105 protein-coding genes, 4 tRNA genes and 1 riboswitch (1 of these 110 cut by a window edge) are annotated in these 114197 nt (G+C 61.7%); of the genes, 65 read left to right on the top strand and 44 right to left on the bottom strand.

Features of this window, described 5'->3' with window-relative positions; translation table 11 throughout:
• Positions 1 to 14: 14 nt before the first annotated feature.
• From M1D89_RS19225 to M1D89_RS19240, 4 genes are all read right to left on the bottom strand, one after another.
• Positions 15 to 206 carry a YbdD/YjiX family protein gene (locus tag M1D89_RS19225; RefSeq protein WP_498646012.1) on the bottom strand — a complete coding sequence of 64 codons (192 nt, stop codon included), beginning with the start codon at positions 204 to 206 and terminating at the stop codon, positions 15 to 17.
• A 15-nt stretch (positions 207 to 221) separates the two neighbouring features.
• Positions 222 to 2492: a carbon starvation CstA family protein gene (locus tag M1D89_RS19230; RefSeq protein WP_498646015.1), complete on the bottom strand. Its 2271-nt coding sequence runs from the start codon at positions 2490 to 2492 to the stop codon at positions 222 to 224.
• 146 nt (positions 2493 to 2638) lie between these two features.
• Positions 2639 to 3187: a PadR family transcriptional regulator gene (locus M1D89_RS19235; protein WP_498646018.1), complete on the bottom strand. Its 549-nt coding sequence runs from the start codon at positions 3185 to 3187 to the stop codon at positions 2639 to 2641.
• A gap of 48 nt (positions 3188 to 3235) precedes the next feature.
• A complete protein-coding gene (locus tag M1D89_RS19240; protein ID WP_498646020.1) occupies positions 3236 to 4219 on the bottom strand; it encodes an NAD(P)H-quinone oxidoreductase in 984 nt (327 codons plus the stop codon).
• 101 nt (positions 4220 to 4320) lie between these two features.
• On the opposite strand from M1D89_RS19240, the gene M1D89_RS19245 reads away from it, so the two are divergent.
• The 3 genes from M1D89_RS19245 to M1D89_RS19255 all read left to right on the top strand — a co-directional run bounded on the left by M1D89_RS19245 (position 4321) and on the right by M1D89_RS19255 (position 10170).
• A tRNA-Ser gene (locus tag M1D89_RS19245) sits at positions 4321 to 4408 on the top strand.
• 202 nt (positions 4409 to 4610) lie between these two features.
• Complete coding sequence (locus M1D89_RS19250) at positions 4611 to 5396, top strand: VOC family protein (protein WP_498646023.1); 786 nt, start codon at positions 4611 to 4613, stop codon at positions 5394 to 5396.
• Positions 5397 to 5637: 241 nt separating this feature from the next.
• Positions 5638 to 10170 carry an ExeM/NucH family extracellular endonuclease gene (locus tag M1D89_RS19255; protein WP_498646025.1) on the top strand — a complete coding sequence of 1511 codons (4533 nt, stop codon included), beginning with the start codon at positions 5638 to 5640 and terminating at the stop codon, positions 10168 to 10170.
• A gap of 113 nt (positions 10171 to 10283) precedes the next feature.
• Here M1D89_RS19255 and M1D89_RS19260 read toward each other — a convergent pair whose 3' ends face one another.
• Positions 10284 to 12233: an FAD/NAD(P)-binding protein gene (locus M1D89_RS19260; protein ID WP_498646027.1), complete on the bottom strand. Its 1950-nt coding sequence runs from the start codon at positions 12231 to 12233 to the stop codon at positions 10284 to 10286.
• 59 nt (positions 12234 to 12292) lie between these two features.
• On the opposite strand from M1D89_RS19260, the gene M1D89_RS19265 reads away from it, so the two are divergent.
• Together M1D89_RS19265 and M1D89_RS19270 are read left to right on the top strand one after the other, a co-directional pair.
• Complete coding sequence (locus tag M1D89_RS19265) at positions 12293 to 14503, top strand: prolyl oligopeptidase family serine peptidase (protein ID WP_498646028.1); 2211 nt, start codon at positions 12293 to 12295, stop codon at positions 14501 to 14503.
• Between the two features lie 64 nt (positions 14504 to 14567).
• A tRNA-Ser gene (locus tag M1D89_RS19270) sits at positions 14568 to 14655 on the top strand.
• 38 nt (positions 14656 to 14693) lie between these two features.
• On the opposite strand, the gene M1D89_RS19275 is transcribed toward M1D89_RS19270, so the two are convergent.
• The gene (locus tag M1D89_RS19275) at positions 14694 to 16124 is read right to left on the bottom strand and encodes an MFS transporter (RefSeq protein WP_498646030.1); all 1431 of its coding nucleotides are present in this window, start codon (positions 16122 to 16124) and stop codon (positions 14694 to 14696) included.
• Between the two features lie 143 nt (positions 16125 to 16267).
• Positions 16268 to 18433, bottom strand: coding sequence for a RecQ family ATP-dependent DNA helicase (locus M1D89_RS19280; protein WP_498646032.1), 2166 nt, complete (start codon positions 18431 to 18433; stop codon positions 16268 to 16270).
• Between the two features lie 125 nt (positions 18434 to 18558).
• Between M1D89_RS19280 and M1D89_RS19285 the strand changes: the two genes are divergently transcribed.
• The 5 genes from M1D89_RS19285 (at position 18559) to M1D89_RS19305 (ending at position 23153) form a co-directional block, all read left to right on the top strand.
• Positions 18559 to 19977 (top strand): phosphomannomutase/phosphoglucomutase, encoded by a 1419-nt coding sequence (locus M1D89_RS19285; RefSeq protein ID WP_498646034.1) that lies wholly within the window; start codon positions 18559 to 18561, stop codon positions 19975 to 19977.
• Between the two features lie 12 nt (positions 19978 to 19989).
• Positions 19990 to 20907 (top strand): hypothetical protein, encoded by a 918-nt coding sequence (locus M1D89_RS19290; RefSeq protein ID WP_498646035.1) that lies wholly within the window; start codon positions 19990 to 19992, stop codon positions 20905 to 20907.
• The gene (locus tag M1D89_RS19295; protein WP_498646037.1) at positions 20904 to 21356 is read left to right on the top strand and encodes a hypothetical protein; all 453 of its coding nucleotides are present in this window, start codon (positions 20904 to 20906) and stop codon (positions 21354 to 21356) included. Before M1D89_RS19290 ends, M1D89_RS19295 begins: the two co-directional genes overlap by 4 nt.
• 22 nt (positions 21357 to 21378) lie before the next feature.
• The gene (locus M1D89_RS19300; protein ID WP_498646039.1) at positions 21379 to 21849 is read left to right on the top strand and encodes an RrF2 family transcriptional regulator; all 471 of its coding nucleotides are present in this window, start codon (positions 21379 to 21381) and stop codon (positions 21847 to 21849) included.
• 146 nt (positions 21850 to 21995) lie between these two features.
• Positions 21996 to 23153 (top strand): globin domain-containing protein, encoded by a 1158-nt coding sequence (locus M1D89_RS19305; protein ID WP_498646040.1) that lies wholly within the window; start codon positions 21996 to 21998, stop codon positions 23151 to 23153.
• A 114-nt stretch (positions 23154 to 23267) separates the two neighbouring features.
• On the opposite strand, the gene M1D89_RS19310 is transcribed toward M1D89_RS19305, so the two are convergent.
• Positions 23268 to 25094 (bottom strand): phosphoenolpyruvate carboxykinase (GTP), encoded by a 1827-nt coding sequence (locus M1D89_RS19310; protein WP_017198121.1) that lies wholly within the window; start codon positions 25092 to 25094, stop codon positions 23268 to 23270.
• Positions 25095 to 25378: 284 nt separating this feature from the next.
• On the opposite strand from M1D89_RS19310, the gene M1D89_RS19315 reads away from it, so the two are divergent.
• Positions 25379 to 25452, top strand: a tRNA-Arg gene (locus M1D89_RS19315).
• Positions 25453 to 25675: 223 nt separating this feature from the next.
• On the opposite strand, the gene M1D89_RS19320 is transcribed toward M1D89_RS19315, so the two are convergent.
• Complete coding sequence (locus M1D89_RS19320) at positions 25676 to 26404, bottom strand: FadR/GntR family transcriptional regulator (RefSeq protein WP_498646043.1); 729 nt, start codon at positions 26402 to 26404, stop codon at positions 25676 to 25678.
• 324 nt (positions 26405 to 26728) lie between these two features.
• On the opposite strand from M1D89_RS19320, the gene M1D89_RS19325 reads away from it, so the two are divergent.
• The 12 genes from M1D89_RS19325 (at position 26729) to M1D89_RS19380 (ending at position 40974) form a co-directional block, all read left to right on the top strand.
• Positions 26729 to 28366 (top strand): ABC transporter substrate-binding protein, encoded by a 1638-nt coding sequence (locus M1D89_RS19325; RefSeq protein ID WP_498646045.1) that lies wholly within the window; start codon positions 26729 to 26731, stop codon positions 28364 to 28366.
• Positions 28367 to 28467: 101 nt separating this feature from the next.
• Complete coding sequence (locus tag M1D89_RS19330) at positions 28468 to 29424, top strand: ABC transporter permease (protein WP_498646048.1); 957 nt, start codon at positions 28468 to 28470, stop codon at positions 29422 to 29424.
• 3 nt (positions 29425 to 29427) lie between these two features.
• Positions 29428 to 31539, top strand: a complete 2112-nt coding sequence (locus tag M1D89_RS19335) for a dipeptide/oligopeptide/nickel ABC transporter permease/ATP-binding protein (protein WP_498646049.1) — start codon at positions 29428 to 29430, stop codon at positions 31537 to 31539.
• Positions 31536 to 32351, top strand: a complete 816-nt coding sequence (locus M1D89_RS19340) for an ABC transporter ATP-binding protein (protein WP_498646051.1) — start codon at positions 31536 to 31538, stop codon at positions 32349 to 32351. Before M1D89_RS19335 ends, M1D89_RS19340 begins: the two co-directional genes overlap by 4 nt.
• Before the next feature lie 37 nt (positions 32352 to 32388).
• On the top strand, positions 32389 to 33306 hold the full coding sequence (locus tag M1D89_RS19345) for a dihydrodipicolinate synthase family protein (protein ID WP_498646052.1): 918 nt from the start codon (positions 32389 to 32391) through the stop codon (positions 33304 to 33306).
• Positions 33307 to 33324: 18 nt separating this feature from the next.
• Positions 33325 to 34305 (top strand): ROK family protein, encoded by a 981-nt coding sequence (locus M1D89_RS19350; RefSeq protein ID WP_498651000.1) that lies wholly within the window; start codon positions 33325 to 33327, stop codon positions 34303 to 34305.
• A gap of 10 nt (positions 34306 to 34315) precedes the next feature.
• Positions 34316 to 35002: an N-acetylmannosamine-6-phosphate 2-epimerase gene (locus M1D89_RS19355; RefSeq protein ID WP_498646053.1), complete on the top strand. Its 687-nt coding sequence runs from the start codon at positions 34316 to 34318 to the stop codon at positions 35000 to 35002.
• A 173-nt stretch (positions 35003 to 35175) separates the two neighbouring features.
• Entirely contained in the window at positions 35176 to 36633 is a 1458-nt protein-coding gene (locus tag M1D89_RS19360) for a dihydrolipoyl dehydrogenase family protein (RefSeq protein ID WP_498646055.1), read from the top strand.
• Between the two features lie 72 nt (positions 36634 to 36705).
• Complete coding sequence (locus M1D89_RS19365; RefSeq protein ID WP_498646057.1) at positions 36706 to 37512, top strand: P-loop NTPase family protein; 807 nt, start codon at positions 36706 to 36708, stop codon at positions 37510 to 37512.
• A complete protein-coding gene (locus tag M1D89_RS19370) occupies positions 37509 to 39545 on the top strand; it encodes a YhgE/Pip family protein (RefSeq protein ID WP_498646059.1) in 2037 nt (678 codons plus the stop codon). The genes M1D89_RS19365 and M1D89_RS19370 overlap by 4 nt, the downstream gene beginning before the upstream one ends.
• Positions 39542 to 40195, top strand: coding sequence for a TetR/AcrR family transcriptional regulator (locus M1D89_RS19375; protein WP_498646062.1), 654 nt, complete (start codon positions 39542 to 39544; stop codon positions 40193 to 40195). Before M1D89_RS19370 ends, M1D89_RS19375 begins: the two co-directional genes overlap by 4 nt.
• Before the next feature lie 134 nt (positions 40196 to 40329).
• The gene (locus M1D89_RS19380) at positions 40330 to 40974 is read left to right on the top strand and encodes a hypothetical protein (protein ID WP_498646064.1); all 645 of its coding nucleotides are present in this window, start codon (positions 40330 to 40332) and stop codon (positions 40972 to 40974) included.
• A 308-nt stretch (positions 40975 to 41282) separates the two neighbouring features.
• Here M1D89_RS19380 and M1D89_RS19385 read toward each other — a convergent pair whose 3' ends face one another.
• The 6 genes from M1D89_RS19385 to M1D89_RS19410 are packed head-to-tail and all read right to left on the bottom strand — an operon-like array spanning position 41283 to position 49625.
• Positions 41283 to 42701: an NAD(P)/FAD-dependent oxidoreductase gene (locus M1D89_RS19385; RefSeq protein ID WP_498646066.1), complete on the bottom strand. Its 1419-nt coding sequence runs from the start codon at positions 42699 to 42701 to the stop codon at positions 41283 to 41285.
• A gap of 38 nt (positions 42702 to 42739) precedes the next feature.
• A complete protein-coding gene (locus M1D89_RS19390; RefSeq protein ID WP_498646068.1) occupies positions 42740 to 44344 on the bottom strand; it encodes a dipeptide ABC transporter ATP-binding protein in 1605 nt (534 codons plus the stop codon).
• Positions 44341 to 45198 (bottom strand): ABC transporter permease, encoded by an 858-nt coding sequence (locus M1D89_RS19395; protein WP_402936391.1) that lies wholly within the window; start codon positions 45196 to 45198, stop codon positions 44341 to 44343. The genes M1D89_RS19390 and M1D89_RS19395 overlap by 4 nt, the downstream gene beginning before the upstream one ends.
• Positions 45195 to 46220: an ABC transporter permease gene (locus tag M1D89_RS19400; RefSeq protein ID WP_498646071.1), complete on the bottom strand. Its 1026-nt coding sequence runs from the start codon at positions 46218 to 46220 to the stop codon at positions 45195 to 45197. The genes M1D89_RS19395 and M1D89_RS19400 overlap by 4 nt, the downstream gene beginning before the upstream one ends.
• A 1-nt stretch (position 46221) precedes the next feature.
• A complete protein-coding gene (locus M1D89_RS19405) occupies positions 46222 to 47931 on the bottom strand; it encodes an ABC transporter substrate-binding protein (RefSeq protein WP_498646073.1) in 1710 nt (569 codons plus the stop codon).
• The gene (locus M1D89_RS19410) at positions 47928 to 49625 is read right to left on the bottom strand and encodes an amidohydrolase (RefSeq protein WP_498646074.1); all 1698 of its coding nucleotides are present in this window, start codon (positions 49623 to 49625) and stop codon (positions 47928 to 47930) included. Before M1D89_RS19410 ends, M1D89_RS19405 begins: the two co-directional genes overlap by 4 nt.
• Positions 49626 to 49804: 179 nt before the next feature.
• Here M1D89_RS19410 and M1D89_RS19415 point away from each other — a divergent pair, with 179 nt between their 5' ends.
• Both M1D89_RS19415 and M1D89_RS19420 read left to right on the top strand, forming a co-directional pair.
• On the top strand, positions 49805 to 50491 hold the full coding sequence (locus tag M1D89_RS19415; RefSeq protein ID WP_498646076.1) for a TetR/AcrR family transcriptional regulator: 687 nt from the start codon (positions 49805 to 49807) through the stop codon (positions 50489 to 50491).
• Between the two features lie 127 nt (positions 50492 to 50618).
• Positions 50619 to 52097, top strand: coding sequence for a gamma-aminobutyraldehyde dehydrogenase (locus M1D89_RS19420; protein WP_498646078.1), 1479 nt, complete (start codon positions 50619 to 50621; stop codon positions 52095 to 52097).
• A 60-nt stretch (positions 52098 to 52157) separates the two neighbouring features.
• Here M1D89_RS19420 and M1D89_RS19425 read toward each other — a convergent pair whose 3' ends face one another.
• Complete coding sequence (locus M1D89_RS19425; RefSeq protein WP_498646080.1) at positions 52158 to 53072, bottom strand: EamA family transporter; 915 nt, start codon at positions 53070 to 53072, stop codon at positions 52158 to 52160.
• Positions 53073 to 53144: 72 nt separating this feature from the next.
• Here M1D89_RS19425 and M1D89_RS19430 point away from each other — a divergent pair, with 72 nt between their 5' ends.
• On the top strand, positions 53145 to 54062 hold the full coding sequence (locus M1D89_RS19430) for a LysR family transcriptional regulator (RefSeq protein ID WP_498646081.1): 918 nt from the start codon (positions 53145 to 53147) through the stop codon (positions 54060 to 54062).
• 125 nt (positions 54063 to 54187) lie between these two features.
• Positions 54188 to 54514 carry a hypothetical protein gene (locus M1D89_RS19435; protein WP_498646083.1) on the top strand — a complete coding sequence of 109 codons (327 nt, stop codon included), beginning with the start codon at positions 54188 to 54190 and terminating at the stop codon, positions 54512 to 54514.
• Here the strand turns inward: M1D89_RS19435 and M1D89_RS19440 are convergent, their stop codons facing one another.
• Together M1D89_RS19440 and M1D89_RS19445 are read right to left on the bottom strand one after the other, a co-directional pair.
• On the bottom strand, positions 54515 to 55039 hold the full coding sequence (locus M1D89_RS19440) for a SixA phosphatase family protein (RefSeq protein ID WP_498646086.1): 525 nt from the start codon (positions 55037 to 55039) through the stop codon (positions 54515 to 54517).
• 979 nt (positions 55040 to 56018) lie between these two features.
• The gene (locus tag M1D89_RS19445) at positions 56019 to 56885 is read right to left on the bottom strand and encodes a winged helix-turn-helix domain-containing protein (protein ID WP_498646088.1); all 867 of its coding nucleotides are present in this window, start codon (positions 56883 to 56885) and stop codon (positions 56019 to 56021) included.
• A 674-nt stretch (positions 56886 to 57559) separates the two neighbouring features.
• Between M1D89_RS19445 and M1D89_RS19450 the strand changes: the two genes are divergently transcribed.
• From M1D89_RS19450 to M1D89_RS19465, 4 genes are all read left to right on the top strand, one after another.
• Positions 57560 to 58300: a response regulator transcription factor gene (locus M1D89_RS19450; RefSeq protein WP_498646090.1), complete on the top strand. Its 741-nt coding sequence runs from the start codon at positions 57560 to 57562 to the stop codon at positions 58298 to 58300.
• A gap of 21 nt (positions 58301 to 58321) precedes the next feature.
• On the top strand, positions 58322 to 59818 hold the full coding sequence (locus tag M1D89_RS19455; RefSeq protein WP_498651001.1) for a sensor histidine kinase: 1497 nt from the start codon (positions 58322 to 58324) through the stop codon (positions 59816 to 59818).
• Positions 59819 to 59951: 133 nt separating this feature from the next.
• A riboswitch (cyclic di-AMP (ydaO/yuaA leader) is annotated at positions 59952 to 60112 on the top strand.
• 3 nt (positions 60113 to 60115) lie between these two features.
• Positions 60116 to 60979: an aggregation-promoting factor C-terminal-like domain-containing protein gene (locus M1D89_RS19460; protein ID WP_498646092.1), complete on the top strand. Its 864-nt coding sequence runs from the start codon at positions 60116 to 60118 to the stop codon at positions 60977 to 60979.
• A 171-nt stretch (positions 60980 to 61150) separates the two neighbouring features.
• Complete coding sequence (locus tag M1D89_RS19465; protein WP_498646094.1) at positions 61151 to 61987, top strand: glycosyltransferase; 837 nt, start codon at positions 61151 to 61153, stop codon at positions 61985 to 61987.
• Between the two features lie 15 nt (positions 61988 to 62002).
• Here M1D89_RS19465 and M1D89_RS19470 read toward each other — a convergent pair whose 3' ends face one another.
• Genes M1D89_RS19470 through upp form a run of 4 tightly spaced genes read right to left on the bottom strand, consistent with a single transcriptional unit; the run spans position 62003 to position 65251 of the window.
• Positions 62003 to 63394: a pyridoxal phosphate-dependent decarboxylase family protein gene (locus M1D89_RS19470; RefSeq protein ID WP_498646096.1), complete on the bottom strand. Its 1392-nt coding sequence runs from the start codon at positions 63392 to 63394 to the stop codon at positions 62003 to 62005.
• Between the two features lie 53 nt (positions 63395 to 63447).
• Positions 63448 to 64146: an HAD-IA family hydrolase gene (locus M1D89_RS19475; protein ID WP_498646097.1), complete on the bottom strand. Its 699-nt coding sequence runs from the start codon at positions 64144 to 64146 to the stop codon at positions 63448 to 63450.
• Between the two features lie 45 nt (positions 64147 to 64191).
• Positions 64192 to 64569 (bottom strand): VOC family protein, encoded by a 378-nt coding sequence (locus tag M1D89_RS19480; protein WP_026005392.1) that lies wholly within the window; start codon positions 64567 to 64569, stop codon positions 64192 to 64194.
• A 46-nt stretch (positions 64570 to 64615) separates the two neighbouring features.
• A complete protein-coding gene (upp, locus tag M1D89_RS19485; protein WP_011773542.1) occupies positions 64616 to 65251 on the bottom strand; it encodes a uracil phosphoribosyltransferase in 636 nt (211 codons plus the stop codon).
• A gap of 22 nt (positions 65252 to 65273) precedes the next feature.
• On the opposite strand from upp, the gene M1D89_RS19490 reads away from it, so the two are divergent.
• Complete coding sequence (locus tag M1D89_RS19490; protein WP_498646100.1) at positions 65274 to 65786, top strand: nucleoside deaminase; 513 nt, start codon at positions 65274 to 65276, stop codon at positions 65784 to 65786.
• 97 nt (positions 65787 to 65883) lie between these two features.
• On the opposite strand, the gene M1D89_RS19495 is transcribed toward M1D89_RS19490, so the two are convergent.
• Genes M1D89_RS19495 through M1D89_RS19505 form a run of 3 tightly spaced genes read right to left on the bottom strand, consistent with a single transcriptional unit; the run spans position 65884 to position 68286 of the window.
• Positions 65884 to 66882, bottom strand: a complete 999-nt coding sequence (locus tag M1D89_RS19495; RefSeq protein WP_498646104.1) for a glycosyltransferase family 4 protein — start codon at positions 66880 to 66882, stop codon at positions 65884 to 65886.
• The gene (locus tag M1D89_RS19500; RefSeq protein WP_498646106.1) at positions 66883 to 67281 is read right to left on the bottom strand and encodes a 6-pyruvoyl trahydropterin synthase family protein; all 399 of its coding nucleotides are present in this window, start codon (positions 67279 to 67281) and stop codon (positions 66883 to 66885) included. It lies immediately after the preceding gene.
• Between the two features lie 3 nt (positions 67282 to 67284).
• Positions 67285 to 68286 carry a zinc-dependent alcohol dehydrogenase gene (locus M1D89_RS19505; RefSeq protein WP_498646108.1) on the bottom strand — a complete coding sequence of 334 codons (1002 nt, stop codon included), beginning with the start codon at positions 68284 to 68286 and terminating at the stop codon, positions 67285 to 67287.
• A 138-nt stretch (positions 68287 to 68424) separates the two neighbouring features.
• On the opposite strand from M1D89_RS19505, the gene M1D89_RS19510 reads away from it, so the two are divergent.
• Positions 68425 to 68514, top strand: a tRNA-Ser gene (locus M1D89_RS19510).
• A 61-nt stretch (positions 68515 to 68575) separates the two neighbouring features.
• Here the strand turns inward: M1D89_RS19510 and M1D89_RS19515 are convergent.
• Both M1D89_RS19515 and M1D89_RS19520 read right to left on the bottom strand, forming a co-directional pair.
• Positions 68576 to 69199, bottom strand: a complete 624-nt coding sequence (locus tag M1D89_RS19515; RefSeq protein WP_498646109.1) for a tyrosine-type recombinase/integrase — start codon at positions 69197 to 69199, stop codon at positions 68576 to 68578.
• A 500-nt stretch (positions 69200 to 69699) separates the two neighbouring features.
• Positions 69700 to 70314 (bottom strand): hypothetical protein, encoded by a 615-nt coding sequence (locus M1D89_RS19520; protein WP_498646110.1) that lies wholly within the window; start codon positions 70312 to 70314, stop codon positions 69700 to 69702.
• 168 nt (positions 70315 to 70482) lie between these two features.
• Between M1D89_RS19520 and M1D89_RS19525 the strand changes: the two genes are divergently transcribed.
• The 8 genes from M1D89_RS19525 (at position 70483) to M1D89_RS19560 (ending at position 73303) form a co-directional block, all read left to right on the top strand.
• Positions 70483 to 70629 carry a DNA-binding protein gene (locus tag M1D89_RS19525; RefSeq protein ID WP_498646112.1) on the top strand — a complete coding sequence of 49 codons (147 nt, stop codon included), beginning with the start codon at positions 70483 to 70485 and terminating at the stop codon, positions 70627 to 70629.
• A gap of 176 nt (positions 70630 to 70805) precedes the next feature.
• Positions 70806 to 71060, top strand: a complete 255-nt coding sequence (locus M1D89_RS19530) for a hypothetical protein (RefSeq protein WP_498646114.1) — start codon at positions 70806 to 70808, stop codon at positions 71058 to 71060.
• Positions 71057 to 71392: a hypothetical protein gene (locus M1D89_RS19535; protein WP_498646116.1), complete on the top strand. Its 336-nt coding sequence runs from the start codon at positions 71057 to 71059 to the stop codon at positions 71390 to 71392. Before M1D89_RS19530 ends, M1D89_RS19535 begins: the two co-directional genes overlap by 4 nt.
• An 85-nt stretch (positions 71393 to 71477) precedes the next feature.
• On the top strand, positions 71478 to 72347 hold the full coding sequence (locus M1D89_RS19540) for an AAA family ATPase (RefSeq protein WP_498646118.1): 870 nt from the start codon (positions 71478 to 71480) through the stop codon (positions 72345 to 72347).
• A gap of 248 nt (positions 72348 to 72595) precedes the next feature.
• The gene (locus M1D89_RS19545) at positions 72596 to 72793 is read left to right on the top strand and encodes a hypothetical protein (RefSeq protein WP_498646120.1); all 198 of its coding nucleotides are present in this window, start codon (positions 72596 to 72598) and stop codon (positions 72791 to 72793) included.
• Positions 72794 to 72798: 5 nt separating this feature from the next.
• On the top strand, positions 72799 to 72954 hold the full coding sequence (locus M1D89_RS19550) for a hypothetical protein (RefSeq protein WP_498646122.1): 156 nt from the start codon (positions 72799 to 72801) through the stop codon (positions 72952 to 72954).
• Entirely contained in the window at positions 72951 to 73148 is a 198-nt protein-coding gene (locus M1D89_RS19555; RefSeq protein WP_498646124.1) for a hypothetical protein, read from the top strand. The genes M1D89_RS19550 and M1D89_RS19555 overlap by 4 nt, the downstream gene beginning before the upstream one ends.
• Positions 73145 to 73303, top strand: a complete 159-nt coding sequence (locus M1D89_RS19560; protein ID WP_498646126.1) for a hypothetical protein — start codon at positions 73145 to 73147, stop codon at positions 73301 to 73303. Before M1D89_RS19555 ends, M1D89_RS19560 begins: the two co-directional genes overlap by 4 nt.
• Positions 73304 to 73321: 18 nt before the next feature.
• On the opposite strand, the gene M1D89_RS19565 is transcribed toward M1D89_RS19560, so the two are convergent.
• Entirely contained in the window at positions 73322 to 73525 is a 204-nt protein-coding gene (locus M1D89_RS19565; RefSeq protein ID WP_498646127.1) for a hypothetical protein, read from the bottom strand.
• 40 nt (positions 73526 to 73565) lie between these two features.
• Between M1D89_RS19565 and M1D89_RS19570 the strand changes: the two genes are divergently transcribed.
• Together M1D89_RS19570 and M1D89_RS19575 are read left to right on the top strand one after the other, a co-directional pair.
• Entirely contained in the window at positions 73566 to 73976 is a 411-nt protein-coding gene (locus tag M1D89_RS19570) for a hypothetical protein (RefSeq protein ID WP_498646129.1), read from the top strand.
• On the top strand, positions 73973 to 74248 hold the full coding sequence (locus tag M1D89_RS19575; RefSeq protein ID WP_498646131.1) for a hypothetical protein: 276 nt from the start codon (positions 73973 to 73975) through the stop codon (positions 74246 to 74248). The genes M1D89_RS19570 and M1D89_RS19575 overlap by 4 nt, the downstream gene beginning before the upstream one ends.
• A gap of 43 nt (positions 74249 to 74291) precedes the next feature.
• On the opposite strand, the gene M1D89_RS19580 is transcribed toward M1D89_RS19575, so the two are convergent.
• Positions 74292 to 74993, bottom strand: coding sequence for a pentapeptide repeat-containing protein (locus tag M1D89_RS19580; protein WP_498646132.1), 702 nt, complete (start codon positions 74991 to 74993; stop codon positions 74292 to 74294).
• A 94-nt stretch (positions 74994 to 75087) separates the two neighbouring features.
• Here M1D89_RS19580 and M1D89_RS19585 point away from each other — a divergent pair, with 94 nt between their 5' ends.
• The 3 genes from M1D89_RS19585 to M1D89_RS19595 all read left to right on the top strand — a co-directional run bounded on the left by M1D89_RS19585 (position 75088) and on the right by M1D89_RS19595 (position 77622).
• Positions 75088 to 76098, top strand: a complete 1011-nt coding sequence (locus M1D89_RS19585) for an SGNH/GDSL hydrolase family protein (protein WP_498646135.1) — start codon at positions 75088 to 75090, stop codon at positions 76096 to 76098.
• A complete protein-coding gene (locus M1D89_RS19590) occupies positions 76085 to 77233 on the top strand; it encodes a hypothetical protein (protein WP_498646139.1) in 1149 nt (382 codons plus the stop codon). Before M1D89_RS19585 ends, M1D89_RS19590 begins: the two co-directional genes overlap by 14 nt.
• A gap of 161 nt (positions 77234 to 77394) precedes the next feature.
• Complete coding sequence (locus tag M1D89_RS19595) at positions 77395 to 77622, top strand: hypothetical protein (protein WP_498646142.1); 228 nt, start codon at positions 77395 to 77397, stop codon at positions 77620 to 77622.
• A gap of 65 nt (positions 77623 to 77687) precedes the next feature.
• Here M1D89_RS19595 and M1D89_RS19600 read toward each other — a convergent pair whose 3' ends face one another.
• The 3 genes from M1D89_RS19600 to M1D89_RS19610 form a co-directional block, all read right to left on the bottom strand.
• On the bottom strand, positions 77688 to 78209 hold the full coding sequence (locus tag M1D89_RS19600; RefSeq protein WP_498646144.1) for a hypothetical protein: 522 nt from the start codon (positions 78207 to 78209) through the stop codon (positions 77688 to 77690).
• 4 nt (positions 78210 to 78213) lie between these two features.
• Positions 78214 to 78540 (bottom strand): hypothetical protein, encoded by a 327-nt coding sequence (locus tag M1D89_RS19605; protein ID WP_498646145.1) that lies wholly within the window; start codon positions 78538 to 78540, stop codon positions 78214 to 78216.
• A 300-nt stretch (positions 78541 to 78840) separates the two neighbouring features.
• Complete coding sequence (locus M1D89_RS19610; RefSeq protein WP_498646147.1) at positions 78841 to 79341, bottom strand: hypothetical protein; 501 nt, start codon at positions 79339 to 79341, stop codon at positions 78841 to 78843.
• A gap of 427 nt (positions 79342 to 79768) precedes the next feature.
• Here M1D89_RS19610 and M1D89_RS19615 point away from each other — a divergent pair, with 427 nt between their 5' ends.
• On the top strand, positions 79769 to 80131 hold the full coding sequence (locus M1D89_RS19615; protein ID WP_498646152.1) for a phage terminase small subunit: 363 nt from the start codon (positions 79769 to 79771) through the stop codon (positions 80129 to 80131).
• 273 nt (positions 80132 to 80404) lie between these two features.
• Here M1D89_RS19615 and M1D89_RS19620 read toward each other — a convergent pair whose 3' ends face one another.
• Positions 80405 to 80650: a hypothetical protein gene (locus M1D89_RS19620; protein WP_498646154.1), complete on the bottom strand. Its 246-nt coding sequence runs from the start codon at positions 80648 to 80650 to the stop codon at positions 80405 to 80407.
• Between the two features lie 243 nt (positions 80651 to 80893).
• On the opposite strand from M1D89_RS19620, the gene M1D89_RS19625 reads away from it, so the two are divergent.
• The 3 genes from M1D89_RS19625 (at position 80894) to M1D89_RS19635 (ending at position 85758) form a co-directional block, all read left to right on the top strand.
• Entirely contained in the window at positions 80894 to 83731 is a 2838-nt protein-coding gene (locus M1D89_RS19625; protein WP_498651002.1) for a phage tail tape measure protein, read from the top strand.
• A 149-nt stretch (positions 83732 to 83880) separates the two neighbouring features.
• The gene (locus M1D89_RS19630) at positions 83881 to 84750 is read left to right on the top strand and encodes a sce7726 family protein (protein ID WP_498646156.1); all 870 of its coding nucleotides are present in this window, start codon (positions 83881 to 83883) and stop codon (positions 84748 to 84750) included.
• Positions 84751 to 84813: 63 nt separating this feature from the next.
• Positions 84814 to 85758, top strand: a complete 945-nt coding sequence (locus tag M1D89_RS19635) for a sce7725 family protein (RefSeq protein ID WP_498646158.1) — start codon at positions 84814 to 84816, stop codon at positions 85756 to 85758.
• A 138-nt stretch (positions 85759 to 85896) separates the two neighbouring features.
• Here M1D89_RS19635 and M1D89_RS19640 read toward each other — a convergent pair whose 3' ends face one another.
• Positions 85897 to 86409 (bottom strand): hypothetical protein, encoded by a 513-nt coding sequence (locus M1D89_RS19640; protein ID WP_498646160.1) that lies wholly within the window; start codon positions 86407 to 86409, stop codon positions 85897 to 85899.
• 107 nt (positions 86410 to 86516) lie between these two features.
• On the opposite strand from M1D89_RS19640, the gene M1D89_RS19645 reads away from it, so the two are divergent.
• Positions 86517 to 86651 (top strand): hypothetical protein, encoded by a 135-nt coding sequence (locus M1D89_RS19645; protein ID WP_498646161.1) that lies wholly within the window; start codon positions 86517 to 86519, stop codon positions 86649 to 86651.
• A 655-nt stretch (positions 86652 to 87306) separates the two neighbouring features.
• Here the strand turns inward: M1D89_RS19645 and M1D89_RS19650 are convergent.
• Positions 87307 to 88323: a TM2 domain-containing protein gene (locus M1D89_RS19650; protein ID WP_498646163.1), complete on the bottom strand. Its 1017-nt coding sequence runs from the start codon at positions 88321 to 88323 to the stop codon at positions 87307 to 87309.
• A gap of 242 nt (positions 88324 to 88565) precedes the next feature.
• Between M1D89_RS19650 and M1D89_RS19655 the strand changes: the two genes are divergently transcribed.
• The 7 genes from M1D89_RS19655 to M1D89_RS19685 all read left to right on the top strand — a co-directional run bounded on the left by M1D89_RS19655 (position 88566) and on the right by M1D89_RS19685 (position 97880).
• Positions 88566 to 89057 carry a hypothetical protein gene (locus tag M1D89_RS19655; RefSeq protein ID WP_498646165.1) on the top strand — a complete coding sequence of 164 codons (492 nt, stop codon included), beginning with the start codon at positions 88566 to 88568 and terminating at the stop codon, positions 89055 to 89057.
• A 135-nt stretch (positions 89058 to 89192) separates the two neighbouring features.
• The gene (locus M1D89_RS19660; protein ID WP_498646167.1) at positions 89193 to 89741 is read left to right on the top strand and encodes an SRPBCC family protein; all 549 of its coding nucleotides are present in this window, start codon (positions 89193 to 89195) and stop codon (positions 89739 to 89741) included.
• A 103-nt stretch (positions 89742 to 89844) separates the two neighbouring features.
• A complete protein-coding gene (locus tag M1D89_RS19665; RefSeq protein ID WP_498646169.1) occupies positions 89845 to 90465 on the top strand; it encodes a hypothetical protein in 621 nt (206 codons plus the stop codon).
• Between the two features lie 108 nt (positions 90466 to 90573).
• Positions 90574 to 91308 (top strand): YcnI family copper-binding membrane protein, encoded by a 735-nt coding sequence (locus tag M1D89_RS19670; RefSeq protein ID WP_498646171.1) that lies wholly within the window; start codon positions 90574 to 90576, stop codon positions 91306 to 91308.
• Between the two features lie 102 nt (positions 91309 to 91410).
• Complete coding sequence (locus tag M1D89_RS19675; protein WP_498651003.1) at positions 91411 to 92058, top strand: DUF4232 domain-containing protein; 648 nt, start codon at positions 91411 to 91413, stop codon at positions 92056 to 92058.
• Positions 92059 to 92113: 55 nt separating this feature from the next.
• Positions 92114 to 97057, top strand: a complete 4944-nt coding sequence (locus M1D89_RS19680) for an ATP-dependent helicase (RefSeq protein ID WP_498646173.1) — start codon at positions 92114 to 92116, stop codon at positions 97055 to 97057.
• Complete coding sequence (locus tag M1D89_RS19685; RefSeq protein WP_498646175.1) at positions 97050 to 97880, top strand: DNA-formamidopyrimidine glycosylase family protein; 831 nt, start codon at positions 97050 to 97052, stop codon at positions 97878 to 97880. Before M1D89_RS19680 ends, M1D89_RS19685 begins: the two co-directional genes overlap by 8 nt.
• A 198-nt stretch (positions 97881 to 98078) precedes the next feature.
• On the opposite strand, the gene M1D89_RS19690 is transcribed toward M1D89_RS19685, so the two are convergent.
• Positions 98079 to 99341, bottom strand: coding sequence for a ricin-type beta-trefoil lectin domain protein (locus tag M1D89_RS19690; protein WP_498646177.1), 1263 nt, complete (start codon positions 99339 to 99341; stop codon positions 98079 to 98081).
• Positions 99342 to 99681: 340 nt separating this feature from the next.
• Here M1D89_RS19690 and M1D89_RS19695 point away from each other — a divergent pair, with 340 nt between their 5' ends.
• The 3 genes from M1D89_RS19695 to M1D89_RS19705 are packed head-to-tail and all read left to right on the top strand — an operon-like array spanning position 99682 to position 103274.
• Positions 99682 to 101565 (top strand): glycosyltransferase, encoded by a 1884-nt coding sequence (locus tag M1D89_RS19695; protein ID WP_498646178.1) that lies wholly within the window; start codon positions 99682 to 99684, stop codon positions 101563 to 101565.
• Between the two features lie 48 nt (positions 101566 to 101613).
• Positions 101614 to 102051 (top strand): STAS domain-containing protein, encoded by a 438-nt coding sequence (locus M1D89_RS19700; protein ID WP_498646180.1) that lies wholly within the window; start codon positions 101614 to 101616, stop codon positions 102049 to 102051.
• Positions 102042 to 103274, top strand: a complete 1233-nt coding sequence (locus tag M1D89_RS19705) for a glycoside hydrolase family 26 protein (RefSeq protein ID WP_498646182.1) — start codon at positions 102042 to 102044, stop codon at positions 103272 to 103274. The genes M1D89_RS19700 and M1D89_RS19705 overlap by 10 nt, the downstream gene beginning before the upstream one ends.
• A 21-nt stretch (positions 103275 to 103295) precedes the next feature.
• Here M1D89_RS19705 and yczE read toward each other — a convergent pair whose 3' ends face one another.
• Entirely contained in the window at positions 103296 to 103925 is a 630-nt protein-coding gene (gene yczE / locus M1D89_RS19710; protein WP_498646185.1) for a membrane protein YczE, read from the bottom strand.
• 61 nt (positions 103926 to 103986) lie between these two features.
• Between yczE and yczR the strand changes: the two genes are divergently transcribed.
• Positions 103987 to 105441, top strand: a complete 1455-nt coding sequence (gene yczR / locus M1D89_RS19715) for a MocR-like transcription factor YczR (protein WP_498646187.1) — start codon at positions 103987 to 103989, stop codon at positions 105439 to 105441.
• Between the two features lie 82 nt (positions 105442 to 105523).
• Here yczR and M1D89_RS19720 read toward each other — a convergent pair whose 3' ends face one another.
• Positions 105524 to 106033 carry a DUF4188 domain-containing protein gene (locus tag M1D89_RS19720; RefSeq protein WP_498646190.1) on the bottom strand — a complete coding sequence of 170 codons (510 nt, stop codon included), beginning with the start codon at positions 106031 to 106033 and terminating at the stop codon, positions 105524 to 105526.
• An 88-nt stretch (positions 106034 to 106121) separates the two neighbouring features.
• Here M1D89_RS19720 and M1D89_RS19725 point away from each other — a divergent pair, with 88 nt between their 5' ends.
• Entirely contained in the window at positions 106122 to 106697 is a 576-nt protein-coding gene (locus M1D89_RS19725; protein WP_498646192.1) for a TetR-like C-terminal domain-containing protein, read from the top strand.
• Positions 106698 to 106706: 9 nt separating this feature from the next.
• On the opposite strand, the gene M1D89_RS19730 is transcribed toward M1D89_RS19725, so the two are convergent.
• Together M1D89_RS19730 and M1D89_RS19735 are read right to left on the bottom strand one after the other, a co-directional pair.
• Positions 106707 to 107399 (bottom strand): SRPBCC family protein, encoded by a 693-nt coding sequence (locus M1D89_RS19730; protein WP_498646195.1) that lies wholly within the window; start codon positions 107397 to 107399, stop codon positions 106707 to 106709.
• A complete protein-coding gene (locus M1D89_RS19735; protein WP_498646196.1) occupies positions 107392 to 108057 on the bottom strand; it encodes an ArsR/SmtB family transcription factor in 666 nt (221 codons plus the stop codon). Before M1D89_RS19735 ends, M1D89_RS19730 begins: the two co-directional genes overlap by 8 nt.
• A 151-nt stretch (positions 108058 to 108208) precedes the next feature.
• Between M1D89_RS19735 and M1D89_RS19740 the strand changes: the two genes are divergently transcribed.
• The gene (locus M1D89_RS19740; RefSeq protein ID WP_498651004.1) at positions 108209 to 109138 is read left to right on the top strand and encodes a pseudouridine synthase; all 930 of its coding nucleotides are present in this window, start codon (positions 108209 to 108211) and stop codon (positions 109136 to 109138) included.
• On the opposite strand, the gene M1D89_RS19745 is transcribed toward M1D89_RS19740, so the two are convergent.
• Positions 109135 to 109692, bottom strand: a complete 558-nt coding sequence (locus tag M1D89_RS19745; RefSeq protein ID WP_498646198.1) for an O-acetyl-ADP-ribose deacetylase — start codon at positions 109690 to 109692, stop codon at positions 109135 to 109137. The two genes, M1D89_RS19740 and M1D89_RS19745, sit on opposite strands and share 4 nt — an antisense overlap.
• Before the next feature lie 54 nt (positions 109693 to 109746).
• On the opposite strand from M1D89_RS19745, the gene M1D89_RS19750 reads away from it, so the two are divergent.
• A complete protein-coding gene (locus M1D89_RS19750) occupies positions 109747 to 110391 on the top strand; it encodes a DedA family protein (protein WP_044568415.1) in 645 nt (214 codons plus the stop codon).
• Between the two features lie 36 nt (positions 110392 to 110427).
• Here the strand turns inward: M1D89_RS19750 and M1D89_RS19755 are convergent, their stop codons facing one another.
• From M1D89_RS19755 to M1D89_RS19765, 3 genes are all read right to left on the bottom strand, one after another.
• Positions 110428 to 110733 carry a hypothetical protein gene (locus tag M1D89_RS19755; protein WP_011773514.1) on the bottom strand — a complete coding sequence of 102 codons (306 nt, stop codon included), beginning with the start codon at positions 110731 to 110733 and terminating at the stop codon, positions 110428 to 110430.
• Positions 110734 to 110839: 106 nt separating this feature from the next.
• Positions 110840 to 113638, bottom strand: coding sequence for a phosphoenolpyruvate carboxylase (gene ppc, locus M1D89_RS19760; protein ID WP_498646202.1), 2799 nt, complete (start codon positions 113636 to 113638; stop codon positions 110840 to 110842).
• 156 nt (positions 113639 to 113794) lie between these two features.
• Positions 113795 to 114197, bottom strand: the final stretch of a protein-coding gene (locus M1D89_RS19765) for a sigma-70 family RNA polymerase sigma factor (protein ID WP_498646204.1). The gene runs 1211 nt beyond the window's last position; 403 of the gene's 1614 nt are visible here — the last part of the coding sequence; its start codon lies beyond the right edge, outside the window; its stop codon occupies positions 113795 to 113797.

The following is a 114197-nucleotide window of genomic DNA, read 5'->3' on the forward strand; positions in this document are numbered from 1 at the left end:
TCCCGAACCCCAACTCAGCAGCACCTGCCTTGCGGGTTGCTGTCCTGCCGGTCCATCCGGTCCCGCCAGAACTCGCGTTCAGTCATGGCGGGACCGGAATGGGCCGTAGCTTCAAAATGCTCCAGGTACTTCTTGTACGCGTCCGCCCCCATGAGCGAGCCCATGTAGGTGGCGAAGCCCCGAAGGCCCTTAACGACCGTGTTCATCAGTGCTGGCGTTCACTAGTGGTGGCCGGCCTTCTGGGCCCGTTTTTCTACAGGCAGGGCGTTCCATTCTGCGAGCAACGTTTTCTCGGCAGCAGTGGGGAACAGCCCCGCCGGTGCGTAAACCTTGGAAGGAACGGGCGGGTCTTCATGGTCCTGGCCTCCGCCAGCGCGGATTGCCTTGATGGTCGCCAAGAGGGCGGCGACGATCACGATAATACTCAGGGTCACGAAGATGACGGAAAGCACGCCCTGGATCATGGTGTTGCGGACCACGGCTTCCATGGCTGCAACGGTCTTGGCTGTACCGAACTCCGTCTTGCCGTCAGCGAGTGCCTTGGAGAACGCCTGATTGTTGGCGAAGTAACCCACTGCCGGGACTGGCGAGAAGATCTTGTGGAAGCTGGCGGTGATGGTCACTACGGCGGCGAACGTCAGCGGAACGGCCACGATCCACAGCCACTTGAACACTCCACGCTTTGCCGTGATGGCGAGGCACACGGCCAGCGCAATGGCGGCCAGCAGCTGATTGGCGATGCCGAAAAGCGGGAAGAGCGTGTTGATGCCACCCAGAGGATCGGTGACGCCCATCAACAGGACCGCACCCCAGGCACCCACCATGATGGCGGTGCAAAGCCAGGCCCCGGGCCGCCATGAGGCTTCCTTAAACTTGGGAACAAAGTTGCCGATGGAGTCCTGCAGCATGAAGCGGGCAACACGCGTACCTGCGTCCACTGCGGTAAGGATGAAGAGGGCCTCGAACATGATGGCGAAGTGGTACCAGAAGGCCATCATTCCCGGTCCGCCGATGAACTGCTGCATGATGTGCGCCAAACCGACTGCCAGCGTGGGAGCGCCACCTGAACGGGAAATAATGCTCTCCTCGCCGACGTCCTTGGCAGTCTGGGCCAGCACGTCGGGGGTGATGTTCACATTGGCGAGGCCAAGGCTGTTCACCCACTGCGCTGCGGATTCCACGGTGCCGCCGGTTAGGGCGAGAGGCGCATTCATGGCGAAGTAGATACCACGGTCGATGGAGATCGCAGCGACCAGGGCCATAATGGCCACGAAAGATTCCATGAGCATCCCGCCGTAACCGATGAAGCGGGTCTGCCGTTCCTTCTCAATCAGCTTGGGGGTTGTTCCCGAGGAGATGAGTGCGTGGAACCCGGACAGGGCGCCACAGGCGATGGTGACGAACAGGAACGGGAACAGGGCGCCGGAGAACACAGGGCCGTTCTCCCGGCTGGCGAACTCGCTGAACGCAGGGACGGTGATTTCCGGGCGCACCACGATGATGGCTACCGCGAGCATCACGATTACGCCGATCTTCATGAACGTGGAGAGATAATCACGCGGAGCCAGGAGGAGCCAGACGGGCAGGATTGCGGCGATGAACCCGTAGATGATGATGCCCCAGGCAATGGTGACCTTGTCCAGGTGGAAGAAGGCCGCACCCCACTCGGTTCCGGCTACGGCGCCGCCACCTATGATGGCTGCCATCAGGAGCACGAAGCCGATGATGGAAACCTCCATCACCTTGCCCGGCCTGATGAAGCGCAGGTAGACACCCATGAACAACGCAATGGGAATGGTCATACCCACCGAGAACACGCCCCACGGGCTCTCGCCAAGGGCGTTGACCACCACCAGGGCGAGGATGGCCACAATGATGATCATGATCAGCAGCGTGGCAACGAGTGCTGCCGTGCCACCAATGACACCGAGTTCCTCGCGCGCCATCTGGCCGAGTGAACGGCCACCGCGGCGCATGGAGAAGAACATGACCAGGTAGTCCTGTACGGCGCCTGCAAGAACGACGCCGATGATGATCCAGATAGTGCCGGGAAGGTAGCCCATCTGGGCCGCGATAACGGGTCCCACCAACGGTCCGGCACCGGCAATGGCGGCGAAGTGGTGGCCGAACAACACGTTCCTGTCAGTACGGACGTAGTCCTTGCCATCGGCTTTGTACTCGGCAGGGGTAGCGCGGCGATCGTCCGGTTTGAGCAGGTAACGCTCAATGACTTTGGAATAGAAGCGGTAGCCGATCAGGTACGTGCAGACAGCGGCGAAAACGAACCAGATGGCGTTGACGGTTTCACCGCGCACCAGGGCGAGCATGAACCACGCCACAGCTCCCAGCAGGGAAATAGCAACCCAAAGACCGATCTTGGCCGGGGTCCACCTGCGTTCCTCCGCTTCGCGCACCGAGTCGTCCACAGCCGGGGCGGGCAGCGTGGGATCCAGTCCTTCCGCGAGTCCGGCCTGGTCAGGAATCTTTCCCATATCTCCTCCTTGAGAACTGCTGCGCTGCCGTGGCACGAACGCGCGTCACGGGCAAGCTAGCAAAGAGGTTCCCTGACGCATCGTGAAACTCACCGCAGGATGGATTCACTGCGGTGAACGGTAGCTATTGTGCGGCCAACGGTTGCCTAAGCAATGCCGGCCCCGCCGTTGCCGCGCCCTTGCACCATGCGGGCCTCGCAGAGATCCAACCAGCGAACTTCCGCCTCTGCCTGGAAAATCAATGAATCGAGCACCAGCAGCCAGGCAGTATCCGACGATCTTTGGTTGGCGGAGACCGCCTTTCTCGCCTGCGTATGCTCTTGCAGAGCCTTGACCGAGACCTCGCGTTGGGACTGGATCACCGCAGAAGTATCCACGTCAGGAAGCGTCACTGCGAGCGCCAGCTTGATGGCAATTTCGTTCCTAGGAGGATTGCCCCTGTCCACTGCACCAGCAAACCAGGCCTCAACTTCCTCAGCCCCCGCGTCAGTGATGCTGTAAATGACGTGCCCGCCGCCGTCGTCGCCGTCCTTGCTTACTAAACCGTCGCGCTCAAGCCTGTCCAAGGTTGTGTAGACCTGCCCGATGTTCAACGGCCAGGCGGCACCGGTACGGTCCTCGAATTCGACACGCAGCTCATAACCGTACCGCGGCTTGTCCTGGAGCAGGGCCAGCAGGCTGTGCCGGATGGACATATGGCTCCTCGCTGCAATCGGGCGGATGAAAACAGTTGGGCAGGCGATTCAGAGGAGCAGGAGGACCTTGCCCACATGCTCCCCTGAGTCGAAATACTCGTGCGCTTCCCGAACATTCGCCAGGGGGAAGGACTTTGCGACGAGGGGCCTGATCCTGCCATCGGTGAGCATGGGCCACACGAATTCGCGGACGGCGGACATGATGATTCCCTTTTCGGCGACCGGTCGAGGCCGGAGGGCTGTTCCGATAACGGCTGCACGTTTGCTGAGGAGCTGCCCCAGGTTGATCTCGGCTTTTGTTCCGCCTTGCAGGCCGATGACGATGAGTCGTCCGTAATCGGCGAGCGCATCGACGTTCTGTTGCAGGTATTTGGCACCCACGACGTCGAGGATCACGTCGGCCCCCTTGCCTCCGTTGTGCGCCTTGAGGCTTTCAGCGAAGTCTTCTTCGGTGTAGTTGATGGCGATATCGGCGCCGAGGAAGGCCTTGGCGGTGCCGACCTTCTCGTCAGTACCGGCCGTGGTGGCTACGTTTGCGCCATATGCTTTGGCCAGCTGGATAGCCATGGTGCCGATGCCACCGGTCGCGCCGTGGATGAGTACGGTCTCGCCGGGTTGCAGCTGTGCGGTCATGATCAGGTTCGAGTACACGGTGGCGGCCACTTCGGGCAGGGCAGCGGCTGTAACCAGGTCCACGCCTTCAGGGATCCGGAGTACCTGCTCCGCGGGGACAGCGACCTGCTGGGCGTAGCCGCCGCCGGACAACAGTGCCACTACTTTGTCTCCAACGGAGAATGCTTTGGTGACGCCGGGGCCGAAAGCTGAAATGCGGCCGGAGACTTCCAACCCGGGAACTTCCGATGCTCCCGGGGGCGGCGGGTAGAAGCCGCGCCGCTGCTGGACGTCGGCGCGGTTCAATCCCGCGGCCACTACGTCAATCAGGACCTCGCCCTCGCCCGGCACTGGTGACGGGACCTCACGGACTTCGAGGACTTCGGGTCCGCCTGGCTCTGAGATATAGACGGCTTTCATGAAGAACTCCCGGTTTCTTGCTTGTTTTCCAGACCCGGGGCAGGGGCTGGAATACGTGATGTTTTGGAACAGCCAACTCCCTATGAAACACTACTAGGCGAGGAAGGTTGTCCGAGCGGCCTAAGGAGCTGGTCTTGAAAACCAGTGTGCGGTAACCCCGTACCAAGGGTTCAAATCCCTTACCTTCCGCGAATGAGATGCCCCGGGTTCCAGGACCCGGGGCATTTTTGTATCCGCAGACGTGTATCTGCGACGAAGATGCCGGGAACTGAGAACTGACAACCGGAAGATCATTGAAACTGTCAGAGGCCCCGCATAGTGTTCTTCCTGTCTCCACACCGCAGACATCAGCCGCAGCTTTGACCGCGGCATAACAACAGGAGTCTCACTTATGCCCACGCCTGACATCACTCCCGGTTCCCCTTGCTGGATCGACCTCATGACGTCCGATACGGAGAAGGCCAAGGCCTTCTACACCGCACTTTTTGGCTGGACCTATGAAACCGGAGACCAGGAGAAGTACGGCGGCTACATCACAGCTTCCAAGGACGGTCGGATGGTTGCGGGCATCATGGAGAAGCAGGCGGATATGGGTGCAATGCCTGACGTTTGGTCCACCTACCTTCGCACTGACGACATCGCAGCCACTACCGAGGCCGCGGCAGCTAACGGCGGCCAGGTGCTCCTGGAGCCTATGGAGGTCCCTGAGCAAGGCAGCATGGCCATGTACGGCGACGCGTCCGGTGCCGCTATAGGCGCCTGGCAGTTCGGTGAAATGAAGGGCTACGAGATTGCGGCGGAGGCAGGAGCTCCCGCTTGGCATGAACTTCTGGCCAAGGACTACGAATCTGCGGTCACGTTCTACCAGAGTGTCTTCGGCTGGGACACAGAGGTCATGAGCGACACTCCGGAGTTCCGTTACACAACCCTCGGCGCCGGTGACGACGCCAAGGCAGGCATCATGGACGCTTCCGGATTCCTGCCCGAACAGGTCCCCTCCATGTGGAGCGTGTACTTCGCGGTGGAGGATACGGATGCCGCCGTGGAGAAGGCCGCAGCCCTCGGTGCCACTGTCATGCAGCCCGCCGAGGACACGCCGTTCGGACGTTTGGCCACGTTGTCGGACCCCACGGGAGCTGTCTTCAAGGTCATTCAGGACTTGGGGCAAACCGCCTAGACCCTGAACCGCGAGTCTCACCCGGCTGCCTCCCACCAGAGGCGGCCGGCCGGTTCCGCGCGCTCAAAACCAGTACCCGAACCCGCCGGTTACCACCGGTCCATCTCCCATTCATTCCGTCATGTTCTGCTATGCCCGAGCTAAAGGTTTACCCCGGAGTAACTTCCGGAACGCCCGCTTCACAAGACAGCGTGCGTCGTCCACAGGGCCCTACAGGGCTCCCTAATGAAAGTTAGAGCGGATGCATCAACAACATTGGAAATTAGTTGCAGGAACGGTCCTGTCAGTCGGGTTGCTTGCAGCACCACTGACGGCTGTCCCGGCCCTGGCCGCGGACGATCCGTCCGCGGCCGGCACCTCACCGGTGGTGATCAACGAGGCCTATCTCAGCGGTGGCAGCAGCGGTGCCGCCTTCAAGAATAAGTTCGTGGAACTCTACAATTCCTCGGACGCACCGGTCAGCCTGGCTGGCTGGTCGCTGCAGTACCGGTCCGCAACGGCCACGGCGGCACCCACGGGGGTCACCCCTCTGACGGGCAGCATTCCCGCGAAGGGGTATTTCCTGGTTCAGGGCGCCACCAATAGCGGCACTTCCACGGCACCGGCGCTTCCCACAGCCGATGTCCAGGCAACGGGTACGCTGAACCCCGCCGGGACTGCTGGAACCCTGGTTCTGGCCAAGCAGCAAACCGCGGTCTCTCCGCTTCCGGCGGGGTCGGTGACGGGCAACGCCGCCATCGCTGATCTTTTGGGCTACGGCGCCTCCAACACCTTTGAGACCGCCTCTGCCACCGCACCTACCAGCAACGCGGACGTCAAGAGCCTGAACCGCGCCACTGGTGTGGACACCGACTCCAACGCCGCAGACTTCAGCCTCAATGCAACCATCACCCCCACTGCCTCCGGCGGCGGCGGAACCCCGCCGGTTGACCCTCAGCCGGAGCCGGGCGTCAAGACCATTGCCGAGATCCAGGGAACAAGTACGGCAAGCCCCTTTGTCGGCAGCACCGTGACCACCCACGGCAAGGTCACCGCTGTCTACGCAACCGGCGGCTTCAACGGCTACTACGTACAGACCGCCGGAAGCGGCGGTGAAAGCGCGGGGGCGGCAAGGACGGCGTCGGACGCTTTGTTCGTCTATTCACCCTCAACGACGTCAGCGGTCCAGACCGGCGACTACGTGCAACTCACCGGTGTCGTCAGCGAGTTCGCCAGCCAAACCCAGCTGACCGTTGAGGCGGCAGGGTTGCAGAAGCTCACCGAGGCTGCGCCGGAGGTAAAGTCCACGCCGTTCACGCTGCCTGCCAATGAGGCCGCGAGGGAAAGCCTGGAGGGCATGCTTCTGGCTCCCCAGGGTGACTTCACGGTCACGGACAACTACTCCCTGAACCAGTACGGCGAGATCGGCCTCGCGGCCGGCACTTCACCGTTGGTGCAGCCGACGGCGGTGGCCACCTACGGTTCGCCTGAATACGCCGCGGTGGTTGCCGACAACGCGCTGCGCGGCATCAAACTCGACGACGGCGCGTCCACCAACTTCCTCAAAGACGCCACCACCAAGGCTCAGCAGTTGCCGTATCTGACCACATCGGATCCTGTACGTGTTGGCTCACCTGCGCAGTTCCGGACCGACGTCATCCTGGGCTATGGCAACAACTCATGGAAGTTCCAGCCCCTTACCGCGCTCACTCCGGCCAACGCCGAGTCCGTCCAGCCGGCAAGCTTTACTGCAACCCGTCCCGAAGGTCCCGCGGAGGTAGGAGGCAACCTCAAACTGGCTTCCTTCAATGTGCTGAACTACTTCCCCACCACCGGTGACCAGCTGGCTGGCTGCGTTTTCTACACCGACCGCGACGGCAACCCCATCACGGTCAAGGAAGGCTGCAACGCCCGAGGTGCAGCCAACGCCGAGAACTTCGAGCGCCAGCAGACCAAGATCGTTGCCGCTATCACCAAGTCCGGCGCCGACGTCGTATCCCTTGAAGAAATCGAAAACTCCGCACAGTTCGGTAAGAACCGCGACGACGCCCTGTCCAAGCTGGTGGACGCCCTCAACGTCAAGACCCCTGGGGTCTGGGACTACGTGCGCACACCCGCCAACGCTCCCCCGCTCAGCGACGAAGACATGATTCGCACTGCATTCATCTACAAGAAGGCAGTGGCCGAGCCCGTGGGTGAGTCCATCATCCACAACGACACCGTGGCCTTTGCCAGTGCGCGCAAGCCCCTCGCACAGCTCTTCAAGCCGGTTGGCGGAGATGACGACAAGAAGTTCATCGCGATCGTGAACCACTTCAAGTCCAAAGGCTCTGCCGCCACCCCGGATGACACAGACAAAGGCCAGGGAGCCTCGAACATTGCCCGTACAAAGCAGGCAGAATCACTCCTCGCCTTCTCCAAGGACCTCCAAGCGTCCAAGGGCACGGACAAGGTTTTCCTGATCGGTGACTTCAACGCCTATGCCAAGGAAGACCCGATCAACGTCCTCACCGCAGCCGGCTACACAGACCTCGAAGCGGGTACAGGCAAGCACTCGTACCTCTTCGGCGGCATGGTGGGCTCCTTGGACCACATCCTGGCTTCCCCGGCCGCCCAAAAGGTTGTCACCGGAACCGACATCTGGAACATCAACTCCGTAGAGTCCGTCGCGCTGGAGTACAGCAGGTATAACAACAATGTGACCAACTACTATGCCGGGGACGAGTTCCGGGCCAGCGACCACGATCCCGTGGTGGTGGGCTTGAACCTGACCGCTGACGAGCCGGCAACCGTTGACCTGCAGTTCCTGGGTATCAACGACTTCCACGGCCGGATCGACTCCAACACAGTCCTCTTCGCCGGAACGGTTGAGAAACTCCGCGCTGCAGCAGCTCCTGGCGCTACGGCCTTCATTTCTGCCGGTGACAACATCGGTGCTTCCCTCTTCGCTTCTTCGGTGGCGAAGGACCAACCCACCATTGATGTCTTGAACGCGCTCGAGCTGCAGGCTTCGGCTGTGGGCAACCATGAGTTCGACGGCGGGTGGGCGGACCTGCGCGACCGCGTCGCAGCTGGAGGTACCAACGCGAAGTTCGCCTACCTCGGCGCGAACGTCTACCAGAAGGGCACCACCACTCCTGTCCTGCCGGAGTACAAGGTCCTGGACATGAACGGCATGCGGGTGGCAGTGATCGGTACTGTCACGCAGGAAGTTCCTTCCCTGGTGACCCCCGCTGGTATCGCCGATCTTGAGTTCGGCGACCCTGTGGAAGCAATCAACCGGGTGGCCGCAAAGATCAAAGCCGAAAACCTGGCCGACCTCATCGTCGTGGAAAACCACGACGGCGCTGCATCGGGAACGCCTGAGGGCGCCACGTTGGAGCAGGAAGTTGCAGCCGGCGGACCATTCACCAAGCTGGTCAACGAAACCACTCCTGACGTCGCCGCCATCTTCACGGGTCACACGCACAAGGAGTACGCCTGGGACGCCCCGGTACTGGACGCCAACGGCCAGCCGACCGGCAAGACCCGACCCATCGTACAGACCGGCAACTACGGCGAGAACGTGGGCAGCGTGACCCTCACCGTGGATACCGCAAGCAAGTCAGTCACTGCTTACAAGGCCGCCATTGTGGACCGGACAACCGATACCGCTGAAAGCCTCGTAGCAGCCTACCCACGGGTGGCGACTGTGAAGACCATCGTGGACAAGGCCCTCGCCGAGGCTGCCGTCATCGGCAACCAGTCGGTGGGCGCGGTGACCGCTGATATCACCACGGCCTTCACACCCGATCCCGCTGGCGGTGCCCCCAAGCGGGACGACCGCGCGAACGAATCCACGCTCGGCAACCTGGTGGCGGACTCCCTTGTGGATACGCTCAAGGCGCCCGAACTGGGTGCCGCGGAGATCGGCGTCGTGAACCCCGGCGGGCTGCGTAACGAGCTGTACTACGCGCCGGACGGCACTATCACCTACGCCGAGGCCAACGCGGTCCTGCCGTTCGTGAACAACCTCTGGACCACGTCCCTCACAGGTGCGCAGTTCAAAACACTCCTGGAGCAGCAGTGGCAGACCAATGCTGACGGGACCATCCCCAGCCGCCCCTACCAGCAGCTGGGAGTATCCAAGAACGTCAACTACACCTATGACGCCGCCCGTCCCGCAGGTGACCGCATCACCGGCATCTGGGTCGACGGCGCTGTGATCGATCCTGCTAAGCAGTACAGGATCGGAACATTCAGCTTCCTGGCTACCGGCGGTGACAATTTCCGGATTTTCAAGGAGGGCACGAACACGAAGGACACAGGCCTGGTGGACCGCGATGCGTGGATCAAGTACCTGCGCGAGCACAATCCTGTCTCACCGGACTTCGCACGCCGTTCCGTTGCCGTGGCCAACACCACAGCGGCTGAGGTCAAGTCCGGCGACTCCATTACCTTGGCCGTCACCAAACTGAACCTCACCTCGATCGGCAGCCCGACCAACGCAACGCTGAACGCGGTGTTCGTGGACGCCAAGGGCGCCGCGGTGGCGCTCGGTTCCGTCCCCGTGTCCTCAGGGGCGGCCACAGTGGACCTTAAGGTTCCCGCCGCGGCGGTTGCAGGCACCGGCACAGTGGTGCTCACCGCCGTCGAGAGTGGAACGGTGGTGAAGGCGCTGGTCCAGGTGGCTGAGAGCGGGCCGAATCCGCCGCAGTGCACCGCCCCTACCAAGCCGTCCAAGTGGTACGACATCGCAGGATGGCTCCGGTACGCCTTTGCCTGGCTGGAGTATCAGAGGTGCCTGAGGGGCTAACGCCCTGACCCATCCGGCCTGCCGGAAGCAACAGCAGGGCCCCTCACGATCTTCTTCGTGAGGGGCCCTGCGTTTTATGATTTACTGGCGGTTTCCGGCCAGACTGATGTGCGTCACCGGCCGAGTATGCTACGTGCTATCTCATCGGCATCGCGGAGGGTCCGTTGGCCGCTCGCATAGGCAGGTCCGGTGCGCGGACGGGCCTCAGCGGCAATGGCTGTCCCCCACTGCGACGCAGACAGTTGGAGGCCCAGGACATACAAGTTCCTGGTGATGGAACCATTTGCCCCCAGAGGCCTGTAAGGATGCGGTTCAACGTCAAGGCCTGTGGTCTGCATGGGTGTGCCCTCAACACTCATCATGATCTTGGTGCGCACCAGCCCATCGGCCATGAGCTGTTCCAGAAGGGGCGACAGGTTGATGCCCACCCTATTGGCCGGCGACATCGCCTCCACAAGAGTCCTTGCTTCAACCGGAGCATCGTGGACCCACGGCGAAACCGCCCGGAACACCTTGGCTCCACGGTCCACGCTGAACTTCGGGTCAGGTCCTACGAAACTCACGACGCCGGCACGCGCCAAAGCGGCCAGCTGCTCCGAGCGCAGCGCAGGTGCTCCGCTTGCCAGACCTTCAACAAAAGATTCGAACCAGCCGCGCAAACCACCCAGCCACGATTCATCGGTGATTCCCCCGTCCGCTACTACGGATTTGAGGATCGCCCTCCCAGTGTGGAGGGCACCGATCGCCATCTTGACAGGGTCCGCCTCGCCCAATGCTGATCGTCGGGCATCATCATCAAGGTACGCCGTGATGGCTGCGTCCAGCTCGCGCCGGGAAGCGAAGGTCCGCCCGGCGAGCGGCGCCGCGAGCCCCCGTAGGTTCAGCCGGCGGGAGGCGACGACGTGTTTTTCCACGACGTTTCCCACCTCGATTTCCCAGTTCGCGGTGGTGTGCGCATGCGGTTGAAGCGCATCCTCAAGGTCGGCGAGGAACTGCGCGGGGTCCTTGATCGCGGCGGGCTGGGACCGCGCAAGCGTTGAGTAATAGGCCCAAAGCGCATCCCGGTGAAGCAGCGGCCAGAGGTCATGATCGAACCCCGGCTGGATACCGGCTGCGCGGAAACGGTCCACGGCGTCTTCTGTCAGGTAGCGCATGGTGATGCTGCTGGGGTAATAGCCGGCCAGCCCGGCCTTCGCGCGATAAGGGGTGCCCCTGCGGGACGCTGCAATGATCCTGGGCTCCCGGCCCGACGACCGGTACTCGAGAATACTCGCGCCGGGCGTACCAGCCTCGACGAACTTGCCTCCGCGCCCCTCCGTCAACTGGCCCATGACATCGAAAAAGTTCAGGCCCATGCCACGGACCAGCACGGGTTCGTTGTCCGGCACTGCCTGCCAATCAACATCGGCAGGCGGCGCGGGCGGGAAGTACATGAGGCCCTGTTCCTGCGCGGCGCTCTTGAAGGCCCGTTGCTCGGGGTTCAGCCGGGACTTGATGTGGCCCAGAGCGAGGACCACGGAACCGACGGTGAGCGTCTCGCCGTTGTCGAGTTCGACGTCGAACCCGTGTTCCTTTACGCCCTTCAGGGGCTGCGCAGCGACGGCGAGCGCCTCGTGAAAGGTGACCTCGACGCCGTCGGGAAGCCGTTCCAGCAGCGCTGCCAAAGTTTGGCGCAGGTACCGCCCGTACAGCGCGCGACTGGGGAAGTCGTGCGATTCAAGGGTTGCTAGTTCAGCTTTCTCGGCATCGTTCAGCCCTTGGCCATCACGACGACGGGCCTCCCGCCACTGATCGAACGATCCACCCGCGAGCGGCGGTGCGAGCTGAGGGTCCTCGGGGATGAGGGTGGGATAGAACGATTGGGTGTTCATCAAGTAGAGGCGTGACTGCTCCGGCTGCCACACGTGCCCCGAACCGGCAGGGTAGGGGTCCACAACGTCAATGTGAAGGGTGGTTCCTGGCGGGCTGTCCGCAGCCCAATTCGCGAGCAACCGCTCGAGGACACTGGTGCCCCGAGGGCCGGCCCCGATCAGGGCAACACGGTTGGTTTGGGATTTAGCCACACTCAAGCCTAACTTCCTATGACTTGCTTCCTGTTGAAGAGTGTTGCTTGGATGGGGCGATGACCACCACAGAAGCTGATCAGTCGCCACTCCCCGAGAACGAGACCGCCCCGGCCCCCGGCCCGCGGCATGCAGCGGATGTCGCGCCTGAGCCCACGGATGAAAACGTCTGGCTTGAGGACATCCACGGCGAAGAGCAGCTGGCGTGGGTGCGCGAGCAGAATGCCCGCACTGAGGAACTGCTGGAGGATGCCGAGTACGCGGCCGTTGAGGCCGGCATCCTGGAGGTCCTCGACTCCACCGATCGCATCGCAATGGTCTCCAAACGCGGGGATTTCTACTACAACTTCTGGAAAGACCAGGAACACCCCAAGGGCCTTTGGCGTCGAACCACGTGGGAAAGCTATCTCACCGAGGAACCGGAGTGGGATGTCCTGCTGGATATCGACGCCCTTGCCGCCACCGAAGGCGTTGAGTGGGTCTTCCATGGTGTCGGCTTCCTCCGTCCTGCCGACGGCTCCGAGTACCGCCTGGCCATGGTTTCGCTCTCCCCCGACGGCGGCGACGCTAACCGCCATCGCGAGTTCGACGTCGAATCCCGCACCTTCGTGGACGGCGGCTTTGACGTGCCCACAGCCAAGGGCAACGTCAGCTGGCTCGATGCCGACACTTTGCTCGTGTCCAGCACGGCGGACGGGCTCCCCGCAACTACGTCCTCCTATGCCCGGACCGGGGTGAAGCTTCGCCGCGGCCAATCGCTGGCCGAGGCAGAGCGCCTCTTCGAAATCCCGGAGGACCACATGTTGGCCATGGTGGCCCACGATTCGACCCCGGGCTATGAGCGGACCTTCGCCGTGGACTACATCGACTTCTACAACCGGAGTACGTCCCTGCTGCGTGGCGGCTCCTGGGTGGCAATCGACGTTCCCACGGATGTGAACATCAGCGCCCACCGGGATTGGCTGCTGTTCCGTCCGCAGAAGGACTGGGATGTTGCCGGTGTTCTCTACCCTGCCGGGTCCTTGCTGGCCGCGGACTTCGAGTCTTATCTGGCGGGTTCCCGGTCATTGCTGGTCCTGTTCACGCCGGATGCCCACACGTCGCTACAGTCCTGGAGCTGGACCAAGGACTACCTCCTGCTGAACCTCCTGCGCGATGTGTCTTCCGAAATCCGGGTGCTGGATCCAGCCCGTCCCGATTCTGAAGGCGGCTGGGCCTCCACCGTCCTGGACGCCTGCCCTCCCCTGCATGACGTCAATGCCTATGCCGTGGATGATGAAGACCCGGGCGCTGAAGGCAATGATTTCTGGCTGGTGGCCACCGGCTTCACCACGCCCACCACCCTGACCAGGGGGACACTTGTTGCCGGCGCGGCGAGCCGGCACGCCGAGGTGAAGCGGTCGCCGTCGTTCTTCAACGAGGCCGACTACGAAGTCCAGCAGCACTTCGCTGTTTCTGACGATGGGACCAAGGTTCCCTACTTCCAGGTCGCCTCCAAGGACCTGGTGTTGGACGGCCAAAACCCCACCCAGCTCTCCGGCTATGGCGGGTTCGAAGTTTCCCGGACTCCGGCCTACAGCGGAACCATTGGTCGGGCATGGCTGGAGCGCCGCACCCTGGGTGTATCCTCCGACGACGGAGCTGCCGCACACTCACGCGGCGGCGTCTACGTTGTTGCCAACATCCGCGGTGGTGGCGAATACGGTCCGTCCTGGCACCGTGCAGCACTCCAGGAGAACCGGCACCGTGCCTACGAAGACTTCGCGGCCGTGGCGAAGGACCTCATCTCGCGGGGCGTCACCAGCCGCCGTCGACTCGGCTGCGTAGGCGGTTCCAACGGCGGCCTTCTGGTGGGCAACATGCTGACCCAGTACCCGGAACTGTTCGGGGCTGTTTCCTGCGGGGTGCCGCTCCTGGACATGCGCCGCTACACCAAGCTCTCCGCCGGATACTCCTGGATCGCCGAATACGGTGACCCTGATGTTCCGGTCCAGTGGGAGTTCATCCGCACTTTCTCGCCGTACCACTTGCTACACGACGGTGTGGAATACCCTGAGACCTTCATTTGGACAGCCACCTCCGATGACCGTGTGGGACCTGTGCAAGCCCGCAAAATGGCGGCGCGCATGCAGGCCATGGGCATCCCGAACGTCTGGTTCCATGAAGCTCTTGAAGGCGGCCACGCGGGCGCCTCTGACAACAGGCAGGCGGCGGCGCTTCAGGCCCGGAGCAACCACTTCCTGTGGCGTTCCCTGGCTGGAAGCAACTGACAGGGAGCTGTTTTGCGCTAGACGGCACCTTCTGCGTATCCTTGGTGGGCTAGCAATAGCAAAGGGAGACGTGCCAGAGCGGCCGAATGGGCTTCACTGCTAATGAAGTGTGGGGCACAACTCCACCGGGGGTTCAAATCCCCCCGTCTCCGCGAATGGGTCCCGGTTTTCGAACCGGGACCTTTTGCGTTTAAGCCCGCTTTACTCCGCCGCTGACTTCCGCTCCGGCATGACGATGGAGGGCAAGGCTATCCCCCGTGCTGATCAGCATCAGGAGGGCCATGGCAATGAACGCCCCCTTGTACCCCGCCACGTGGTCCGCCCCCAACACCTGCGTGGCTTCGAACAGGCGCAGGAACAGGGCACCCACCGCGATGCCTGCCGCCGCCGCCAACTGAACGAGCGTCGCAGAAATGGCGTTGGCTGAGGGCAGCTGGCCCGGGACGATGTCTGCGTACTGTACGGAGGCGTACGCGGAAAAACCGATGGAACGGAATGCGCCGCTGAACAGCAGCAACGCAAAGATCAGTGGTTCCGGTGTTTGGGCGTCGAGGAAGGCGCACAACGCAAATGTCACTGCTGAAGCAAACGAGGCAAAGACGAGCACCGGCTTGAACCCGAATCGCCTGATGAGTGGCGTGGTGGCTGGCTTGATTCCGATGTTGCCCACGAATACTGCGGCAACCATGACACCGGCTTTGAGGGGATCCCAGCCAAAGCCGTCCTGGAACATCAACGGCAGCAGGAAAGGGACCGAACTAATGGTCAGCCGGTAAATGAAGCCGCCAGTGGAAGTCGCCCTGAAAGTCCTGGTTCCAAAAACGCTGAGGTTGAACAGGGGAACGCGGGCTTTCCTCATCCACCACACGGCACCACCCAGGGACAGCACCCCGGCAGCAACCACCGCCACAGCAAGCACATTGGACGCGTGGCCTCCCAAGGTCTCCAGCCCCACTACCAAAGCACCCACGCCCAGCGTGGTGAGCAGCAGCCCGAACCAGTCCAGCCGACGCTTCGCATCAAACTGTGTTCGCGGCACCAGCCTGAGGGCGGCAATGAAGGCGGCCAGGCCGAGAGGGACGTTGATGATGAAGATCCAGTGCCATGACAGGAAGGTGGTGAGAGCACCACCCACCATCGGGGCCAAGACCGGGGCCAACAAGCCCGGCCACACAAGATATGCGGTGGCGCGGAGAAGCTCCGATTTGGGGGTGCCCCTCAACACCACCAGGGTGCCAACCGGAACCATCATGGCTCCGCCCACGCCCTGGGCCACGCGGCTCACCGTCAGCATTGTCAGGTCCGTGCTGATGGCGCAGAGCAGGGAGGCGATGGTGAACACCGATATCGCCAGACAGAAGATCCGCCTGGCACCGAACCGCTCGGCAAGCCAACTGCTCAAAGGAATTCCCATCGCCACCGTCACCAAATATGCGGTCATGGTGATGTTGATGTCTGCCGGCGCTACCCGGAAATCGGAAGCGATGCTGGGGATGGCAGTGGTGAGGATGGTCCCGTCGAGGAACTCCATAAAGAACGTTGCCGCCACCAACAGGGCCAGCCGTGGTCGCCAACTGGTCTCGTTGGCCGATTCGACGTCCGTGTTGGGTTTTGTGCTCATGGCTCCGGTCCAAGTTCTGGCTGGTGGCCCGCGACAGGCGAGCAGGCGTGTTTGCTCGATCCTATAGACGCAGGGTGGGAGCGATCACAACATGACGTAGTTCTGCTGACCTTGGTCGGCCCGCACTGGCTCGCGCGGGCGTCCTATCCGGCTTGGGCCAGCGCCAGCGGCAGCACTGCACCCACTCCGGCTTGGCGCAAGGCACGTGCAGATACGGTCATGGTCCATCGGCTGTCTATGAGGTCGTCAACCAGCAACACAGGCTGTCCACCCGTACCCGCCAACGCCTGGGCAAGTTCGGGGCCAACAACAAGCCTGTCCCAAACACCGGCCAGCCTGTAAGCGCTGTTGCCCCCGCGGGCCCCCGTCGGCCCCCCGTGCTGGGGCTGCAGCTGGCCGAGGTACGGCATCCGTCCTATTCCGGCAATTCCCTGTGCCAGGGACTCCACCAGCTGCGGCTTGCTCCGGGACGGGATGCTGATGACCGCCGCGGGTCGTCCGACGCCGCTCCACGGAGTTCCGCCTTCAGCTCCCGACCACTCGCGGAGTACTTGGACACAGGCCTGCAGCATGGCAGGATCCACGTCCCGATCCGGAGCCCCGGCCGCGAATAACTCCCGTAAAGCACCACCCCAGCCCAAGTCGGTAAGCCTGGCCAGGATCCGCCCTTCGGAAACGCTCTCGTCGGGCTTGATCTTTCCCTTGACGGCCACACCGAGCCGGTCCATGCCACTGGGCCACTGAACGCGCGGCTCCACGGCTATGCCCGCACGTCGAAGTGTTTGGCCTGCGGCGTCGGCTGCCGTCGCTGCCACGTCCACCGGGAACCAGCGGCCGGCGCAGTTGTCGCAGCGTCCGCAAGCTGCTGCCGTTTCGTCGTCCAAAACCGAAGTGATGTATTCCATGCGGCAGCCGGCCGTGTCCTGGTAGATCACCATGGAATCCTGCTCATCCACACGGGCCTCGGCGATACGTGCATAGCGCTCGGCGTCATAGTTCCACGGCTTCCCGGTGGATCGCCAGCCGCCTCCAACGCGCTCTACGGCTCCATCAACTGCCAGGACTTTGAGGAGGAGTTCCAATGGCGTGCGCCGAAGGTCCACCCTGGCTTCCAGAGCGACCGTGGACAGGGCGGAGCCTGCTTCCCCGAGCACCCTCAGCACAGACTCGGCCTTCTCGGCCGACGGCATGGACGCTGTGGCGAAGTACTGCCAGATTTCACGGTCTTCGGAGCCCGGCAGCAGCAGGACGTCAGCATTGGCTGCTCCGCGGCCTGCGCGGCCCACCTGCTGGTAGTAGGCAACAGGTGACGAGGGGGCACCAAGATGGATCACGAAACCGAGGTCCGGCTTGTCGAATCCCATTCCCAAGGCGGAGGTAGCCACAAGAGCCTTAACCTGGTTGTCCTTTAACAGCTGTTCAGCACGTTCCCGGTCTGCAGGGTCCGTCCTCCCTGTGTAGGACAGGACGTTGTGCCCGGCCTCCGCAAGAAGCCGTGCAGTGTCCTCGGCCGCCGAGACGGTCAGGGTGTAGATGATGCCACTGCCGGGCATGTCGGCGAGGTGTGTCAGCAGCCACCCCAGCCGATCCCTGGAATCAGGCAGGGTAAGGACACCTAGCCGCAGCGATTCGCGCCCGAGCGCGCCACGTATGGTCAACACTCCAGCGCCAAGTTGTTCCTCAATGTCATGGACCACCCTGGAATTGGCCGTGGCTGTGGTGGCCAAAACGGGAACTGACTTTGGCAACTGTGCAATGAGGTCCGCGATGCGGCGGTAATCGGGGCGGAAATCGTGTCCCCAGTCCGAGATACAGTGTGCCTCGTCAATCACCAGGAGCCCGGTGCGACGAATGAGCTCCGGAAGCTGGTTCTCCCTGAAGGAGGGGTTGGTGAGCCGCTCCGGGGAGACCAAAAGAACATCGACCTCATCCGCGGCAAGCTGGGCCAGGACCGTGTCCCATTCCAACGCGTTGGCGGAGTTTATGGCGACGGCCCGCACTCCTGCCCGGGCAGCTGCGGCCACTTGGTCACGCATGAGCGCAAGCAACGGCGACACGATCAACGTTGGACCGGCGCCCCGCCGGCGCAACAGCAACGACGCCACGAAGTAAACTGCTGATTTCCCCCAACCTGTGCGCTGGACTACCAGCGCCCGGCGGCCCGCATCCACCAACGCCTCAATGGCCTCATATTGTCCGTCGTGGAACTGCGCTTCGGGGTGGCCCACCAACTCACGAAGGCACGCCAGCGCCTGCTGATGGGTAGGTGTTTGCACGGAAACGGCAGCGTTTGGGGAGTTGTTGGCCATCAACCCAGTATTCCAGCCGACCCTGACAGCCAGAACCGGGGTGTCCTGCTATGTGGAAAACCGCTATCCACAGGTCATGTATTCAAGTTCAACCCCAACTGCGTTGCCACAGTAGGATTGAGCCCGTGACTAGCGAGCAGAACAAAACATTCGACCTCTCGGCTTCCTTCAAGGCGTACGACGTCCGGGGCATCGTGGGTGAAACCATCACGGCTGAAATCGTCGAGGCCGTTGGCGCTGCCTTCATCGACGTCCTGGGTTTGGAGGGTGAAACGGTACTGGTTGGCGGCGACATGCGTCCCTCCTCTCCGGAGTTCAGCCAAGCCTTTGCCAACGGGGCAGCCACGCGTGGCGCGAACGTCCAGTTGCTGGACCTCATCTCAACCGACGAGCTCTACTACGCATGCGGGGCCCTGAACGCTGCGGGCGCAACGTTTACCGCCAGTCACAATCCGGCCGCGTACAACGGGATCAAGATGGCCAAGGCAGGCGCCCAGCCCATCTCTTCTGAGAGCGGGCTTAAGGAAATACAGGCGCTGGCTGAGCAGTACCTGAACACCGGCATCATCCCCGCAGCAGCCACCCGTGGCGAGATCGGCGTCCATGACGTTCTGAAGGACTACTCCGAGTACCTGCGGAAGCTCGTGGACCTTTCCGGCTCCCGCCCACTGAAGATTGTGGTGGATGCAGGTAACGGCATGGCCGGCCTCACCACGCCTGCCGTACTCGGCGACAAACTCCTCCCGGCGCTGCCCTTCGAAATTGTTCCCCTCTACTTCGAACTCGATGGTTCGTTCCCCAACCACCCGGCCAACCCCTTGGAGCCGGAAAACCTGCGCGACCTTCAGGCCGCCGTCGTCAAGCACGGCGCCGACATCGGCCTCGCGTTCGACGGCGACGCGGACCGCTGCTTCGTCATTGATGAAAAGGGCGAGCCCGTTTCCCCGTCTGCGATCACCGGCATGGTGGCCCGTCGTGAGATCGCCCGCGCCCAGGCTGCAGGGGAAGAGACCCCGGTGATCATCCACAACCTCCTCACCTCCAAGGCCGTTCCCGAGCTCGTAGCCAAGGACGGCGGCCGTGCCGTACGGACCCGGGTGGGACACTCCTTCATCAAGGCCGTCATGGCCGAGGAAGCTGCCGTGTTCGGCGGTGAGCACTCAGCACACTTCTACTTCCGGGATTTCTGGAACGCTGACACCGGCATGCTTGCTGCCATGCACGTCCTCGCTGCTTTGGGTGAGCAAGACGGCCCACTCTCCGAACTCGGCCGCCAATACGAACCCTACGTTTCCTCTGGCGAGATCAACTCCGAGATCGAAGACAAAGCCGGCGCCGTCGAGCGGGTTCGCGTTGACTTCGAAACCGAGGACATCGACATCGACCACATGGACGGCAGCACGTTCACGGCCAAGGACGGCAGCTGGTGGTTCAACCTTCGCCCGTCCAACACCGAGCCCTTCCTGCGCCTGAACGCCGAAGCCAAGGACCAGGCGACCATGGAGAAGATCCGTGACCGCGTCCTTGCGCTGGTTCGGGCCTAGGAACGGGCCGGCATGACGCAGATTCCGTCCGAGGATCGAACCTCGCCCGAATCCGAATTGGCTGCAGTCGTGGCCGAAGCCCTTAAACTGGCCGACGCTCAGTTGGTCATCAACAAGAGTTTTGCCCCGTTCGTCTTCATGCTCGGCACTGACGGCACCATCCACCGCGGCGAAGTCCCCAAGGAAATTCAGGGGACCATGCCCCCGGACCCGCTGCTGTCCGTGAAGCTGACCATTGATCTCTTCTCGGGCAATGCCGAAAATCTCCTCGCGATGGTTGCTGTACTGGACCCGCAGGCGGGCAAGAACGAGGACACGCTCCACTTCTGGGCTGAACACCGCAGTGGCATCAGCCAAATCATCCGTGTGGATTTCACCCGCAAGAAGTTCCTGAAGCACCCCGTCTTGAGTGACCCCCGGGTAGAAGCCCAGGAACCCTACGTATGGGCTGGCGGAGCCGCTCCTGCGGAGGAATGGTGGCATGAAGGACTCTCCGAGCAGGCCATTCAGGATGTTTTCGACCTTGTAGGCGTCGCGGTTCCTTTCGCCCAGGATCAGTTGAGTAAGAACGGCGCGTTGGCGCCATATGGTGTCACCACCGATCTCACGGGTGAGATCGGGCATCATATGGGCTACCAAGAGCCCAACGAAGACGGCGAGGTTGATTCGGAAGAGTCCCTCCAGCTCTTGACAGACGGTTTCCGCCAAGACGTTGAGTCGTTGCGCGGTACGTGCGTCATCAGCGATGTCCGCGTCCGCCCCAGTGACGGCGAAGGCGCTGCCTTTGACGCTCTCAGGCTCCACTTAGAACACACCGAAGGTCTCTCGATGCTGATCCTGAAACCCTACGAAGTCGACGAACAGTCCCGGAGCGTCGCGTTCGGTGAGACAGCAGTAACGCCCACGGCTGCACGGGTGTGGTCCGCATGAGCGAGCCCACCAACGCGCCGGATGAGGGCGAGTCAGTCCAGGAACGCGAACTCCGCGAGACCTTGGGCACAGCACTTGGAACCGCCCAGGAGCACATCCAGCAGAACGGTGGATTCTTCCCGTTCGGCATCACGCTCTCGAACGATGGTGAATTGCGGATAGTGATGATTGCCCCAGGCGAGCCGGACGAGAACGGCGACGTGGATGCGGGCCAGATGTTGACCGACATCCATGAACTACTGCGGCAAGGCCGCGATGATTTCAAGGCTGTAGCTGTTGTGAGTGACGTCAGCCTGCCGGATCATGGTTCTGACGGCATCCATGGTGCCGCCGAACACCGGGACGGCGAAGTCCTCGCGGCAATCATTCCGTACACTCCCACGGTGGACGGTTTCGCATTCCGTGCCATGGAGCCCGATACCCACGAACCATCCATCTGGGTGGACTAGACCTTATCCGTGAGCTGAGCCCATGAAAATCAACGCCTTCGCAGATGTCAGTCTTCGCGCAATCATGGTCTTGGCCGCGGCTCCAGACGGCATGCTGCTGACTACCCAAGCGGTGGCGGACGCGGTGGGGACACCGTACAACCATGTCAGCAAGGCGATGGTCCGCTTGCGTGCACTGGGTTACATCGACGTTGAACGCGGGCGGCTGGGTGGTTCCCGGCTCAATGAATCCGGTCGGAGGGCCACCGTCGGCGAAATCCTTCGGCATCTTGACAGCCGGCAGGATCCAGCAGAGTGCCAATCCCCCACCAAGAACTGCCCGCTCATCAATGAGTGCGGGCTGCGCCATGCGATGAACCGGGCCAGGGAAGCCTTCTATCGCGAGCTCGATGCCGTGGTTATTGCGTCCCTCCCCCATGCACGGCAGATGAACCCGGTGTTCCAATCCATCGGGCTCCGGCCGGAGTTCAGGACCCCCGCGGCACAGTCTTAGTCGTAACAGGCACAACAGCACCTCCAAAAGCCGGCCCTGTCAGGTTTGCAGAACTCTACGCAGTGTAGAAATTGGGATATAGATATAAGCATTCCAAATGCCTATATGTGCGGTCGAGCAAACCGACCCCTACAGCCAGGAGAACCATGCTCTCGGAAAAGTCCCGCCCCATCATTGAAGCCACGCTGCCGCTGGTTGGTTCACGGATCGGCACGATCACCGTCGACTTCTACAATCGACTCTTCACCGCGCACCCTGAGTTGCTCGATGGACTCTTCAGCCGCTCCAACCAGCGTTCCGGAGATCAACAGCGGGCGCTGGCCGGGAGTATCGCCACCTTCGCCACCCACCTCATCAACAACCCGGGCACCCTTCCGGAAAAGGTACTTTCCCGCATTGCGCACAAACACGCTTCCCTCGGAATCACCGAGGATCAGTACGCAGTGGTCTACGAACACCTCTTTGCAGCCATCGCCGCGGATTTGGCCGACGTCATCACTCCGGAGATCGCCGAAGCATGGACAGAGGTGTACTGGCTCATGGCAGATGCCCTGATCAAACTGGAGAAGGACCTCTACGCAGCGCAGGCGAACAACAAAATGTGGATGCCGTGGCGCGTAACCCGCAAGGAACCGGCAGGCACTGATGCGGTGACGTTCACCTTGGAACCGGCAGACGGCACCCCGGTCACGCCAGCAAAGCCCGGTCAGTACGTCAGCGTCAAGGTCCAACTCCCCGATGGCTTGCGCCAGGTGCGCCAATATTCACTATCCGGCGACGCGGGCATCCGTCGGACCTTCACTACCAAGTTGAACGACGGCGGTGAGGTGTCCACCGCCCTTCACACCGGCGTCGAACCCGGCGACATCCTCGAAATTTCTAACCCTTACGGGGAAATTACCCTCAGGAACGGTGCCGGCCCTGTCATCCTGGCCTCTGCGGGCATTGGCTGCACCCCAACGGCTTCCATTCTGCGGTCGCTTGCGGAGTCGGGCACGGATCGGCAGGTCTTGGTCCTTCACGCCGAGAAGACCATGGAGAACTGGGCACTCAGCGGCCAGATGACCGCCGACGCAGCCCGGATCAACGCAGACCTGCAACTTTGGCTCGAGTCTCCCCATCCCGGAACCAACCACGGCTTTATGTCTCTGCGTGAACTGGACATGCCCGCAGACGCTTCGCTTTACCTTTGCGGCCCCCTCCCCTTCATGAAGAAGATCCGCGATGAAGCCATCGATGCCGGAATTCCAGCCACCCGTATTCACTACGAAGTGTTCGGCCCGGACGTGTGGCTCGCCAGCTAGGGCAGGCACTCGAACGGGGACAATAGTTCCAGCACGACGGCGGCCCGCCACCTTCCATTCAAAAGGTGACGGGCCGTCGTCGTTCACTTAAGAACGCCGTTGTTCCTAAGAGGTCTAGCCCAGACGGGTCTTGAGACCGTCCAGTTCGGACTGAAGTGCCGCCGGGAGCGACTCGCCGAAGTTGGCGAACCATTCCTCGATGGACGCGAGCTCGGTTGCCCATTCCTCGGGGTCGACACGAACGGCCGACTCAACCTCGGCCGGGGTCATGTCCAGGCCCTCGAGGTCGATGGATTCACCGGTCGGCACGAAACCGATCGGGGTTTCCACGGCGTCAGCCTTGCCCTCGAGGCGCTCGATAGCCCACTTGAGCACACGGGCGTTGTCTCCGAAGCCAGGCCAGGCGAAGCCGCCTTCAGCCGTCCGACGGAACCAGTTGACCAGGAAGATCTTGGGCAGACGCTCCGGGTTGGCCTTGGCGGACAGGTTCACCCAGTGGTTCAGGTAGTCACCTGCGTCGTAGCCAATGAACGGCAGCATGGCCATCGGGTCGCGGCGGACCACGCCAACGGCACCGGCGGCAGCAGCCGTGGTTTCGGAGGACAGCGTGGAACCCATGAAGATGCCGTTTGACCAGTCGCGGGCCTCGGTGACCAGCGGGATGGTGGTCTTGCGACGGCCACCGAACAGAATCGCGGACAGTTCCACGCCTTCCGGGCTGAAGTACTCTTCGGCCAGCATGTCGATCTGGTCGATCGGCGTGCAGAAGCGCGAGTTCGGGTGGGCAGCGGGTGCGTCGGAGTCCGGAGTCCAGGACTCGCCGCGCCAGTCGGTCAGGTGTGCCGGAGTTTCCTCGGTCATGCCTTCCCACCAGACGCCACCGTCGTCGGTCAGTGCAACGTTGGTGAAGATGCTGTTGCCCTTGGCGATGGCGCGCATGGCGTTGGGGTTGGTGCCCCAGCCAGTGCCCGGAGCAACGCCGAACAGGCCGGCTTCGGGGTTGACGGCGCGGAGCTCGCCTTCCTTGCCGAATCGCATCCAGGTGATGTCGTCGCCAAGGGTCTCCACCTTCCACCCCTTGATGGTGGGGTCGAGCAACGCGAGGTTGGTCTTGCCGCAGGCGGAGGGGAAAGCGGCGGAGACGTAGTAGGTCTTCTGCTCGGGGGAGGTCAGCTTGAGGATGAGCATGTGCTCAGCCAGCCAGCCTTCGTCGCGGGCCATTACCGAAGCGATGCGCAGGGCGTAGCACTTCTTGCCCAAGAGGGCGTTGCCGCCGTAGCCGGAGCCGAAGGACCAGATGGAGCGCTCTTCGGGGAAGTGCACAATCCACTTGTCGGTGTTGCACGGCCATGCGACGTCGGCCTGGCCGGCTTCCAGTGGTGCGCCAAGTGAGTGGAGGGCCGGAACAAAGAAAGCATCGGTCTGCGTGATGCGGTCCAGGACGTCCGTACCGATGCGGGCCATGATTCGCATGGAGGCCACAACGTAGGCGGAGTCGGTGATCTCGACGCCAAACTTCGGGTCCTCGGCATCCAGGTGGCCCATGACGAACGGAATGACGTACATGGTGCGGCCACGCATGGAGCCGGCGAAGAGTCCGCGTAGCTTCTGCTTCATCTCGGCCGGGGCCATCCAGTTGTTGGTGAAGCCTGCGTCGCGCTCGTTCTCCGAGCAGATGAAGGTCTGCTCTTCTACACGGGCAACGTCAGCGGGGTCAGAGAACGCCGCGAAGGAATTCGGGAACGTTTCCGGGTTCAGCCGCTTCAGCGTGCCGGCCTCGACGAGTTCGTCGGTGAGCTTCTTGTTTTCTGCTTCGCTGCCATCGACCCAGTGGATGCGGTCCGGCTGAGTCAGCTCGGCAACTTCCTCAACCCAGGCCAGCAGGCGTGCATGCGTAGTAGGTGCCTTCTCAAGCAGCGGCAGTCGCGCCAGATCGCCCATTGCGGTTCCCTTCCTCGGGTTCAGTGGTGTGTCCTAAACGATAGGGGCCGCGGACCAGACCAATCCGCTGTCAGACATCGGACATCCAAGGGCGCATGAAGTGAAAACCGCTAGAAATCAGGGTTCAATCATCGAAGATGCTAAATTTAAGTGACGAAGGTCACGTAGACCGGTCTAGTTGCGCAGATTACAGCTTTTCGATTTGGAACTTCACATGAACTTCTGTAAAGTTTATTGAGGTTCGAGGGGGTCAGAGAAACAGACCGCCGAGAATCACACGAAATGCGCCCATAGCTCAGCTGGATAGAGCGTCTGTCTACGGAACAGAAGGTCAGGGGTTCGAATCCCTTTGGGCGCACAGATCAAAACCCGCACCGGTTCGCCGGTGCGGGTCTTTTGTTTCTCCGAGGGAACCAAAGTAAGTAACAGTTAAGGCCGTTTAGCAGGCTCAAAACGGCATAAACTGCTACCTACTTGGGTGGGCTCAGGCGAAAGGTGACCCGCACGCAGAAACGCAAGGGCCGCCGTCGTACTTTTCAAGGAAGTACGACGGCGGCCCTTTCCGTTAAGGTGCGGAGCGTTTACTCCCCCACGGCCTCGCTGATGCGGCGGCGGATGCCGTCGAAGTGCCGGTTGAGCAGTTCAGAAGCCGAAACCTTGTCGCCGGCAGCAACTGCCGCATAGATACTGCGGTGCATTGCAGCGGTTTTTGCCAAGTCCTCGTTGCCTGGGCCAATCTCTACGTGAATCTTCCGATAGACCTTCCAAAAGACACCCATGAGGTTGATCAGGAGTTCATTGTTGAGGGGTTCGAACAGCCTGCGGTGGAACTCGGCATCAGCGGCGACGAAGTTCTCGCCAGCTGCAGCCAGATCTTCCATCTGCTTCACGGCTTCCTCGATGGAGGCCAGCTGTTCCTTGGTCATGACATCCATGGAGGACCCAATAAGCCCGGATTCGAGAGCTTGGCGTACATCTACCAGCTGCAAGGCTTCAAGTCCCTGATGGCGAAGCGAAAGCCGGCCGCGGAACGTCAGTCCGTCCGCCAGGGCGTCAAAGTTGCTCGGTGCCACGAACATGCCGAAACCATGCCGGATCTCGATGACACCCAAGGCTTGGAGAACTTTGAGAGATTCGCGGAGCGTGTTTCGTCCCACGCCAAGCGCGGCAGAGAGCTCACTTTCGGTCGGCAACGGGTCGCCTGCCTCAAGCTCGCGCTCAAGGATCAATTCCATAATGTCCGACTGCAAGGCGCGCAGCCGGGCCTGTGCACTGAACCGCGCCTGCGGAACCACACCGGAAGTTGTCATGGCTTTCTCCTTGCCGATGCACCTGCCCCGGGCTCCGGCAAAAGCCAGCTTGGGAAGCGGGTGCGGTGTTAATATTGAGGCGAGCCTAGTGCCCACCCAAGAATGAGTGACTCGCAACATACAATATCGGATGTCCCACCTCCCCGATAGCTAACAGCCGGGAATTCCCTGAGATTTCCCCCACGGACCGGCCGCAGCCGGCAATTCCTTAGACACACAGCCGCACAGCAAGCGTGTTTTCTCACTTGACGTTCCGTTGTGACCGCCCTTACAGTTTCACTACGAGCATCGGACGTCCTACATCCGATAACCCACGAAACGCGAATGGTGAGGCACCTTATGAGCAAGACGATCCAAAGCCTGCCGCTGGTCAACGACGCCAGCCGCCGGAACTTCCTGAAGCTAAGCGGCGCAGTTGGTGCAGCAGCCGCCTTCACGGCAACCCTCTCCGCGTGCGGCGGCGCCGCCAGTACCACCACCGGCTCAACCACCAACACCGCGGCCGTCAACAAGGACCTCATCATTGAGGCAGGCATCTCCTACGCACTGTCCACCGGCTTCGATCCCCTGAGCTCGTCCGGAGCCACACCGATGGCAGCTAACCTTCACATCTTCGAAGGCCTCATTGAACTCCACCCGGCCACGCGTCAGCCCTACAACGCCTTGGCAGCTACGGATCCCAAGAAGGTCAACGACACCACCTATCAGGTGACCATCCGCGACGGCGCCAAGTTCCACGACGGCTCCCCCGTCACCACCGAAGACGTCGCTTTCTCCTTCACGCGCGTCATGGACCCGGCGAACAAGTCACTGTTCTCCCAGTTCATCCCCTTCATCCAGGACGTCAAGCCGCTCGATGCAAAGACCGTGGAATTCACGCTCAAGTACGCTTTCCCCGGTTTCGGACCGCGCATCTCTGTAGTGAAAATCGTCCCCAAGGCACTCGCCACCGATCTGAAGGCGTTCGACGCCGCACCTGTCGGCTCCGGCCCCTACAAGCTCGTTTCCGCCGTAAAGGACGACAAGATCGTCTTCGAAGCATTTGCCGATTACAACGGTCCTAAACCTGCACTGGCCAAGGGCATGACCTGGCTGCTGCTCTCCGACGCAGCAGCGCGCGTTACCGCAGTCCAATCCGGCCGCGTCCAAGCCATCGAAGACGTTCCCTACCTGGACGTCGACGGCCTGAAGTCCAAGGTCAAGGTTGAATCCGTCCAGTCCTTCGGCCTGTTGTTCCTCATGTTCAATTGCGCCAAGGCCCCGTTCGACAACAAGCTGGTCCGCCAGGCCTTGCACTTCGGCATGGACAAAGAATCCATCATCAAGAAGGCCCTGTTCGGCAACGCCAAGGCCGCGACTTCCTACTTCCAGGAAGGACACCCGGACTACGTCAAGGCCAAGAACGTCTACGGTTTTGATACTTCCAAAGCTGAGGAACTACTGAAGCAGGCGGGTGTCACCAACCTGGAGTTCGAGCTCCTCACCACGGACACCGCCTGGGTCAAGGACGTTGCCCCGTTGATCCTTGAATCCTGGAACAAAATCCCGGGCGTCAAGGTCACCGTCAAGAGCATCCAGTCCGGCGCCTTGTACAGCGACCGCGTTGGCAAGGGTGACTTCTCCGTGGTGGCGGCCCCGGGCGACCCCTCGGTGTTTGGCAACGATGCAGACCTTCTTCTGAGCTGGTTCTACTCGGGTGCAACCTGGATGGACAAGCGCGCATTCTGGACCACCCCGGAGCGCACCCGACTGCAGGAACTCATGAACAAGGGCTCGCAAGCTTCGGGTGAAGAGGCCAAGAAGATCGTCGGCGAAATCGTGGACATGGTCTCGGACGAAGTTCCGCTGTACCCGGTGTTCCACCGCCAGCTACCCAGCGCCTGGGACGAGAAGAAGCTCAACGGCTTCCAGCCCCTGCCCACCACCGGCCTGTCGTTCATCGACGTCGGACGAACTGCCTAAGCACCCTTCGAGTTGTGAGGCCTGCTCTGCGGCCTAAATCCCCCAAATAGCCCGCAGAGCAGGCCCCACAACCAGCAGCACCCAACCAACCGGAGAACAAATTGGTCACGATATTGCGTCTGCTTGGCCGCAGGCTTGCAGCATTGCCATTGATGATCCTGGGCATCACGTTGCTCGTCTTCCTCGTCCTGCAGGCCGCTCCCGGCGACCAGGCAAGCTCGGCCCTCGGCGACGGTGCCAGTGAAGAAGCGAAGCAGCAGTACCGCCAGGAAAATGGCCTGAACGATCCCTTGGTCCTGCAGTACTTCCGATTCCTCGGCAAGCTCCTGCAGTTCGACCTCGGCGTCACTACCCCGCCGGCCAAGTCGGTGGCTTCCATGATTGGCTCGGCGTTCCCCCTGACGTTGCAGCTCACCTTCCTGGGTGTCCTCATCGCGATAGTGCTCTCGCTCGCCTTCGGCATCCTCGGCGCCCTCTACCGCGACAAGTGGCAGGACCAGCTGGTCCGCGTCTTCTCCATCGCCGCGATCGCCACGCCGTCATTCTGGCTGGGCATCCTGCTCATCCAGTGGTTCGCGCTCGGTGCCAACCCGATGTTCCCCTCAGGCGGAATTGCGACGCCGGAATCCGGCTTTGGCGGTTGGCTCAACTCCATGGCCCTCCCGGCTTTGGCGCTCGGCATCCCTGTATCAGCGTCCCTGATCCGCGTGGTCCGTACCTCCATGGTTGAAGAACTGGACCGCGACTATGTCCGCACCGCTATCGGCAACGGCGTCCCCTACCGCGAAGTCGTTTCAAAGAACGTCCTCCGCAACGCGCTCGTCACCCCGGTGACGGTGCTGGGACTCCGCGTGGGCTACCTGCTGGGTGGCGCCGTCGTGATTGAAATGATTTTCGCCCTGCCCGGCATGGGCCAGCTGATCCTCAACGGCATCACCAACCTGGACGTCAACCTTGTCCAGGGCGTAGTGCTCACCATCTCGGTCACCTTCGTTCTGGTGAACATCGTGGTGGACCTTCTCTACCTGCTCATCAACCCCCGAATCAGGACGGTATAGCTCATGCGCAGCAAGCTCGCAGAACGGCTAAGTGCCCCGGGCATTCGCTTCAAGGCCCTGCCCTGGGGCTCCCGCATCGCCCTGCTCTTTCTCCTCATGATTGTCCTGGCGGCCATCTTCGCGCCGGTGATCGCACCGCACGATCCCCTGGAGACCTTCATTCCCGCCACCCCGCCGGGCGCCGAACACTTCTTCGGTACTGACCGGTTGGGCCGCGACATCTTCTCGCGGCTCCTCTTCGGTGCACAGTCGTCACTCCTGATCGGCCTCGGCGCAGTTGCGTTGGCCATCCTCGCCGGCGCGCTCCTCGGGTCCTTCGCCGCGACGTCCAGCAAGTCCGTAAATGAGATCATTATGCGGCTCATGGACATCCTCATGGCATTCCCCGGCATTGCGCTGGCTGCTGTGTTACTGGCCGCTTTCGGCAACTCGGTCCCGACAATCATCATCGCGATCGCCATCATCTACACCCCCCAGCTGGCACGTGTGGTCCGCGCAAACGTGCTGGCCCAATACGGCGAGGACTACGTTCGTGCTGAGCGAGTGATTGGTGCAGGCCGCTTCTACATCCTGGTCAAGCACATCGTCCGCAACACCGCAGCTCCCGTGTTGGTGTTCGCCACGGTCATGGTGGCCGACGCCATCATCCTCGAAGCCTCGCTCTCCTTCCTGGGCGCCGGCGTGCAGGACCCCGCTCCCTCTTGGGGCAACGTGATTTCCTACGGCCGCAACCTGGTCCTGTCCGGCGGTTGGTGGGCCACCACGTTTGCCGGTGTAACCATCCTGCTGACCGTACTGTCCCTGAACATCCTGGCCGAGGGCCTCACCGACGCCATGGTGAATCCGAAGCTGCGCCGCGCACCGGTGGTAAAGGACGACGACGGCTCCACCGCAGTTCTGGCCGTGGACAGCGAGGTGGCAACCTCCGTCGCCCAGCCCTCCGTAGTTGAGGAACACGAGCTCGACGGCGTCCGCGCGGCTTCCGCCGACACCATCACTTCTGATGTCGGCACTTCAGCCCTCCTCACCGATGTGAAACTGGCCGCCGCCAACCCGCACCTCCTGTTGGACCGCGAACTGGAACTTCTGGCAGCCATCGAAGCGAAGCGCACCGATCGCCTCCCGCAGGTCTCTCCCGAGGCCCGCAATGTGCTGGAAGTGAAGAACCTGTCCATCCGCTTCCCGGGCCGCTTCGGCGACATTGCAATCGTGGATAACGTCTCCTTCACGGTCCGCGAAGGAGAAACCATGGGTCTGGTGGGCGAATCCGGTTGCGGTAAATCCATCACCTCGCTGGCAGTAATGGGGCTCTTGCCCAAGACAGCCCAGGTCACCGGATCCATCAAGTTCGATGGCAAGGAACTGCTCGACTCCACCTCCCAGCACAGTAATCCCAAGGCTTACGAGGGCCTGCGCGGGGAACAGATTGCCATGGTCTACCAGGACGCGCTCAGCTCGCTGAACCCTTCCATGAAGATCAAGGACCAGATGGAGCAGCTCACCAAGCGCGGCGGCCGCAAGACTCCTGCCGAGCTGCTGGAAATGGTCAAACTGGATCCCGTCCGGACGCTCGCCAGCTACCCGCACGAGCTCTCCGGTGGCCAGCGCCAACGCGTCCTGATCGCCATGGCCCTGTCCCGTTCGCCCAAGATCGTTGTGGCGGATGAGCCCACCACCGCCTTGGACGTCACGGTCCAAAAGCAGGTGGTGGATCTCCTCAACGAACTCCGGGAGCAGCTCGGCTTCGCCATGGTTTTCGTCAGCCACGACCTCGCCTTGGTGGCTTCCCTGGCACACCGGATTACGGTCATGTACGCCGGCCAAGTGGTGGAGTCCGCACAAGCCTCCGAGCTTTTGCAGAACCCCAAGCACGAGTACACCCGCGGTCTGCTGGGCGCAGTCCTCTCCATCGAGGCCGACGCCGTCCGGCTTCATCAGATCCCCGGCACGGTCCCCTCCCCGCGGGACTTCGCAACGGGAGACCGCTTCGCACCACGATCGCAGCGTGCCGACGCCGACCCCCACCAGAAGCTGGTCCTCACCACTGTGGCCTCGCCGAGCGGTGACGATGCCGACCACTACTGGGCCAGCCACTTGAAGGAGGACGCGAAATGAGCGAGTTCGTTCCCCAAGGGTCACAGCCGGTCATCGAGCTCAAAGACGTCAAGGTCTACCACCATGCACGGACGGGTGGCCTCTTCCGGCCGAACGTCGTCAAAGCCGTGGACGGCGTGGACTTCACCATCAGCCGCGGCGAAACCGTGGGCATCGTCGGTGAGTCCGGCTGCGGCAAGTCCACGCTCGCGTCAGTGCTTGTGGGACTTCAGCCGCCGACGTCGGGCAAGGTCTTGTTCCATGGGAAGCCCGCCATCAAGCGGAACGCCGCCATGCGAAAGCAGTTCGGCCGCTCAGTCTCCGTGGTGTTCCAGGACCCGGCGACGGCACTGAACCCGCGCATGACCATCCAGGACATCCTCACTGATCCGCTGCAGATCCACGGCATCGGCAACGCTTCCTCCCGCGCTGCCAAGGTCAAGGAACTGTTGGCGCTGGTGGGCCTGCCGCAATCGGCAGCCGAGGTGACGCCGTCGCAGGTTTCCGGTGGCCAGCGCCAGCGCGTGGCGATCGCCCGCGCACTGGCGTTGGACCCGGACATCATCGTGGCTGACGAGCCGACGTCGGCACTGGACGTTTCGGTCCGTGCTCAGGTCCTGAACCTGCTGTCCGACCTGAAGAAGCAGCTGAACCTCGGCATGGTGTTCATCTCGCACGATATCCAGACCGTCCGCTACGTCTCAGACCGCATCTGCGTCATGTACTTCGGCAAAATCGTCGAACAAGGCACAGCCAGCCAGGTCTTCGACAACCCCAGCAACGACTACACCAAGAAGCTGCTGGGCGCCGCGCCGAGCCTGCTGCACATCTAGTTTTTCCCTTCACAAGCTACAAACAACGGAGAATTCTGTGTCCACTCAGTTCCAAGGCGTCATCCCCCCGGTCATCACCCCCCGCCACGCCGACGGCAGCATCGACACCGCGTCGCTGAAGAACGTCACCAAGCACCTGATCGACCGCGGTGTTTCCGGCCTTTTCGTCCTCGGCTCCTCCGGCGAAGTCCCGTACCTGACCAACGACGAGCGTGAGCTGGTGGTCTCCACCATCGCCGACGCCAACGCCGGCGCGGTCCCCCTGGTCGTGGGCGCCAACGAGCAGACCACCACCCGCGTGATTGAGGAAGCTCGCAAGGTGGTTGACCTCGGTGCTGACGCGATCGTAGTCACGTCCATGTACTACGCGATCGGCAATGCGGCGGAGACCGAAACGCACTTCCGCAGCATCCACGCCGCTATCGAGAAGCCGATCTTCGCCTACGACGTCCCGGTCCGCACGCACTTCAAGCTGCCCACCGATCTTCTGGTCCGCCTCGGCCGCGATGGCGTCATTGCCGGCGTCAAGGACTCCTCAGGTGACGACGTTTCCTTCCGCCAGCTTCTCCTGGCAGCCAAGGACATCCCCAACTTCGACATCTTCACCGGTCACGAAGTCGTGGTGGACGGCGCCCTCCTGGGTGGCGCGCAAGGTGTTGTCCCGGGCCTTGGCAATGTTGATCCGGCCGGTTACCGCCGCCTGTTCGACGCGGCCCAAGGCGGTGACTGGGCTCTCGCGGCAAGGGAGCAGGACCGCTTGGCCGACGTTTTCGAAATCGTCTACGCCCCCAATGGCCGCGTTTCCGGCGGCGCTGCAGGCTTGGGGGCTTTCAAGACCGCCCTCCAGGTCATGGGCGTGATCGAGTCCAACACCATGAGCTCGCCGATGCTGTCGTTGAATGAATCCGAGACGGCCGTGATTCGCGAAATCCTGGAGCGGAACGGGCTGGTTTAGGCTTCCATGACCGCTTCGATGACCCACGTGATCGGCGTTGACCTCGGCGGCACCAAAACCGCCGCCGGGGTTGTTTCCCCTTCCGGCGAGGTGCTGATGTCGGAGACCATTCCGACGTTGAACCGGGCCGGCGGCGAAGCCATCCTCGACGCCACCGCTGCGCTGATCGCGGGCTTGGTGGAGCGCGCTGCCGACGCCGGAATTTCAGTTTCCGGCGTCGGTATCGGCTCCGCCGGGGTCATCGACGCTACTACGGGAATGGTTGTGTCTGCGACGGATGCGATTCACGGTTGGGCAGGGACTGAGCTTGTTTCGGGCTTGTCCTCGCGACTTTCGCTCGCTCCTTCGATGGTGCGCGCCGTCAACGACGTCCATGCCCACGCCCTCGGCGAAGCCTGGCTGGGTGCGGCCGCAGGCTCCTCAAGTTCACTCATGGTGGCGTTCGGAACGGGAGTTGGCGGAAGTTTTGTGCTGAACGGCGCTCCTGTTTTGGGTCACCGCTTTGTGGGCGGGCATGTAGGCCACTTCGCCTCACCCTACGCCGCGTCTGGTGGAACTCCCCTGCCGTGTGTTTGCGGTGGATCCGGGCACGTTGAGGCCATCGCCTCCGGCCCCGCTCTTTATGAGGCGTTTCTGCACTTTGGTGGTTCTGCCTTCGAGGCTCTGGACACGCGGGGCGTGTTTGAGCTCGCTGCTTCTGAAGCTCACGACGGCGGTGCTGCCGCAGCTTCTGCGGACAGCCGCGCCGCCGCACTGCGTGCCATCGAGGTTGGCGCAGCAGCGGCGGGCCAAGCCGTGGGCGGACTCATCAATATCCTCGACCCCGAAACCGTGGTGATCTCCGGTGGCTTGGCCGACGCCGGCGAACTCTGGTGGAAGCCCATGGAAGCTGCCCTGCGCCAGGAACTGCTCTCGCCTCTGGTCTCCGTGCCGGTTCTCCGGGCAACTCTCGGCAACACCGCTGCCATTGTTGGCGCCGCAAAACTCGTCCTTAAGTAAGGGAGACATCATGATTCTCACCCCCGAAGGCCTCGAAACACTCCGCTCCCAGCTGATCGTCTCCTGCCAGGCCTACCCCGGAGAGCCCATGCGCGATCCCCGGACCACAGCACAGGTGGCCGCATCCGCGGTCATCGGCGGCGCTGCGGCGATCCGCGTCCAAGGGTTGGCCGACGTGCAGTTCACACGCACCGCCGTCGAGGTCCCTGTCATAGGCCTCTGGAAAGACGGGCACGACGGCGTCTTCATCACACCAACCCTTCGCCATGCCCTGGCCGTTGCGAATGCCGGAGCGCATGTGGTGGCGATTGACGGAACGCGCAGGTCCCGCGCGGATGGGCTAACCCTTGCCGAAACGGTGACGGGCATTCACGCAGAGTCCCACGCGCTGGTGATGGCAGATTGTGGCTCGTTCGACGACGCCGTGGCTGCAGTCGAGGCCGGAGCGGACCTGATAGGCACCACGTTGTCCGGTTACACCGGCGAGCGCCCCAAGACGGAGGGACCGGACTTGGCGCTCTTGGAGCAGATCGCTTCCGCTGAGTTGGGCAAGCCACTCGTCGCCGAAGGCCGCATCCACACCCCAGCCCAGGCACGACAAGCCCTCGACGCCGGAGCGTTCGCCGTGGTGGTGGGCACCGCCATCACGCACCCGGCCAGCATCACGGGCTGGTTCAAGGGCGCGATGCACGCGTAGTTCCCCCCGTTGCGAGGCCCGCTCTGCACCCCAAAACCCAACCAAAGCGCGCAAAGCAGGCCTCACAACGAACGCGGGGGGCGCGTTGCGAGGCCCACTCTGCACCCTAAAACCCAACCAAAGCGCGCAAAGCGGGCCTCACAACGCATACCAACCCGGCGTAGGCTTTCCCCATGACTGCCGAGAGCTCCCGGGAATTCGACGTAATCGTTATCGGCGCGGGCGCCGTAGGGGAAAACGTGGCGGACCGGGTGGTTCGCGGCGGCCTGACGGCAGTGATTGTCGAGAGCGAATTGGTGGGCGGTGAGTGCTCTTACTGGGCGTGCATCCCGTCCAAGGCGCTCCTCCGTCCGGGGAGTGTGCTCCACGCCGCCCAAGTGGTGCCGGGTGCGAAAGAGGCGATCACGGGAACCATTGATCCCGAGGCCGCTCTGAAGCACCGGGATTGGTTCACTAACAATTGGCAGGACGGCAGCCAGGTTGAATGGCTGGACAGCGCCGGCATTGAGTTGATCCGTGGACGGGGCCGTATCACAGGCCCGCGCGAGGTCCAGGTGGATGGGCTCGATGGCAACAGCTACGCGTTGAAGGCCCACCATGCCGTGGTGATCGCGACAGGTTCAACCCCTACCATCCCGGACATTGACGGCTTGGAAGACGTACCGTTCTGGACAACCCGCGGCGCCACGGCGGCCAAGGAGATTCCCAAGCGTTTTGTGGTGCTCGGCGGCGGTGTTGCAGGCGTGGAAATAGCGCAGGCATTCGCCCGGCTCGGTTCGGATGTCACGCTGATCGCCCGCGGCCGCTTGCTGAGCAGCTACCCCGAGGAAGCCGCGAACCTGGTCTTGGCAGGGCTTCGCGCCGACGGCGTCGCTGTTCATCTGCACACCGATGTGGAAAAAACGGAGAAGAACGACGACGGCTCGGTGACGGTCACGTTCGACGACAAAAAGACCATTGCCGACAAACTGCTGGTCGCCTCCGGACGGCACCCCGCTTTGGCCAATCTGGGCCTGGAAAATGTAGGTGTGGAAGCACAGGACGGCAAGCCCCTGCGACTCACAACCGAAGCCAGCGGTTTAGTGGAAGGCCCCGCCAGTGATGGCACCAGCGGACTATGGCTTTACGCTGCCGGAGATGCGGCCGGCAAGGTTCTCCTGACGCACCAAGGAAAATACGAGGCCCGGGCTACCGGCGACGCGATTGCAGCCAGGGCCAACGGCAAGCTTATTGGCTCCCCGAAACCGTGGAGCCCCTATGCCCACACAGCCAATGACCACGCCGTCCCCAGCGTGGTCTTCACCGATCCCGAAGTTGCCTCAGTTGGCCCGAGCCTGGAGCAGGCGCTGCTGCGGGGTAAGAACGTCACCGGCGTGGAACTGCCCATCGATGTGTCAGGCTCCCAGTTGCACTCCCCCGATTACAAAGGCTGGGCGCAGATAGTGGTGGACGAAGACCGGAAGGTGATCCTTGGCGCTACCTTTGTGGGCCCCGGCGTCGCCGAGCTCCTCCACTCTGCAACCATCGCGATCGTGGGCGAAGTCCCGCTGGACCGCCTCTGGCACGCAGTTCCGTCGTACCCCACGATCAGTGAAGTATGGCTCAGGCTTCTGGAGAAGTACGGCCTCTGAGTCTCTTATTTGAACTGACTGGTCAGTTTAGTTAGACTTTCGGCAGACACCATTTCTGCGAAAGGCTCCATTGTGCTGTCCGTACAGCAACTCCAGATCAACGGCCGCCGGGACGATCTCCTACCGGCAACGTCACTCCAAGTCCGGCGCGGCGAACTCCTGCTCGTCGCTGGAGAGGGCCAGGACCAGCGAACCGCATTGGCGTTGGCCTTGAGCGGCCGCATGAAGCCAAGCAACGGTGTGCTGAGTTGGGACAACACCACCAAGACCAAGAAGATCCGCCTCGCAAGCGCCTTGGTGGACTCCCCGGGCGTTAACGAACCCGAGCAGCACCTCAGCGTCCGCGATCTGGTCACCGAAGACCTCTCCCTCATCCCCCGCCGTTACCGTGGCGCCCTCCTGAGCAAACCCTGGCTGAAGGTCAACAGCTTCGAGGACATCGCCGGACTCTGGATAGAACAAATTCCGGCCACCCGTCGGCTCGAACTCCTCACCGCGCTCGCTCTGGCAGATCCAGCCACCGACCTCCTTGTTGTCGACTCCCCGGATCGCCACAGTGCTGATTCCTCGTCTTGGTTACCCCGACTTCAGGCCTTGGCGTCCGACGCCGGGCGGCCGCTTGCCGTCGTCGCCGTCGTGGGTGCCCTCCCGGAGAACTGGACCGGCCCCGCGGCGGTGATCGGCAACTCCGTCTCGCACCCGCCTGAACCGGAAGCGAAAGCCGCGCCCGCCCAGCCCAAGCCAGCAGCCGTCGTCGAGCCCAAGGCCAAGCACGCGGCCGAGCCTTCACCGGAAACACGCGGGGCACCTGAAACATCCGCAGCTACCACAGCAGCTGCCGAAACTGAATCCGAAAACCTTCAAAGGACTGCAAAGTGACTGTTCTGCGGCTCGCCCGCTCCGAACTCAAGCGCATGACCGGCGGGCTCCTGCCCAAGCTGACCATCCTCGCCCTGACCATGGTCCCGCTGCTCTACGGCGCCGTGTACCTTTACGCGAACTGGGATCCGTACGGCAACCTGAACCAGATCGACGCCGCCTTGGTAGTGGAGGACACGGGAGCAACGTCGTCGGACGGTACCGAACTGCAAGCCGGCAAGAAGGTGGCGGACAGCCTGGTGGAGGGTCACGTCTTCAACTGGAAGCAAGTGTCAAGCGCTGAGGATGCAGACGCGGGTGTTCGCACGGGTGAGTACGCTTTCGCGCTGCGCATTCCCAAGGATTTCTCCGCCAACTTGGTCTCCCCCGGCAGCTTTGACGCCGCCAACCAGGCCATGCTGCACGTCACCACCAACGATGCCAACAACTACCTCCTGAGCACCATCGTGGACAAGCTCACCACAGCCGTACATTCAACGGTGGCCAAGGAGGTGGGCGAGGAAACAGCAAACCAGCTCCTCACCGGTTTCGGCACCATTCATGCGTCCATCGTGAAGGCTGCTGATGGTGCGTCGGAACTGGCCACTGGCGTTGGCAAACTCAGTGACGGCGCCGCCACCCTGCACGACGGCACCACCCAACTGGTCACCGGTGCCGACCAACTCGTAGCCGGCCAGACCCAATTGCGGGATGGCGCGGTACAGCTGAACACCGGTGCCGGCCAGCTGAGTTCGGGACTGACCGAGCTCAAGAACAAAACCACTACCCTTCCTGGTGATTCGCAGAAACTCGCCGACGGCGCAGCGCAAGTAGCCGCCGGAAACGCCGAACTGAACGCCAAAGTCCAGGACGTCGTCGGGCAGCTCGAAGCGGCAGACAAGGGCCTCCGCAACCGCGTGGTGGAATCGAACGCACGGTTGGTGACTGCCGGTGTCCTGACACAGGAGCAGGCGGACAAAGTACTGGCGGACTTTGACGCCGCCGCAGCATCGAGCCCGGTAACGGACGCGAAGACCAAGATCACTGGTGATGCTGCCAAGATCCAGCAGCTATCGGACGGTTCAGCTGCCGTCAGTGCCGGAGCATCCAAGCTCGCCGCCGCGACACCAGCCCTGACCGACGCGATATCGAAGGCCGCCGACGGAGCCGGACAACTAAGCACGGGAGCCTCAACTTTGGCTGCTGGGCAGCAGACCGCCCTGGACGGGGCCGGCAAGCTCGACGACGGCGCTCGCCAACTGGACAGCGGCGCCAGCCAGCTCGCCAGCGGCGGCGTCACAGCCTCAGACGGCGCCCACACCCTGGCCACGGAACTCGCCAAGGGCGCGGGAGACATCCCTAACCCAAACGATGAACAGAAGACCAGCGTATCCAAGGTGATCGCAGATCCCGTCGCCGTGGACAACGTCTCACAGGCCAAGGCTGGCTCTTACGGTGCCGGGCTGGCACCGTTCTTCCTGACGCTGGCACTGTGGATCGGTGTTTTCATGCTGGTCCAGGCCATGCGACCCATCACCCAACGGGCCCTCGCATCGAACGCCCCCGCCTGGAAAATCGCCGTCGGAGGCTGGCTGCCGTTCTTCGTGGTCTCCGTGCTGCAGGCCACCATCCTCACCCTCGTGGTGAATCTCGGCCTGGGCCTGAACCCTGCACACCCCATCGGGATGTGGCTGTTCATGCTGGCAGCAGTGATGGCGTTCAGCGCGATCATCCAAGGCATCGTGGCGCTCATGGGCACGCCCGGAAAGTTCGTGGTGCTGATCCTGTTGGTCCTGCAGCTCGTGTCTTCGGGCGGTACGTTCCCGTGGCAGACCACCCCCATGCCGCTCCATGTTGTTCACGAGGTCCTGCCTATGGGATACGTGGTGACCGGCATGAGGCACCTGATCTACGGCGGTGAGCTCAGCATGATCTGGCCCACCGTACTGGGTCTGCTTGGATACACTTTGCTGGGAGCGGCACTGTCAACGCTCGCTGTTCGCAAGCACAAGATGTGGACCCTCAAGACGCTGAAGCCGGAGATCGCAGTATGAGCACCACCGAGCCGGTTCCTTTCCCAGCAGATTCGCGGGAACCCGGTCCCGCGGAGAAGAAACTTCGTCCCGGGCGCACTAACGCCACCAAGCAACGCCTGTTCGAAGCCTCCATGGAGCTGATCGGCGAGCGCGGCGCTGCGGGGGTGACCGTTGATGAAATCGCGGCCGCCGCAGGGGTTTCCAAGGGGACTGTCTATTACAACTTCGGCAGCAAGTCCGACCTCATCGCCCAGCTCTTGCGGCATGGTGTGGACATCATGCTGGTCCGGCTCCAGGATGTCCGCGGGCAGGCCAACGACCCCCTGGAATCCATGACTAACATGGTGGGCCAAGCCATGGAGTTCATGGACGACTACCCCTCCTTCGCCCGCCTGTGGATCAGCGAAAACTGGCGCACCCCCGGCGAGTGGAGCGCCGTGTTTGCCGAGCTTCGCGCTGAGCTCTTGGCCGTGATCGGTTCGGCCGTTGAGAGCGTTGCGGCCGGGTACAAGGTTGACGAGAGCATTGCCCGGGGCTCCTTGGAGGCAGCGATTTTCGGAGCGATTTTCGTGGTGGGCCTCGACCGGCAAACGTACAACCCTGAGCGCACCCGCGAGCAGAGCGTCGCTGCCGTCATGACCATCATGCATGGGTACGTCATTAAGTAGGTCCGCCGTCCCGTTGTGAGGCCCGCTCTGCGTGTTCTTACTGGCTCTTAGCGTGCAGAGCGGGCCCCGCAACGGTATCCAACTGCAATGTACGACGGCGTGGCGTGGCCACTTGGTCGGCGATGATTAACCTCATGCGTCACATGGGGAACAGTGGGAAGCTTGCGGTGGTGTCCGCGTTCGTCTCGCTCGGGCTGTTGGTGCTGGCTGCCGTTGTGCTGGAGGAATTGGTGTTGTACCTGTTCCTGGGTTCCGTAGGGATCTGCTATCTGGCGTCCATCGTGCAGGTCTTCAACCGGCGACGCTACTTTGTGGTCCTCCTTGGCGCAGTGGGCACCAGCCTTTTCATCGGTTGCAGCATCGCCTTCCTGCGAATGTGGGGCATCGCGTTCAACCAGGACGCCAATGCTCTGGGGAGTGCCGTAAGCACTCAAGATTCAGACATCTACTTCTACTTGGCAGCCGTGGCAGGGTTTGGGACGCTGGGTGTGCTCTTTCTAGGTGCTGTGGTGCCATCGTTCGGTTCGCGAACAGCGGCTCCCGTTCGACGGCCTCCGGCTGTAAAGCGCACCCCCGCACCCCGCAAACCCGCTCCGCGTGCAGGAACCCCCACCAAGCGCCCTGCTACTACGGTCCCGCGGTCGTCCGGCGCAGCGAAGGCATCCAATGCAGCGAAGGCCCCCGCCGTGAAGCTTCCCACTTCCCGTACGCCAACCACGGCAGCCAAACGTCCGACGTCGAACTCTTCCACCCAACGCAAGCCGGCCCCGAAACGCTAATTCCCACATGTACCTCGCGTTGCGAGGCCCGCTCTACACGCTAACGCGGGATCTTAACGTGCAAACCAGGCCCCACAACGAACCAACCCCCCGTTGCCAGGCCCACTCTGCACGCTAACCCGCGATCTAAACGCGCAAACCAGGCCCCACAACAAACCACCCCCCGTTGCCAGGCCCGCTCTGCACGCTAACCCGCGATCTAAACGCGCAAACCAGGCCCCACAACGAACCAACCCTCTCGTTGCGAGGCCCGCTCTACACGCTAACGCGGGATCTAAACGTGCAAAGCAGGCCTCACAACGGGTGGGTCAGGAGTCGAAGCCCAGCCCGACGGCGTCGAGCGCTTTGAGGATCAGGTTCCGTTTTCCTTGATTGTGGTCGGCACGGTCCATGGACCAGCGCGTCAGATTGATGCCCAGGGAAGCGAGCGGCTCAGGAGGGAAGGGCAGGGGCCGTTTCCGGACCATTTCCACCCGGGTGCGTTCGGTATCCAGGCCGGCCAGGAGATCCAGGAGGACGTCGGCGGCAAATGCCGTAGCACCCACGCCCAGACCCGTGAATCCTGCCGCATACGCCACCCGTCCCTTCCGCGCCGTGCCGAAGAACGCGCAGAACTGGGTGCTCGAATCGATGGGTCCGGCCCACTTGTGGGTGAACTTCAGGCCCTCCAGTTGAGGGAACGTCGTGAAGAAGTGCGAGGCGATCTTCTCCCACGTCGCTGGCTGGTGCTCATGACGTTGGTCCACGCGCCGGCCCCAGAAGTAGAGGGCGTCGTAGCCACCGAACAGGATCCTGTGGTCCTTGGTAATGCGGTAGTAGTGAAATTGGTTGGCAACATCCCCGATCCCTTGCCGCTGGGACCACCCGATGGACTCCAACTGTGCCGCGCTAAGCGGCTCGGTCATGAGCGCGTAGTCATACACGGGCACCGTCATCAGCTGGTTACGTTTGAGCAGTGACGGAAACACGTTTGTACCGAGGACCACGTTGTCCGCTTCCACGTTGCCTCGCTCCGTAACCACCGTGACGCCCTGTTCGTGGTCCTTCAACTCGCGCACGCGGGTGTCCTCGTAGATCACCACGCCCAGCTCCGTTGCCACCCGAGCCAGCTCAAGTCCCAGTTTGTACGGGTGGACCATCGCCACGGAGTCTTTATGCCAGCGGCCCGCCAGGTAGGTGGGTGAGTTGACCTCTGCCCGCACGGCTTCCTGGTCCAGGTAGACGCTGCCGGGGCTGTCGTCCTCCTTGAGCCAAGCCACCTGGTGCGGTTCCACGGCAACGTTGAGCTCACCGGTGCGCTCCCATTCGCAGTCCATGCCGTACTTCTCAATGGCTTCCTGCATGCGGTCCAGGTTCTCCATGCCTAAGCGGTCGAGGGTTGCCAATTCATCAGGCCAGCGGTTCTTGCCGTTCTCCTGGCCGTGGGTGAGGCTCGCCTCGCAGAAGCCGCCGTTGCGGCCGGAAGCTGCCCATGCCACCCGCTCCCCTTCCAGCAGGATCACCGTCCGGCCGGGATCGCGTTCCTTGGCACGCAGCGCCGTCCACAGTCCGGTATAGCCGCCACCAACGATCACGAGATCCGCGGCAGCATCTCCGTCAAGTCGTGGATAGCGCGTGGCTGAATCCTTGAGGTCGTCGATCCAGAACGGCCTATGAGCCGCACCTTCCAAGGCTTGGGATACGACGGCGGCCTGCGGGACATTCCGTTCGAAAACGGTGGTATTCACGGGAAATTCTCCTACTTCAATGGTTAATCTCTTACCGGTCAGGCAATGACCGGCTCGGCGTCCCACAATGGCCGGGGACGGGAGGCGATGAGGTTCCGCGTGTAGTCGTCTCCGGGGTCCTCAAGGATTCGAGCCGTTGGCCCCTGCTCCACGATCCGTCCCTGATGCATCACCAGGAGCTCGGAACAAAGCCGTGAGACCACAGCCAGATCGTGGGTAACGAACAGGATGGTCAGTCCGAGCTGGTCACGCAGTTCCTCGACGAGCTCCAGAACCTGGGCTTGGACAGAGACGTCCAAGGCACTGGTGGCCTCGTCCAGCACCAGAAGGCGGGGGCGGGCAGCGAGCGCTTTGGCCAGCGCGACCCGTTGCCTCTGCCCACCCGAGAGTGCGCGCGGCCGTGCGTCGAAACGTTCCTGTCCGATTCCGACCCGCCCCAATAAGGCTCGGGCGCTGTCTTTGGCTTCCTTGCGCCCTTGCTTCTGGTGCAGGCGGAAGACATCAGCCACTGCGTTTCCTACAGGGATGCGCGGGTCCAAAGACAGGTAGGGATCCTGGAACACGATCTGGACGTCCTTGGCCAGGACTTTCCGTTCGGAGGCTTTCAGATGCCGGTTCGGCCGGGGGACATCCCGCAACAGGAGTTCACCGGATGTAGCGGTTTCCAAGGCCACCACCAGCCGGGCAAGGGTGGACTTACCGGAACCGGACTCCCCTACGATGCCCAAAGATCCACCCTCCGGCAGGGTGAAACCGGCGTCATCCAAGGCGGTGATGATTTCGCCGCGGGGCAGTTGGTACGTTTTGGATAGCCCCGAAACCTTCAGCAGAGGGGACCCCGCGACCACAGGCGCAGCCAAGCCGCCCACTTCAATCACAGGGGTAGCCTCCACCAGCTGCCTGGTGTAATCCTGCTGGGGCGTCAGGAAAACAGTCTGCGTTGATCCATGCTCCACCACTTCCCCCCGGCGAAGCACATAAACGCGCTCACACAAGCTTGCGGCAAGATTGAGGTCGTGCGTGATGAAGAGCATGCCCATTCCCCGTGACTGTTGTTCGTCGCGGAGGAGCCTCACGATCCCCGCCTGGGTAGTGACATCCAAGGCGGTGGTGGGCTCGTCGCACAGCAACAGATCCGGTGAGTTCAGGAGTGCAGCTGCGATCATGACACGTTGGAGCATGCCGCCCGAGAGCTGATGCGGGTGCTGGTCCATGAGCTCCTTGGAACGCCGCAAGCCAACCTGCTCCAATTGCGTCACGGCCCGTTCCGTGGCTTCGGCCCGGGACAAACCATCAAGCCTCACCAAGGTTTCAGTGAGGAAGTCCCCCACGGTCCGGACGGGGTTGATGCCCGCCCTGGGGTCCTGGAAAATCATGGAAGCATGCTTCCGCCGCAGCTCCATGAGGCGCTGTTTGCCGGCCGTCAGGGTATCGAGGCCCTGAACCGAAACGGTGCCGGAGGACTGCGAGCCCGCAGGAAACAACCCCAGTGCGGCCCGCGTAGTCAGCGACTTGCCTGAGCCGGACTCCCCCACCAAGGCGACCGCTTCGCCGTCGTTCACGTGCAGGGAGACGCTGTCCAGCAGCGGCGGCCGGCCCGGAAATCCGAGCGTAAAGTTTTCGATTTGCAAGAGCTGGCTCATGAAAGTTTTCCTCCGATGCGGTCTGAGAGTTCCTCGCCGATGACGTTGACGGCCACCACTACCAGGACCACTACCAAGGCGGGCCAGAAGGCGGGCAGGATGTAGCCACCCAGCAGCGCGCCCCGGGATTCCTCGATCATGGCGCCCCAGTCGCTGGTTGGTGGTTGGACCCCGAGTCCGATGAAGGAGAGTGCAGCGAGGTCGGCCAGCACGTAGCCGAAGTTCAATGTTGATTGGGCGCCAACGGTCGGAACCAGGTTGGGGAGAACCCGTCCCAGCACCACCCAGGGCGTCCGGAATCCGAGCACCCGGTAAGCCTGGACATAGGGCCTGCCCCGCTCAGCCACCACCAGGGACTGCGTGAGCCTGGCAACATACGGAACGTAAGCGATGGTCATGGCCAGGATGGGTGCGAAGAGCCCTTTACCGAACAACGCGATCGCGAGCATGGCCATGAGCAATGCGGGAAAAGCAAAGAGGAGATCGAAAAGGCGGCCCAAAACCTTGCCCGGCCAGCCTTCAGACCAGCCGGCGACCAGGCCAAGCAGCAGACCCAGGACAGTGGAGCCGATCACCACGATGGTGGGCCCCAGCAGCGAGGTACGTCCGCCGTGCATGAGCCGGCTGAGCAGGTCACGGCCCAGCGCGTCGGTCCCCAGCAGGTGTTGTCCGCTGGGACCGGCAAGGACGTTGTTGAGGTCCACGTAGTCGGGGTCGTACGGCGCCAGGACCGGCGCGAAAAGAGAGAGAAGTACGACGGCGGCGGCCACGGCAAGCGCGCCCCACGCCATGGGTGACAGGAGGCTGCCGTAACGGCGAAGACCTGCCTGGGGCAGCTGGATGGCTAACGTCATCGTGACTCCGTTCCGGCCGCGATACGCGGATCAATAAGGGGTTGGACGAGGTCCACCACGGTGTTGACCAAGACGAAGGCTGCCACCACCACCATGACGATCGCTTGAACGACGCCGAAGTCGAGCCTGTCGATGGACTGAACCAGGAGCTGCCCGATGCCGGAGAGGCCGAACGTCCGCTCGATGATGGCGCTGGAGACCAGAAGTCCGGCAACCAGCACGCCGCTCACGGTCAGGATGGGACCTAAGGCGTTGCGCAGCACATGGCGCGCCACCACGGATCCTCGGGTGAGGCCGCGGCTGGTGGCCACCTCCACGTGTTCGCGAAGCAGTTGCTCGTTCATCGAAGAACGGGTCACCCGCGCCACCATGGCGATGTAGGTGATGCCCAAGGCGAGCGCCGGGAGGGTGAGGTGCCAGATCCGGTCCCATCCGCCGTCGCCGCTTCCAAAGGAGGGGAACCAGCCCAAGCCCACGGAGAAGAGCGCTACCAACGCGATGGCTGCCACGAAAGGAGGCACTGCCCCGGCGGCGGTGAGGGTGATAAGGATGAAGCGGTCACCGAAGCCCTTGTTGAGGCTGGCCACAATGCCGGCGAACAGCCCCAGGACAGTAATGAAAACTGCTGCGAGTGCCACGAGTTGCAGGGTGGTGGGCAGCCGACCCAGCAAGACATCGGAGACGTCTTGGCGGTAGGTCAGCGAACGGCCCCAGTCACCTTGGAGTATGCCGCCGAGCCAGTTCAGGTATTGTTCCCAGGCCGGTTTATCCAGGCCGAACTGCCGGGTGATCTCTTCCAGTGCCTCGGGCTTGGGGCTACGTCCCCTCAGCAGGAAGCGTGCCGGGTCGCCGGGGACCAGGAAACGTGAGAAGAACACGGCCAGGGAGGCAACAAACAACGTCAGCAGCAGGGCCAGCAGCTTCTTCACTATGTACACCGCCGGGCGGACTGCGCTGCGTTTTTCCCGCTTGCGGGCGGGAGCGCCCGGGGCTGGTGCCTGCACGTCATCGGTAGCGGTCATGTCAGCGACCTCCTATCTGGGCTGCCCACGGGAAATACATGTAGTTGATGGACGGATCCGCCCCGGTAATGCGTTTACCCAGCCACATGGACGTGACGGTCTCGTAAAGTGGCCCCCACACCACTTCTTCGCTGGCCAGTTTGGCGGCCTGGCCCGTCAGTTTGCCCCGGGCGTCGGGGTCCTGCACGCCGTACGCGGAGTTCACCAGGTCATCGAATTCCGGGTTGCTCCAGCCGCCATAGTTGCTGAAATCTCCGGTTCGCAGCACGCTGTACATTTCCAAGGGTTCGGTGCTGGAGAGGTACCAAGAGGTCACCAGGAGGTCTACGTTCTTGCGCGACTCGGGGTCTGAGAACAGCGTGGTGTATTTGTCGTTGGACATGGTCTGGATTTCGGGCTCCAGCCCAATTTCTTTGGCTGCCGAGGCGATGGCCCGTGCCGTGATGTCGAAGGCTGCGTTCAGTGAGGCAGTGGCGAAGACGAACTTACTGCCCTCGGCTCCTGCTTCCTTGATGAGATTCTTGGCTTCTTCCAGGTCATAGGGTGTGGACAGCAGGCCGTCAAAAGCCGCATCCGTAGTTTGCGATGTCACGTCCTTCCACACACTTTTGGTGGTCAACGCGTCTGTCTTCTTCGCGTATCCCTGTTCGGCCGCCTTGATCAAGGCTTCACGATTGATGGCCATCATCAGCGCCTTACGGACCCGGACGTCCTGGAAGGTGCCGCCGAGGTTGGTGAAGACCAGGCTTTGCACCGATGTGTCCTCGCCGAAGTACAGCGAGCCGGCATCCTCATTGGCTTTCAGGATGTCCATGGCATTGGAAGGGATCGCGAAGCCGCCATCAATTTCGCCCGTCTGGAACGCGTTGATGCGCGACGTGGCATCGGGAAGCATTTTAAAGGTGACCTGTTGGGACTTGGCTTTGAGTTCCGGGTCCCAGTAGTCATCGAAGCGCTTGAGGGTGATGCTTTCACCGGCTTCCCATTGCTCGAATTGGAAGGGGCCGGTGCAGTTCACGCCGGTGCTTGAGTTGCCATAGTCCTTGCCGGCAGCTTCCAGCGTTTCGGCGGACTCAACCACACCTGTTGCTCCCACCAAGGAGCTGTTGAACACGTAGTCCGGCCGGGTGGTGGTCACCGTGACCTCGAAGTCGCCGGTCTTCTCGATGGACTCCACGTTCTGGTACGCCGATGCCCAGAAGGAACCTACTTCCGGGTCCACATGGCGGCTCAAGGAGGCCACGACATCGTCCGCTGTCATCTCACTGCCGTCGTGGAACTTCACGCCCTGCCGGATAGTGTAAATCCAGGTCAGCGGATCGGGATTCTCCACGCCAGTGGCCAGGCCCGGCGACGTGGAAAGGTCAGCGTTCCAGCGGAACAGCGACTCACACACGTTGGACAACACCGTGTTGTCCGGGTAGTCGAACGCGTACGCATAGTCGAGGGAGAACGGCTCCGCGTACATGGCCCAGTTGAAGTTGTCTATCTCCTTGGTGGGGGCCGGCGTGGAGTCGGACATGGTGAACTTGGCTCCGCCGACGGCGTCAGTCACGCTGGCGGGCCGGACGCCGCAGCCGCCCAGGACCAGCCCGGCCACGACGGCGGCGACGCCAACCGCGGTGATGCGCGACGGCGTCGTCCGCGGTTTCAAGCGCACGGCGCCCTGTGCAGGTTGGGGCGCTGGCTGCGGCGCTGGCAGCGACTTCATGGCATCACCGGAGCAGGTTGGGCTTGGCTGTTTTGGGTGAGCGCGCGGTCGTAGACGCACTCGCCCCCAATCCACGTCTGCGTCACCACCGCCCGATGCAGTTCCTCCGCGGGGAGCTCGAAAACGTTGAGGTCCAAAACTACGAGATCGGCGAGTTTTCCGGGTTCCAGCGTTCCCGTCTTCGTGTCCAGGTGGTTGATCCACGCTGATCCGTGTGTGTAGGCATCGAGGATCTGCTTGAGGTTGAGCTTTTGCGATTCCGGTCCGAGCGGGGGCAGGTCCTCCCCGGGTGCTATGCGGTTTACAGCAATGTGGATGGCCGCGATGGGATCCGCCGTGGAGACCGGCCAGTCGCTTCCTGCCACCAATCGGGCTCCCGCGGAAGCAAGCTCGCCAAAGGGGTAGTGCCTGTCCTCGGCACCCGGCTCCAGAAACGGGAGGGTCAAGGTGTCCATCTGTTCTTCGTGGCAAGCCCAGAGAGCCTGGACGTTGGCCGCCGCATTGAGTCCGGCAAACCGGGGAACATCCTCGCTGCGGACCACCTGAAGATGCGCCAGATGGTGCCGATTATCGTTCGTCCCGTTGCTGTCCCGTGCCGCTTCAAGTGCGTCCAAAGCGTCAGTCACGGCGCGGTCGCCGAGGGCATGGAAGTGAACCTGCATGCCGGCGGCATCTATCGCGGTGACGAACTCCTTCAGCGCCTCGGGCTCGAAGAACTCGATGCCCCGGTTTTCAGTGTGGTGGCCGTGATGATCGAGGTAGACGTGGTGCATTGCGGCTGTGTAGTTCTCCGCCACACCGTCTACCATCACCTTCACCGTGTTGGCGTTGAGCTGATGGTGGTCGAAGGAATCGGCCACCCTGTCCCGGCGATCCGCGATTGCTTCCAGCTGGGCCATTCCGGCAGTGCGGTCCCACCATTGGCATGCGGTGACCCGGACTTTCAGGTCTCCCACCTTCGCCGCGTCCAGGTAGACGTCCAGATGGTCGGTATGTCCGCCCTCGGAGATGGGAACCCAAGCGTCCTGCCAGGCAGTGATGCCCTGCGCAAGCAACAGTTGTTGGGAAGCGAGGAGGCCTTGGTACGCCAACTCGAACGGCACCGCTGGTTTGACCGCATTGAACAGATCCATGGCCCCCTCATGAACTGTGCCGGCGGGCGTCCCGTCTTCTTCGCGTTCCAGCCGTCCGCCCTCCGGATCAGGTGTTCCTGCGCCGATTCCTGCTGCCTCGAAGGCGGCCGTGTTGGCCCACGCCCCGTGATGGTCCCTGTTAAGGAGGTAGACGGGCCGATCCGGCACCACGGCGTCCAGCAGTTCCCGTGTTGGAGTGCCGCCCGGGAAGAAATCCATGGACCAGCCGGCCCCCAGGATCCAGGGTTCATCAAGGTTTTCTGCTGCGTAGCGGGCCACTCTCGCCACGGCTTCATCTGCGCTGGTGGCCTCTGTCAGATCGCATTGAAGCAATTCGATCCCGGCAAAGATGGGGTGGATGTGCGCATCCTGGAAGCCAGGCACCACCAGTTGCCCCTTCAAGTCCACCCTGCGGGTGTCCGGTGTGAGCGTTCCGTTGACGTGTTCGGGTGTTCCGACGGCGATGATGCTGCCTCCGGCAATGGCAAGGTTTGCGCGGAGGGGGCCGGCGTCATTGCCGGTGTACACCCATCCGTTCTCAAACAAAATCTCGGCGTGCACTTTCGAGTCCTTTCGTGGGGAAATTCAACTCTGCGAGACACACTATGAGCCCGATCACACTTAAGTCAACAGTGTTGACATCAGTGCTGACAAACACTTTGACTGTTCCTTGAAAGGAGGACGCCATGAATCATGTAGGTTGATAATCAACCCGGAATCGCATGGAAGGCGGACAACTGATGGTGCAGCCAGCACAGTCGACGGACCGCCGAACGCGCCTTGACGCGGCCACCATCATCGACGCCGTCCTGCGGATTTCCAGCCAGGAACTCGGGGAACGGCTGACCGTGCGACGACTGGGACAGGAACTCGAGGTGGACGCCACTGCCGTCTACCGGCATTTCCGGAACCGGGACGCGATCGTCAGGGCCGCACTGGACCAGTTGTTCATGATGTCCGTGGAGCGCACACTGGCCACGGCACGCGACCAGGATTGGCGTGCCCGGCTCGAGGCCTACCTTGACGAACTCCTCAAAGCCTTCATGCAGCATCCCTCCCTAGGCAGCGAGTCGTTCGCCACGGACACCTACGGCCCCGGCGAGCTGAAAGCGATCGAGTTCGTCCTGCAATGCCTCACCGACGCCGGGCTGGAAGATGACCGCGTGGTGCACTACTACGCGGCCCTGGAAAGCTACACCCTTGCGCTCGGCGCCGGCATTGCGGTCGAAATCCAGCGACTCCCGGACTCCGAGGGCCACGATCCTTGGCTCAACCCACGGGTTTTCACGCGCATCACCGGTCACCCGCTCCTTGAAAAACACCACGCTGCACTGCAAAACCTTGATTCCCTCAAGGCGTTCCAAGCCGGCCTCTCGGCTATCCTGGACAGCGCCGAACGCGAAAGCACCCGCCGACCGCAGGCCTGACCACCTGCCTCACAATCTGCTTAGCCAGCAACACAACCCACCCTTCCCCGCACGACGCCACCATCCGGCGTCGTCCATTCAGCACTGCCCGGACAGCGACGCCCGGCAGGGAAAGCACGGTACCCTCATGCACCAGTTCATCAACGGAAAACTGCTGTCCGGAACCTCTGGTAGCAGCCTCGATGTCATCAATCCCGCTACCTCGGAGGTGGTGGAAACGGTGGGGCTCGCTTCACTTGCGGATCTGGAGTCGGCAGTGGCAGCGGCCCGCAGCGCCTTCCCGTCGTGGTCCCGCACCCCGCCGGGTGAACGCGCCGGGATCCTGCAGAAATTCGCCCGCATCATCGAAGATCGCGCGGAGGAATTCGCCCGGGTTGAGAGTGCTCAGACAGGCAAACCGCTTCGGCTAACCCGGGAGTTCGACGTCCCCGGCACCATCGACAACATCGACTTCTTCGCCGGCGCCGCACGGCACCTCGAGGGAAAAGCCACCGCCGAGTACTCTCCCCAGCACACCTCCTCCATCCGAAGGGAAGCGATTGGCGTAGTGGGATCCATCGCGCCCTGGAACTACCCCCTGCAAATGGCCGCGTGGAAGATCCTTCCGGCCATCGCCGCAGGCAACACAATCGTTCTCAAGCCCGCCGAGATCACTCCGTTGACGTCCCTGATGTTCGCGCAAGCGCTCAGTGACGCCGGACTGCCCGACGGCGTGGTGAACGTGGTGGTAGGCGACGGCGCCAGCGTTGGGGCTGCGCTCATGCGGCACCCGGATGTGGCCATGGTCTCCTTCACGGGGTCCACCGCCATTGGCCGCACGGTCCTGGAAGCAGCAGCCGTCAATGCGAAGCGCGTGCACCTCGAATTGGGCGGCAAGGCACCCTTTGTTGTGTTCGACGACGCCAACCTGGACGCTGCCGTTCATGGCGCCGTGGCCGGTTCTCTGATCAACACAGGTCAGGATTGCACCGCAGCCACCAGGGCTATCGTTCACCGGAGCGTGTATGAGGAGTTCGTCGCGAAGGTGGCCGCCCGCTTTGACGGGATCGTCATCGGTGCACCCGGGGATACTGATGCAGACCTCGGCCCCCTCATTTCCTTCAAACAGCGCGACCACGTAGCCGGGATGGTGGACCGTGCGCGCAGCTACAGCAAGGTGATGGCAGGCGGCTACGCTCCTACGGACGAGGGCTTGGGAAACGGCGCCTTTTACCGGCCCACCCTGGTTGTTGACGCGGCGCCGGACTCGGAAATCGTCAAGGACGAGGTGTTTGGCCCGGTCCTGGTGGTCCTCCCGTTCGAAACGGACGACGAAGCGATCCAACTGGCCAACGACACTGTCTACGGATTGGCCGCGTCTGCCTGGACGAATAATCTCCAGCGGGCCTTGCGGGCCACCCGTGAGATCAAGGCCGGCTGCGTGTGGGTCAACGACCATGTTCCGATCATCTCCGAGATGCCCCACGGCGGCTTTAAGCAATCCGGGTTCGGCAAGGACATGTCCGCCTACTCCTTTGAGGAATACACCCAGGTCAAGCACGTGATGTTCGAGTTGGAAGGCGTTACCGAGAAGGACTGGCACCGGACCATCTTCAAGCTGCGCTGACTTCCCCGAGCCGTTGCGGCCCCCGCGTTGTGGGGCCTGCTTTGCGCGCTTGCGCCCGATCTAGGGCAGCAGAGCGGGCCTCACAACGGGCGTTTCCGGACGGATCTTGCGTCCGGCGCCGAGCACTGCGATGGCAACTCCGAGGAGCAGGATCAGTCCGCCCAGGATCTCGGTCAGCGTGGGAATCTCGTTGAGGACCAGCCACGCGGCCGTCATCCCCACCACCGGGACCAGAAGCGTGAAGGGCACGACGTCGGAACTCGGGTACAGCGACAACAAGCGGTTCCAAATGCCGTATCCAATCAGCGACGCGAACACGGCCGTGTAGATCGCGCTCAGGATAGTGGCCGGTTGCAGGTCCGTGAGCGTTGCCAGCACGGCGTCGGGCCCATCCACCACCAACGATAAGCCCGCCAACGGAACAGGCACCACAGCGCCGGACCAGACCACTAACCCCAAGCCGGAAGCAGCCTTCGTGTGCCGGACCACCACATTCCCGACCGCCCACGACAACGCTGCGGCCAGAACGATCATGAGTGGCAGAACCGGAGCCACGGCACTTCGCCCCAAAGCCACCACGGCCAAGCCTGCGATGCCCAGCGCCACACCCGCCAGTTGACGACGGCTCGGGCTCTCGCCGAGGATTTTCGCCGCAAGCAAGATGGTGAACAACACCTGCGCCTGAAGTACCAGCGATGCCAGGCCTGCCGGCATGCCAAGTGCCATGCCCAGATACAGGAGACCGAACTGGCCGGCACTCATGAAGAGTCCGACGCCGATAATCGCCTTCCAGCCCACCTCTGGTTTGCGGATGAAGAGGATGAAGGGAAAGACCACCAGCAAGAAGCGCATAGCGACGAAGAGCAGGGGCGGGACCTCCCTGCCGTTGGTGTGCAGACCGAGGTCGATCGCGACGAAGTTGATGCCCCACAGGACAGCAACCACAACGGCAAGGGCAGAGTGGCGAAGGTTCACAAGACCACTCTGGCCTTCTTTTGGTTGAAGCACCAGCGTTGAATTCGATACGGAACAGCGTAGATTTGCTTCATGATCGATATTTCGGCCTTGAGGGCATTGGTTGCCGTGGAGCAGCACGGCTCAGTGGTAGCGGCATCTGACGTCATGGGTTTCAGCCCATCGGCCATTTCGCAGCAAATCAAGAAACTTGAGAAGCAAACGGGCGTCACCGTGCTGGAGCGCAGGGGTCGCGGGGTGCTCCTCACAGAGCGTGGACTTGCCCTTGCAGGCTACGGTCGGCGGATTATGGGCGAGCTTGAAGAGCTGCAGGCCACCCTGCTCGCCGACCCCGCAAAGCCTTCGGGGATCCTGAGGCTTGTCGCGTTCTCCACGGCTTGCCGGGGTCTGGTGGGACCCATGCTGGGGCGTATGGCAGCCGCGCATTCCGACCTGAACGTTACCGTCCTCGCCGAAGATCCCCGCGAAGCCGTGCAAAGAGTCGCCTCAGGCGAGGCCGAACTCGCGGTGGTCCACAACTGGAACTCGGTGCCCTTGGTGATCCCCGGAAACCTGGTGCATGAGGACCTCTGCATCGACCAAGCCGATATCCTCGTCAACAGCACCCATTCACTGGCGGCGCGCACCGCCGTCGAACCTGAAGACCTTCTGGACGAGACGTGGATCAGCACCCCGGCAGGAGCCATCTGCAACGAAGCACTCCTGCAGATCTTCGCTGGGCTGGGCAAGGTCCCCGATATCCGTATCTACGATCCCGACTTCTCCACTCACATCGCCATGGTGGAACAGGGTGTGGCCGTGGCACTTGTACCGAGACTCGGCAGGCCTCCGCTTCCTGATGACGTCGCTGCCATCCCGGTGATCCGCCCAGTCCAACAGCGGTCCGTTGGTGTTGTCTACCGCAAGACGATGACAGCCAGTCCCAGCATTCGACTCGCCGTGACCATGCTGCGCGAGATAGCGGCTGAGCTACCGCTCCCGCGAAGCTGACGGGAGCGATCAACGTCACACAGGGGAACATTCGACGCCTAGCAGGCTGTTAGCTTAGGCTAACCTTACCTAATTGTCAGCGCCACCCGGAGCGCGATCGTCGAAACTTCTGAAGGGGCCCACCTGTGGAAGCAATCCTCTTTCCCACGGACATGAATCACCATCACACGTATGGCTTGGTCAGCTACATCATGATCGACGACGGCCTCTACCCGAGCGCCCACAACCGGCGGGATCCCTACGCGCTTCCTGCTTTCGACATCCGTGGTCAATGGGTCTACCCCAGCCGGTACAACGAATACATGGCTCCGCAGTTACCGGTGTACATGTTCGACGGCGAATACCTCATCGCAACAGGTCATGGCGAAGAAGCGGCGGGCCTGCCGGTGTTCGAGATCCGCTGCATGTGCATGCCGCAGCTGGCTTACGGAGACCCAAGTACCTCGCAATAGCTATCTGCGGGGCACCGTGAAATGCGTCAGCCTGGCATCCTGCCCGTCGAGCTCAGCCCACGACTTTTCCGTTTCCAGTACCGTCAACGCACTCGTTGGGTAACGGGTAGCAGCATCCATGTAAGCGTCGTGGTCCGAATCGCGGGAAGCCAGCTGCATGGCAAGATCCTGAACTCCAGGCATATGCGAGATAACCATCAACGTGGTCACGGTGTCGGGGACGTGATTTATCACCGTCAACATACGGTTGGCTGAGGCGGAGTACAGGCCGTCCTCGAGTTTGGGCGTCGGCGCCTTGTCCCCCAACTCATCGCACACCCAGGTGCAGGTCTGACGAGTCCTCAACGCGGACGAACACAGGATGAAGTCCGGCACCACACCATGTTTGAGCAACCACTTCCCAGCCAACGGAGCCTCCCGGTGCCCACGCTCCTCCAAGGGGCGCTCATGATCAGGCACGCCCATGGGCCAATCAGCCTTGGCATGCCGCATGATCACCAGGCGCTTAATGTGATGGTCACTCATAATCCAACCCTATCCGCCGCAGACCCCCGAGGCTTCCCGACCTTCTTTGGGAAGAGATGAGCCTCTGAGCAACCTGATGCGGTTGCCTAAGGGCTGTGGGCACATCAGAGAGGGTCGCGACCCCACACGCGCCGGTCCGCCGTCACCAATTTTGAAGTCGCGGCACCCCCGACACGCGGTGCAGCAGGCGTGTCCAGGGTATGTGCCGGCCAATGTGGGTGGTGGCCGCACAGCCCCCAAGCCCTGCCTCAAAGACAGGACGCCGGAGTATCGCAGTTGAGGCTTCCCGACCTTCTTTGGGAACAGATGAGCCTCTGAGCAACCTGATGCGGTTGCCTAAGGGCTATGGGCGAATCAAAGAGGGTCGTGACCCCACACTCGCCGGTCCGCCGTCACCAACTTCGAAGTAGCTGCACCCCCGACACGCGGTGCAGCAGGCGTGTCCGGGGTATGTGCCGGCCAATGTGGGTGGTGGCCGCACAGCCCCCTCAAAGACAAGATGCCGGAGTATCGCAGTTGAGGCTTCCCGACCTTCTTTGGGAACAGATCAGCCTCTGAGCAACCTGATGCGGTTGCCTAAGGGCTGTGGGCACATCAAAGAGGGTCGCGACCCCACACGCGACGGTCCGCCGTCACCAACTTTGAAGCCGCACCCCCGACACGCGGTGCAGCAGGCGTGTCCAGGGTATGTGCCGGCCAATGTGGGTGGTGGCCGCACAGCCCCCAAGCCCCTCCGCCGCGGAGGTCAGACTCCTCGACGTGTCGAGGGAAGCCGCCATAGTGCGGGCGCCGGAGTGCAGGGGCGTTATGGAGGGAGCTGCAGCGTAGCGGGGCATCCCGATAGCGCCGTTGTCGCGCGAAGAATGAGCGCAGGCGCAAAGGGATCGTCCCGCGAAAGCGGAAGCGCCCGCCGCTGGATCACCCCGCGAACACGAAAGCGCCCGCCCTTACAGGACGAGCGCCTTCGGCGTAGTGCTACTTAGATCGAGTATTCCGGAGCGGCCCAGACGATAACTTCGGGGTGCTCGTAGAAACGGTAGCCCTGGCCGCGGACCGTGCGGACGGTGTTGGCGAGGCGGCCGAGCTTGGAGCGGAGGCGGCGGATGTGGACGTCGATGGTGCGCTCGTTGGGCACCTCTTCGGCGTTGCGCCACAGGCCCTCAAGGAGCTCGTCGCGGCCCACGGTGCGGGTTCCGTTCTCGACGAGGTAGTTGAGGAGCTCGAATTCCTTGAACGTCAGATTCAGCGATTCGCCGTCGAGGTGCACTTCGCGGCGGGCGAGGTCGATCAGCACGCCGGACGGACGGGCTTCCTGCTGGGGCGCCGGGCGGGCGGCTTCGGTGCGCTGGCGTGCGGCGACGGTGGGGTCGCCGAAGGTGGACCGCACGACGTCGAGTGCGGACCCGGGTGCCCCGGCGGGGGCAACTGCGACGGCGGCATAGCTCTCGGCACCGGTCACGAGGGACTGAGCGTAGGCCCGGATTTCCTGGGCAAGCTTGGCAATGGAGGTTCCGGCGGCAGCTGCGGTTTCTTCGTCAATGCCCATGTAGAGGACGAACCCGCGGGCCACGTTGTCGTTGGCAACAGGGCGGAGCTTGTCCGACTGCGCGATCACAGGGGTTGGCGCAGTCATGGGCGCCGGCTCCGCGGCGGGGACTGCGCGCAACTGGCCATAGGAGTTGGGGTTATAGCCCTGAGGCACGTATCCGGGGGCCTGCTGACCGGCGCCTTGCGGAGCAGGAGAGTAGCCGGGACGGTTGCCGAAGCCGGGGCGAAGCCCTGCGTTTGACGCGGCCTTGTTGGCGTTACGGACGGAGATGTGGACGTATCCAGATGCAACTGACATAGAGTGCTTACCTCAAAAGTGAATAGCCGTCATCGCGGCTTCGAATGCTGGTTGTCCCCGCAATGAGTTTGGGGAGGGGCGCCCAACGCTGGGCTAGGGGGCGAATGCCTGAAACTTCTTGGGGTGGAAAGTTAGGCTTGCATTCGACAACAGCGGTCATCATGGCCAGCGGGTGCGCTGGGCCAGGTTGCTGCGGCTGCAGGTGCTGTTGAGTTCTTGTTCACATTGGAAGTGTGCAACGTAACAAAGGCAACACGCAAGTAACAAAGCGCCGAACCGTCCACATTTTGAGACACAGAGGTCTATTGTGTCGCAAATCACAATTCCGTAGGTGCTGTAAATGAACGTCATTTCATTCGGTACGGTCAGGAAATATTCGGCATCTACTGAATATTCTTCGGTATATCGGGGATGATGTGCATGCTCGTTCCCACCAACCCTCCCTCGACGGAATCTCACGATCTGAAACACTTGTTGTCCAATCGGACTGAGTCTTTCGGACCAATTTTCGGGACAGAATCTGCTACAAGCCGTAGAACGCGGCTGCACTTGGCTGGCCAAAGTCCTTGGGCCAGGAAGTGGGTCCCGTAGCACCCTCCTCGATAGTCTGATCTCACAGCGTCCTCACAGGATGGGCAAAGCGTTGGCAAACCAGCAGAACGGAGAGTTATCCCATGGCCTCCTCGCACTCCATGACCAATAACCTTCCCCAGCTCTCCCACCCGGACGGCTCTCCCATCCGTGCCCTGGTGGTGGATGACGAACCCAGCCTCGCCGAACTGATGAGCATGGGCCTGCGCATGGCAGGCTGGTCCGTTGCGGTGGCGGGCGACGGTCCGGAGGCAGTAAAGCTGGCCAAGGACTTCCGCCCTGACGTGTTGGTCCTGGATGTCATGCTTCCCGGATTCGACGGCGTCGAGGTCCTGAACCGCATCCGCACCTTCGCCCCGGAGGTTCCCGCACTGTTCCTCACGGCCAAGGACGCCGTGCAGGACCGCATTGTGGGACTCGCAGCAGGCGGGGACGACTACGTCACTAAACCCTTCAGCATGGAGGAAGTCCTCCTGCGCCTCCACCGCTTGGTCCAGCGCTCCGGCGTAGCTGCAATGGACACCGCGGAGCTGGTGGTAGGCGACCTTACGCTCAACGTAGATACCCGTGAAGTCACCCGCGCCGGCCAGGATATTGCGCTCACTGCCACCCAGTTCGAGCTGCTTCGCTACCTCATGGAGAACCCCAAACGGGTTGTCAGCAAGGCCCAGATCCTGGACCGCGTGTGGGACTACGACTTCGGCGGCCAGGCCAACATCGTGGAGCTCTACATCTCTTATCTGCGCAAGAAGATCGAAGCCAACCATCCTCCGATGATCCACACCATCCGGGGTGCCGGATACGTCATCAAGCCTGCGGATTAGGCATTGAGCACCCTCTCAGGAGTGGCCAGGAAGTCCGGACCGGCCGGACAGTCTCAGCGCAGTTGGCTCAACCCTTCCACCTGGCACTTGCGTACACGCCTGGTCCTGGTGGCCATGGCACTGCTGGTCGCCATTTGCGCTGCGGTGGGAGTTGTCAGTTACGCGTCCATGGACATGGTCTTCGACAGGCAGCTCGACAGGCAGTTGGAGCAGGCGTCCAGCCGCGCGAATGACTTCGGCAGGCCGCCGTCGAACTTTCCGTCATCCCCCGGCAGGCCGGATCCTCTGGAAGCGCGCGGGCAAGCTGCGGGCACGCTTAATGCGAGGATCGACGGCTCCACCGTGCGTAGCTCGGGTTTAATTGACGCCCAGGGTAACCGCGTCTCGCTCTCAGCGGACGACGAACAGGTCCTTGTGTCGCTCCCCACGGACAATCAACCCGTGGACCGATCACTCTCCAACGGCGATTACCGGCTGGTGGCAGTCAACACCAATTACGGCGACGTGATTGTGACGGGCTTGCCGCTCGCCGACAAACAGAGCGCCGAAGCCTCGCTGGTGTGGACCATGGTGCTGGTCTCGCTGGGTGGACTCGTGGTGATCGGCCTCGTGGGAACGGTCATCATCCGCCGGACCATGCGGCCGCTGGAACAGCTCTCCGAAGTGGCCACAAAGGTCTCGCGCCTGCCTCTCGACGCCGGTGAAGTGGCACTTGCGGTGCGCGTGCCGCCCTCGGCATCCCACCCTGGAACGGAAGTGGGCAGCGTCGGCTATGCCTTGAACCAGATGCTGAACAACGTTTCGAGCGCTCTGGAAGCGCGGCAGGAAAGCGAAACCAAGGTGCGCCAATTCGTGGCAGACGCCTCGCACGAGCTGCGGACTCCCCTGACCGCCATCCGGGGTTACACCGAGCTACTGAGGATGACGGAGAATTTTACCGAGGATGGCCGGAAGTCACTGGCGCGTGTCCAAAGCCAGTCCGAACGGATGACCACCTTGGTGGAGGACCTTCTTCTGCTGGCGCGGCTGGACGAGGGTCAACCCGTCAAAGTTGAGGACGTGGACCTGACACAGCTGGTGATCGAAACGGTCAGTGACGAGAAAGTCATGGCACCGGACCACATTTGGCAGCTCCAGCTCCCCGATGAGCCCACCACGGTGCGAGGGGATGCCACCCAACTTCACCAGGTGCTGGCCAATTTGCTGTCCAATGCCCGCAAACACACCGATCCCGGCACCACTGTGGTTACAGGTGTCATGCTCTCCGCCGACGGCAGCGCCGTGGTCACGGTGACGGATAACGGCCCCGGAATTCCTGAAGATTTCCAGGGCCGGATCTTCTCCCGGTTCGCCCGCGCTGATGTCGCAAGGTCAGGCACCGAGGGCACCTCCGGACTGGGCTTGTCCATTGTGGAATCCATCGTTTCAGCGCATGGCGGGAGCGTGGAAGTGACCTCGCGGCCGGGGCGCACTGAATTCGCCCTCCGACTCCCTACCGTGACCACCGAAGGCCTATAACGAATCGGGCAAGGCGACTCACCGGCGTCGTGATCTCTGTTACCTAAATGTGACTTCTGCCGAAACCTCCTGTACCGTCGAAAGGGTGGGTCGTCCCTAGCAGGCCCACATCCGGGATGCGCCGAGCTCTGCCACTTCCCGGAGTCCGTTCTTTCTCCGAGGCAGAGACGGGGGACCCAGAGTCTCCGGGCCAGGCCTTTTTGGCCGGCCCTTGGGGTGAAGCCGCAGCATGATACGCGGCCGGATGACCTCATCCGAACCCGACAGCTAACTCCGCAGGCGCTGAGAGGTAATCACATGTCTGAACTTAACGATCAGACGCGCCCTTCCGCGCGTCACCGCGACGAACACAACGCACCGCTCACCAAGTCGCAGTCCGTCCTCAAGAACGCAGCCCGCCAGGGTAAGTCCGGCCACCGCATGTCCGTAGTCGCCGGTGTCGTGGCAGCCGCACTGGGCGTTGCATCGCTCGGAACCGCCGCAAACGCCGCACTGACCCTCCCCGAGGCGAGCCGCGTAGCTGGAACCCAGGCCAGTGCGCAGGTCAACACCAACAAGTCGGCTGAGATCTCCGCGTCGCTGAATGCTGCAGCCGAAAAGGGCGCAGCCGACAGGGCCGCTGCGGATGCTGCCGCCAAGGCAGCTGCTGACAAGGCCGCTGCGGAGAAGGCTGCCGCTGACCGGGCCGCAGCTGAGAAGGCCGCAACCGAGAAGGCTGCCGCTGACCAGGCCGCCGCCCAGGCCGCAGCTGAGAAGGCTGCCGCTGACGCTGCTGCCAAGCAAGCCGCCGACGCCGCTGCTGCCGCTGCCGCTGCGGAGGCCGCTGCAGCTGCTGCAGCCCCCAAGGCTGTGGACGACCCCGCTGCTGCCAAGGCGTACGCACTGAGCATCCTTGGCAACTACGGTTGGGGTCCGGGCGAAATGACTGCCCTGAACACGCTGTGGGAGAAGGAATCGAACTGGAGGACCACGGCGATGAACGCTTCCAGCGGCGCCTACGGCATCGTCCAGTCCCTGCCTGCTTCCAAGATGGCTACCGTTGGTCCTGACTGGGAAACCAACTACCAGACCCAGATCAAGTGGGGCCTGAATTACATCAAGGAGCGTTACGGATCCCCGTCCGCAGCTCTGGGCTTCCACTTGGCCAACAACTGGTACTAAGCCAGACTGCTTGATTGCCGCGCCCGTTGCCGCCGTTCGCACCAGTGCCCACTGGAGCGGATGACGGGAATGGGTGCGGCTTTTGCCGTATCACAGGTGCGGCGCGTAGTTCACAGCGGGATCACAGCTATCGCCTAAAGGACTCAAATCCGGTGTGCTCATCCTGAATATATGACGCTCACAGATCCCAAGCCGGTGGTGCACCATCAGCTGCAGCGCGCCCCCGTGAAAATACAAGGTTTGGTTCCCGTCCTGGACGTCACCATCCCCGTGTTCAACGGTGAAGCCCATCTGGAACACAAGCTGCGCAGCCTGCACGGACACCTCGCCGATTCCTTCCCGCACACATTTCGGATCACGGTGGCCGACAACGCCAGCACGGACAACACTTTACGGATCGCCGAACGTCTGGCCAGGGAACTCCCCGAACTGATGGTGATGCATTTTCCGGAACGGGGACGCGGAAACTCGCTCCGCCGGGTCTGGCTTTCTTCTCCGTCTCCCCTGCTGGCGTACATGGACCCTGGTCTGTCGATCGACCTTTCGGCGGTGGCGCCCCTACTGGCCCCGCTGATCTCCGGGCACTCCGACCTCGCCGTCGGAACGCGACTGGCAAGGGCTTCACAAGGGACATCCAGCCGCCACCATGACGTCATGGCGCGCGCCTACAATTTTCTGCTGCGCGTCATGACGGGGGCGCGCTTCTCCGATGCCGAATACGGCTTCAAAGCCATACGTGCCGATATCGCCCAAGAGCTGCTCCCCCACACCCGCAATGAGGCATGGTTCTTCGACACCGAACTGCTCGTCATCGCCGAACTCTCCGCTTTGCGGATTCATGAAGTCCCCGTCGACTGGACCGACGATCCCGACCCGGGCGTCGACGTCGTACGTACCGTCCTGGCTGACCTTCGCGCAGTGGCCCGCCTGACCCGCGAGCTGCACCGGGGGACAATTCCCGTCAGTGAGTTACGGGCCGAACTGGGCCGAGGACACCACCGGCCCTGACCCCGCCATAGAGCGTTACGTCTCCGGTTCGGCCTCCACCGCACCCCGCACGGCTGCGATGGAGGCCGCGACATCCCCGGCGTCCGTAGTCCAGTTGCTGACCGAGATCCGTAGAATCTCGCGACCACGCCACGACGAACCTGACATCCAGACCGCGCCTTCTGCCATGAGCCGCTGGGTGATCCGGTGTGTACGGTCATCGCTTCCGAAAGTCACCGAGACCTGCGTGAACACGACGTCGTTGAGCACCTCCACGCCAGGGATCGAGGACAGGCCTTCAGCCAAAGCGCGGGCATTAGCTGCCAAGCGCTCCACCATGGAAATCACGCCGTCCCGGCCCAGTTGCCTGAGTGCCGCCCATACCGGAATGCCCCGGGCGCGGCGGGACATCTCCGGAACTTTCTCGAAAGGATCCCCCGGTCCGGCGTCCGTGGCAATGAGGTAACTCGTGTGAACGCTGAAGGCACGCCTCAAGGCTTCCGGGCGGGCAACGATTGCCAGGCCACAGTCGTAGGGGACGTTCAGGGTCTTATGGGCATCCGTTGCCCACGAATCTGCGTCCTCGACACCCGCCAGCCGGCCTCGCAGCTTCGGGCTTACCGCGGCCCACAAACCAAAGGCACCATCCACGTGCACCCACGCACCGCGATCGTGCGCCACGGCTATGGCTTCCTCCATGGGATCGAATGCCCCGGAGTGGAGGTTGCCCGCTTGCAGGCAGACCAATGATGGGCCGGGTTGCTGATCCATGGCATCAGCCAGGGCGTCAGGAAATATCCGCCCTTCGTCGTCGGCGTCCACCGGAACACAGGCACCCAAACCGAGGTATCGCAAAGCCAGATCCACTGCGGCATGCCGTTCCCTGCCCGCAAAGGTTGTGATGCGCGGTGCACCGCTGAGGCCGAGCGCTTCGAGGTCCCATCCGGCCTCGTCCATCAGGTATTGGCGGCCCGCTGCCAAGCCCACGAAGTTGGCAGTAGTGGCACCCGTGGTGAATCCGACGTCGGCCGTCACGGGCAGGTGCAGGAGGTCCAAAAGCCAGGCGGCGGCAGATTCCTCGATGGCAGCGGCAGCGGGGGTGGCGAACCGGAGCCCGGTGTTTTGATCCCAAGCAGAGACGAGCCAATCGGCGGCCATGGCGGCGGGCAAGGTTCCGCCCATGACCCACCCGAAAAACCGTCCGGACTGGATCGCCATCAAGCCGGGCTCAGCCAGCGCGGCGAGCTCGTCCACTACCTCCGCGGCATCGGTTGCTCCGTCCGGGAGACGCGGCAGGATGGTCTTGGCCACTTGGTCGGCATCGGATGAAGGGCGGACAGAACGGGTGGGAACCGACGCAAGCCACTCACCGGCGTGGACCATGGCCCGCTCCAATGCAGCACCGTACGCCTCCGGCATCGCAGACATGCGCACAGCCTACGCCCGGTTCACCGCTTGGAACAGCCTTTACTCCAGCGGCGCTAGAGGGTGAGCGTCAGGAGGTGACCGCCGCCGTCGTCCTTCACAGCAGTGACGGTGACCGACGAGTAATCCGGGATCCGCCACATGCCCGGCTCCAGCTCCGCATTGTGCCTGGCAGCGGCCTTGCCCACCACAACGGTCCGCATGCCGGCGGCGCGCGCGGCAGCGATACCGGCAGGCGCATCCTCGAAAACCACGACGTCGGCCGGGTCGGCTCCCAGGAGCGCCGCCGCCTTCAGGTACCCCTCAGGGTGCGGCTTACCGCGGGTGACGGACTCCGCAGTGACTGTTGTTGATGGCATGGTGAGCCCGGCCGCCTGCATGCGGATATCTGCCAGGATGCGGTCCGCGGAGGTGACCAACGCGATAGCGTCATCCGGGAGTCCTGCCAGCAGGGCTTCTGCCCCGGGAAGCGCAATGACGCCGTCGGTCCGGGAGCGTTCCATCTCGCCCAACTCGGCGGTCAGTGCTTCAAAGTCAGCGCCGGCGGGCGCGTACCGGCGAACAGTGTCGCCGGCTTGGACGCCGTGCGAGGTGCGCAGGATCTCGTTGAAATCCAAGCCGTAGCGCTCGGCGAACTCAAGCCACACCTGCTCAACGATCGCCGTTGAGTCAACCAGCGTGCCGTCTATGTCGAAAAGGACGGCGCGGACGGTCAGCACTGATGATGGAGAGACGGGTTCGGCAGGATGGCTCATGGGTCCATCCTGCCGCACACTCATCCGGCGGTGCTGAAGTGTGACTTAGCCGTTTGGCCGCTGAGGTAGGTACTGCACCGCCCACTTGTTGCCGTCGGGGTCAGCGAAGTAGACGAAGTGGCCCCAATCCTGAACGTCAATATCGCTGACGTCCACGCCGTTGGCCTTGAGCTGTTCATGCGCCTTATTAATGTCCGCCACCACCACTTGGAGGCTGGGCGCTGTTCCCGGAGGGGCATCGCTGAGCCCCTCACCGATAGCGATGGAACACGCCGAACCAGGCGGTGTCAGTTGCACGAAGCGGATGCCGTCCATGGGACGCTCATCGAAATCGGCGTTGAAACCAACCTTGTTGACGTAGAAATCCTTCGCGCGGTCGACGTCGGACACAGGGACAAACACCAGTTCAAGTTTCCAGTCCATGCGCCACAGGCTAACGGGGCGCGCCGGAAACCGGTAGGGGGCTCCCTTAACCCGCTACGCCGTAAAGGCGGTCACCCGCATCGCCCAGGCCCGGCACGATGTAGGACTTTTCGTTGAGCTTCTCATCAATCGAGGCCAGGACGATTTTGACGTTGGCGTCCGAGAGCTCCTCTTCCAGCTTGGACAATCCCTCCGGAGCGGCCAGCAGGCAGATGCACGTCACATCGGAGGCACCGCGCTTGAAGAGGAACTTGATGGCCTCGCGCAGGGTGCCGCCAGTGGCGAGCATGGGGTCCAGCACGAAGATCTGGCGGCCGGTGAGATCCTCGGGAAGGCGCTCGGCGTAGGTGATGATGTCCAAGGTTTCTTCGTCGCGGGCCATGCCCAGGAAGCCCACCTCAGCGGTAGGGACCAGCTTGGTCATGCCCTCGAGCATGCCAAGGCCTGCGCGCAGAATCGGGACTACCAACGGAGTGGGCTTGGTGAAAGCCGTGCCCACGGTTTTTGTCACGGGGGTCTCGATCTCGACTGGCTGCGTCTTGACCTCGCGAGTGGCTTCATAGGCCAGGAGGGTGACGAGTTCTTCGGTGAGTTGCCGGAAGACCGGTGAAGGGGTGTTCTTATCCCGCAGAACGGTGAGCTTGTGAGCGACCAGCGGGTGGTCCACGACGAGTGTGCGCATCCCCCAAAACTATCATTGAGACATGAGCGCCACCGAGCCGTATCACGCAGAACACATGGCCTGGATGGGCCTTGCCCTGGACGAAGCCCGGTTGGCGTTGAAAACTGACGACGTACCGATCGGCGCCGTCGTGTTGGGGCCCGACGGCGGAGTGCTGGGTTCCGGACGCAATGAACGGGAAGCGCATGGGGACCCGACCGCCCACGCGGAGGTGGTGGCCATTCGTCAGGCTGCTGCTTTGCTTCGTCAGCGCGCTCACGATGCGGGCGCCGATGGCGACGGCTGGCGCTTGGAGGACTGCACTTTGGTGGTCACCCTTGAACCCTGTGCCATGTGTGCCGGGGCAATTGTCTTGGCCCGTATTCCCCGCGTCGTGTTTGGCGCGTGGGACGAGAAGGCAGGAGCGGCGGGTTCTGTGTTCGATATCCTCCGCGAGCGCCGCCTTAATCACTGGGTTGAGGTCTACGCGGGCGTCCGCGAGGACGAGTGCGCTGCCTTGCTCAGGGACTTCTTCGTTTCGCACCGCGTGCCCTGACTCCCCCGCTTCCCTGCTCCCCCAATCCCCCGATCCCCCAATCCCCCGCGAGTTGGCACTTAATGCCGATCCGGGTGCTCGGGATTGGCCTTAACTGTCACCTCGGTGGGCGTTCCAGGGCCTCCATGACAGTGGCCGCGGTGGTGTCCCAGCCTTGGAGGTGCTCCCGGGCTGTCATGGCTGCGTTCCGCCAGGTTTGTTGCTGGGCGTGATCGGTGAGCCATCTTCGGAGGGTGCCGGCGAGGTTTCGAGGGTCGCTGAGATCCAAGGCCGTGCCAGCCCGGGAGGTACCCAGTGCTTCCACTGCTCCCGTTCCCTGCCGAACGAGCACGGGGATGCCGTGAGCCAACGACTCCGTTACGGACATCCCGAAGCTTTCGGCACGTGAAATCAGAACACTCAGGTCTGCCCGGTGCCATTGCTCTTCGAGGGCATCGCCGGTCAGCTCGCCAGTGATGCAAATCCGGTTTTCGAGACCGTAATGCTCGACGACGGCCCTCACCGTGGCCGCGTAACCCGGGTCAGCGTCGCGGGAGCCGATGAGGGCTGCGGTCCAAGGGAGAACTTGTATTTCACTGAGCGCCTGCACCAGGAACGTCTGGCATTTGTTGGGCAGCAACGCCGCGACCACCACGATGTGCCGTGGTTCGGATCCTTCTGCGGGGTTTGCCTTCTCAGCACCGGGCGTGGCGATCACGATGTTTTGTATCCCGTGCTTTGCCTCCAACTCCGCCGCTGCGTGAGCACTCGGGCAGACGACCCCGGTTGCTGCAGCCAGCGCCTTAGCCTCAAGGTCGTGGTCCGCCAACGCCATGTGGGAGAGGACCCAGACCTTGGTCCCGGCATTCACCGCGCCGGCGATCTCTTCCGGTGCCCCGCTCGCTACCAAGCCGTCGGCAATCACTGTTGTGCCGCCGTCGAGCATGTCAGCGAACCGCTGCCGGTCCGTCGGGCTCCCAACGGGCCAGTCGCCGTCGACCGTTACTATCTCAAGGTCCACGCCAAGGGCACTCAAATGCTCGGCGAGTTTGGCGTTGTACTTGTTGCCGCCGGAGCCGTGCCGGACGTTCCCAGGGACCAGGAAGCGGATGTGCACTTACTTGACCGGGAGCTCCAGCGAGTAGCCCGCCCAGGCATCAGGGTTCTCGCGGAGGACGACGTCGATGCCAGTGAGTGCCGGACCGTCCGCCGTGTCCTGAATTTGGGCAGCCATGGCGTCGGCGATGTGCTTCGCGAGAGCCTCCGTTGTGGAGAGCTTGCCCTTGAAGGCGGAGTGTTCGTCGAGGTTCTTGTAGTTCAGGTCGGCGAGCACTTCCTCAAGGATGCCCCCGGCCGCACCGATGTCCAGGACGATTGCGTCGTCATTGAGGTTGGGCCGGCGGAAGGTGACTTCTGCAACGAACGTGGCACCGTGGAGCCCCTGGGCTGGGCCGAACGCTTCCCGGGGAAGGCTGTGGGCGACCATGAAGTGGCGTCGGACGGTCAGGCTGAACATGTATTAATCCTCCGGGTTGGGGTAGGCGACCACATGGCAGAAACCGCCGGGCCGTTCGAACAATTCTGTGAGTGTGCTGGGCAGGTTCCGGAACAGGCATTCGCTGGTCAGGAAAGTGTCGAACAGCGGATCCCTTAGTTCGAGTGCCGCCTGTTCCAATCGCTGGGCGTTGGTTCGCCGGTGCCTTCTGGGCAGGGCGACAGCACCCACCTGGCTCGAGCGGATGTTGAGCCTGCGGGCGTGGAAGTCCTCCCCGAGCGGGAGGGTGACTTCCTTGTCCGCGAACCAGGAAAGTTCAATGACATCGGAGTCGTCGCCAGTCAGTTGGAGGCTCAACTTGAGGCCCTCGTTGGAGGCGGAGCAGTGGAAGACGATGTCGTTGTCATCCCTCGCTTCCTCGGGGAGGGCGAAGTCCACGTTGATGGTTTCGGCCAGCTTTCGCTTCTCGGGGTCGGCGTCCACCAGTTGCAGGCGGCCCAGCGGATAGTTCCGCAGGAGCGTCGCCAGGACGCCACCCACCAAACCACCACCGACGACGGCGACACGGTCGCCCAGCCTCGGTCCGGCTTCCCAAAGGGCATTGATCGCCACCTCAACGATGCCCGTGAGGACAGCCCGCCGTGCTGGTACGTCCTCCGGGATTGCAGTGAGTTGGCCAGCGGGGATCACGTAGAAGTCCTGGTGCGGGTGCAGGCTGAAGACGGTCTTGCCGATCCATTCCTCCGGGCCTTGCTCCACTATGCCGACGTTCAGGTAGCCGTATTTGACCGGGCCCGGGAAGTCGCCTTCCTGGTGCGGCGCCTGCATCAGGTCAGCCACTCGCTCCGGAACGCGGCCCTCGTGGACAACACGCTCAGTGCCGCGGCTGACCCCCGAGTACAGGGTCCTGACCAGCGCTTCTCCTTCTTGCCTTGCTGGCAGGGCCTCCGGGCGCAGCTCGCCATTGCCCGTCTCAGTGACCCAATAGGCCTGGGCTTCGTGTTCTTGTTCGCGCGAGATAGTCATGGTGCTTACGAATCTATCGGTGGGGGGCTGCTGACGGAAGTTGGCCCTGTTTGGCCGGCGCGTTCGCTGGTTCTCCTTGCAGCGCGTTGGGGGCTCGTTTTGGGGAACAGGGCTCAACTCCGGTACCCTATTTCAGTTGGTGACGTGTCCGAGCGGCCGAAGGTGCAACACTCGAAATGTTGTTTGGTGTAAAAGCCAACGTGGGTTCAAATCCCACCGTCACCGCCAATGAGAAAGGCCCTGCTTCCCTTTGTTTATGAGGGAGGCAGGGCCTTTTCTTGTCTTCTAGCTAAGCGTCTGCCCACATTTTGCCCACACTCGACTGTGAAACCGCGTGATCTAGAGCGTCTGAAACTGAGTCCAGATCCCCGTCGAACAAGTCTGCATAGACATCCAGGGTCATAGCCGCGGAACTGTGGCCAAGCATCTTTTGGACCGCCTTGACGTTGGCGCCGGCAGAAACGGCGAAGCTGGCTGCTGAGTGCCGAAGATCGTGGGGCGTTATGCGTGGGATCCCGGAACGCTTCACAGCACTTGCAAACCAACTCATATTGTCTTCATGGACTCTCGCCAGCCGGAGGTGATGACCATTCTCACCGGGGAACACCAGATCCTCACGGCCCTTACCCTCGCATTGCACCGCTAGGCGCTCTGCCAAGAATCTCGGGAACGGCACCGTGCGACGCTTGTGGTTCTTCGGCGTTCCAACCTCGATAACGGAACCGACCTGAACGGCGTTTTCCTCGATCAAGAAACGCCTCCTAAGCATGTCCAAATGCTTGACCCTAAGCCCGGTCGCTTCACCCCATCTGAGGCCGCAGTACGCCAATGCAAGGACGAGGGCGGGGTACTTGCTCGCTTCCGCCAGGGCATGAACTTGTTCGTGAGTTAAGTAGACGTGTGGTTTCTTCACCTTTCGAGGCAAAGACACGCCACGTGCAGGGTTGCTAATTGTCCTGCGGTCCGCAACAGCATCATCCAAAATGGCCGCAAGAACCCCATAAGCCCGGATAACGAGAGTGGCGCCCTTTGCCTTACGCGGCGGAGTCGCATCGGGATCCCCTTGCGTCATATCTGAAACCCATTGCTGCACGGCAGTCCGCCTAACATCAGCGACGGCAACACTTCCCCAGACCCGGCAGCACGTGATTCCGCCAAGCGGATTCGACTGGACGCAATGACGATGGCTTGAGGTGGGCCTGTCTGGCGAGCCACTCGTGCCCCAACCCCCCCCCCTATAACCACCTTCGCGGCGGTGGCATCAATGAACTCTCCGCGGGCTTTGGAAACTTCCACGCTCGCTAGGAACAGCTCAGCATCCCGCTTCGTGCGGAATCCCCGCTTGTCAGTCTGGGAGCGATCGTGCTTTCTGTACCGAACACGGTAGCGCCGGCCGAACTGGTTTCGTAGGGCTCAATTGTCGCCATGCGCGTCTTCCTGCGGGTCGTACGGGCCAATATCGCCCACCTGGATCATCCCCGAATCTCGCGCTTTCTTGATCCACTTCGTTGCCGTAGTCCTGGGCAACGGATCAAGGTTTTCTCCCGCAAAGGTCTGTTGTACATAAAGGGCCGGCGCGAGTCCCAGGATAAGACCAAGGGTGTAGATGTCTGCGACGTACTCCAAAGTCTCCCGAACAGGTCCCCGCAACCGGAGATTTTGAAGTTCTTCATCTGGAAGTTGAACCGGACTCTCAGCCATGATGCTGTTCGCTCCCCCGCCTTCCCATGAGTAAAAGTCGCGGAGGTATCCGAGGTGCTTCAAAATTGCGGAACGCCAAAGATGTTTGACGTTCACTGCGCGCAGGTCGGTTGAAGTTACCTCGTACCCAATCCGTGAGGAAACGGTTACGGCTGTAGGTCTAAGACCGCCATCTACCAACGCGACACGGAAGGACACATCCAGATTTGCAGCCGGCGCATGGGCAACAGTCAAGGTCCCCGGCAGGTCAATGGTCACCGGCCCCAGCAGGTGCGGTATAGCCCCATGGTCTGGGGTATATGAAGATTCCACTGTCGTTTGAGGCATGTCTCATTATCGCAGAGTGGTTCACTAACGACAAGGGAGACTCACTAGGAGCACTCCTGACATAATTGCTCCCCGCGATCTAATGTCAAATTAGGGAGAGAGGCTGAATTGTCAAACCTGAACCACTCAGAATTAAGCTCTTTTCCCAGAACACACCAGGGAGAAAAAATGACTTCTGAACTCATGAAGCCAGCCGACCTCGGGGCGCGGATTGAAACTTCCCCAGCCGTGTTGGCGAACTGGCGATACCTCGGCATCGGGCCGAAGTTCATCAAGCTAGGCCGCTCGGTCCGCTACAGGGTCTCTGATGTCTAATCATGGCTAGACGACCAGACACGGCAGCAGACCGGCGCCGCCTAAGCCGGCCACCAACCCCTCGCTCATGTCAGCCCACCAAGCTGACGCGAAACGCCCGTCGTGCTCTCTGGGAGGGAGCTCACGGGAAGCATCACTAAAACCATCACACCGTACTGATCAAAGGCCTCATTCAAATGAATAGCACCGCATCAACCGTGCCCACCGTCCGCCGTATGACGCAGGAGCAAGCCAGCAAGCTTGCCGCGTTCGTTGTCACGATTCGCCCCGAATGGTTAGCCGCACCAATCCGCGGCCTACTCCAATCCCACACCTACGGAACCCGCGGGGTGGAAGAAATCGAAGTTGAGGAACTAACGCGCCGCACCGTCGCCGCAGCGTTCACCTCAACGCAGGAACAACTCACCGAACTGCCAGGAGCATCGGCGTGATTAGCAAAAAGATAGTTATCGACGTAGCCCGATACGACACAAGCACTCGCGGATCCGTTTCCTACGACCCAACCGAACTGGACCGTAATCACTCCTGGGACATTTCGCGGCTACCTCACGGCGCCGTCCTTGAACTTTTGGTACACAGCTACAGGCCCTTCCGCTACCCAAGCGAGTACGGGCCTGCCATGTTCCCGAACCCTCACGCGTGGGGAGGAACAGAAGCTTTACACATAATCATTACCGCGGACTCCCATGGGGTTGCTGCGGATTGGGAAGAACTGTTCGTCAGGCAGGCAGCGGACATCCGAAAACACAAGCAGGCTGCTTGAAGGTAGCCAATCCAACAGCCGGCGTGGAGATGAGCGCCCACGCCGGCTCAAGACAACAAGACCACATCAGACGCAAGGACCGGACTTGACCGAACAGCTCGCCCCGGACCACCACATCCCCGGATACTTCCGCGCCGAAGCCTACGAAGACGAATCGCCCTCAAAGCTCAAGAAGGCGTTCACAGGCGCATGGCTCTTGGAACAGGTATTCCCCCAACTCGTCTACATCGTCGATGGCATCATTCCCGAAGGGCTAACGCTCCTTGTAGCAGCACCGAAGATCGGGAAATCATGGCTTGTCCTCGGCATCGCAATCGCCATAAGCACCGGCCAGAAAGTACTTGGCTGCGTCAATACAACAGCAGCTCCTGTCCTATACCTCGCCCTCGAAGATGGACCGAGACGGCTGCAATCGAGGCTAAGAACCCTGGGCGTCACAAGCCTCAGCAATAATCTGACATTCATCACCGACGTTCCCCGCGGGGACATGGTGGAAACCATCCGCGAATTCATGGACAGGCACCCCGGCGAAAATCCGTTGGTTATCCTGGACACCCTCGGCAAAGCAATGCCCTCAGCAGTCGGAGGGGAAACACAATACGACCGGGACTACCGCGTCATGGGTGCGCTCAAACGACTTGCAGACGACAACCCAGGGTCCAGTGTCGTCATCGTGCACCACACACGCAAGATGGACGGCGCAGACTTTCTCGATGCAGTCAGTGGAACTCAAGGCATCGCTGGGGCAGCGGACCCAATCCTGCTGTTGAAACACTCACGCCACGAAACGCAAGCGCAGCTACAAGTAACCAGTCGCGATGCAGCGGAAGGCGAATACATCTTGGAGCAGGCAGGCACCGGCAAGTGGGTGCTAGCTGGCGGATCCCGAGCCGAGGCAGCGAAAGCAGCTACCGACGCAAGGACAACCGATGGAGTAAATGACCGCATGGCCTAGGTCATCCAACTCATCAATAGGTACCCCGAGGGAACGAAGGCCAAAGACGTTGCAACACTCCTGCACCTCGAAGATTCAACAGCTCGCGTCTACCTAAGAAGAGCCTATGAAGCAGGACGAATCAGCAATCCATCAAGAGGGCTATATGCCCCTGTTACATCTGTTACAAGTGTTACTTCCGAGCCTGAACTGTTCGGCGAAGTAACACAAGAAACACATGTAACAGCCATGTCTGGGGAGGTGGCGGCATGACTGATGCGGAACTCGCTGAGTACTGGAAACGCCAGACAATCCACTGGCGAAACCTCGCCATCGTCTATCAACAGCAGCTCCTAGCAACCAAGAACCGTCCCGAACGTCACTACGGGAAAACCACCCTTCATCGCGACCCGACAGGCAACGCAGCAGTAAGTGCCGTCGAAAAAGAACGCAAGAACAGGAAGTAGCTCAAATGGCTTACGAGTACACGGAACGTCAACTGACCCAGTGGGATTGGGCTGCGCAGGCCGCAGCCTGGAAGGAGAAGGCAGAACACGAAGCACGACGCGCCGCCTTCTATCAGCGCAAAGCCGCCCACTACGAAGCGCGTGCAGAGGTTGCAGCATGAGCGGGTTCTTTGATGACCCGCGGGTGGCTAAACACCTTGACCCGGAGATACTGGCCTACCTCAAAGCCAACCAGCCGCTAGCCGACTCCAGTGCGGACGTGGAGGCAGGGCATTGGATCGCCCACACAGTCGCACTGCTTCAACAAGTCCGCGACCTCAAGCAGCGAGTAAAGGAATTGGAGGCGGACGTATGACCCGCCACCCGTACGGATCCTTGGAGTACTACAAGAAAATCGCGGAGACTCGGCAGAACATCATCACGCGGGCGCACACCAAGCTTCGTTTGCTACAGCAGGAGTACGACGAGGTTGAGGCTGAGCTGCGCACCTATGTTGAGGGGCGCCGTTGAACCAACCTCAGCCCAGGCCTAAGCCTCCTTTTCGGACCAAACCGCCGTAGCCAAGTTTGCGTCTCTGAGCGGCCCGTCGGGATCCCCGGCGCCTGTGCTGCTGTGAGACAAACCTGACCACTGATACTCGCCGCCTGGGTAGATCTGCGGGAAGTCTGATTCCTCAGCCTCGCTCTTCTCCCCGTTGCGCGGCCCACCCTCGTACGTGAATTTTTTGCTCATGCCGACCACCGTAAACCCAGAACTATAAAAGGAACACCCAATGTCTCTGAATGACCCCACCGCACTGAACCCCCTCTACGAACTCGAACTTCAGCAACGCCCCGACTTGGTTGAAATCGCCATAAAAGAGGCACCCATCCCGACCATGTGGGCAACTGGTGACCTGCCGCCGTTCACAGCATCAGGCATCGACCCCGAAATGCTCCGCCACGTGCCCTGGCAGGCACGCCACGCAGCAGCCGCCGAACCGGACCGGGCCAAAGTACTCGGCATGATCGACAACTACCAGGGCGGAGCCGAACAAGACATTATCGAGGTCGAACACGAAGGACTCGCGGCCTACCGGGTCCGTATGCAGCGCTGGATGGCAGGGTTCGACAAGCCCAAGGACGCCCCAATGTCTCAGCAGGAGCAGGACGAACTGTACAACCAGATATACGGAGGCAAGTGAACTGGCCCCCTCCTGAACCTGCCGGGATCACTTGGGAGACTAGGCACGTCAGGCTCAACGGCAGAGAAGAAACCTACCGGCTGCGAACCATCAACATATCGGGCACCATCGTCCAGATCGACGCTGACGGCAGGTTCTTCTGCGAAGGATGCCAAGACGTGTTCACCCTTCAAGAAGTGACAGCTCAGGGAACAGGGCACATGGGCGGCAGGTTACGTCCCGCAATGACCAGCAGACTCATCAACGTCTACCCGCACCCGAGCGACCAGTAACAACCCCTCACCTCTCAGGTTGGCGAGGGGCGGCTGGCGGCTTCTATCGGGTGTCTGTCCAAAGCCACTGGCAGTTTCCCGAGTTCATAGGAGGGGGTCGAAAGTCGTCGGGCCACTTCGTCGTCTTGTTGTAGCAAACCGTTGTACCGTCTTCATCAACGAGCTTCGCTTTGTCGATGTTCACCACTCGAAAATCGGCGCCGGACAGGTCCGCTGTCACGAAGTCGGTACCGTCCACATTAGCGTTCTCAAATAAGGCGCCTTTGAGGTCGGTTTGATAGAAACGAGCGTGCGACAGGTCAGCTCCAGTCATTCCGCTTCCAGCCATGTGAGCGCCAAAAAAATCTGCATCGGACAAGTCGGCATCCTTGAACTGACTATCCGAGAAAATGCCTTGCTCGGCGCTCACATGGCTGAGGTCACCGTCCCTGAAGTTTGCTCGTTCTAAATGCAGGCCTGCGAGGCTTTGACCTGCCAGGTCCAATGTGGCGAAGGGTCTGGGTGTCTCTCCCAATCCAGACCTATCCCGGACAAATCTCAGGTTCTCTTGGCGCGCTTCTTTGTCAGAACGAACATCATCAAAATGGATCTGAATGAACACCGATAGCAAGGCAACAATCGATCCGGAAACCAAACCAACCACTAGATCGTGCCGCCAAGGAGAGGAACGGGCCGGCAGTACTGAGGTTTCTTGTGGCTCGTCAGGTCGCGGCTTGATGAACGGCCTTCGAATTGGGGTCTTCACCGTCCGACACTACGACACGATCTGACGACTCAATATCAGCAACACACACAGCCCGCTTATGGCGGGTTCACCCAAAACAGACAAGGAGCCCTTTGTGGCTATCACGACCACTCCACTCGGTTTCCAGAAACCGGACGGCAACGAACCGTTCCGGCAAGGAAACGATGTCATATCCGCCAACGCCCAAAAGGCACAAGACCTTATCGCAGCAGACAAGGCGCGTCTTGCCTTGTTGGAGCAGTCGGCAGGCTTTCCAGGTGACCCTATAGAGCTTGCTGACGATGTTGTGCACGTCCTTGTCACTGACCCCGGAAGCGCCACAGCAGCGGCACTCAACACCACCTTTGGCCCAGCATCAGAGGCCATGCAGGATGCATTCGCGCTCAAGCCAGGACCCGTCACCGCAGCAGCAGGCACTCACCGCTACCTGTCACTAGAGGCCGAAGACCTCCGCGACCTGAGCGAGCTTTGGGTTGGTGACTCCATCGGCAACGAGCAGCTTGAACACATCTTCCTCCTGCTCCAAGCCCGCGCATCCCTGAATCCGTCGCGTAGCTACATCTACCACCTGATCGATCCCAGAACGGGTGCAACGTGGACTACCCCTGTGACCCTCCAGACAGGGACAGGGGTAGGCAACGCAGGTGGCCCCTTCGTCACACACGTGTGGAACTTCGCTGTCTCGGGGATGAACGCATCCTATGCACAGGGATCCCGCTACCCGGTTCTTCTGGCGACGAACCCCGACCTGGTTGTGCTGCTCCATGGCAAGAACGAAGGCACGACGGCGGGTGGCTCAACGGACGCGCACTGGCGAGGTCAGTACCTAGCGTTCACTGAAACCATCAAGCAGGACCTTCCGTTCGCCGACCTCGTTTGCGTGCTGCAAATCCCGAACCGCGACAACACTGACATGGCGAAGAAGAACCGCATCTACGCCCAGATAGCGGGGCTACGGAGTAATCGACCTCCACCAGCTCTTCCTGTCGGCCATCAAGAAGCTGGGCGGCACGCTCACTCAGTACATGAAGGCCGACGGCATCCACCCCACAACCTCTGCGGACGCTCCATCACCAAATGGCTCGCTGCTCATGGCTCAGCTTGAACTTCCGTTCTGGACGTACAGCAAGGACACTGGTGCAATTAGGGCTCAGCAGGTAAGCGCCATTGAGACTAACGCTGATCAGCTCATTCCTAACGGCAACTTCTCTGACTGGACCAGCACGCTGCCGGCAGGGTGGGAATCCAGCAACGCCATCGTGACCAAGGATGTACGCGCGGGGTACTTCGAGAACGTCACCGGTAACGGGTACGGTTTACGAGTCCAGGCTGTGGACGGCAGTTCCGCCGCTTACATACGTATGTCCTTCGATGCTGCTTTCCGTGCCCAGTGGGCGGGTAAGCCCATCACCGCCATTGTCCGCGTCCGCGTTGACACCAAGACCCCGACTGATCCAGTCACTCAAGGTCGATTCGGTTGGACCGACGGCGTTCAGAGCGCAGTCAACTCTGGGAACTACGCCTACGCACGCGATGGTTTCCACTACCGGGTGCTGACGTTCACTCCCAGCGCCGGCGCCGCATACCTGCGACTCACTCTCTGGGCGGACAGCGCAGCCAACGCCTCCGCAGACGTAACGTTTGATCGAGTGTGGGTGGTGCCTGGTGTGCTACCTTGCAAGGGCAGCATGGGCCAAGCGGGCGCGACAGGCCCGGCAGGTGATCCCTCGCTGACGCAGGTTGACTTCTGCTCCACGGTGGGCAGCAATCCGGTAGTGGCGGCCTTAGCAGTCGCGGGCACGAACTCGGCAGTGATCGGTATCGCCAATATGGGTATCGTCATGCCAGTGAAGCCGCACCGGAACATCAACCTGGCCGTTTTGGAGTGGATTACCGGAACCGTGCAGGCCGGCAACTATGACGTGGCAGTGCTGGACTCAGCAGGCGCCCGTTTGTGGTCAAAGGGATCAACCGCTTGGCCGGCGCCCAATACCAACGTCGTGGAAATAGTTTCTCCCGCGGTCTCTCTGCTGGCAGGGCAGACGTACTACATCGTCCTAGCCACAGATAGCGCAACTGCCACCTACAAAGGTCTGAACGCCACCGCCACTTTGCTCAAGCTAGTAACCGGGGCGGGGCACTCACGGGTGGTGGGAAGCATCTTCCCGATCCCGTCAGCCGTGTCACTTGGTTCGACGGCTACCGGCAAGCTTCCTTTGGTGATGTTGCGGGAGGCCTAGCTAGAACGGCAATCAAGGGGGCGTCAAGCGCAATAGTCTCAAGTGATTTACGTATGGAAGCTGCGTCAGAATTTCTCTCCAGACCGGCTATAAGTTCGATGAAGCCTCACCTTAGAGTGAGCGAGTAACCAGTAGCCCAACCAAAGGAACGAGAACAATCAATGGTCCACATCGGCAGCGGCCCGAACGCCGAGGAAGTCAGCGTCCGCGACCTCAACCAGGCACACATCGGGCGAAGCTTCGCTTTTCAGCACGGCCAAGAAACCATCTACGGCCAACTCGCAGCTGTGAAGCTTTTCCCAACGACCGCCCATCTCTTCCTCGCGGGCGTCACGAATGAGGTGCAAGTAAATCTTGATCACCCGGTCTACTTCCATAAGGGCAACTAGGACGGGGATTGCCCGATGTCGTTGTGCCCGTAGCAGTGTTAGGACGGCTACGGGCACAACTCCCTCTAAGCCTCCAACAGCTCAGCTTCCAGAGCGTCCAATAGTGCCAATAGGTCTCCTGGTGCAACAAGATCGCTAAGCGGGGTCCCGTGATGCTCAGGCTTTATTTCAATCCCGTCAAAGTGTGCGGGACCACGCATCTTGCGGATGATATGAATCTTCGAGTTGTGAGCGATGGCATTGCGCACATGGAACAAGAACTCAAAATGTGGTGTTGGGGGTAGCGGTTTGGACAACTGCTTGATCATGTCCCACACCTCAAGAACCATCAGAGAAGGCATCACGCGAAGGATGGTCAGATTGGTTACTCCCTCGCCCCAACCATCCTCAAAGTATTCATTCAGTGAAATCTTGTGGATGCCCTTCGACTTACGGCCAGTGTGTAAGTGGCCCCTTGAAGGCAAGTCCCACGCCTTTAGGAGATCCGCGCGCTTGGGATGCATTGATAGACCAACGCCACCGATGGTGGCATAGACATAGGCTGCCCGCATCGTGGCTATGTGGGCAGCAATTTCGCTGGCTTTCAAGGAACTACGGCTGGTAGTTCTGGCCCTGTGCAGGCGGGTACGACGGCGGGTAAGGCATCTGATGAGGTGCGTGCTGCTGCTGAACAGGAACATGCAGCGCATCAATCTTTGACAATGCCCGGTGCACTGCCAGTGCCAAGCATATGAAGCCAGCCAGCCCAGCAGCACCACCAAGGAACATCGCAAACACGGAACCACCAGACGGACCATCACTGAAATAAGAATTCGATGACGATATAGCAGTCATCGCACCAAACCAGGTGACAACGGCTCCGCCAAAAGCGAGCCAAAAACCTAACAAGAATAACCCAGCAGAACGCCTGAACTGCATACTTCCCCCTTATCAACACAAAGCAACTCAGCACAGGCTACATCGAGCTGAGACGAGACGAAGAGGAATGAGCTTCTATTACTCACCCCGGAAAGCACCGACCATCAAGGTAGGGGGCATACACCCAGAGGAATCAGACACCGCCACCGATGGTGAGAACCTTCGCAGTCCAAGGACCTGAAATGTTGTAACGGAAGACGGGAGTGTGGGGACTTTCCCTTACCCCGCCCTCCCAGAATTTTCCCGCCGGGGAGGGTGATTATGCTTTGCACGCTTTGGGGGATTTTTGGCTGTGGACTTTTAGGGCGCAGCTTCGGTGGCGACCGGTGCCACCGGGGCTTTGACTGAGAGCTTCTTCACGATCCCGATGATGAGAGCCGGCACGCTCGTGACGAGGCCAACCAGCGCAATCATCATCAACGGTGGGAACTGGGCAGCAACATAAACGAACGCCAGAACCCAGCCCAACGGGAATGCAATCACCGCATAGATAAGCGGCGTGCTTCCTGGTTTCCGCCCCTGCTCCCGGTAAGCGGCCAGCGCTACACATATCGCCACGGCTGCTATGACAAGGAGCGCAACAACAGAAGTAGTCAGAACAACAACAGCCCCGCCAGTCACCCTGCCAAAAGCGACCATCAGGATGACCGACAAAAGAACACCAGCAATTGCCGCAATCCCAGAAACCTTGAACAACTTCCCCTGTTTATCCATGCCGCAACTGTAACCGCGAACACGACATAAAAGAACACGACGCAAACGAAAGAAGAAACATGCCGCGGGCAAAGAAGATTTGTGCACACCCCAACTGTCCAAGCATTGCTGATGGAAGCTACTGCCTGGAACATAAGCGCCAACGAGAGAGGGCACGAGGCTCACGCGAGGCAAGAGGGTACAACCATTCCCACCGCAAACTCCGAGAGCTATGGATCCCACGAGTAGCCACAGGAACAGTGTGCTGCGCCAAGTGCAGCCAGCCCATCCATCCCGAAGCTGAATGGCACCTCGGACACACGGACGACCGGGCTGCATGGACAGGGCCGGAGCACGCGCGCTGCAACCTCAGCGATGCAGGCAAACGCAGACACCTCAACCCCTGATGCCATGGGCTATAACCCCTTCCCCCACCCCCTCAAGCGCCACCGTTGGTGAGGGCAAAAAAGAGTGCGCCAACCGCTCAACCTCAATCACGATCTGAAAGGAGACCCTTTTGGGTACTCAAAGGAATATGACTAAGCCCAATTCGAGGGCTTACAGGCCGCAGTCCGCGGCTATCCGCGCTGCACTTGTGGAGCTGCCGGCAGAGGGGTGCACAGAAACCGTTCCGGATCTTCCGAAGTCGCGGGAGTGGAATGAAGTGGAACGGGCTCGTTGGACTGAGCTTTGGGAATCGCCGCAGGCCACCCAATGGGACGAATCTTGCCGGGGCACTCTGGCTTTGCTGGTGGCTTACGAGTCCAGGCTGCTTTCGGGGACCGAAGGTGGCAGTGCGTGGGTGGCTCAGGAGTGCCGGTACGCGTCAGAGGCTCTTGGGTTAACTCCTAAGGCCATGGCAACTCTTGGGTGGAGGATCGCTGATGGTCAGCAGTAGAAGGGCCGCTAGGGGCCTTCCAGCGGCATCGGTTGATGTGGACCCAAACCGCATTACGCAACAGAGTTTCCAGTCCCCCCTGTTTGGTTTAGTCAGGGCTTGGCTCAGGGGCGGCGTTGTTTACCGCGTGAAGATCGCGGGCCGTCCGTATGGTTGGGGTGAGGGTCCCGCGGTTTGGGCTGCTGTGCAGGATGGCAGCTTTCGGCCCGAGGACTTCGGCAAGCACAACCAGCGCCCCACTTACTAACGACCGACCGTGAGGCTGGATAGACCTTAGTCGAGGTCTTCTGCGGGGCTTACGCCCCACTCCATGGCGTCATGCGCCTGGGTTTGTAGCTTGGCCTCGTGGTGTTCATCGGTTGTGTCGATGATTTCCGAGTCACTAGGTTCCACGGGTACAGGCTCGGCGGATGAGTCGATCCCAAGTTGGTCGCCCTTCTCTTTCAGCAATGAATCGAGATGCTCCTTGGAGTCTTTCTCAGCAGCAAACAAGCGATCATGCACGGGGTCACTAGTCATGCCAAGATGCTAACCCAGTTCGAGAGCTACTTGGTCTCTCTCGGATCGCCCACCCTTTAGCGCAACACTGATTGATTCATGCCGGCTGATTTCGGCACATATGGCAAGCCCGCTCATGGCGGGTTTTTTCATGCCCAGAACAGGCTGCGTGTGCGGCTTGGGGCTCAGGAAGAGGTGGTCCCCATCGCGGATCGATCTATCAGTATCGCCCTAGAGGCGAAGGTAACGGACTTCGTGTCCGGAATGAAAACAGCAGCGAGGTCAGCCGAAGACTTCGCATCCCGTGTCGGTGACTTCGCCAAACGTAACGCGGATGATTTGGACCGGGTTGGTAAGGCTGGGATGGTCATGGGCACCACGCTTTTGGCGGGTGTTGCTTTGGCTATTAAGTCTTATGCGGAGTTCGATAAGCAAATGTCTGCGGTGCAGGCGTCTACGCATGCAACTTCTGCTGATATGGATTTGATGCGGCAGGCTGCTATTGATGCTGGTGCTGATACGTCGTTTTCTGCTACTGAGGCGGCTAAGGCGATTGATGAGATGGCCAAGGCGGGTGTTTCGACTGCTGACATTCTTGGTGGCGGTTTGAAGGGTGCCGTGTCTTTGGCGGCCGCTGGGTCGTTGGAGGTTGGTGAGGCGGCGGAGATAGCGGCTTCGGCTATGACTCAATTCAAGTTGAACGGCCAGGATTTGCCCCATATCGCTGACCTGTTGGCTGCTGGTGCTGGTAAGGCGCAAGGGTCGGTGCAGGACATGGGTATGGCGTTGAATCAGACTGGTTTGATCGCTAATCAGACTGGGTTGAGCATTGAGGAAACCACTGGTGGCTTGGCTGCGTTCGCTTCTGCTGGCCTGACTGGTTCGGATGCTGGCACGTCGTTCAAGACCATGTTGCAGCGTCTCACGCCTCAGTCGGTTGAGGCTAAAGACAAAATGGCCGAACTGGGCATCAGCGCTTATGATGCTCAGGGCCAGTTCATCGGGTTGTCGAAGTTCTCGGAGAATTTGAAGACCTCGATGCAGGGCCTCACCCCGGAGGCGCGTAACGCGGCGATGGGTGTGATCTTCGGTTCGGATGCTGTTCGTGCCGCGAATGTTCTTTATGAGCAGGGCGCATCCGGTATCGAGGCGTGGACTGAGAAGGTCAACGATGCAGGCTATGCGGCTGAGACTGCGGCACTGAAACAGAACAACCTTGCCGGCGATTTTGAGAAGCTGACTGGCTCCATTGACTCGGTGTTCCTTAAGTCTGGGTCTGGCGTGAACGAGGTTCTGCGGGACATTGTTCAGGGCGCTGAGGATCTGGTTGACGCTATCGGCAAGATCCCTGCTCCGATGCTTTCCGCTGGGTTGGGTATCGCCGCTGTCACTGGCGGCGCGCTGCTGCTCGGTGGCGCTTTCCTGACGGCACTGCCGAAGATCCAGGAAGGCGTTGAGGCTTTCAGGAACCTGGAAAAGGCCTCAGGTAAGGCCGGCGCAGCTCTTCGTGGCGCCGGACTGGTGGCCGGCCTCGCGGCTATAGCTGCCGTTCTTGGGACAATGCAGACCGTTGCTGATGACAGCGAAATTGAACGCTCCATAGGCCGGACAACTACTGCACTGATTGATATGGCGAAGCAGCGGGCCAACATCCAGGACACCTCAAAGGCCCTCGACCACCTGTTCCAGAAGAAGGACGGTTCACAGCTCATTTCCGGCGTAACTGATCTGGATTCAGCGCTGACAAGGATGTTCAAGAAGGACTGGCAGCAGTCTTTCAGTGACTGGGGTGAGGGAATCATTCACGGCATGGTTCCTGCGGTTAAGGGCGCTTCTCAGCAGCTTGAGGATTCGTTCAAGACCATCGATGATCAGCTTGCGTCGTTTGTGTCTTCCGGGAGTCCTGACGTTGCAGCCATGGCTTTCGAGCAGATTGCTTTGAAGGCTAAGGACCAGGGCATCAGCGTGGACCAGCTCAAGGAGAAGTTCCCTGAGTACAGCGAGGCGTTGAAGCAAGCCGCCGCGGATGCCGAGGTTGTCTCACAGGGCCAGGACCGTTTGACGACTTCGATGGGTCAGAGCGTGCCGGTGACTGATGAGGTCAAGAAGGCTTTGGAGGAACTGGGGCTTACCGCTGAGGGCACTGTCGTGGCTTTGGATAAGTACGCTGCGGCTTTGGTTCGGGCAGGCTTGTCGAACCTTTCCACTGCTGACGCTGCCCGTAATTACTATGCTGCGTTGGATGCTGTCACGGCGTCCATTGCTACCAATGGCACGTCTCTTGATACTCACACTGAGAAGGGGCGCGCTAACGAGGCTGCTCTGCTGGGTATTGCTTCGGCTGGTTTGGCTGAGGTGCAGGCCCTTGGTGCTGCGACCGACGCTTACGGGAATCAGATCTATTCTTCTGATCAGCTCCACACGAAGATGGTCACGACTTACAACGATCTGATTGCTGCTGCGGGTCAGTTCGGTGTCACTGGGAATGCTGCTGAAGCCCTCGCTAGGAAGGCCTTGGGTATCCCGGACAACGTTGACATCGAGGCGTGCTTGAAGGATCTTGCGTCTTCTCAGTTGGACGCTGTTGGCGCTAAGGCAAGGGCTCTGGACGGCACACAGTCCACTGTGACCATCACGACGATTGAGCGGATCCAGCGGAACTACGAGTCGGATATCAATCCTGGCGCGGTGCCTAATGGTGGTCCGCAGCAGATCCTTGGTCAGGCTACTGGTGGCGCCGTGGTTGGGCGCGGGCAAAAGGGTGTTGATTCGGAGCTGCGGTTGTTGGCTCCTGGTGAGCACGTTCTGACGGATTCCGAAGTGGATGCTATGGGTGGTCAGGCTGCGGTGTATGACTTCCGCAGGCAGTTACGTTCTGGTGCTAATCCTATGGGTTATCAGTATGCGCCGGCTGGGGCTCCTGTTGTCACAGCGCGTCCTGCTGCGGTTGCGTCTGCTGGCCCTACGCAGATGACCGGCACTTTGATCCTTGACTCTGGTCAGGTGTTTGGCGCGTTCCGCTGTGTTGCTGTGGAAGTGGCGAATGGTGCTATCAAGTCCGCCGATTCTGGCGCTAAGTACGCGAGGGTGGGTCGAGGCTAGCCCAAGAGAGGCAGGGCGCCCATCACAGAGGGCGCCCTGCCCAAGCGATCAACCCGAAGCCCGCAAAACTAGACAGGGGCCAAATGAAACGTACGACAAAGAAGCGCCTATACTCCCATGTGTGGGAAACGGAGGAACAAGTGGTTAGCATGAAGTTCGCTGCACGTATCTCTTCTGTGTTCTCCACCTCCGTGTTCGCCAGCTTGGCGTCACCACAAGGGGGCGGGGCTGCATCTCGGCTCACGGTGCTCCATGAGCTGGTAGAAGCTCATGACGCCACTCTCACGCTCGGAGAAGCCTTTGACGCTGCCCATGGACTGCTAGGACACTCGTATCGGAACGAGTACTACTTTAAGAACAACCTTGTGTCCAAAATTGTTCTTGGCAGACATAGCGTTCGGACAGCCTCAGCGCTAATGGAAGTCCCCTCAGGACGATCTATCGTGGATCTGGTAATTTTCAACGGAACCTCCACGGCCTACGAAATAAAGACCGATCTTGACAGTTTTGCGCGACTCCCGGCGCAACTTGACGACTACAGTTCTCGGTTTGAACACGTAAACGTTGTCACATCCATCGAGAGGGCCGCAGAAGCTGAGCGGGTAACACCGGATACCGTGGGAATTATAGGGATTCGGCAGAACGGATCTCTTTCAGTGGTGCGTCCGAGCAGTAGCGGATTTTCCCGACTAAAGCAGGCTTCGATTTTTCAGCTTCTTCGACAGAAAGAAGCCGTAGAAGCTCTGAACCGCGCCGCAGGTTATGAAATAGATGTTCCCTCTGGTGATGTATGGGCGCGCTGTAGGTCGCTTTTTACCGCCCTTCCTATTGAGGTCGCTCACGCGGAGGCTTTGCATCAGCTGAAAAAGCGCGGCATGCGGGCGTCTGCACTAGTCGAAAGGGCTGACTACCCCAAGTCTCTCCGAGCCCTTGCATATGGAACGGAGACGTCAACAGCGGGACACGCTAGGATTGCTCGCCGTCTAGCCGCGCCTTTGGGAGATTGTCACAAGTTTTGATTTAAGGTACCGCGTGGTTGAGGATGTGACAAAGATTCAAACTTTAACCACTTTGGGGGAACCATGTATTTCCCGTACCTGTACGCGCGGCAAGGCGAATGCCGTGCGATTGAGGACCTCGCTCCCGGACTTGGCGCCAGTGCACAAAAAGTCTTCCCAGTTCTCGAACCTGCGGCCACCAACAGTCGAGACTTAGTTAGGGCCTTAAGTGCTCTCGCGCAACACAGTGCGGCCACTTATCTGATTATCAACCCGTCTAAGAAGTCATTGGACCAAGGCGCTGTTTTCGGCCCCTGGATGGCGGACGTAAGTCCGTTTTTGAGTGATGCTCGGATAACAAGGCCGACCTTAGAAGTCAGGGCGAGCACAAGCTTGACCGATATTACGTCATTCCTGACCAACTATCCTGGCCGGAGTCTTGGACTCTCAATACGCTCTTCGCACATTCCTGCGGCGAACGTGGCAGCAGCGACGTCAGGGTACGACGTTCTCCACTTCCTGCACTCAAGCGCTGATCCTGTTGGCTATTCAGCCGCTGTGGGTGCTAGCAGGTCAGTGGAAGTGCGAGATAGCTTCCGCACAGAGGCAAGGAACGCCGACTACGTGGGTGCGGAACAGTTCACCGCTGCGCACCTGTACTTTGCGGGCGACGGCAGGCCGGGATTCTCCGATTACACGCTGCTGCCTGGAAAATACAGCGACTCGGGAGGCCCCTTGGGTGCTGCGGTGATCCATCTTTCCTTCGTGGAGAATGCTAGCAAGTCCATTTGGGTCGAGCACTTCGTTTCCATTGAGACTCGCCAGTACGAGGGTTCACAGCCGAGCAAGCTAATGGAGGCTATGACAAAGCTTGATGCAGCCATAACGGCGGACTCATCGAAATTCGTAACCTCGCCGGGGCTATCCAGTTACCAAGCCCAGTTTGCAAGTCGCAGGCCTACCAGCCCGACTTACAACAAACGGCAGCAAGTCTCGCACCACATCGCCACTGCCGCGACGGTTGTCTAGAGCTTGCAGAGACGGGCGGTTCGTCGGAAGACGAACCGCCCTACTTGTGTCCCCGCCCCCATGCACACATCTAGCTTCCTGGGTCTGAACAGCTGCCCTTCAACAATGTGTCTTCGTACGCTCGCTAGGCGTTCACGGCTAGCCCTGTGTCAGTGCCGCCCTGACCGCCTTGAAGGCGGCTGGAATCTCTTCGGTTTGGTACGAACTCGTATCAGCGCCAGGGGGGAAGTTGAATGTCTTCCCTGCTACTTCCACTTGGAACGTCACATATTCTGGCCACTGTCCATCGCGTCTGCGCAATTTGGTGTCTTGAACCTCTTTGATCGTGACTGATGTCGTGTCACGTAGAGGGTAAGCGGTTGTAGTGACATGACTTGGAGCTTGGAATTCTGTGACAATCAGCAGCTTGTCAGTGAGTACTTGAAATTTTCCTGTAGCTGTATCGTCTTCATCACGCTTCACGTCGTACACGTTGTAGGCCTCCAACGTATGACCGACCGTAATGATGTCGTCCTCACCTGTAAGGACAAGGATCTGCGAAATCGCCTGCCCAAACCACTTGGTGTAGTCTCCGGAGCCTGCGAGGAACTTGGAGTCGCCCGCTACGTTCAACTGGATCATCAGCTTTGATATGAGTTCATCGTCTACCATTTCAGTTCTCCCGATGTGTGTGGCGTTCCGGTTAGTACAGATCATGGTAGCGATGGCACAGCCTGGACGGGCCCTTTTGTCGCACCCTGTCTGTATCGTCCTGAACCATGGCGAAGTTTGATCGTGATGGTTTCCAGAAGCTGATGGCCGAGCTGAACGCGGAGGACCGCGCTGGCGTGGTTGTGCGCAGCCCTTTTGAGGAGGTGGAACCTGATCCGGAGTACCTACCATCCCGCAAGTGATGCACTTTTTTGCAGATCCCCCTCCGCTGGACTTGCGCCGATCTGCATTTCTGTTAATCTAATAGCAGATCAGACGTGATGGTTTGATGAAAACGCTTTGAAGGGTCCGTAGCTGTGGTGGCTATGGACCCTTCGGCATTTAAGCGCCTAGCGCGGAATTCGGCTTTGGCGGGACAGCGACCCCACCTTACGGCGAGGTTCCGATGGTGCAGGTTCTGGCGAGTTCAGCAACGCGTATATGGCCTGGACGTGGGATGAAGTGAACCGAAGTCGGTTACCCACCATCAGATGAGGCCAGTTGTCTCGCTTGGTGAGGGCGGTCACCTGATTCTTGCTAATTTTCAACAACTCCGAAATTTCAGTTGTCGTGTAGACCTGTTCGGGCTGAAGTGCTTCTGCTGTAGTCATGGCTAAAGCCTATTCAGGCGAAACCAACCATCCCGTTTAGCCACCCACATTTTGCCCACATATTGCCCACATCTGCCATGAACTCACGTGACGTTGGGTGATGAGAAACGGCGAATTCTAGGGGCAAAGTCCACAGGAGAAGGCGCGGGAGAGGTTTCAAATCCCACCGTCACCGCCAATGAGAAAGGCCCTGCTTCCCTTTGTTTATGAGGGAAGCAGGGCCTTTTCTTACGTCCGTGGACGCGGATTAGAACTTGTACTCAAAACCACCCTCGAGGCCGGACTCGAAAACCAGGGTTCCCGTTGCCGCTGGCACGTCCAGCACAACCTTTGCAGTGACTTTCTCGCCGGGTCCCATGCCAGCACTGGGGAACTGCTCCGCGTCAGGAATGCACGAGTACGTCGCCATGCTGGCGAGGGAGCCATTGAAGCTGGTGCCGTTGGCTGCAATGTACTTGAAGTCGAAACCGCTCAAGGTGAACTTCGGGTACGTAGACTGAGCCAGCTCAGGCGTGGTCTCAACGGTGATATCAACCGCCACCACGTTGCCGTTCTCGGAGGGACGAGCATACGGTTCGGTGCAAGTAACCGGCGCGATGCTGTTGACGGTGAACTTGGTGTGGACGTCACCGCTCCTGCCGTCGCTAATGGTGCCTATGTCGCCAAAGGCCATAACGAGGTTTCCACGACTGTTGGTTTCCACATCGTCCGCAGGTGCGGGCGTCGGGGTTGACTTGGTGACAGGTTCAACAGACGGAGCAGTTACCGGGGCAGAGAGGGCTGCGGTTGTTGCGATGCCCTGGCTTACGTTGAACGCGATGCTGGCAAGGATCACTACAGCGGAAACGATGAGGGCGACCAGCTTGTGCCGGTCGTAGCCCTCCAGCGGGCGACGATACTTGTCCGTCTGCTTGTTGGCCAGAACCAGGATGAGGTCCACCAATGCCCAAATTCCGAGGCCACCAAAGGTAAGCAGCTTGGCAATACCGGTGCCGATCTTGCCAAGGTAGAAGCGGTCAACGCCGAGGACGCCCACCAGCAATGCCAGGAGCCACGTCACAAGGAAGGACTTGGTCGGCGTGGATGGAGCTTCGTATTGCTGCGCGAATCCCTGTGGCGGCTGGAAAGGCTGGCCGTACGGCTGCTGGAAACCCTCCTGCGGCTGCTGACCGAACGCCGGCGGCGCCTGGTACCCCTGGGGTGCGGGCGGCTGGTAGCCCTGGGGCACCGGTGGTGGCGTGTAGCCAGGCTGATCTTGACTCATGAGGGTCCTTTCAAACGCCGCGCTTTTAGGCGCGGCTAAACACAAGTGGGTTTGATGCGAGTGGGTTGCCTTTATGCTCTGGCAATGAGTGCTTGCTAAAACTGCGTCGCTAGCCTGTCTAATGCCCCCAAAGTTGCTCCCCAAAGCTCCGGCATATGCACGGCAGTTCGGATTTTACAGGGTGGGGGAAGATTAGTTTGAACACGACCGGGTTGTTGAAACCCGGCTGCCAAGGGGGATTCATGCGTTGCCGCATCATAATGATTGCTATCGCTGCCGTTTCAGTTGGACTGACTACGGGCTGCTCCGCCGCCACCCCGCTTGAAGTGGACCCGTCGAGGACGTCAGTCGAATACACGTTTCGAGACAGTTCCGTTCCGCCCGAATACCATCGCAGTTACGTGATCAAGGCCTCGGACACAGAAGCCAGCATCACCGTGGATTCTTATGGTGATGTCCTCCGTCAGGAAACGACTGCAGTGCCGGCGGATACGTGGACCAAGGTGACGGATCTGGTTCGCAGCCTGCCGGAACGGACCAAAAACATCAAAACCCAGAAACCTGGCTGTGCCGGTGGCACTGCCTCGACAATCGTAGTGCGGGAAGGCGATGAGGCGCGCTACTCCCGGCACATCGAAGACTGCGGTGGAGGCCCTGTTGCACCCCTAACGGATACAGCTGCCCCGCTGGAAGCACTCTTCGACATGAAAGACCTGCTGAAAACCGATGGCTGAAGCGACGAGGGGCAGGATCTCAGCACTTTCGGAGATCCAAAGCCGCGAGACCTAACCCTTCGGCGAAGGCAGGCGTAGATTGAGCCCGGATGCCGTAAGACACCCTCGGAACCCCCACGGACCGCGGAGGCAGCAATGGCCAAGCGCACGCAGAAGAGCACCGACTACGCGTTCGTCACAGAGTGGCGGGTGGCGGGTACACGCGAGGAAGTAGTGGACGTCCTGGGCGACGCCGCGGCTCTCAAACAATGGTGGCCCTCCGTCTACCTCAAGGTCACGCCCGTGGCCCAAGGCGGACCGGATGGAGTTGGTGCATGCTTTGACCTTCATACCAAGGGATGGCTCCCGTACACCCTGCGTTGGCGACTCACTGTCACTGAACCAGTGACACTCGACGGCTTCGCGCTCACCGCTGAAGGGGACCTCAACGGCACCGGCCGATGGACTTTCGAGACCGACGGCCCGGAGGTGGTCATCACCTACGACTGGCGCGTCAGTGCCACCAAGCCCTTGCTTCGCCGTCTGAGCTGGCTCTTCAAACCGGCATTCTCTGCCAATCATCACTGGGCCATGGCTCGCGGTGAGGAAAGCCTGAAACTTGAGCTCCGCCGTCGACGGTCCGGATCTGCAGCGAATGTTCCGGAGCCGCCGAAGCCAACTTTCGTTCGCTCCTCGAGGCGTTAAGCGGAGCTATCCACATAGGCACCCATCCGGGTCCTGCCCGGCACCGAACTCCCGATAGAATCAAGACGCCGATAATCAAGCAGCCACAGATGAGGGAGGGCCCGTGCGCACATCGCAGTCCCGGGCGCCCTTTCATGCTTTGCGGTCGGGAGCCATCTCGATTGTGGTGGTTCTCCTCGCTGCAGGGGCCCACGTCGTGGGTGGCGGAGAACTTCCCACAGCACCGGTTCTGCTGGCGCTCGTTGCGCTGACGGCTCTGGCTGCCACGCTCGCTACCCGGTTCAAGCTCAACTTTTTCACTCTGGCGGGGCTCTTAGGCGCGGGGCAGTTGGCTCTACACGAAGCCTTCACCACGTTGAGTCCCATAACAGCCAGCAAGCAGGGAATGAACCACCACCTCGGTGGCGAAGCCTTGACCCCCGGGCTGGATATTGCGGCGACGCACACCCATGAGCTCGGCACAGCCTTTGGCACCATGATGTTCGTAGGCCACGTCCTCGCCACCTTTGCGTCTGCGGTGGTCCTGGCAAAGGGTGAAAATGCATTGTGGCAGCTCGCCGCCTGGCTGCGGCCGCTGCTCGCCCTGCCCACGTTGCTGTTCAGGCCCGACGCCGGGGCCTCACCTGTCGCAGTCGGCGCACCCGACGTCTTCATCCCCCGCCCTTGGCGGAACCTTAGGCAAGACAGCCGCCGCGGTCCGCCCGCCGTCGTCGTTCTTCCCTAGTTCCGCCCGGCACCAAAGCTGCAAAGCCAGCACAAGCCTTTGCAAGGTGACGGGCCTCAAACCCGTACCCCGCGCCGGATAACCCGGCGCCCCCGAAAGGCTATTCCCATGAAATCCTCGATTCGCCGCACCCTTTCCGCTACCGCCGTCGCTGGTGGAACAGCCGCCCTGATGATGGCCGGTATCGCAGGTGCATCGGCCCACGTTGGCGTCGACCCGAACAAGACAGCAGCAAAATCCTACTCACTGTTGACGTTCGGCATTCCCCACGGTTGCGACACCTTCGGCACCACCAAAGTTGCCATTTCACTCCCCGAGGAACTGAACGACGCCCAGCCCACGGTCAACCCCAACTGGACTGTTGAGAAGGTCACCGAAACCTTGGCCGAGCCCAAGAAGCTCGACGACGGAACCACCATCACCAAGCGCACAAGCCAGATTGTGTACACGGCCAAAGCACCTTTGGATCCGCACTTGCGCGACGCCTTGGTTTTGTCGGTCAAGCTCCCGGATGCCGCGGGCAAGACCATCTACTTCCCCACGCTGCAGACTTGCGAACAGGGCCAAACTGACTGGTCCGAAATCGCCAAGGAAGGTCAGGACCCGCACGATCTGAAGGCTCCGGCACCGTCGGTTACCATCACTCCCACCGACGTCGCAGGCGAGCACCAGGCTCCGGCTGCTGAGTCCACCGAGCAGGCCTCCGCAGTAAGCGACGACGGCTCTCAGGCACGCAGCTGGGCAGGCCTGATCGCGGGCATCGCGGGCCTCGGCCTGGGTGGCGCAGCGTTCTTCCGCAGCCGCTCGGCGAAGCCCGCAGCCGTGAAGGTAAACGCCAAGTAATCAGCGCAGGTGGCGCCCGGAAGATCACGATCCGGGCGCCAATCCGCGCTTCCGGCCGTGGCTGAATTGACTCCCGTCGCGGCCGGAGCAAGGCTGGTGCCCATGTGGACTCAGCGCATCAAAACCGGTCTTGTGACGACGACGGCAGCCGCTGCGCTGTTGCTTCTTGCTGCTTGTGGGCCAAGCCCTAGCCCGTCGGGAACCAGTAGTGCCCCGCCAACCTCCGCGACGCCGTCGGCCTCGTCCTCGGCGACCTCAAGCTCTCCCCCTGCAACGGCCACCACAGCGCCGTCACCCTCAGAGACAGCGACGTCCGCGGCCCCCGCAGCGCCCGCACTTTGCAAGGCAGCGTCCCTCAGCGCCGCAAGCGACGCGACTGGCGGCGGTGCAGCCGGCAGCATCTACGAGAAGTTGATCCTGACAAACTCCGGCACCGCCCCGTGCATTCTGGAAGGCTTCGCCGGCGTCTCCCTGACTGCCGACGCCAGTGGTGAACCAATCGGCGAACCCGCAACCCGCGAAACCACAACTCCGGTGACCAAGATTGAACTGGCTCCAGGAAAGTCGGCGTGGGCCGAAATCCGCTATACCCAAGCCGGCAACTACGGCGACTGCACCAAGGTGCCCGCCGCCGGTTTCCGGATCTACCCGCCGAACGATACGGCGTCTCTGTTCATCCCTGAGCCCCACGATGCGTGCAGCAACGCCGGTATTAAGCTCCTGACCATCACAGCATTCCAGGCAGTCTGACCGTCTTCCCACGGCTCCGGCTTATTCTGTCGGAGCCGTGGGGCATGATGGAGGAATGCAGGAGCCGCAGGCGTCGGATGGCGCCATCAGCCGATTCAGCCAGGCAACCAGGGAATGGTTCCTAGGCGCTTTTTCCGAGCCCACACCCGCGCAAGACGGGGCGTGGAACGCGATATCCTCTGGCTCTCATGCCTTGGTCGTGGCTCCTACTGGTTCCGGCAAAACCCTCGCTGCTTTCCTTTGGGCCCTCGATCGCCTGCATTCCACGCCCAGTGACACTCTGCCGGGGCTTGAGACCGTCCCGGCAAATGGCAAGGGCCGGGCAAAGCGCCCCAAAACCAAAACGCGTGTCCTCTATATCTCGCCGCTGAAGGCGCTGGGTGTGGATGTGGAGCGAAACCTCCGCGCACCCCTCATCGGCATCACCCAAACCGCCAAACGTTTAGGTCTCCCCGCACCACTGGTGACAGTGGGCGTACGTTCGGGAGATACGACGGCGGCGGATCGCCGCACGCTGCTGACCAACCCACCAGACATCCTCATCACTACCCCGGAATCCCTGTTCCTTATGCTGACGTCCCGCGCCCGGGAAACGCTCAGCGAAGTGGACACCATCATCATTGACGAAGTGCATGCTGTAGCCGGCACCAAGCGTGGCGCACACCTGGCCGTTTCCCTGGAGCGCCTGGATGCCCTGCTTCCGAAGCCTGCCCAGCGCATCGGGCTCTCCGCTACAGTTCAGCCGCGCGAATTGGTGGCCCAATTCCTGGCCGGTCAAGCTCCCGTGGAGATCGTCGCTCCGCCGTCCAAGAAGAACTGGAACCTTACCGTCACGGTTCCAGTGGAGGACATGTCGGATCTGCAGGGCGCTGCGGGAGCATTCGACTCCGGGCCGGCATCCGGCCTGCAACCCCAGGCTTCCATCTGGCCGCATGTGGAGGAGCAGATCGTGGATCTGGTCCTGTCCAAGCAGTCCACCATTGTCTTTGCCAATTCCCGTCGCTTGGCGGAACGTCTCACGGCCCGACTCAACGAGATCTACGCTGAACGCCAGTTGATGGCGGTGGGAGGTAGCGAGTGGGCGGTTCCCGGGGCGTCCGAAGCCAACCCCGGAACCCCGGCCTCCACGGCCACTCCTGCGCACATGATGGCGCAGGCTGGAAGCACTACCGGCGCCGATCCTGTGCTGGCCCGCGCGCACCATGGTTCGGTTTCCAAGGACCAGCGGGCCATGATCGAGGACGATCTCAAGTCCGGCAGGCTCCGCTGCGTTGTGGCAACCTCGTCGCTGGAGCTCGGCATCGACATGGGTGCCGTGGACCTTGTGGTCCAAGTCGAGTCGCCCCCGTCGGTGGCTAGTGGGTTGCAGCGCGTCGGGCGTGCCGGGCACCAGGTCGGCGAGATCTCCGAAGGCGTGCTCTTTCCCAAGCACCGCGCGGATCTCCTGCATACCAGCGTCACCGTTGAACGCATGCTGAGTGGGCAGATTGAACGCCTGAGCATTCCCGCCAACCCGCTCGATATCCTGGCCCAGCAAACAGTGGCGGCTACCGCCTTGGGCAGCATCGACGTTGAGGACTGGTTCAGCACTGTCCGTCGCTCAGCGCCGTTCGCGAGCCTGCCACGCTCAGCTTTCGAAGCCACCCTGGACCTCCTGGCCGGAAGGTATCCTTCGGACGAATTTGCAGAACTACGGCCCCGCATCGTCTGGGACCGGCACGCCGGGACCATCGAGGGCAGGCCCGGCGCCCAGCGCCTTGCTGTCACGTCAGGCGGCACCATCCCGGACCGTGGGCTATTCGGGGTTTACATCATCGGTACGGAAGTGGAGGGCTCAGCTTCCCCCAGCAGCGGGGACGGGAGTGAACCGAGCGCCTCTGCCCGTGCTGCCAAGGGAGGACGCCGCGTTGGTGAGCTCGACGAAGAAATGGTTTACGAATCCCGTGTGGGAGACGTCTTCGCACTCGGAGCCACCAGTTGGAAGATCGAGGACATCACCCACGATCGCGTGCTGGTCTCCCCTGCCTTTGGCCAACCCGGCAAACTTCCCTTCTGGAAGGGCGATTCCCTCGGCAGGCCCGTAGATCTGGGCCGCGCGCTGGGTGCCTTCATCCGGGAACTCTCGGCCGCAGACGAAGCCCCGGCCATGGAACGTTGCCAAGCCAGCGGATTGGACGCCTTCGCCGCAAGCAACCTGCTCCAATACCTCCGGGAGCAAAAGGAAGCCACGGAGATTGTGCCTAGCGACCGAACTCTGGTGGTGGAACGCTTCCACGACGAACTCGGCGACTGGCGGGTAGTCCTCCACAGCCCGTTCGGCATGCCTGTTCACGCCCCGTGGGCACTCGCTGTAGGGCAACGACTTCAGCAGCGATATGGCTTGGACGGATCGGCGATGGCTGCGGATGACGGGATCGTGCTGCGCGTGCCCATGATGGAAGACGAGCCACCCGGTGCCGAACTTTTCCTCTTCGACCCGGAGGAGCTCGAACAAATCGTCACTGCGGAAGTAGGCGGCAGCGCCCTGTTCGCATCCCGTTTCCGCGAATGTGCAGCCCGTGCCCTGCTTCTCCCCCGGCAGAATCCGGCCAAGCGCCAGCCCCTATGGCAGCAACGCCAGCGCTCTGCCCAGTTGCTGGATGTCGCCCGGAAGTATCCTTCGTTCCCCATCGTGCTCGAAACAGTCCGGGAATGCTTGCAGGATGTTTACGATCTGCCCGCACTGAAAGACATTGCAGCATCCGTCGAGCGCAGGGAACTGAGGATCGTGGAGACCACCACGCAGCAGCCCTCCCCTTTCGCGAAGTCCCTGTTGTTCGGTTACGTTGCCCAGTTCCTCTACGAGGGCGACTCCCCCTTGGCGGAACGGCGGGCTGCTGCCCTCGCCCTCGACTCCACACTCCTTAACGAACTCCTGGGCCGCGTGGAACTGCGCGAACTCCTGGACGCAGCAGTCATCGATTCAACGGAGTTGGAACTGCAGCGCCTTGCCCCGGACCGACGGGTTCGTGGGCTGGAAGGCGTCGCGGATCTGCTGAGGCTGCTGGGTCCGCTCAGCGTTGAAGAAGTAGCTGAGCGGCTACAAGGGCTGGAGCAATCTGAGCTCGAGGCAGTAGAAGACCTCGAAGAAACCCCGGTGGCGGCGCCACACGGGAGCATTGTGGACGCCGGGTCCCACCTCGCGGCATTGCAGAAAGCCAACCGCGCACTCAAGGTAACCATCGGCGGCGTCGAACGTTTTGCGGCAATTGAGGATGCCGCACGGCTCCGTGACGCCATCGGTGTTCCGCTGCCCATGGGCGTGCCACTCGCGTTCATTGAACCCGTCCACGATCCTTTGGGCGACCTCGTTTCCCGGTACGCGCGCACCCACGGCCCGTTCACGGCCGCCGAAGCTGCGGCGAGGCTGGGACTGGGCGTCGCGGTGGTCAATACTGCCCTTAAGCGACTGGCTGGCGATGGTCGGGTGGTGGAAGGCGAATTCCGCCCACACGCCGTCGCAGAGCAGCCTTTGGAGGCAGCCGACTCAGAGCTCATGAGCGTGGACGCCCCACCGTCCAGCGAGTGGTGCGATGCCGAGGTCCTGCGGAAACTGAGGCGTCGCTCGCTCGCTGCACTGCGGGCCGAAGTAGAGCCCGTGGACACCGCCGCCTACGGCCGGTTCCTGCCGGCATGGCAAAACGTGACCTCGCCGGGTAAGTCCCGAAGCCAGGCGCTAAGGGGGTTGGACGGCATCATCACGGCAGTGGACCAACTGTCCGGAGTGCCCATCCCGGCATCCGCATGGGAACCCTTGGTACTCGCGAGCAGGGTGGCGGACTACAAACCGGCAATGCTGGACGAACTCATGGCCGCCGGCGAACTCCTCTGGTCCGGCGCAGGATCCCTGCCCGGAAACGATGGCTGGATCAGCCTCCATGTAGCCGATTCCGCTGAGCTGACGCTCAACCCGGACCCCGAATTCGAACCCGGTGATGCCCAGCAGCGCCTCTTGGAACATTTCAGCGCAGGCGGCGGCTACTTCTTCCGGCAACTCACGGATGTAGCCGGTGGCATGGACGCGGTATTGAGTGACGACGCCGTGGTGTCTGCTCTCTGGGACCTCGTCTGGGCCGGCCGCGTAACAGGTGACACTTTCGCTCCCGTGAGGGCCATGATCGCCGGCGGGAAAACCGCGCACCGGCAGGTCGCCAAGGCACCGAGGGCCCGGGCCCCTCGCATGAGCAGGCTTGGCCGTTCCCATGGAACTGGCCTCCTGGGCTCCCCCGGGCTAACGGGTGGTCGCTACGGCCCGGTAACAGGTGGCGTTGCGCCTGCACCGCCGTCGGCAGTCGGCCGATGGTCAGCGCTTCCCTCGCCTGAACTGGACCCCACCATCCACGCCCGCGGAACGGCTGAGCTTCTGTTGGACCGCTACGGCGTGGTGACGCGTGGTTCGGTCATGGCGGAGAACATCATCGGTGGCTTCGGGCTCATGTATAAGGTGCTGGCCCGCTTGGAGGAAGCCGGGCGTTGCCGCCGCGGTTACTTCATCGAGCATTTGGGGGCCGCCCAGTTCGCCGTCCCTGCCACGGTTGACCGGTTAAGGTCGTTCACGGAGGACACCCGCATCTCCAAAGCCGAGCCCTCCGCGCTCGCACTTGCCGCGACTGACCCCGCCAACCCCTACGGCGCTGCCCTTCCTTGGCCTGCGCTCTCTGTCGACGCCGGTTCCGGGCACCGGCCCGGGCGCAAGGCCGGAGCGCTGGTGGTGATGGTCGACGGCGCGTTGGTCCTTTACGTGGAACGCGGCGGCAAGACCCTGCTCACCTTCAGCCAGGACGACGCCGTGCTGACAGTTGCGGCACAGGCGCTGGTGGATGTGGTGCGCCGCGGTGCCGTGGACAAACTCTTCATGGAGAAAGTCAACGGCCACGATCTCCTGGAAACTCCGATCGCCGTTGCCCTGGCGGCTGCAGGGGCCTACTCCACTCCGAAGGGACTCCGTATCCGTGCCTGAAGGCGATTCCATTTGGCGGGCTGCGTCACGGCTGAACGAGGCGTTGGCCGGGAAGACCATCATGGCCTCCGACTTCCGCGTGCCACGCTTTGCCACCTTGAACCTGGCGGGCTGGACCATGGCCGAGGTTGTTCCCCGTGGAAAGCACCTGCTCATGCGTCTGACAGGACCTGCTGACGAGGAACCCGGCGCCAGCAGGAAACCCCGTGCCCTGACCATCCATTCCCATCTCAAGATGGAGGGGAACTGGATGATCTACCCACCGGGTGGTCGCTGGACCAAACCTGGCCACACTGCCCGGTGCGTGCTCCGCACGGACTCCGCGGACGCCGTCGGATTCTCGCTGGGCATCCTGGAAGTGGTGCCCACAGCTGAGGAAGACAAGATCGTCGGGCACCTCGGGCCGGACCTGCTCGGCCCCGACTGGGACGAGGAGGAAGCGCTGCGCAGGCTTCGCGCCGAACCGGATGTCACCGTGGGATTCGCGTTGCTGGATCAGCGGAAGCTTGCGGGCATTGGCAATATCTATCGATGCGAGGCGTGCTTCTTGTCCGGCATTCACCCTGCCCTGCCTGTAGGGAACGTCCCTGACCTTGGCAAGACAGTCAACGACGCCAAACGGCTCCTCGGCGAAAACCTGGGTCCCGGGCGGAGGACTACCCTGGGGCCGCGCGCCATGCGTCCCGGATATTGGGTGTACGGCCGGGAACGCCAACCCTGCAGGCGCTGCGGTACTGCCGTACGCCGTGGCCTCCTTGCAGGACCGGACGGCACAGAAGAACGGGACATCTACTTCTGTCCGCGCTGTCAGCCGGCTCCGTAGACCAACAAAAAGCTCAACAACCGGCCGGCACCACCACAACCGGCCGGACCTGGCCACCTAAGGCCAACCAGGTCCGGCCAACAACCGCCGCGACGGCTGCGCGCACCTGCCAGCCGGCCCGCTACTCCAGGAAGCTCCCCAGCCGCCCCAGCAATAGCCGCCGGACACCGCAAGCTGCGCGCCGCCGTCGGACGTTTTCTACGCCATCCGCCACCACTTTTGGTTGATGGAACCGGCGCAATCCCAGAGCTGCAACCTCGCACCGTCGGATGAATTCCAGTCAACCACGTCCACACATTTGTCGGCTTGCGGGTTCACCAGATCCCCGGCATTGTTCAGGACGAATTGCTGCGCCGGACTGCCGTTGCAACTGGTGAGTTGGACTCGTGCACCGTTGGCCGTTGATCCCCATGCCACGTCCATGCATTTTCCCAGTGACCGAATGGTGCCGTTGTCAGCAAAGGTCCACTGCTCCGACGCTGCCGTATCGCAGTCCCATAATTGCAAGGGGACCCCGTCTGTAGCCTGCCGACCGGCCACGTCAATGCACTTGCCTGCATAGCCCTGGATGCGGGTGCCGGCTGCAGAGGAAGGCGCCGCTGGAACCGAAGCAAGCTCATACACGCGGACGTAATCAACCAGCAGCGACTGCGGAAACGCCGTGTCCGAATCCGGTGCCCCCGGCCAGTAGCCGCCCACGGCCAGGTTCAGCAGGAGGAAGAAGTCGTGATCGAACACCCAGGGGCCGGGAGTAGTGGCCTTGGTCTTTTGTGAGTAGGGAATTCCGTCGATGTACCAAGTGATGGACTCAGGCCCCCAGTCCACTGTGAACGTGTGGAAAGCATCGCCCAGAGCTTTACCAGCGGGCAGAGTGTAGCTGGCGTTGGAGGCGTTGGCCCCGGAGTAACCGGGGCCGTGGATACTCCCCCAGACCGTTCCAGGTTCCTTGCCGACGTTTTCCATGATGTCGAGTTCGCCGCTAGCGGGCCAACCGTCGGTGAAGACGTTGTCGCCGAGCATCCAGAAGGCGGGCCACATGCCTTGCCCCTTGGGCAGTTTGAGTCGGGCTTCGAACCGGCCTTGCGTCCGGCTGAAATTTCCTGACGTCAGGAGGCGCGCGGATGTGTACTGGCACGCCCCGTAGTGGCACTCGTATCCAGCAGGATTTTCCCTCCGGGCAGTGATGGCCATGTTTCCCTGCCCATCCGCTGCAGCATTATTTGTGCTGTTGGTGTAGTACTGCAGTTCGCCGTTGCCCCACCCGGATCCTCCGGTGTCGTGAGTCCAGTTTCCAGGGTCCGGTGCCGTGCCGGCAGGGCCATTGAATTCGTCGCTCCACACCAGCGCACCCGGGGCGGGCATACCTGCGGCTGCCAGTGCTGACGGTTCCGGGGCTATGAGGGTAGCTGCGATGGTCAGGCCGGCGACGAGCATCGTCAGGGGCATGAGTCTTCGCTTCATGGTGCCACTCTGAAGGCGTCTCCCCGTGGCACGCAAGCCTTTTCAAGGCGACACGCAAAACGTCACGGCAAGGAAATAATCAACGCGGTTTTACTTTTCATTGCCGTAACGAGGATGAAATATCGGCGGGAGAAAGTGGAAGCAGGAACCAACTGATGTGCAGATTTCCTTCAAATCCGTTGGCAAAAGGACATTCCGTTCGCAGCCGAATTCCTTCCCTTGAGCATCGAAGATGCAGCTCCAGGCGCGTCAGCCGTGTCCTCCCAAACTTCGCTCTGAGGAGCGTTTGGACATACTGGCGCGCCTTGGCCTTTTCCCCAGCAGTTACCGGAGGCTAAAGATGGGCGTTTACAGACAAATACTGGTAAGGATCCTTGCAGTTCTTGTAGTTTCCTTTGGATTGATTTACATCAGCTGGCGCTGGTCGAGCACTGTCGCGTGGGATGCCTGGTGGATCTCGCTGCCCCTCGTGGCCGCCGAGACTTACAGCCTTGGCGAATCGGCGCTTTACGCAGTGACAATGTGGAATGCACGACGACGTCCGCCTCCCCCACCTGCCCTGCCGGGCAGATCGGTGGACGTTTTCATCGCCACCTACAACGAGCCGCTGGACTTGGTGCTCAAAACGGCGATCGCAGCCAGGGACATGGAGTACCCGCACGAAACGTGGATCCTTGACGACGGCGACCGGGCTGAATTTGCCACCGCAGCCCGGCAGATCGGCGTCGGGTATATTACCCGCGGTCCTGAGTGGGATGGTCGGCAGCGCTTCGCAAAGGCAGGAAACGTCAACAACGCCCTGTCCATGACAACGGGCGAGTTCGTCGCCATCTTTGACGCAGACCAAGCCCCTGAACCGCGTTTCCTGGACCGCGTCCTGGGCTATTTCGATGCCGAGGAAGTGGCTTTCGTCCAGACCCCGCAGCACTTTTGGAATGTTCCGGAACGGGACCCGCTGGGAAGCCAGGCGGAACTCTTCTACGGCCCCATCCAACAAGGCAAGGACGGCTGGGACGCAGCGTTCTTCTGCGGTTCGAATGCTGTCCTACGCCGTGAAGCCCTCATGGCCCTGGGCTTGACGCGCTACACGCGGTCAGCCACTGAGCAGACCTGGCGCGCTTTGCGTCGTGGCCGATCGCGTTTGCAGGACCTTCACGGCGAGCTGGGCAGGCGTCATCCCGCGGCCATGATCGTTGCAGAACAGGCCTTGGAGGCAGTGGCACGCGCGGAGCATCAGGTGCGCAGGGGCGATGTCCTCGCCGAGATCACTTTCGAACTCCGCGTCGCCTTCCATTCAGCAGCTCTGGCAGTTCCTGATGCCATGGAGGACGTGGTGCCGGAGCTGGACGCCGTCCTGGAGTCAGTGGATGTGGCCCACACTGACCAAGCACTGGCCATCCACCCCATGGACACCACCACCATCACCGAGGACATGGCAACGGCCATGCACCTTCACGCGATGGGGTGGGGCAGCGTCTACCACCACGAGGTCCTGGTCCACGGGTTGGCCCCTGAGGACGTGTCCACCATGCTCTCCCAGCGGCATCGATGGGCGGCCGGCACCATGCAGGTGTTCTTCAGTGACAATCCGTTGTTTCTTCGGGGCCTCACCGTGGCTCAGCGCCTGATGTATCTGGGCACTATGACGAGTTATCTGAATGGCTTCGCTGCCCTGAGCTATATCGCGGCGCCTGTGGTGTTCCTGGTGGCTGGTACCTACCCGCTGACTGCCAGTCCCGTGGTGTTCTTCTGCCTCTTCCTGCCCTTCTTTATTTCGTGCCAGCTGCTCTTCCAAGTAGCGGGCAACGGGTCGAAGGGATTGTGGCGCGGCCAGCAATGGTCCTTTGCCCTGTTTCCCACCTGGATCGCGGCCACGTGTTCAGGTGCGGCAGCGGTTTTCCTTGGCAAGCACCTCGCGTTCTCGGTGACGGCCAAGAGTAAACAGGTCACGGGCCGTGGATTCCAGCACGTCAGGATACAGGTGGCTGCCATGGCGTTGCTGGTCGTGTCCTCGTTCATCGGCGTTGCCCGTGTGTCATCCGGGCAAGCGGCGCTCTATCCCACCCTCATCACGTTGGCCTGGGTTGTCTTGGACCTGGCGCTTTTGAGCGTGGTGATCGGTGCCGCACGGTATCGGGGGCCCGGCGACCACCTCGTTGAACCGATTCCCACTCCTAAGGAGCTCACCAGCGTTCAGAGCGCTCCGCCCAAACCCGCACCCTAACAGCACATCAGTAAAAGCCGTTCCAACCCCCCGCAAGGAGCGACCCCCATGTCCACGCTTTCCCATGCCCCGAACACCACCTCCACCGTCTTGAAATCGGTGGATCTGACCATTACCGGCGCCTTGGACGCCGCTACCGTTCCGGCTATTCGCCAAGCATCCGTCAAGGCCGCCGCGGACGGCCCCGTCCTGGTCCTGCTGAATGTCGCGGCGGTGACATCGGTGGGAGCATCAGGCGTAGTCGGGGTGCTTGAGGTGCTGCACCTGCTCCGCTCGCGCGGCGGCGATCTCCGCCTTTTCGGGAATTCAAGCGAGCTCCAGGAAACCCACCTCCAAGCCCATCTGGGTCGCGTCGCCCGTATATATGCAACGCACCAAGATGCGGTCGACGGCGGTGCAGCACTCGTGCGGCCACGGGGGCTTGCGCCTCGCTTCAGTTGGCGGACCCTCTTCAAGCGTCGTCATCGCTCCATCGGATGGGGCTGAGCGCGATGCACACTCCTCCCACTTTCACGGGGCACCCGGACAAAAAACGCCGGCGGGCCAGCCTGCTCATTCCCTTGGTGGTGACGGCTCTGGCTGCCACGGGCTTGGGTTTTGCTTCCAAGGAGATAGTCCCCGTAGTCCAGGCTTTGTCTCTCTGCCGTGCCGGGGATGCTTCCACAATGATCCCCAAGGATGGTGTGCTTCTGGGCGTGAACCTGGATTGGGACTCGGAGACGTTGGCCGAGCACCGTAAAAACCTGGGCCATGATCCGGCGGTGGTGGTGCAGTTTTCGGATATCCCCTACGACGACGAAACGTGGGCTCACACCACCAACGCCGTCACCCAGGTCCGCCCAACAGGCGGCGTGTTGCTCCTGACCCTGGAACCTCACGGCGGCCTGGAGACCATGAGCGAGGAAGTGATCGCCAAACTGGCCACCGACTTACGGGCCATCAACGATCAGGGGACGCCCGTCGTCGTACGTTTTGCGCATGAAATGAACGGGTCCTGGTATTCCTGGGGCCAGCAACCGCTGCGTTATGTGGAGGTATTCCGCAAAGTGGCCGCTGCAGTTCATGCCGGGGCGCCGGGCTCGTCCATGATGTGGGCCCCGAACTATGGTGGCGGCTACCCGTTTACAGGGGGCCAGTTCGCGGCCCGTCCGGGCACTGCCGATTTCGCTGCCCTGGACACGGACCGTGACGGCACCTTGACCATGGCTGACGACACCTATGCGCCCTACTACCCCGGGGACGACGCCGTGGATTGGGTGGGAGTTTCCCTGTATCACTGGGGCAACCAGCGGCCGTGGGGAAACAACGACATCTCGGAGCCAGGCAAGTTCCTCGCCATGCTGACCGGCACCTACAGCGGCACCGCCGGCGACGACAGTTCCGTTCCGGACTTCTACCAGGTGTACGGGGTGGACCACAAGAAGCCGGTAGCCATTCCGGAGACCGCGGCTATCTTCACCCCGGCTCGCGGTGGAGCGTCTGAGCTTGACGTCAAGCAGGCATGGTGGCGTCAGGTCTTCTCCGCTGATACCCAGCAGAAGTACCCGCAGTTGAAGATGATCAATTGGTTTGAGTGGAAGAAGTACGAGATCGAGATTAACGACGACGTCGACTGGCGGAGCGCTGGATCGCCCGCCATTCGAGACGCCTTCAGTGAGGACCTACCGGACTGGTTGCAGTATGGCGAGGACCTGGAGGCCTGCCGCTAAGCGGCACCTAAGTGGCGGCCGTCAGGCAGCCGGCGCGGCCTCCAGGTCCTCCGTGGGGGCCGTTGCCTTTCCCTGCTCCGGGACCATGAACTTCGGCAGCAACAGCTGCACGATCGGCCCGATCGCCAAGGCGTAGACCACCGTACCAACACCAACGGAGCCGCCCAGCAGGAAGCCGACAGCCAGGACAACTACTTCAATTCCCGTGCGGACCAGGCGCACGGACCAACCGGTGCGGCGGACAAGTCCAGTCATCAGGCCATCACGGGCGCCGGGTCCAAGGCGGGCACCGATGTAGCAAGCGGACGCGATGCCGTTGAGGATCACGGCACCGGCGAGCATGGCGATCTGTCCGCCCAAGTGGGAAAACTCCGGGATGAGCCACAGTCCCAGATCGGCGAAGAGCCCCACAAGAACCGCGTTGGCGATGGTTCCAATCCCTGGCATCTGCCGGAGCGGGATCCACAGGAGAAGAACCAGGAAGCTGACAACGATGACCACAACACCGATGCTGAAGCCGGTCTTTTCGGATACGCCTTGGTGGAACACATCCCAAGGGTCCAAGCCCAGGCCGGCACGGATGAACATGGCCAAGGAGATGCCGTACATCGCGAGGCCGATCAGGAGTTGAGTGATTCTTCGGGTCATCATGAACTACATCATCCAAGAGAACTGGCCTTGTATTCCATAGCCAGTTTGGAATACTGGTCTTATGTCCGGCTCCCTGAATCCCACCGCCCTCGTCCGCCTCCTCGGCACTTGGAGCTCCGGCGCCCTGCCCGCCTACCGCGAGCTGGCCGACGTCGTTCGCTTGCTGGTGATGGACGGACGCATCCCCTTGGACGTCGCGCTACCCAGCGAGCGGGCACTCGCCCAAACACTCGGGCTCAGCCGGACCACCGTCACTGCCGCGTATGCGGCCCTGCGCGAACAGGGATTCCTCACGGCAGGTCAGGGCAGTCGCGGACGGACATGCATCCCCCACCGCACTACACCAGTGAGCGCGCCCGGACTCGCGGTTCCCGAGGGACTCCTGGATCTGGCTTACGCGTCACTACCGGCGGCCGGCGAGGTAGTGCATCGCGCCTTCGCTGACGCTCTGACCGAGCTTCCGGCCCTCTTGCCCGGGTTCGGGTACGATGCCGTGGGCGTGCCGGCCCTCCGCGAAGCCATCGCAGAGAAGTACACAGCCGAAGGGGTGCCAACGACGCCGGGCCAGATCCTTGTCACGTCCGGCGCACAGCATGCCCTCAACATTGTGCTGCGCGCCCTGGCCGGAAAGCAGGACCGGGTCATGGTGGAGCACCCCACATACCCCAACGCCCTGGACGCCATCCGCGCCGCCGGCTGCAAGCCCCTGCCAGTGGCGCTGCCCTCGGGCACCTCGCCAGCGTGGGACATCGATTCAATGGTGGCCACCATGAACCAGCAGCGCCCCGCCATGGCCTACTTGGTGCCGGACTTCCACAATCCGACCGGACGCATCATGTCCGACCTCCAACGCCGACGACTTACACGGGCGGCCGCTGCTTCCGGGACCGTGCTGGTAGTGGATGAAACACTGCGTGGGCTGAATCTCGACGGCGTCCGCACCGCGCCGATGTCGCGGTTCAGTCCTGCGGTGGTTTCCATCGGGTCGCTGAGCAAATCGCACTGGGCGGGACTCAGGACCGGGTGGATCCGGGCAGACGAGTCCCTCATTGCCCGTTTTGTGGCCACAAGAACAATCATGGATCTGGGCGGGCCAGTGGTTGAACAACTGGCGGCGGCGCGCTTGGTGCAGTCCTTCGCCGAACCGCTTGATGCCCGGCTTGAGGAACTCCGGCACAACCGGGAAACGCTGTTGGGGTTGCTCGCGGAGCACTTGCCCTCCTGGGAGGTGGAGCGACCGCGGGGTGGACTGACAGCATGGTGCCGCCTGCCGTCTGCCTCCAGCACCGCCCTGACCGTGCTCGCGCCCGACTTCGGCGTCCGGTTGGCAGCGGGACCCCGCTTCGGGGTGGGTGGCGCGTTCGAGCACTACCTGCGCGTTCCCTACACCTTGCCCGCCGCACAACTGGAGTTCGCCGTCGGTGCGCTCCGCGCCGCCCAGGACAAGCTCGACGCCTCGCCCCACCTCCGCCGGACCCTTAAGGCTGAGCGGCCAGCCGCCGTCGCGGTCGCCTAAACCGCTGCACGCTTGGTCCCGCCCATCCGCCCAACTGAGTCGCAGTTGAGGCCGTTTTGAGGGCTCAAAACGGCATGTGCTGCTACTTAGTTGGGGCCGGGTCTGTGGATCGCGCCCTCCCGCCCATCCGCTGCTTAGCCGTGTTGCTGCCGGGTCCGATGGGTACATGCGAGGTCGCCTTGGCCAAGCCGAACAGCGGCATGCCGTTGTACACCGCTTCAATACCCGACGCCGGTACTTGGTACGTCTCGTGCCACACGCCAACGTCGCCGCTGCCCGCGAACTTCTTCATGAATTTCCGCCATGGGCCCAGATGCGGCGAATCCCTGTCTGCGGCAAAGCGCCTCAGATGCTCCGGACTTTCCCAGTAGCTGAGCAGGATAGTGGTCCGCCCGAACCATTGCTCGCTGCCCAGGAGACCGGCGTCCGGGTTCTTGGCAAGGTGCTGCATCATGGTGGGCATGGCCGAGGCCACCTTGGCGACGCGGCCCAGCTTCCACCACCGGTTGGCCCGCATCCCGATGAGGAAGACGGTCACTGTATCGCGCCCGATGTCCGCGGTGAAGCGGCCGGGGAAGATCTCTTGTGCCATGTGCATCCTTCAGTTGGGAAACCCCTGACTTCCTGGTTCCGGGTTTCATAACGTTGTTATGAAACAATGTTATGAAACACTTGAGGGCATGGCAAGACCTGTAGTTCATGATCAACACGTCCAGGATCGACTCCTCGCAGTGACCGCCGAACTGGTGGACCGCGAGGGGCCGGCCCGCGTCACCCTCCGCGACGTAGCAGCAGCGGCAGAAACGTCCACCACGGCGATCTACTCCCTCTTCGGCGGGAAATCGCAACTGTTGACCGCCGCCGTCGACGACGGTTTCCGCTCTTTTGGTGAGTCCCAACGCGATGCGGCCAAGGATGGGCTACTGGGATTGGGCCGGGCCTACCGCGTCTGGGCACTGGAGCACCCTGCCCTTTACCGCCTCATGTTTGGCGGCGCGCTGGCCGCCTATGTTGATTGCAGCCCGACGCCGGAAGTCGCCTCCGATTCAATGCTCCCCCTCGTGGAGGCGGTAGTTGCCGCCCAGTCAGCGGGCGCGCTGCGCGAGGACGACCCCGCGCTCATGGCAATGGCCATCTGGGGACAGGTCCATGGACTCGTCAGCCTGGAGCTTGCGCAGATGAATGATCCCGCCACCGATTGGGCCTCGATCTACGAGGCCGCCCTGGAATCCGTGGCGCGGGCCTGGGCGGCCTAACCGGAGCTGCTACGCGTACACCTTCTCCAGGAACGCACCCCAGGCCTTGGCCGTAAGTTCTGCATCGCCGGAGGCACTGAACTCGTGCACCGTCATCCCGACCGGGGCACCGAAGGCGTTCCGACCGAAGAAGCGGTACATCGTGTCCGCCGTCCGGAGGCCCAGGAAGTTCTCGTTGGAGAAGTCCACCACCCCGGTCAGCCGCCCAACGCCGTCGACGTCGGCATCCACGGCGGCACCGACTGCCATACCATCCACACCCAAGGCCTTTTTCAGCTGCACGAAACCATCCACTGCTTGGGAAGCCGCAGGCGCCTGGATATCCGTGAAGACCACCGGCTTGCCGTCGAAGTACTGGAGGTACTGGCCCAACGTGTGCAGGTAGAACTCGGTGTGCTTTCTGGCGCCGTCGTATTGCTCATCCCAGTTCTCGGCAAAGATCCCGCTGTGAACGTAGTGCAGCTTGGCGCGGCCACCTTCCAGCGGCTCAAGGATATGTTCCAGCTGGTTGAACCATCCATCCGGGCCATCCATGCGGGACACCAAGTGGCTGGGGTATTCCTCGGTGGTCTTGACGTCCGGCCACTGATCCGTGGGGAACATCCATGCAGGAGTGTCCTTGGTGACCGCCTGCCACACGCGCTCGGGAGTGGCTGGCAGTTCGACGTCCGTCTCGATTTCGAATTTCCGATTGTCAGTCATTGCTTTGATCCTTTTCTGCTGATTGCTTTGGGGAGGCTTGCTGAGTTGAAGGGGCCTTGAGTGCCCCGGTCTTGAGAGCAGGGTGAAGTACGACGACGAGGCGGTGCTTACGTCCGCCGCCCGCCACGGCGGCAGCACCGCCGTCGTGGTACTTGTCCACGAGTCGGGTCACCGCTACGCCGAGCTCTTCCGCGAATGCCGCGCGTTCGGCAGCCGAGCGGAAGGTGATCTCGCCGTCGATCGCAAAGCTGGCCAGCTTCTTCTTTGCCACGGCAGCACCGGCGATGAGCTTGCCCATCTCCTGCACGGTGCGGGCGGCCAGTGACAACAACCAGAAAGCGGAGAACCGGTCGGAGAAGCGCCGCGGATCGGGTGCCACAGACGCCAGGGCAACAGGCGAGATCAGGTACGACGCCGCCGTCGCGCGGAGTACGCGCTCGGTGACGTTGCCCTTGCGACGTTCCTCCACCAGCTCCACCAAGCCGTGCCGCTCGAGGGCTTTGAGGTGGTAGTTCACCTTCTGCCTGGGCAACCCAACCTTCGCGGCCAGCTGAGTGGCGGACGCCGGTTCGACGAGCTCCTGCAGGATGCGGGTGCGGATCGGATCCAGGGACGCTTCCGCTGCGGCCGGGTCCTCGATCACTTCGATGTCCAACATGCTTCAAGTATGGCTACCGACAACTTTTATTGTCAAGAGCTTTTTTGTCGTCGGCTGGCTCTTTCGTTGCGAGGCCTGCTTTGCACGCTTCGTGGGCTATTTAGAGCGCAGAGCGGGCCACACAACGCAACGCCGGTAGAATTGTTCGGTGATGCAATCCCCCCTCCCCGTGCGCGACGGCGTAAACGCGACCCGCCTTCGCCTGCCGGACGAGGGACCGTGGACCACCGCAATGCACTACATGATGCACCGCTGGGGCCACATCGATCCGCAAGGGATCGAGGACCGCTTCGACGCCGGCGAGATCGTGGGCGAAGGCGGCGTACCGCTGAACCGCAGCACCAAGCTGGAGGACCACACCTTCATCTGGTACTACCGCACACTCCCGCCCGAGACCCGCCTGCCCGTCGAAATCAACATCCTCCACCAAGACGGACACATCCTGGTGGTGGACAAACCGCACTTCCTCCCCACCACGCCCGGCGGCACCTACATCCAGGAATCCGCGCTGGTCCGGCTCCGGAACCTGCTCAACCTCCCGGACCTCATCCCCATGCACCGCTTGGACCGCATGACGGCCGGCCTGCTGCTGCTCTCCACCAATCCGGAGACACGCGGCAAGTATCAGGTCCTCTTCGAGAAGCGCCAGGTCCAGAAGGAATACGAGTGCGTGTCAGCCGCGACGCCGGCCGCAGGCTATCCCGCCGTCGAATTCCCGGTAGTTGTCCGCAACCGCATGACCAAGTCCCGCAGCTACCTGCTTGCCGAAGTCATCGACGGAGAACCGAACGCGGAAACCCGCATTGAACAGACAAAAACGTTCGACGCCGGAACTCACCAGCGCGCGCTGTACCGGTTGGAACCGCACACCGGAAAGACGCACCAGCTCCGCGTACACATGGCCTCGCTTGGATTGGGAATCGTCAACGATGCCTTCTACCCGGACCTGCTGGACAAAGCCCCGGACGACTACTCCAAACCCCTTCAGTTGCTGGCCCGCGGCATCACATTCGTGGACCCCATCAGCAAGCAACGCGTGGAATATCGCAGCAAACTGGAGCTCAGCGAAGCCCACGACTAGGAGTCAACCCGGGGCGAGGAGTCGAACACAGCCCGGAAGACCGCCGTCGTCTCCTCCGAAAACAGCACGAACTCCACCAACTCAAGCGGGCTGTCCTCAGCCCCGGGAGCTGAAGCTGACGACGAAAACGTCCTCACGGCGTCGAACGCTACCTCCGCGACCTGACCGGCGTCCCAGCCGTAAATTCCGGCACTGATCGCAGGGAAAGCGATGGATCGGGCACCAAGCCCGGCCGCCACCTTCAGGCTCTCGCGGAAGCACGACGCGAGCAGCGCCGGATCGGTTTGACCCGCGTGCCGGTTGGGTCCCACTGTATGGATCACCCAGCGCGCGGGGAGCCGGAAGGCGGGCGTAGCGACGGCGGCACCCACCGGAAGTCCGTCCTGCAGTTGCGTTCGGCGCAGCTCGCGGCATGCTTCAAGAAGTTCCGCGCCCGCGGCCCTATGGATTGCACCGTCCACTCCCCCTCCACCCAGTAGTGACGAATTCGCGGCGTTGACGATCCCATCAACGCCGCGGGTGGTGATATCTCCGCGCAGAATCTCGATTCGCATGGCGCCAGTCTCACTCCCGAGCGGGTGACGCGGCAAGTGCGGTACCTTGTGCCCATGGACATCATCGCTCCAGAGACATGGGGATCCGCAATTTACCTGTGGATTGTTCCCATTGTGTTGGGCGATGCCATCTTCCCGCCCATCCCCTCCGAGATGGTGGTGATCACTGGCGGGGCACTGGCAGCCGACGGCCACGCAAACTTCTGGCTCATCCTGTTCCTGGCTGCCTTCGCTTCCTGGCTGGGCGACATGGCCGTGTTCATGCTGTTCAAGCGGCGTATCAGCCACGTTCTGGACCGGTGGTCGTGGGGCCGCCGGGTCCACCGCGGAATCCACGAGGCCATCGCCAAAGCCGGCCGCTCGTCAACCTACGGCGCCATCATCGGCGCTCGGTTTATCCCCGGCGGCAGGCTCGCCACTTCATCCGCGGCAGGCATCGCCAACGTTTCGGTCCGCGGGTTCAGTCTCTGCGCGGGATTGGGCGCAGTGCTGTGGGCGGTGTGGCAGGTCGGCTTGGGATACTTCACAGGCTCCACCACCAAACTTCCCTTTTGGGCCAGCTCACTCATTGGGGTGGGACTGGGATTGGTCATCGGCGTGGTGGTCGGTTTGATCGTCACCCGGCGCCGCGGCAGCCGATCCCCCGTGGACGAACCGTTCGACGCCGACAAGCCCGGTGACGTGCCACAGCCCGAGTAGGGCGGGCTGACTGAATGTGCGTGCTCGTCCGGCGTTCTAAACCGGCGACCAACGGCCGCGGCTGCGGCGCAACACGTAAAGGCTTCCAGTGACCGCTACACGTTCGACGGCGTCACGCATCATGGCTGCCGACGTCCGGGCTTCGTCGTTCTCGCCGGAGTAATCCCGGTCGCCCACTGTGAAGCGCAGGCTGATCTGCGGTACGCCTCCCACGATGTCGAGCTGGTTCGATTCGACATGGTGGCGGGTTTCCAACGCTTCCACCGCCGCGGCCATCACCGATTCGGGTGCGTTGCCCGGCTTGAGGCCAGTGATCTTCAACTTGGTCTGGAACGACGGCATCCCACTACCCTAGCGCTCTCGCACATCCCACGCCCTTGGACGGATGCCTCTCTCACGTGATGAGAGAGGCATCCGGAAAATCCCGAGGGATGTGAGAGAAGGTTTACTAGCCGGTGTTGCGCAGGCCTGCAGCTACGCCGTTGACGGTGATAAGCATGGCCCTTTGGAGCCGCTCGTCGATCTCGCCTCCGGACAGCTGCTCCTCGCGCACACGGCGGAGCAGCTCTACTTGCAGGTAGCTGATCGGGTCCAGGTACTGATCGCGGATTTCGAGTGAACGCTTCAGCGTCGGCTGGGCATCGAGAAGTTCGATCTCGCCGGTAAGACGCTCAATCTCGGCCACAGTGAGCTCGTACTCGTCGCGGATCATGTGGAACAGCCGGTGCAGTTCCTCCGGGACCAGTGACGAAACGTAGTGGCCGGCAATTTCCATGTCCGTCTTGGCCAAGGTCATCTCCACATTGGAGATCACAGAGCGGAAGAAGTGCCAGCGGTCCATCATTTCCAGCAGCTGATCGGTGTCACCCGCTTCGCGGGCGGCTTTCAAGCCGGAGCCCACGCCGAACCAGCCGGGAACGATCTGGCGTGACTGGGTCCAACCGAAAACCCACGGAATTGCCCGCAGGCCACCGAGTCCGGCACCTGAATCCGGACGCTTGGAGGGGCGCGAACCGATGTTCAATGAACCCAGCTGCTCCACGGGTGTAGAAGCAAGGAAGTAGGCGGGAAGCTGGGGATCGTCAATCAAGGTCCGGTAGCGGGCGAATGCTGCATCCGAAATGGTCTCCATGACGTTGGCGTACCGTTCACGCTCGTCATCCGAGGTGCGTGGAGTACGGTGCAGGGCCGACCCCTGCATCACCGCGGCTAAGGAGAGTTCCAGGTTTTCGCGGGCGAGCTCGGGCAGGGAGTACTTGTCCGAGATGACCTCACCCTGCTCGGTGAACTTGATCTCGCCTTCAAGCACGCCGTTCGGCTGGGCCATGATGGCATCGTAGGTGGGTCCGCCACCGCGGCCCACGGATCCTCCGCGGCCATGGAAGAGGCGAACGCGGACGCCATGCTTGGCAGCTACGTCACGCAGCTTGCGCTGGGTCTTGTGAATCTCCCACTGGCTGGTCATGACGCCGGATTCCTTATTGGAATCGGAGTAACCCAGCATGACCTCCTGGATGTCTCCCCGCAGACGGACAAGTTCCCGATAGGACGGATCGGAGAGCAACTGGTCCACGATCTCGGCCGAAGCCCGGAGTTCCTCCACCGTTTCCAGCAGTGGAGCGAACCCGATCTTGGCGTGCGGTTTGCCGCTGAAGAGGTCGATCAGACCAGCCTCGCGGGCAAGAACTGCTGCGGCCAGGACGTCATCGGCGCCGCGCGTCATGGAAATGATGTACGTTTCCACGACGTCCGGACCGTAAGTGTGCAGGGCCTGACGGATACTCCGGAAGACGTCGTACGTGCCGTCCGCAGTGCCGTCAAGCTTGATCGGATGGCCGGAGAGCGGGCGGCGCGAAGCCAACTCTGCCCCCAAGAAGGTGAAACGTTCCTCACGCGTCAATTGGCCGTAGGGCTTTTCGGTGCCAAGCCGGTCCACCAGCTGCCCCACAGCATCGTGGTGGTAATCGGCGTGTTCGCGGATGTCCAGTGTTGCCAGATGTAAGCCAAAGGCAGCGATTGCACGCCGGACGCGGGCCAAAGCGCCGTCTGCCACTAACGCGGCGGAGTGGTTCCGCAGCGAGGCCTCAAGCAGCCCAAACTCCGCAAGCAACTCAGGAGTGGTGGCGTAGTCACGGCCCGGCTCGTGATAAGTGGAAGCAGAGATACGGCGTCCGGTGTTGATGAGCTTGGCCTTGATGCAGGTCAGCTTGAGCCGGTAGGGCTCCTGCGCGTTCAGTTCAAGGATGCGCTTGTCCAGTCCAGGGAGGTTCTTGAGATCCTTGGCGATCGAATCCAGCAGCTCCTGGTCGGCCCCAAAAAGAGCCGTGGAATTGGAGAGCACCGAGATGAGTTCGTCGATGAGGGCGATGCTGATACGGACAGCATTCTGGTTCTGCAACTGCAGGATTTCCCTGGTGACAGCAGCAGTAACGTTCGGGTTGCCGTCACGGTCGCCGCCGATCCACGAACCAAACTTCAGCGGTGCAGCGGCTGCCGGGAGCGTGACACCATGCTCGGCTAGGAGTTCTGAAAGGTCGGTCAGCATTTCCGGCATGGCGTCGGTGAGGATGCTGTTCAGGTAGTAGATCGCGTTTCGAGCCTCATCCACAGGGGTGGGGCGGACCTGGCGGAGCTCGTCGGTTTGCCACATTTGGTCGATGATCTCGGCGAGTTGTCGGTCCTGGCGGCGTCGCGCGGAGGTCCCCTCCGTGGTGGGCTCCGCAAGGACGTCCGATAGTTTCCGGACCTTATCCAACACCGAGCGTCGTGAAGCCTCTGTGGGGTGCGCCGTGAAAATAGGGCGGACGTCGAGTTCGTTGATCACATCCTGCAGGACCTGCGGACCCGCTTGGCCGGCTATCTCTGAGACCGCTTTTGCCAGCCAGCCGTCTTTTTCCTTCCGGGTACGCAGTCCACGAACGCGATGTACCTGCTCAGCCGCATTACTGAGGTGGAAGTAGAACGCAAAGGCACGGACCAAATCAGTAGCCTGGTCCAGCGGCAGGGAGGCGAGCAACTCGCGGACCTGGGCAACGACGTCGTGCGCGCTCCAGGGGCCGGTGGCATCCGCGCCGCCCCGTGCGGCTTCCTTGGACTCCTTGGTCAGCAAGCGAACCTGCTCCACGAGTTGGAGCAGTTCCGGACCGTGTTGTCTTACCAAGGACTCGCCGAGAAGCGTGGATACGCGACGTACGTCGGCACGCAGTTCTGCTGCGAGATCGGTGTCTTGATGGGCAGTGTGAACCATTGATACTTACCTTCGTCATCTGGTTTGGCCCGTACACTGCGCTGGATACTGTGAGCCGGATTACTAATGTTTCCTACGGGATCTTACCCGCCCGGAACTCAACAAAAGAATGTGTCTCAGATTTTGGCGTCGCCTTCCGCAGTCCGAGTTCCCATGTCAGTAGTTGTAGGAGAACTCGTTAGGAGCCAACCCCGGGCCACTCAAGGTATAGCTCAGTTCGCGGTTTTTCTTATTGCCCTGGGAGTCGGTCACTACACGGAATTGAAGATCGTCCCGTCGCAGAGAGCTGCTGGCACAAATAGCAACGCGTCGGCTCTCCAGCGCGCAGGTCCATCCATCCGGAGCTTGAAGGGAATCTTCCAGTATCCATGCATCCGCGGCCACCGAGAATACCGCTTTGCCGCTACCCAAGGGGCTTGCACCTGAGACCTGGAAGTCGATTTCCATGGTGATCTTCCCTGAACTCCGGTCCGGTACTTGCCGCACAGAGCCCTGGACATCCACCGGAACCGTGGTCGTGGGGCCCGCAGCGAGTGCGGGACTCTGGGTGGGGGAAGGC

It is taken from the genome of Arthrobacter sp. D3-18, from assembly GCF_054408525.1.

Bases quoted from the DNA above. Each gene is read 5' to 3' on its own strand.
- M1D89_RS19405 (WP_498646073.1), bottom strand. From the start codon at position 47,931: ATGAAGTCGCTGCCAGCGCCGCAGCCAGCGCCCCAACCTGCACAGGGC.
- M1D89_RS19615 (WP_498646152.1), top strand. From the start codon at position 79,769: ATGACTAAGCCCAATTCGAGGGCTTACAGGCCGCAGTCCGCGGCTATC.
- M1D89_RS19605 (WP_498646145.1), bottom strand. From the start codon at position 78,540: ATGCAGTTCAGGCGTTCTGCTGGGTTATTCTTGTTAGGTTTTTGGCTC.
- M1D89_RS19360 (WP_498646055.1), top strand. From the start codon at position 35,176: ATGACTGCCGAGAGCTCCCGGGAATTCGACGTAATCGTTATCGGCGCG.
- M1D89_RS19590 (WP_498646139.1), top strand. From the start codon at position 76,085: ATGGCTCAGCTTGAACTTCCGTTCTGGACGTACAGCAAGGACACTGGT.
- M1D89_RS19465 (WP_498646094.1), top strand. From the start codon at position 61,151: ATGACGCTCACAGATCCCAAGCCGGTGGTGCACCATCAGCTGCAGCGC.
- M1D89_RS19625 (WP_498651002.1), top strand. From the start codon at position 80,894: ATGAAAACAGCAGCGAGGTCAGCCGAAGACTTCGCATCCCGTGTCGGT.
- M1D89_RS19390 (WP_498646068.1), bottom strand. From the start codon at position 44,344: ATGAGCCAGCTCTTGCAAATCGAAAACTTTACGCTCGGATTTCCGGGC.
- M1D89_RS19430 (WP_498646081.1), top strand. From the start codon at position 53,145: ATGATCGATATTTCGGCCTTGAGGGCATTGGTTGCCGTGGAGCAGCAC.
- M1D89_RS19350 (WP_498651000.1), top strand. From the start codon at position 33,325: ATGACCCACGTGATCGGCGTTGACCTCGGCGGCACCAAAACCGCCGCC.
- yczR (WP_498646187.1), top strand. From the start codon at position 103,987: ATGTCCGGCTCCCTGAATCCCACCGCCCTCGTCCGCCTCCTCGGCACT.
- M1D89_RS19265 (WP_498646028.1), top strand. From the start codon at position 12,293: ATGACCACCACAGAAGCTGATCAGTCGCCACTCCCCGAGAACGAGACC.
- M1D89_RS19280 (WP_498646032.1), bottom strand. From the start codon at position 18,433: ATGGCCAACAACTCCCCAAACGCTGCCGTTTCCGTGCAAACACCTACC.
- M1D89_RS19735 (WP_498646196.1), bottom strand. From the start codon at position 108,057: ATGTTGGACATCGAAGTGATCGAGGACCCGGCCGCAGCGGAAGCGTCC.
- M1D89_RS19745 (WP_498646198.1), bottom strand. From the start codon at position 109,692: ATGCGAATCGAGATTCTGCGCGGAGATATCACCACCCGCGGCGTTGAT.
- M1D89_RS19445 (WP_498646088.1), bottom strand. From the start codon at position 56,885: ATGTCAGTTGCATCTGGATACGTCCACATCTCCGTCCGTAACGCCAAC.
- M1D89_RS19415 (WP_498646076.1), top strand. From the start codon at position 49,805: ATGGTGCAGCCAGCACAGTCGACGGACCGCCGAACGCGCCTTGACGCG.
- yczE (WP_498646185.1), bottom strand. From the start codon at position 103,925: ATGATGACCCGAAGAATCACTCAACTCCTGATCGGCCTCGCGATGTAC.
- M1D89_RS19630 (WP_498646156.1), top strand. From the start codon at position 83,881: ATGAAGTTCGCTGCACGTATCTCTTCTGTGTTCTCCACCTCCGTGTTC.
- M1D89_RS19340 (WP_498646051.1), top strand. From the start codon at position 31,536: ATGAGCGAGTTCGTTCCCCAAGGGTCACAGCCGGTCATCGAGCTCAAA.
- M1D89_RS19755 (WP_011773514.1), bottom strand. From the start codon at position 110,733: ATGCCGTCGTTCCAGACCAAGTTGAAGATCACTGGCCTCAAGCCGGGC.
- M1D89_RS19530 (WP_498646114.1), top strand. From the start codon at position 70,806: ATGAATAGCACCGCATCAACCGTGCCCACCGTCCGCCGTATGACGCAG.
- M1D89_RS19230 (WP_498646015.1), bottom strand. From the start codon at position 2,492: ATGGGAAAGATTCCTGACCAGGCCGGACTCGCGGAAGGACTGGATCCC.
- M1D89_RS19480 (WP_026005392.1), bottom strand. From the start codon at position 64,569: ATGGACTGGAAACTTGAACTGGTGTTTGTCCCTGTGTCCGACGTCGAC.
- M1D89_RS19460 (WP_498646092.1), top strand. From the start codon at position 60,116: ATGTCTGAACTTAACGATCAGACGCGCCCTTCCGCGCGTCACCGCGAC.
- M1D89_RS19400 (WP_498646071.1), bottom strand. From the start codon at position 46,220: ATGACCGCTACCGATGACGTGCAGGCACCAGCCCCGGGCGCTCCCGCC.
- M1D89_RS19725 (WP_498646192.1), top strand. From the start codon at position 106,122: ATGGCAAGACCTGTAGTTCATGATCAACACGTCCAGGATCGACTCCTC.
- upp (WP_011773542.1), bottom strand. From the start codon at position 65,251: ATGCGCACACTCGTCGTGGACCACCCGCTGGTCGCTCACAAGCTCACC.
- M1D89_RS19550 (WP_498646122.1), top strand. From the start codon at position 72,799: ATGGCTTACGAGTACACGGAACGTCAACTGACCCAGTGGGATTGGGCT.
- M1D89_RS19275 (WP_498646030.1), bottom strand. From the start codon at position 16,124: ATGAGCACAAAACCCAACACGGACGTCGAATCGGCCAACGAGACCAGT.
- M1D89_RS19675 (WP_498651003.1), top strand. From the start codon at position 91,411: ATGTGGACTCAGCGCATCAAAACCGGTCTTGTGACGACGACGGCAGCC.
- M1D89_RS19355 (WP_498646053.1), top strand. From the start codon at position 34,316: ATGATTCTCACCCCCGAAGGCCTCGAAACACTCCGCTCCCAGCTGATC.
- M1D89_RS19565 (WP_498646127.1), bottom strand. From the start codon at position 73,525: ATGAGCAAAAAATTCACGTACGAGGGTGGGCCGCGCAACGGGGAGAAG.
- M1D89_RS19570 (WP_498646129.1), top strand. From the start codon at position 73,566: ATGTCTCTGAATGACCCCACCGCACTGAACCCCCTCTACGAACTCGAA.
- M1D89_RS19555 (WP_498646124.1), top strand. From the start codon at position 72,951: ATGAGCGGGTTCTTTGATGACCCGCGGGTGGCTAAACACCTTGACCCG.
- M1D89_RS19380 (WP_498646064.1), top strand. From the start codon at position 40,330: ATGCGTCACATGGGGAACAGTGGGAAGCTTGCGGTGGTGTCCGCGTTC.
- M1D89_RS19690 (WP_498646177.1), bottom strand. From the start codon at position 99,341: ATGAAGCGAAGACTCATGCCCCTGACGATGCTCGTCGCCGGCCTGACC.
- M1D89_RS19660 (WP_498646167.1), top strand. From the start codon at position 89,193: ATGGCCAAGCGCACGCAGAAGAGCACCGACTACGCGTTCGTCACAGAG.
- M1D89_RS19375 (WP_498646062.1), top strand. From the start codon at position 39,542: ATGAGCACCACCGAGCCGGTTCCTTTCCCAGCAGATTCGCGGGAACCC.
- M1D89_RS19490 (WP_498646100.1), top strand. From the start codon at position 65,274: ATGAGCGCCACCGAGCCGTATCACGCAGAACACATGGCCTGGATGGGC.
- M1D89_RS19300 (WP_498646039.1), top strand. From the start codon at position 21,379: ATGAAAATCAACGCCTTCGCAGATGTCAGTCTTCGCGCAATCATGGTC.
- M1D89_RS19640 (WP_498646160.1), bottom strand. From the start codon at position 86,409: ATGGTAGACGATGAACTCATATCAAAGCTGATGATCCAGTTGAACGTA.
- M1D89_RS19235 (WP_498646018.1), bottom strand. From the start codon at position 3,187: ATGTCCATCCGGCACAGCCTGCTGGCCCTGCTCCAGGACAAGCCGCGG.
- M1D89_RS19470 (WP_498646096.1), bottom strand. From the start codon at position 63,394: ATGTCTGCGATGCCGGAGGCGTACGGTGCTGCATTGGAGCGGGCCATG.
- M1D89_RS19500 (WP_498646106.1), bottom strand. From the start codon at position 67,281: ATGTTCAGCCTGACCGTCCGACGCCACTTCATGGTCGCCCACAGCCTT.
- M1D89_RS19250 (WP_498646023.1), top strand. From the start codon at position 4,611: ATGCCCACGCCTGACATCACTCCCGGTTCCCCTTGCTGGATCGACCTC.
- M1D89_RS19700 (WP_498646180.1), top strand. From the start codon at position 101,614: ATGTCCACGCTTTCCCATGCCCCGAACACCACCTCCACCGTCTTGAAA.
- M1D89_RS19240 (WP_498646020.1), bottom strand. From the start codon at position 4,219: ATGAAAGCCGTCTATATCTCAGAGCCAGGCGGACCCGAAGTCCTCGAA.
- M1D89_RS19655 (WP_498646165.1), top strand. From the start codon at position 88,566: ATGCGTTGCCGCATCATAATGATTGCTATCGCTGCCGTTTCAGTTGGA.
- M1D89_RS19520 (WP_498646110.1), bottom strand. From the start codon at position 70,314: ATGCCTCAAACGACAGTGGAATCTTCATATACCCCAGACCATGGGGCT.
- M1D89_RS19525 (WP_498646112.1), top strand. From the start codon at position 70,483: ATGACTTCTGAACTCATGAAGCCAGCCGACCTCGGGGCGCGGATTGAA.
- M1D89_RS19505 (WP_498646108.1), bottom strand. From the start codon at position 68,286: ATGACTATCTCGCGCGAACAAGAACACGAAGCCCAGGCCTATTGGGTC.
- M1D89_RS19225 (WP_498646012.1), bottom strand. From the start codon at position 206: ATGAACACGGTCGTTAAGGGCCTTCGGGGCTTCGCCACCTACATGGGC.
- M1D89_RS19255 (WP_498646025.1), top strand. From the start codon at position 5,638: ATGCATCAACAACATTGGAAATTAGTTGCAGGAACGGTCCTGTCAGTC.
- M1D89_RS19635 (WP_498646158.1), top strand. From the start codon at position 84,814: ATGTATTTCCCGTACCTGTACGCGCGGCAAGGCGAATGCCGTGCGATT.
- M1D89_RS19695 (WP_498646178.1), top strand. From the start codon at position 99,682: ATGGGCGTTTACAGACAAATACTGGTAAGGATCCTTGCAGTTCTTGTA.
- M1D89_RS19395 (WP_402936391.1), bottom strand. From the start codon at position 45,198: ATGACGTTAGCCATCCAGCTGCCCCAGGCAGGTCTTCGCCGTTACGGC.
- M1D89_RS19420 (WP_498646078.1), top strand. From the start codon at position 50,619: ATGCACCAGTTCATCAACGGAAAACTGCTGTCCGGAACCTCTGGTAGC.
- M1D89_RS19645 (WP_498646161.1), top strand. From the start codon at position 86,517: ATGGCGAAGTTTGATCGTGATGGTTTCCAGAAGCTGATGGCCGAGCTG.
- M1D89_RS19295 (WP_498646037.1), top strand. From the start codon at position 20,904: ATGAGCGAGCCCACCAACGCGCCGGATGAGGGCGAGTCAGTCCAGGAA.
- M1D89_RS19305 (WP_498646040.1), top strand. From the start codon at position 21,996: ATGCTCTCGGAAAAGTCCCGCCCCATCATTGAAGCCACGCTGCCGCTG.
- M1D89_RS19440 (WP_498646086.1), bottom strand. From the start codon at position 55,039: ATGAGTGACCATCACATTAAGCGCCTGGTGATCATGCGGCATGCCAAG.
- M1D89_RS19740 (WP_498651004.1), top strand. From the start codon at position 108,209: ATGCAATCCCCCCTCCCCGTGCGCGACGGCGTAAACGCGACCCGCCTT.
- M1D89_RS19670 (WP_498646171.1), top strand. From the start codon at position 90,574: ATGAAATCCTCGATTCGCCGCACCCTTTCCGCTACCGCCGTCGCTGGT.
- M1D89_RS19320 (WP_498646043.1), bottom strand. From the start codon at position 26,404: ATGACAACTTCCGGTGTGGTTCCGCAGGCGCGGTTCAGTGCACAGGCC.
- M1D89_RS19620 (WP_498646154.1), bottom strand. From the start codon at position 80,650: ATGACTAGTGACCCCGTGCATGATCGCTTGTTTGCTGCTGAGAAAGAC.
- ppc (WP_498646202.1), bottom strand. From the start codon at position 113,638: ATGGTTCACACTGCCCATCAAGACACCGATCTCGCAGCAGAACTGCGT.
- M1D89_RS19705 (WP_498646182.1), top strand. From the start codon at position 102,042: ATGGGGCTGAGCGCGATGCACACTCCTCCCACTTTCACGGGGCACCCG.
- M1D89_RS19650 (WP_498646163.1), bottom strand. From the start codon at position 88,323: ATGAGTCAAGATCAGCCTGGCTACACGCCACCACCGGTGCCCCAGGGC.
- M1D89_RS19595 (WP_498646142.1), top strand. From the start codon at position 77,395: ATGGTCCACATCGGCAGCGGCCCGAACGCCGAGGAAGTCAGCGTCCGC.
- M1D89_RS19450 (WP_498646090.1), top strand. From the start codon at position 57,560: ATGGCCTCCTCGCACTCCATGACCAATAACCTTCCCCAGCTCTCCCAC.
- M1D89_RS19720 (WP_498646190.1), bottom strand. From the start codon at position 106,033: ATGGCACAAGAGATCTTCCCCGGCCGCTTCACCGCGGACATCGGGCGC.
- M1D89_RS19325 (WP_498646045.1), top strand. From the start codon at position 26,729: ATGGTGAGGCACCTTATGAGCAAGACGATCCAAAGCCTGCCGCTGGTC.
- M1D89_RS19750 (WP_044568415.1), top strand. From the start codon at position 109,747: ATGGACATCATCGCTCCAGAGACATGGGGATCCGCAATTTACCTGTGG.
- M1D89_RS19560 (WP_498646126.1), top strand. From the start codon at position 73,145: ATGACCCGCCACCCGTACGGATCCTTGGAGTACTACAAGAAAATCGCG.
- M1D89_RS19545 (WP_498646120.1), top strand. From the start codon at position 72,596: ATGACTGATGCGGAACTCGCTGAGTACTGGAAACGCCAGACAATCCAC.
- M1D89_RS19475 (WP_498646097.1), bottom strand. From the start codon at position 64,146: ATGAGCCATCCTGCCGAACCCGTCTCTCCATCATCAGTGCTGACCGTC.
- M1D89_RS19290 (WP_498646035.1), top strand. From the start codon at position 19,990: ATGACGCAGATTCCGTCCGAGGATCGAACCTCGCCCGAATCCGAATTG.
- M1D89_RS19730 (WP_498646195.1), bottom strand. From the start codon at position 107,399: ATGACTGACAATCGGAAATTCGAAATCGAGACGGACGTCGAACTGCCA.
- M1D89_RS19680 (WP_498646173.1), top strand. From the start codon at position 92,114: ATGCAGGAGCCGCAGGCGTCGGATGGCGCCATCAGCCGATTCAGCCAG.
- M1D89_RS19310 (WP_017198121.1), bottom strand. From the start codon at position 25,094: ATGGGCGATCTGGCGCGACTGCCGCTGCTTGAGAAGGCACCTACTACG.
- M1D89_RS19335 (WP_498646049.1), top strand. From the start codon at position 29,428: ATGCGCAGCAAGCTCGCAGAACGGCTAAGTGCCCCGGGCATTCGCTTC.